Annotated in this window: 96 protein-coding genes and 1 riboswitch; of the genes, 25 read left to right on the top strand and 71 right to left on the bottom strand. The window is 56.6% G+C overall.

Going from position 1 to position 98,630, the window contains the following annotated elements:
* Positions 1 to 215: 215 nt before the first annotated feature.
* From DIT72_RS17310 to DIT72_RS17255, 12 genes are all read right to left on the bottom strand, one after another.
* Positions 216 to 584 (bottom strand): PilZ domain-containing protein, encoded by a 369-nt coding sequence (locus tag DIT72_RS17310; RefSeq protein ID WP_135956489.1) that lies wholly within the window; start codon positions 582 to 584, stop codon positions 216 to 218.
* A gap of 74 nt (positions 585 to 658) precedes the next feature.
* Positions 659 to 1,729 (bottom strand): uroporphyrinogen decarboxylase, encoded by a 1,071-nt coding sequence (gene hemE, locus DIT72_RS17305; protein ID WP_135956488.1) that lies wholly within the window; start codon positions 1,727 to 1,729, stop codon positions 659 to 661.
* Positions 1,730 to 1,869: 140 nt separating this feature from the next.
* Positions 1,870 to 3,288: an FAD-dependent oxidoreductase gene (locus DIT72_RS17300; RefSeq protein ID WP_135956487.1), complete on the bottom strand. Its 1,419-nt coding sequence runs from the start codon at positions 3,286 to 3,288 to the stop codon at positions 1,870 to 1,872.
* A 76-nt stretch (positions 3,289 to 3,364) separates the two neighbouring features.
* Complete coding sequence (gene gltB / locus DIT72_RS17295) at positions 3,365 to 7,813, bottom strand: glutamate synthase large subunit (RefSeq protein ID WP_135956486.1); 4,449 nt, start codon at positions 7,811 to 7,813, stop codon at positions 3,365 to 3,367.
* A gap of 256 nt (positions 7,814 to 8,069) precedes the next feature.
* The gene (locus DIT72_RS17290) at positions 8,070 to 9,551 is read right to left on the bottom strand and encodes an AAA family ATPase (RefSeq protein ID WP_168355081.1); all 1,482 of its coding nucleotides are present in this window, start codon (positions 9,549 to 9,551) and stop codon (positions 8,070 to 8,072) included.
* A gap of 45 nt (positions 9,552 to 9,596) precedes the next feature.
* Complete coding sequence (gene aroB / locus DIT72_RS17285; protein ID WP_206081120.1) at positions 9,597 to 10,694, bottom strand: 3-dehydroquinate synthase; 1,098 nt, start codon at positions 10,692 to 10,694, stop codon at positions 9,597 to 9,599.
* 4 nt (positions 10,695 to 10,698) lie between these two features.
* On the bottom strand, positions 10,699 to 11,265 hold the full coding sequence (aroK, locus tag DIT72_RS17280) for a shikimate kinase AroK (protein ID WP_135956484.1): 567 nt from the start codon (positions 11,263 to 11,265) through the stop codon (positions 10,699 to 10,701).
* A 126-nt stretch (positions 11,266 to 11,391) separates the two neighbouring features.
* Positions 11,392 to 13,452, bottom strand: coding sequence for a type IV pilus secretin PilQ (gene pilQ, locus DIT72_RS17275; RefSeq protein WP_135956483.1), 2,061 nt, complete (start codon positions 13,450 to 13,452; stop codon positions 11,392 to 11,394).
* A gap of 65 nt (positions 13,453 to 13,517) precedes the next feature.
* Positions 13,518 to 14,066, bottom strand: a complete 549-nt coding sequence (locus tag DIT72_RS17270) for a pilus assembly protein PilP (protein WP_135956482.1) — start codon at positions 14,064 to 14,066, stop codon at positions 13,518 to 13,520.
* Positions 14,067 to 14,068: 2 nt separating this feature from the next.
* Positions 14,069 to 14,680 (bottom strand): type IV pilus inner membrane component PilO, encoded by a 612-nt coding sequence (locus DIT72_RS17265; RefSeq protein WP_135956481.1) that lies wholly within the window; start codon positions 14,678 to 14,680, stop codon positions 14,069 to 14,071.
* The gene (locus tag DIT72_RS17260) at positions 14,680 to 15,243 is read right to left on the bottom strand and encodes a PilN domain-containing protein (protein WP_135956480.1); all 564 of its coding nucleotides are present in this window, start codon (positions 15,241 to 15,243) and stop codon (positions 14,680 to 14,682) included. The genes DIT72_RS17265 and DIT72_RS17260 overlap by 1 nt, the downstream gene beginning before the upstream one ends.
* Complete coding sequence (locus DIT72_RS17255) at positions 15,243 to 16,307, bottom strand: pilus assembly protein PilM (protein WP_135956479.1); 1,065 nt, start codon at positions 16,305 to 16,307, stop codon at positions 15,243 to 15,245. The genes DIT72_RS17260 and DIT72_RS17255 overlap by 1 nt, the downstream gene beginning before the upstream one ends.
* A gap of 212 nt (positions 16,308 to 16,519) precedes the next feature.
* Here DIT72_RS17255 and DIT72_RS17250 point away from each other — a divergent pair, with 212 nt between their 5' ends.
* Positions 16,520 to 19,012 (top strand): penicillin-binding protein 1A, encoded by a 2,493-nt coding sequence (locus tag DIT72_RS17250; RefSeq protein ID WP_135956478.1) that lies wholly within the window; start codon positions 16,520 to 16,522, stop codon positions 19,010 to 19,012.
* Between the two features lie 98 nt (positions 19,013 to 19,110).
* Here the strand turns inward: DIT72_RS17250 and DIT72_RS17245 are convergent, their stop codons facing one another.
* Together DIT72_RS17245 and rpmE are read right to left on the bottom strand one after the other, a co-directional pair.
* Positions 19,111 to 20,376, bottom strand: coding sequence for a malic enzyme-like NAD(P)-binding protein (locus tag DIT72_RS17245; RefSeq protein WP_135956477.1), 1,266 nt, complete (start codon positions 20,374 to 20,376; stop codon positions 19,111 to 19,113).
* Positions 20,377 to 20,602: 226 nt separating this feature from the next.
* On the bottom strand, positions 20,603 to 20,824 hold the full coding sequence (gene rpmE, locus DIT72_RS17240; protein ID WP_135956492.1) for a 50S ribosomal protein L31: 222 nt from the start codon (positions 20,822 to 20,824) through the stop codon (positions 20,603 to 20,605).
* Between the two features lie 265 nt (positions 20,825 to 21,089).
* Between rpmE and DIT72_RS17235 the strand changes: the two genes are divergently transcribed.
* The 5 genes from DIT72_RS17235 (at position 21,090) to hslU (ending at position 27,759) form a co-directional block, all read left to right on the top strand.
* Complete coding sequence (locus DIT72_RS17235; RefSeq protein WP_456085576.1) at positions 21,090 to 23,258, top strand: primosomal protein N'; 2,169 nt, start codon at positions 21,090 to 21,092, stop codon at positions 23,256 to 23,258.
* A gap of 129 nt (positions 23,259 to 23,387) precedes the next feature.
* On the top strand, positions 23,388 to 25,073 hold the full coding sequence (gene argS, locus DIT72_RS17230) for an arginine--tRNA ligase (RefSeq protein WP_135956475.1): 1,686 nt from the start codon (positions 23,388 to 23,390) through the stop codon (positions 25,071 to 25,073).
* Between the two features lie 60 nt (positions 25,074 to 25,133).
* On the top strand, positions 25,134 to 25,772 hold the full coding sequence (locus DIT72_RS17225) for an SPOR domain-containing protein (RefSeq protein ID WP_135956474.1): 639 nt from the start codon (positions 25,134 to 25,136) through the stop codon (positions 25,770 to 25,772).
* A 115-nt stretch (positions 25,773 to 25,887) separates the two neighbouring features.
* Positions 25,888 to 26,418: an ATP-dependent protease subunit HslV gene (gene hslV / locus DIT72_RS17220; RefSeq protein WP_135956473.1), complete on the top strand. Its 531-nt coding sequence runs from the start codon at positions 25,888 to 25,890 to the stop codon at positions 26,416 to 26,418.
* A 12-nt stretch (positions 26,419 to 26,430) separates the two neighbouring features.
* The gene (hslU, locus tag DIT72_RS17215) at positions 26,431 to 27,759 is read left to right on the top strand and encodes an ATP-dependent protease ATPase subunit HslU (RefSeq protein WP_135956472.1); all 1,329 of its coding nucleotides are present in this window, start codon (positions 26,431 to 26,433) and stop codon (positions 27,757 to 27,759) included.
* 70 nt (positions 27,760 to 27,829) lie between these two features.
* Here hslU and DIT72_RS17210 read toward each other — a convergent pair whose 3' ends face one another.
* From DIT72_RS17210 to DIT72_RS17200, 3 genes are all read right to left on the bottom strand, one after another.
* Complete coding sequence (locus DIT72_RS17210; RefSeq protein ID WP_135956471.1) at positions 27,830 to 29,071, bottom strand: patatin-like phospholipase family protein; 1,242 nt, start codon at positions 29,069 to 29,071, stop codon at positions 27,830 to 27,832.
* A 100-nt stretch (positions 29,072 to 29,171) separates the two neighbouring features.
* Positions 29,172 to 31,478: a phosphoenolpyruvate--protein phosphotransferase gene (ptsP, locus tag DIT72_RS17205; RefSeq protein WP_135956470.1), complete on the bottom strand. Its 2,307-nt coding sequence runs from the start codon at positions 31,476 to 31,478 to the stop codon at positions 29,172 to 29,174.
* Positions 31,479 to 31,499: 21 nt separating this feature from the next.
* Positions 31,500 to 32,024 carry an RNA pyrophosphohydrolase gene (locus DIT72_RS17200; protein ID WP_135956469.1) on the bottom strand — a complete coding sequence of 175 codons (525 nt, stop codon included), beginning with the start codon at positions 32,022 to 32,024 and terminating at the stop codon, positions 31,500 to 31,502.
* A 175-nt stretch (positions 32,025 to 32,199) separates the two neighbouring features.
* On the opposite strand from DIT72_RS17200, the gene DIT72_RS17195 reads away from it, so the two are divergent.
* Positions 32,200 to 32,856: a histidinol-phosphatase gene (locus tag DIT72_RS17195; protein WP_135956468.1), complete on the top strand. Its 657-nt coding sequence runs from the start codon at positions 32,200 to 32,202 to the stop codon at positions 32,854 to 32,856.
* Between the two features lie 50 nt (positions 32,857 to 32,906).
* On the opposite strand, the gene DIT72_RS17190 is transcribed toward DIT72_RS17195, so the two are convergent.
* The 6 genes from DIT72_RS17190 to thiC form a co-directional block, all read right to left on the bottom strand.
* Positions 32,907 to 34,103 carry a class I SAM-dependent rRNA methyltransferase gene (locus tag DIT72_RS17190; RefSeq protein ID WP_135956467.1) on the bottom strand — a complete coding sequence of 399 codons (1,197 nt, stop codon included), beginning with the start codon at positions 34,101 to 34,103 and terminating at the stop codon, positions 32,907 to 32,909.
* A gap of 199 nt (positions 34,104 to 34,302) precedes the next feature.
* A complete protein-coding gene (gene gcvH, locus DIT72_RS17185; RefSeq protein ID WP_135956466.1) occupies positions 34,303 to 34,695 on the bottom strand; it encodes a glycine cleavage system protein GcvH in 393 nt (130 codons plus the stop codon).
* 107 nt (positions 34,696 to 34,802) lie between these two features.
* On the bottom strand, positions 34,803 to 35,609 hold the full coding sequence (gene cpdA, locus DIT72_RS17180) for a 3',5'-cyclic-AMP phosphodiesterase (protein WP_135956465.1): 807 nt from the start codon (positions 35,607 to 35,609) through the stop codon (positions 34,803 to 34,805).
* A gap of 68 nt (positions 35,610 to 35,677) precedes the next feature.
* Positions 35,678 to 36,163 carry a DUF1249 domain-containing protein gene (locus tag DIT72_RS17175; RefSeq protein WP_135956464.1) on the bottom strand — a complete coding sequence of 162 codons (486 nt, stop codon included), beginning with the start codon at positions 36,161 to 36,163 and terminating at the stop codon, positions 35,678 to 35,680.
* Between the two features lies 1 nt (position 36,164).
* Entirely contained in the window at positions 36,165 to 36,782 is a 618-nt protein-coding gene (locus tag DIT72_RS17170; RefSeq protein WP_135956463.1) for an NUDIX domain-containing protein, read from the bottom strand.
* Positions 36,783 to 37,192: 410 nt separating this feature from the next.
* The gene (gene thiC / locus DIT72_RS17165) at positions 37,193 to 39,070 is read right to left on the bottom strand and encodes a phosphomethylpyrimidine synthase ThiC (RefSeq protein WP_135956462.1); all 1,878 of its coding nucleotides are present in this window, start codon (positions 39,068 to 39,070) and stop codon (positions 37,193 to 37,195) included.
* Positions 39,071 to 39,145: 75 nt separating this feature from the next.
* Positions 39,146 to 39,260: riboswitch (TPP riboswitch) on the bottom strand.
* Between the two features lie 110 nt (positions 39,261 to 39,370).
* Here thiC and DIT72_RS17160 point away from each other — a divergent pair.
* Entirely contained in the window at positions 39,371 to 40,744 is a 1,374-nt protein-coding gene (locus DIT72_RS17160; RefSeq protein ID WP_135956461.1) for a TolC family outer membrane protein, read from the top strand.
* 35 nt (positions 40,745 to 40,779) lie between these two features.
* Here the strand turns inward: DIT72_RS17160 and waaA are convergent, their stop codons facing one another.
* Positions 40,780 to 42,051 carry a lipid IV(A) 3-deoxy-D-manno-octulosonic acid transferase gene (waaA, locus tag DIT72_RS17155; protein ID WP_135956460.1) on the bottom strand — a complete coding sequence of 424 codons (1,272 nt, stop codon included), beginning with the start codon at positions 42,049 to 42,051 and terminating at the stop codon, positions 40,780 to 40,782.
* A gap of 169 nt (positions 42,052 to 42,220) precedes the next feature.
* On the opposite strand from waaA, the gene lpxL reads away from it, so the two are divergent.
* The 4 genes from lpxL to DIT72_RS17135 are packed head-to-tail and all read left to right on the top strand — an operon-like array spanning position 42,221 to position 46,320.
* Positions 42,221 to 43,171, top strand: coding sequence for an LpxL/LpxP family Kdo(2)-lipid IV(A) lauroyl/palmitoleoyl acyltransferase (lpxL, locus tag DIT72_RS17150; protein WP_135956459.1), 951 nt, complete (start codon positions 42,221 to 42,223; stop codon positions 43,169 to 43,171).
* Positions 43,172 to 43,202: 31 nt separating this feature from the next.
* A complete protein-coding gene (locus DIT72_RS17145) occupies positions 43,203 to 44,153 on the top strand; it encodes a mitochondrial fission ELM1 family protein (protein ID WP_135956458.1) in 951 nt (316 codons plus the stop codon).
* Complete coding sequence (locus DIT72_RS17140; RefSeq protein WP_135956457.1) at positions 44,150 to 45,262, top strand: glycosyltransferase family 4 protein; 1,113 nt, start codon at positions 44,150 to 44,152, stop codon at positions 45,260 to 45,262. The genes DIT72_RS17145 and DIT72_RS17140 overlap by 4 nt, the downstream gene beginning before the upstream one ends.
* A complete protein-coding gene (locus DIT72_RS17135; RefSeq protein WP_135956456.1) occupies positions 45,262 to 46,320 on the top strand; it encodes a glycosyltransferase in 1,059 nt (352 codons plus the stop codon). Before DIT72_RS17140 ends, DIT72_RS17135 begins: the two co-directional genes overlap by 1 nt.
* Here the strand turns inward: DIT72_RS17135 and DIT72_RS17130 are convergent.
* Positions 46,244 to 46,954: an SGNH/GDSL hydrolase family protein gene (locus tag DIT72_RS17130; RefSeq protein WP_135956455.1), complete on the bottom strand. Its 711-nt coding sequence runs from the start codon at positions 46,952 to 46,954 to the stop codon at positions 46,244 to 46,246. The two genes, DIT72_RS17135 and DIT72_RS17130, sit on opposite strands and share 77 nt — an antisense overlap.
* 19 nt (positions 46,955 to 46,973) lie before the next feature.
* On the opposite strand from DIT72_RS17130, the gene DIT72_RS17125 reads away from it, so the two are divergent.
* From DIT72_RS17125 to DIT72_RS17115, 3 genes are all read left to right on the top strand, one after another.
* Positions 46,974 to 47,645: a YrbL family protein gene (locus tag DIT72_RS17125; protein WP_135956454.1), complete on the top strand. Its 672-nt coding sequence runs from the start codon at positions 46,974 to 46,976 to the stop codon at positions 47,643 to 47,645.
* 204 nt (positions 47,646 to 47,849) lie between these two features.
* Positions 47,850 to 48,755, top strand: a complete 906-nt coding sequence (locus tag DIT72_RS17120) for a lysophospholipid acyltransferase family protein (RefSeq protein WP_135956453.1) — start codon at positions 47,850 to 47,852, stop codon at positions 48,753 to 48,755.
* A gap of 2 nt (positions 48,756 to 48,757) precedes the next feature.
* Positions 48,758 to 50,752, top strand: a complete 1,995-nt coding sequence (locus DIT72_RS17115) for a glycosyltransferase (RefSeq protein WP_135956452.1) — start codon at positions 48,758 to 48,760, stop codon at positions 50,750 to 50,752.
* A gap of 43 nt (positions 50,753 to 50,795) precedes the next feature.
* On the opposite strand, the gene DIT72_RS17110 is transcribed toward DIT72_RS17115, so the two are convergent.
* The 3 genes from DIT72_RS17110 to DIT72_RS17100 are packed head-to-tail and all read right to left on the bottom strand — an operon-like array spanning position 50,796 to position 53,742.
* A complete protein-coding gene (locus DIT72_RS17110; RefSeq protein ID WP_135956451.1) occupies positions 50,796 to 51,884 on the bottom strand; it encodes a UDP-N-acetylglucosamine 2-epimerase in 1,089 nt (362 codons plus the stop codon).
* Complete coding sequence (locus DIT72_RS17105) at positions 51,881 to 52,978, bottom strand: glycosyltransferase (protein ID WP_228260856.1); 1,098 nt, start codon at positions 52,976 to 52,978, stop codon at positions 51,881 to 51,883. The genes DIT72_RS17110 and DIT72_RS17105 overlap by 4 nt, the downstream gene beginning before the upstream one ends.
* A 41-nt stretch (positions 52,979 to 53,019) precedes the next feature.
* The gene (locus tag DIT72_RS17100; protein ID WP_228260858.1) at positions 53,020 to 53,742 is read right to left on the bottom strand and encodes a 3-deoxy-D-manno-octulosonic acid kinase; all 723 of its coding nucleotides are present in this window, start codon (positions 53,740 to 53,742) and stop codon (positions 53,020 to 53,022) included.
* A gap of 152 nt (positions 53,743 to 53,894) precedes the next feature.
* Between DIT72_RS17100 and DIT72_RS17095 the strand changes: the two genes are divergently transcribed.
* Positions 53,895 to 54,935 (top strand): glycosyltransferase family 9 protein, encoded by a 1,041-nt coding sequence (locus DIT72_RS17095; RefSeq protein WP_135956490.1) that lies wholly within the window; start codon positions 53,895 to 53,897, stop codon positions 54,933 to 54,935.
* An 89-nt stretch (positions 54,936 to 55,024) separates the two neighbouring features.
* Here the strand turns inward: DIT72_RS17095 and DIT72_RS17090 are convergent, their stop codons facing one another.
* Complete coding sequence (locus DIT72_RS17090; RefSeq protein ID WP_135956449.1) at positions 55,025 to 55,429, bottom strand: DUF6165 family protein; 405 nt, start codon at positions 55,427 to 55,429, stop codon at positions 55,025 to 55,027.
* A gap of 276 nt (positions 55,430 to 55,705) precedes the next feature.
* Between DIT72_RS17090 and DIT72_RS17085 the strand changes: the two genes are divergently transcribed.
* The 3 genes from DIT72_RS17085 (at position 55,706) to DIT72_RS17075 (ending at position 59,403) form a co-directional block, all read left to right on the top strand.
* Positions 55,706 to 57,559, top strand: a complete 1,854-nt coding sequence (locus tag DIT72_RS17085; RefSeq protein WP_135956448.1) for a DUF3413 domain-containing protein — start codon at positions 55,706 to 55,708, stop codon at positions 57,557 to 57,559.
* A gap of 129 nt (positions 57,560 to 57,688) precedes the next feature.
* A complete protein-coding gene (locus DIT72_RS17080; RefSeq protein ID WP_135956447.1) occupies positions 57,689 to 58,537 on the top strand; it encodes a glycosyltransferase family 2 protein in 849 nt (282 codons plus the stop codon).
* A complete protein-coding gene (locus tag DIT72_RS17075) occupies positions 58,534 to 59,403 on the top strand; it encodes an FkbM family methyltransferase (protein WP_135956446.1) in 870 nt (289 codons plus the stop codon). Before DIT72_RS17080 ends, DIT72_RS17075 begins: the two co-directional genes overlap by 4 nt.
* Before the next feature lie 282 nt (positions 59,404 to 59,685).
* Here the strand turns inward: DIT72_RS17075 and DIT72_RS17070 are convergent, their stop codons facing one another.
* From DIT72_RS17070 to DIT72_RS17060, 3 genes are all read right to left on the bottom strand, one after another.
* The gene (locus DIT72_RS17070) at positions 59,686 to 60,936 is read right to left on the bottom strand and encodes a hypothetical protein (RefSeq protein ID WP_135956445.1); all 1,251 of its coding nucleotides are present in this window, start codon (positions 60,934 to 60,936) and stop codon (positions 59,686 to 59,688) included.
* A gap of 17 nt (positions 60,937 to 60,953) precedes the next feature.
* Positions 60,954 to 61,859, bottom strand: a complete 906-nt coding sequence (locus DIT72_RS17065; protein WP_135956444.1) for a glycosyltransferase family A protein — start codon at positions 61,857 to 61,859, stop codon at positions 60,954 to 60,956.
* 210 nt (positions 61,860 to 62,069) lie between these two features.
* Positions 62,070 to 62,960 carry a glycosyltransferase family A protein gene (locus tag DIT72_RS17060; protein ID WP_135956443.1) on the bottom strand — a complete coding sequence of 297 codons (891 nt, stop codon included), beginning with the start codon at positions 62,958 to 62,960 and terminating at the stop codon, positions 62,070 to 62,072.
* A 96-nt stretch (positions 62,961 to 63,056) separates the two neighbouring features.
* On the opposite strand from DIT72_RS17060, the gene DIT72_RS17055 reads away from it, so the two are divergent.
* The gene (locus tag DIT72_RS17055) at positions 63,057 to 63,239 is read left to right on the top strand and encodes an LpxL/LpxP family acyltransferase (protein WP_135956442.1); all 183 of its coding nucleotides are present in this window, start codon (positions 63,057 to 63,059) and stop codon (positions 63,237 to 63,239) included.
* Positions 63,240 to 63,257: 18 nt separating this feature from the next.
* Here DIT72_RS17055 and DIT72_RS17050 read toward each other — a convergent pair whose 3' ends face one another.
* From DIT72_RS17050 to typA, 7 genes are all read right to left on the bottom strand, one after another.
* A complete protein-coding gene (locus DIT72_RS17050; protein WP_135956441.1) occupies positions 63,258 to 64,181 on the bottom strand; it encodes a branched-chain amino acid transaminase in 924 nt (307 codons plus the stop codon).
* A 76-nt stretch (positions 64,182 to 64,257) separates the two neighbouring features.
* Complete coding sequence (gene glnE, locus DIT72_RS17045) at positions 64,258 to 67,164, bottom strand: bifunctional [glutamate--ammonia ligase]-adenylyl-L-tyrosine phosphorylase/[glutamate--ammonia-ligase] adenylyltransferase (protein ID WP_135956440.1); 2,907 nt, start codon at positions 67,162 to 67,164, stop codon at positions 64,258 to 64,260.
* Positions 67,165 to 67,240: 76 nt separating this feature from the next.
* Positions 67,241 to 68,098: a CYTH domain-containing protein gene (locus DIT72_RS17040; protein ID WP_135956439.1), complete on the bottom strand. Its 858-nt coding sequence runs from the start codon at positions 68,096 to 68,098 to the stop codon at positions 67,241 to 67,243.
* 104 nt (positions 68,099 to 68,202) lie between these two features.
* Positions 68,203 to 69,261: a porin gene (locus tag DIT72_RS17035; protein ID WP_135956438.1), complete on the bottom strand. Its 1,059-nt coding sequence runs from the start codon at positions 69,259 to 69,261 to the stop codon at positions 68,203 to 68,205.
* 497 nt (positions 69,262 to 69,758) lie between these two features.
* Entirely contained in the window at positions 69,759 to 70,223 is a 465-nt protein-coding gene (gene dtd, locus DIT72_RS17030; RefSeq protein ID WP_135956437.1) for a D-aminoacyl-tRNA deacylase, read from the bottom strand.
* 105 nt (positions 70,224 to 70,328) lie between these two features.
* Positions 70,329 to 71,291 carry a prolyl aminopeptidase gene (gene pip / locus DIT72_RS17025; protein WP_135956436.1) on the bottom strand — a complete coding sequence of 321 codons (963 nt, stop codon included), beginning with the start codon at positions 71,289 to 71,291 and terminating at the stop codon, positions 70,329 to 70,331.
* A 98-nt stretch (positions 71,292 to 71,389) separates the two neighbouring features.
* A complete protein-coding gene (gene typA / locus DIT72_RS17020; protein ID WP_135956435.1) occupies positions 71,390 to 73,201 on the bottom strand; it encodes a translational GTPase TypA in 1,812 nt (603 codons plus the stop codon).
* Positions 73,202 to 73,760: 559 nt separating this feature from the next.
* On the opposite strand from typA, the gene glnA reads away from it, so the two are divergent.
* The 4 genes from glnA to glnG all read left to right on the top strand — a co-directional run bounded on the left by glnA (position 73,761) and on the right by glnG (position 78,751).
* On the top strand, positions 73,761 to 75,164 hold the full coding sequence (gene glnA, locus DIT72_RS17015; protein ID WP_135956434.1) for a glutamate--ammonia ligase: 1,404 nt from the start codon (positions 73,761 to 73,763) through the stop codon (positions 75,162 to 75,164).
* 190 nt (positions 75,165 to 75,354) lie between these two features.
* Positions 75,355 to 75,885, top strand: coding sequence for a DUF4124 domain-containing protein (locus DIT72_RS17010; RefSeq protein WP_135956433.1), 531 nt, complete (start codon positions 75,355 to 75,357; stop codon positions 75,883 to 75,885).
* A gap of 359 nt (positions 75,886 to 76,244) precedes the next feature.
* A complete protein-coding gene (gene glnL, locus DIT72_RS17005; RefSeq protein WP_135956432.1) occupies positions 76,245 to 77,327 on the top strand; it encodes a nitrogen regulation protein NR(II) in 1,083 nt (360 codons plus the stop codon).
* Positions 77,324 to 78,751 carry a nitrogen regulation protein NR(I) gene (gene glnG / locus DIT72_RS17000; RefSeq protein ID WP_135956431.1) on the top strand — a complete coding sequence of 476 codons (1,428 nt, stop codon included), beginning with the start codon at positions 77,324 to 77,326 and terminating at the stop codon, positions 78,749 to 78,751. The genes glnL and glnG overlap by 4 nt, the downstream gene beginning before the upstream one ends.
* Positions 78,752 to 78,816: 65 nt before the next feature.
* On the opposite strand, the gene DIT72_RS18585 is transcribed toward glnG, so the two are convergent.
* The 3 genes from DIT72_RS18585 to DIT72_RS16990 all read right to left on the bottom strand — a co-directional run bounded on the left by DIT72_RS18585 (position 78,817) and on the right by DIT72_RS16990 (position 80,996).
* Positions 78,817 to 78,897: a DUF6701 domain-containing protein gene (locus tag DIT72_RS18585; RefSeq protein ID WP_407658009.1), complete on the bottom strand. Its 81-nt coding sequence runs from the start codon at positions 78,895 to 78,897 to the stop codon at positions 78,817 to 78,819.
* Positions 78,898 to 79,045: 148 nt separating this feature from the next.
* Positions 79,046 to 79,567: a single-stranded DNA-binding protein gene (gene ssb, locus DIT72_RS16995; protein WP_135956430.1), complete on the bottom strand. Its 522-nt coding sequence runs from the start codon at positions 79,565 to 79,567 to the stop codon at positions 79,046 to 79,048.
* Between the two features lie 58 nt (positions 79,568 to 79,625).
* A complete protein-coding gene (locus tag DIT72_RS16990) occupies positions 79,626 to 80,996 on the bottom strand; it encodes an MFS transporter (protein ID WP_135956429.1) in 1,371 nt (456 codons plus the stop codon).
* Positions 80,997 to 81,196: 200 nt separating this feature from the next.
* On the opposite strand from DIT72_RS16990, the gene uvrA reads away from it, so the two are divergent.
* On the top strand, positions 81,197 to 84,034 hold the full coding sequence (gene uvrA / locus DIT72_RS16985; RefSeq protein ID WP_135956428.1) for an excinuclease ABC subunit UvrA: 2,838 nt from the start codon (positions 81,197 to 81,199) through the stop codon (positions 84,032 to 84,034).
* A 132-nt stretch (positions 84,035 to 84,166) separates the two neighbouring features.
* Here uvrA and rplQ read toward each other — a convergent pair whose 3' ends face one another.
* The 29 genes from rplQ to DIT72_RS16840 all read right to left on the bottom strand — a co-directional run.
* Complete coding sequence (gene rplQ, locus DIT72_RS16980; protein ID WP_135956427.1) at positions 84,167 to 84,565, bottom strand: 50S ribosomal protein L17; 399 nt, start codon at positions 84,563 to 84,565, stop codon at positions 84,167 to 84,169.
* 33 nt (positions 84,566 to 84,598) lie between these two features.
* Positions 84,599 to 85,603 carry a DNA-directed RNA polymerase subunit alpha gene (locus DIT72_RS16975; RefSeq protein WP_135956426.1) on the bottom strand — a complete coding sequence of 335 codons (1,005 nt, stop codon included), beginning with the start codon at positions 85,601 to 85,603 and terminating at the stop codon, positions 84,599 to 84,601.
* Positions 85,604 to 85,638: 35 nt separating this feature from the next.
* Positions 85,639 to 86,259 carry a 30S ribosomal protein S4 gene (gene rpsD, locus DIT72_RS16970; RefSeq protein WP_135956425.1) on the bottom strand — a complete coding sequence of 207 codons (621 nt, stop codon included), beginning with the start codon at positions 86,257 to 86,259 and terminating at the stop codon, positions 85,639 to 85,641.
* A gap of 18 nt (positions 86,260 to 86,277) precedes the next feature.
* Positions 86,278 to 86,667: a 30S ribosomal protein S11 gene (rpsK, locus tag DIT72_RS16965; RefSeq protein ID WP_004580767.1), complete on the bottom strand. Its 390-nt coding sequence runs from the start codon at positions 86,665 to 86,667 to the stop codon at positions 86,278 to 86,280.
* Positions 86,668 to 86,681: 14 nt separating this feature from the next.
* Complete coding sequence (gene rpsM, locus DIT72_RS16960; RefSeq protein WP_027830890.1) at positions 86,682 to 87,038, bottom strand: 30S ribosomal protein S13; 357 nt, start codon at positions 87,036 to 87,038, stop codon at positions 86,682 to 86,684.
* A 142-nt stretch (positions 87,039 to 87,180) separates the two neighbouring features.
* Positions 87,181 to 87,294: a 50S ribosomal protein L36 gene (gene rpmJ, locus DIT72_RS16955; RefSeq protein ID WP_008174902.1), complete on the bottom strand. Its 114-nt coding sequence runs from the start codon at positions 87,292 to 87,294 to the stop codon at positions 87,181 to 87,183.
* Between the two features lie 30 nt (positions 87,295 to 87,324).
* Positions 87,325 to 88,647 carry a preprotein translocase subunit SecY gene (gene secY, locus DIT72_RS16950; RefSeq protein ID WP_135956424.1) on the bottom strand — a complete coding sequence of 441 codons (1,323 nt, stop codon included), beginning with the start codon at positions 88,645 to 88,647 and terminating at the stop codon, positions 87,325 to 87,327.
* Between the two features lie 17 nt (positions 88,648 to 88,664).
* A complete protein-coding gene (gene rplO / locus DIT72_RS16945) occupies positions 88,665 to 89,099 on the bottom strand; it encodes a 50S ribosomal protein L15 (RefSeq protein ID WP_007153996.1) in 435 nt (144 codons plus the stop codon).
* Between the two features lies 1 nt (position 89,100).
* Positions 89,101 to 89,289, bottom strand: a complete 189-nt coding sequence (rpmD, locus tag DIT72_RS16940) for a 50S ribosomal protein L30 (RefSeq protein WP_114614108.1) — start codon at positions 89,287 to 89,289, stop codon at positions 89,101 to 89,103.
* A gap of 4 nt (positions 89,290 to 89,293) precedes the next feature.
* Complete coding sequence (rpsE, locus tag DIT72_RS16935) at positions 89,294 to 89,794, bottom strand: 30S ribosomal protein S5 (protein ID WP_135956423.1); 501 nt, start codon at positions 89,792 to 89,794, stop codon at positions 89,294 to 89,296.
* A 12-nt stretch (positions 89,795 to 89,806) separates the two neighbouring features.
* Positions 89,807 to 90,154, bottom strand: a complete 348-nt coding sequence (gene rplR / locus DIT72_RS16930) for a 50S ribosomal protein L18 (RefSeq protein WP_135956422.1) — start codon at positions 90,152 to 90,154, stop codon at positions 89,807 to 89,809.
* A gap of 9 nt (positions 90,155 to 90,163) precedes the next feature.
* Positions 90,164 to 90,697: a 50S ribosomal protein L6 gene (gene rplF, locus DIT72_RS16925; RefSeq protein ID WP_135956421.1), complete on the bottom strand. Its 534-nt coding sequence runs from the start codon at positions 90,695 to 90,697 to the stop codon at positions 90,164 to 90,166.
* A 9-nt stretch (positions 90,698 to 90,706) separates the two neighbouring features.
* Entirely contained in the window at positions 90,707 to 91,099 is a 393-nt protein-coding gene (rpsH, locus tag DIT72_RS16920) for a 30S ribosomal protein S8 (RefSeq protein ID WP_135956420.1), read from the bottom strand.
* A gap of 89 nt (positions 91,100 to 91,188) precedes the next feature.
* Positions 91,189 to 91,494 (bottom strand): 30S ribosomal protein S14, encoded by a 306-nt coding sequence (gene rpsN, locus DIT72_RS16915; RefSeq protein ID WP_135956419.1) that lies wholly within the window; start codon positions 91,492 to 91,494, stop codon positions 91,189 to 91,191.
* A gap of 12 nt (positions 91,495 to 91,506) precedes the next feature.
* The gene (gene rplE / locus DIT72_RS16910) at positions 91,507 to 92,046 is read right to left on the bottom strand and encodes a 50S ribosomal protein L5 (protein ID WP_135956418.1); all 540 of its coding nucleotides are present in this window, start codon (positions 92,044 to 92,046) and stop codon (positions 91,507 to 91,509) included.
* 15 nt (positions 92,047 to 92,061) lie between these two features.
* Positions 92,062 to 92,382, bottom strand: coding sequence for a 50S ribosomal protein L24 (rplX, locus tag DIT72_RS16905; protein ID WP_135956417.1), 321 nt, complete (start codon positions 92,380 to 92,382; stop codon positions 92,062 to 92,064).
* Between the two features lie 16 nt (positions 92,383 to 92,398).
* Positions 92,399 to 92,767, bottom strand: coding sequence for a 50S ribosomal protein L14 (rplN, locus tag DIT72_RS16900; RefSeq protein ID WP_114614101.1), 369 nt, complete (start codon positions 92,765 to 92,767; stop codon positions 92,399 to 92,401).
* An 18-nt stretch (positions 92,768 to 92,785) separates the two neighbouring features.
* Complete coding sequence (gene rpsQ, locus DIT72_RS16895; protein ID WP_135956416.1) at positions 92,786 to 93,052, bottom strand: 30S ribosomal protein S17; 267 nt, start codon at positions 93,050 to 93,052, stop codon at positions 92,786 to 92,788.
* 1 nt (position 93,053) lies between these two features.
* The gene (gene rpmC / locus DIT72_RS16890) at positions 93,054 to 93,245 is read right to left on the bottom strand and encodes a 50S ribosomal protein L29 (protein WP_007154007.1); all 192 of its coding nucleotides are present in this window, start codon (positions 93,243 to 93,245) and stop codon (positions 93,054 to 93,056) included.
* Positions 93,245 to 93,658, bottom strand: a complete 414-nt coding sequence (gene rplP, locus DIT72_RS16885; protein WP_027830882.1) for a 50S ribosomal protein L16 — start codon at positions 93,656 to 93,658, stop codon at positions 93,245 to 93,247. The genes rpmC and rplP overlap by 1 nt, the downstream gene beginning before the upstream one ends.
* A 12-nt stretch (positions 93,659 to 93,670) precedes the next feature.
* Positions 93,671 to 94,354: a 30S ribosomal protein S3 gene (gene rpsC / locus DIT72_RS16880; protein WP_007154009.1), complete on the bottom strand. Its 684-nt coding sequence runs from the start codon at positions 94,352 to 94,354 to the stop codon at positions 93,671 to 93,673.
* An 11-nt stretch (positions 94,355 to 94,365) separates the two neighbouring features.
* A complete protein-coding gene (gene rplV, locus DIT72_RS16875; RefSeq protein WP_007154010.1) occupies positions 94,366 to 94,698 on the bottom strand; it encodes a 50S ribosomal protein L22 in 333 nt (110 codons plus the stop codon).
* A gap of 16 nt (positions 94,699 to 94,714) precedes the next feature.
* Positions 94,715 to 94,990, bottom strand: a complete 276-nt coding sequence (gene rpsS, locus DIT72_RS16870; protein WP_114614099.1) for a 30S ribosomal protein S19 — start codon at positions 94,988 to 94,990, stop codon at positions 94,715 to 94,717.
* A gap of 23 nt (positions 94,991 to 95,013) precedes the next feature.
* Complete coding sequence (rplB, locus tag DIT72_RS16865) at positions 95,014 to 95,841, bottom strand: 50S ribosomal protein L2 (RefSeq protein WP_027830881.1); 828 nt, start codon at positions 95,839 to 95,841, stop codon at positions 95,014 to 95,016.
* Positions 95,842 to 95,858: 17 nt separating this feature from the next.
* On the bottom strand, positions 95,859 to 96,152 hold the full coding sequence (gene rplW / locus DIT72_RS16860; protein WP_135956415.1) for a 50S ribosomal protein L23: 294 nt from the start codon (positions 96,150 to 96,152) through the stop codon (positions 95,859 to 95,861).
* Positions 96,149 to 96,754: a 50S ribosomal protein L4 gene (gene rplD / locus DIT72_RS16855; RefSeq protein ID WP_135956414.1), complete on the bottom strand. Its 606-nt coding sequence runs from the start codon at positions 96,752 to 96,754 to the stop codon at positions 96,149 to 96,151. Before rplD ends, rplW begins: the two co-directional genes overlap by 4 nt.
* Before the next feature lie 11 nt (positions 96,755 to 96,765).
* Positions 96,766 to 97,404, bottom strand: a complete 639-nt coding sequence (gene rplC, locus DIT72_RS16850) for a 50S ribosomal protein L3 (protein WP_135956413.1) — start codon at positions 97,402 to 97,404, stop codon at positions 96,766 to 96,768.
* Between the two features lie 72 nt (positions 97,405 to 97,476).
* Entirely contained in the window at positions 97,477 to 97,788 is a 312-nt protein-coding gene (gene rpsJ, locus DIT72_RS16845) for a 30S ribosomal protein S10 (protein WP_077529290.1), read from the bottom strand.
* Between the two features lie 192 nt (positions 97,789 to 97,980).
* Positions 97,981 to 98,630: EF-Tu C-terminal domain-related protein (locus DIT72_RS16840; RefSeq protein ID WP_265937512.1), on the bottom strand; the 650-nt coding region annotated here is incomplete at its 5' end.

The raw sequence follows: 98,630 nt of genomic DNA, 5'->3' as shown, positions 1-98,630 counted from the left end.
CGAAGGCCCAACAGGCCGTTAGGTCGATAAGGACGGCAGGCGCGGATCTTCCATCAAGGCCAGAGGCGACAAAGCCGCCTCGCTAAACAGGCCGGATATACGGGCGCAAACCTGTCCCTGACATCGAGCACTGAGACCTTGCAAACGGGGAGGAGACCATATACGGATTAGGCGAAGCCGTAATCCGACAACTGCCCCCAAACCAATCCAAAACCTCACTCAATCAGATGCGCAAACTCCCTCTCCAACAACGCCTGATCCCCCAGATTCAACTCCACCAACCTCTTCAGGTGAGTCGCACTCTCAAGATCAATATACTGACACTTGAACCCCAGCCTATGCTCTTCAATGTGCCGTAACTCCACGGCCATCACGATCGCGGTTTCGCGATCGTCCAGGTGGACAATCACCTCACAGGGCTGCCTGAAGGGGACATCCCACCCTCTTGGCCGCTTTACCAGAACACCCTTCAGGGAAATATCCAGCACCTCGCTCTGCCACACTTCATCCTGACAGTGCAGTTCGCAATCGGCATCAAAGGAGATTCTTTGGAAACGGCGCTTTTCGGAGATTCTGGCTGGCAAGGGGTTACTCCTGTTTACCGGTCATGTCTTATATGACTATAGACTGCCCGGCAACCGCCCGCTACTCCCGGAATTCAGTCCTGCTGATGGTACTGCGGACTAAGCTCCGTAACGGCTCGAATAAATGCCCCGGCGTGCTCCGGATCTACGTCCGGGGTAATACCATGCCCAAGGTTGAAGATATGTCCCGGCCCGGAACCGTAACGGGACAGGATATCCGCCACTTCCTGGCGAATCCGTTCCGGCGGAGCGTAAAGCATGGCCGGGTCCATGTTGCCCTGCAAGGCAACCTTATCGCCGATGCGGGCACGTGCACTGCCGATATCCGTTGTCCAGTCCAGTCCCACAGCATCTGCCCCGGATTCCGCGATCGACTCCAGCCACTGGCCGCCGTTCTTGGTGAACAGGATCACCGGCACATGGCGCCCGTCGTTCTCACGGATCAGGCCGGCAACAATTTTTTTCATGTAATTGAGGGAGAATTCCTGGTACGCCCAGCTGCTGAGCACGCCACCCCAGGTATCAAAAATCTGCACCGCCTGGGCGCCAGCACGAATCTGGCCATTCAGGTAATCAATGACCGACTCTGCCAGATGATCCAGCAACTGATGCATCACTTCGGGCTGCCCGTACATCAGCTTTTTGGCTTCGCGGAAGTCCTTCGAAGATCCGCCTTCAATCATGTAGGTGGCGAGGGTCCACGGGCTGCCAGAGAAACCAATCAGGGGAACACTGCCACTGAGTGCGCCGCGGATGGTGGACACCGCATTCATTACGTAATCCAGGTCCACTTCCGCATTGATCCTGGGCAGCGCAGCTACATCGGCTGCGGACCGGATGGTATTACGGAATTTCGGACCTTCTCCGGTTTCGAAGTAAAGCCCAAGCCCCAGAGCATCCGGGATAGTAAGAATATCCGAAAACAGGATTGCAGCATCCAGTGGAAACCGTTCCAGTGGCTGCAGGGTAACCTCGCAGGCCAGCGGCGTGTTCTTGCAGAGGCTGAGAAAATCTCCGGCCCTGGCGCGAGTGGCGCGATATTCCGGCAGGTATCGGCCAGCCTGACGCATCATCCATACCGGTGTGCGATCAACGGGCTGACGCATCAGCGCACGCAGGAAACGGTCGTTTTTCAGCTCGGTCATAGAATTCCCAGTCTGCTATCGGTCAAAAGTTTGGAAGGCAATGATACCCGGTTTGTGGCAATAAAAAAGGGCGACCCGCCTTCAGCAAGCCGCCCTTCTGATCACGGTCAAATCTTCTCAGGCCAAAAAAACAGGAACAGTCAGATATCCAGGTAATCCATGATGCCTTCTGCTGCCTGGCGGCCTTCCCAGATAGCCGTTACGACCAGATCGGACCCGCGGACCATGTCGCCGCCGGCAAAAATCCTGGGATTACTGGTCTGGAAACCGAACTCCGTCTCCTCCGGCGCGGTGACCCGGCCAGAATCATCGGTTTTTACCTTCTGCTCGTCGAACCACTCAGCAGGGCTCGGGCGGAAACCGAATGCCACCAGCACCGCGTCTGCCGGGATGACTTCCTCACTGCCGGCAACCACTTCCGGACGGCGACGACCGTTCTCGTCAGGCTCGCCAAGACGGGTCTGAACCACTTTCACGCCCTCGACCCGGTCCTCGCCAATAATGGCGATGGGCTGACGGTTGAACATGAACTTGACGCCTTCTTCCTTGGCGTTCGACACCTCCCGGCGGGAGCCCGGCATGTTCTGCTCGTCGCGGCGATAGGCACAGGTGACACTCGCCGCCTGCTGGCGAATCGACGTTCGGTTGCAGTCCATGGCGGTATCACCACCACCGAGCACCACCACGCGCTTGCCTTTCATATCGACGAAATCTTCGGCGTCTTTTTCGAATCCGAGCCGCCGGTTTACGTTGGACACCAGGAACGGCAAGGCATCATGAACGCCGGGCAGGTCCTCACCCGGAAATCCACCCTTCATGTAAGTGTAGGTGCCCATGCCCATGAAAACGGCATCGTACTCCTCAAGAATATCAGCCATCGCCACATCCTTGCCCACTTCCGTGGACAGACGGAATTCGACACCCATTTCCTCGAATATCTTACGACGACGACTCATCACCGACTTTTCAAGTTTGAACTCGGGGATACCAAAGGTCAGCAGGCCACCGATTTCCGGGTAAATGTCGAAAACCACCGGCTTGACGCCGTTGCGAACCAGCACATCGGCACAGCCAAGGCCCGCCGGACCGGCGCCAATCACGGCAACCTTCCTGTCTGTCCACTTCACCGCAGACATGTCGGGTTTCCAGCCCAGAGCGAACGCCGTATCCGTAATGTACTTTTCCACGGACCCGATGGTTACCGCGCCGTAGCCGTCGTTGAGGGTGCAGGCACCTTCACACAACCGGTCCTGTGGACAGACACGGCCACAGACTTCGGGCAGGGAGTTGGTCTGGTGACACAGCTCCACAGCTTTCATGATGTTGCCCTCAGAAACCAGCTTCAGCCAGTTCGGGATGTAGTTGTGTACCGGACACTTCCACTCACAATACGGATTACCGCATTCCAGGCAGCGATGTGACTGCGATGCGGCATGGTCCTGGGTGAACTGATGATAGATTTCACCAAACTCTTTCTTGCGCTTCCTTGCCGGTACTTTTTTCGGGTCAACACGCCCTACTTCGACAAACTGGAAGTCGTTACTCAGTCGTTCTTTCATTATGAAGCTCTCATCAGACTCAATTTCGACGCCAGCGTTGCCTTACCGGCAACGCCCCTGATCGTTCCGTCTGCCATTACTCGGGACGTGCCCGGGTGCTGGCCAGCAGGCTGCGAAGATTCGCCGCCTTGGGTTTGACCAGCCAGAAACGGCCGATGTAGTCGTCGAAATTGTCAAGAATATGATCTGCCCACTCGCTCGCGGTCTCGGAAATATGCTCCCGGACAACACCCCGGAGGTGGTTCCGGTAGGATTCCATGTCTTCGCTGGAGATCCGCTGGATTTCCACCAGCTCGTGGTTGTATTTGTCCACAAAGGTGTTGTTCAAGTCCAGTACATAGGCGAAACCACCGGTCATACCTGCACCGAAGTTGTGGCCGGTGCTGCCCAGAACAGTTATCAGGCCTCCCGTCATGTATTCACAACAGTGATCACCCGTGCCTTCAACAACGGCATGAGCGCCGGAATTACGCACACCAAACCGTTCACCGGCGGTACCAGCGGCGAACAGCTTGCCCCCGGTTGCGCCATACAGGCAGGTATTACCCACAATGGAGGTTTCCTGGGATTTGAAGGTGCTACCGGCTGGCGGCCGGATCACCAGCTTGCCGCCGGTCATGCCCTTACCCACGTAGTCGTTGGCGTCCCCTTCCAGAAGCAGGTTGAGGCCGCCCACGTTCCAGACCCCGAAGCTCTGGCCGGCGGTGCCGGTCAGATCGAGCGTAACCGGAGCGGATACCATGCCCTGATTACCATGCAACTGGGCAATCTCACCGGACAGGCGGGCACCGATGGAGCGGTCGCAGTTGGTGACCCGATAGGACCAGGTCCCACCCGCTTTGGCATTAATGGCTTCAGCGGTGTCCCTGACCATCTGCTCTGCCAGTTTGCCCTCATCGAATGGGTGGTTGCGCTCCACCTGACAGGTGTGGGGCTTGTCTGCCGGAATATGATCATTGGACAGCAAGCGGCTCAGGTCCAGCTTCTTCTGGCGCGGGGTGTCACCTGGCAGGCGTTCCAGCAGGTCAACACGACCCACCAGCTCCTCCAGGCTGCGAACACCCAGTTCTGCCAGCCACTGGCGGGTTTCTTCCGCCACAAAGCGGAAGAAATTCATGGCCATTTCCACCGTGCCCTTGAAGTGCTCCTCCCTCAGATGTTCATTCTGGGTGGCCACACCGGTGGCACAGTTGTTGAGGTGACATATCCGCAGGTACTTACAACCCAGTGCGACCATTGGCGTGGTACCGAAGCCGAAGCTTTCGGCGCCCAGAATGGCGCCTTTGACAACATCGAGCCCGGTTTTGATGCCACCATCGGTTTGCAGACGGATCTTGCCGCGCAGGTCGTTGGCCCGGAGCGCCTGCTGGGTTTCGCTCAGGCCGAGCTCCCAGGGCGAGCCCGCGTAACGGATGGAAGTCAGCGGGCTGGCCGCAGTGCCACCGTCATAACCGGAAACGGTAATCAGGTCGGCATAGGCTTTGGCCACACCGGCAGCGATGGTGCCAACACCGGGCTCCGATACCAGTTTCACCGACACCAGTGCGTTGGGATTGACCTGCTTGAGGTCAAAGATCAGTTGCGCCAGATCTTCGATCGAGTAGATATCATGGTGCGGCGGCGGTGAAATCAGCGTCACACCCGGCACTGAATAGCGCAGACGGGCAATCAGGTCATTGACCTTGCCACCGGGCAACTGACCACCTTCACCGGGCTTGGCACCCTGGGCCACCTTGATCTGCATGACATCGGCACTGCGCAGGTATTCCGCCGTTACGCCAAAGCGGCCGGAAGCCACCTGCTTGATCTTGGATCGCTTCTCGGTGCCGTAGCGGGCCGGATCTTCACCACCCTCGCCCGAGTTGGAGCGGCCACCCAGAGTATTCATGGCCACTGCCAGGGCCTCGTGGGCCTCCGGAGACAGCGCACCAAGAGACATGGCCGCCGAATCAAAGCGCGGGAAGATCTTTTCCACCGGTTCCACTTCTGACAGATCAATGGCCTCGATGTCTTTACGGAAGCCCAGCAGATCCCGCAACGTGGAGACCGGGCGCTCATTCACCAGACCGGCGTATTCCATATACTGCCCGTAATCCCCGCTGGTAACCGCTTCCTGCAGCCTGGCAATCACATCCGGGTTGAAGGCGTGGTATTCCTGACCGTGGACATATTTCAGCAGGCCACCCTGGGATATCGGTTTACGGTGCTTCCACGCAACGGCTGCCAACTGCTCCTGGTCCTGCTGGAAATCGAAGAATCCGGCGCCCTGGATACGGCTGGGAACACCCTTGAAGCACAGATCCACCACGTCATCCGCCAGACCGATGGCCTCGAACAACTGGGCACCCCGGTAGGAAGTAATGGTAGAGATACCCATCTTCGACAGGATCTTCAGAAGGCCCTTGTTGATGCCCTTGCGGTAATTGTTCTTGGCATCAATGGGATCCATCATCAATTCACCGGTACGAATCAGGTCGTTGAGCACCTGGTACGCCAGATACGGGTACACCGCCGTGGCACCAAAGCCGAATAGCACGGCAAAATGGTGCGGGTCACGTGCCCAGCCTGTTTCTACCAGGATATTGGAGTCACAGCGCAAGCCCTTTCCGACCAGATGATGATGCACTGCACCGGTTGCCATCATGGCATTCACCGGCAATTCGCCTTCTTTCAGATCCTTGTCGGTCAGAACCAGAATCACCTTGCCGTTGCGAACGGCCTGCTCGGCGTCGTCACATACCTTCTGGACAGCCTTTTCAAGCCCCATTTCCGGACTGTAGCTCATGCTGATACGGGCAACTTCAAAGCCAGGCCGATCATTATTGGCAATCTTCAGGAACTTCGCGGGCGAGAGAACCGGCGTTGTCAGAATGATACGGTTGGCATGCTCCGGCGTTTCCTCGAACACGTTACGCTCGGCACCGATGCAGGTCTCAAGAGACATCACGATCGATTCCCGCAGCGGATCGATAGCCGGGTTGGTTACCTGCGCGAATTTCTGACGGAAATAGTCCGCCACGTGCCTGACACGGCTGGACAGTACGGCCATGGGAGTGTCGTCACCCATGGAACCCACAGCCTCCTGACCATTCTCGGCCAACGGCCGCAGCACCTGATCGCGCTCTTCGTAGGACACCATGAACATTTTCTGATGGACATGGAGCTCGTCTGACTGCATCAGTTTGAACTCGGGGGTTTCCTGGTTCAGCGTCGTTTCCACCCGCAGGGAGTTCTCACGCAGCCAGCGCTTGTAGGGCTGGGCTGATTTCAGGCGGCGGTCCACGTCTTTGGTATGCAGGACTTCCCCCGATTCGGTATCGATAGCCAGCATCTGGCCGGGACCCACACGGCCCTTGGCTACAACGTCCTCGGGTCTGTACCCATAGGTGCCAATTTCAGAAGCCAGGGTTATGAAATCGTCTTTGGTGATTACCCAGCGAGCAGGGCGCAAACCGTTCCGGTCCAGCATACAGACCGCATACCGTCCATCGGAAAGAACCAGGCCAGCCGGACCATCCCACGGCTCCATGTGCATGGAGTTGTATTCATAGAACGCCCGCAACTCGGAATCCATGGTATCGACATTCTGCCAGGCGGGTGGAATCATCATCCGCACCGCCCGGAACAGATCGACACCGCCGGCCAACAGTACTTCCAGCATGTTGTCCATGCTGGAGGAATCAGAGCCGGTCAGGTTGACCAGCGGCTGCAGGGTTTGCAGATCCGGCAGTTCCGGAGCACTGAACTTGGCAGCCCGCGCAATGGCCCAATTGCGGTTGCCATCTACGGTGTTGATCTCACCATTATGCGCCAGATAACGGAAGGGCTGCGCCAGGGGCCAGCGCGGCATGGTGTTGGTGGAGAACCGCTGATGGAATACACAGATGGCAGTCTGCAAATCCGGATCGCCCAGGTCCCTGTAGAAATTCGCCAGGTCGGCCGGCATCATCAGCCCCTTGTAGGCCAATGTGCGATGGGACAGGCTGCAGATATAGAACTCGGAATCGTCAGCCATGTCCCGCTCGGCATGGCGGCGGCCAACAAACAGTGCAATGGCAAATTCCTGCTCTGTCTTCTCGGCTGGCACCACAAACACCTGCTCGATCCATGGCAGACAATCCAGAGCCATGGGCCCCAGGCAGCTGTCGTCGGTCGGCACCTTGCGCCAACCCATGATCTCCAGACCCTGCTCCGTCAGGCGCTTTTCCACGACAGCCCTGCCTGCAGCAGCTTTGCTCTCGTCCGGATTCAGGAAGACCTGCCCCACCGCGAACAGCCCTTCAGGCGCCTTGCCAAACTCGGCTTTCGCGGCCTTGCGTAAAAAGGCATCGGGGCTCTGGATCAGGAGACCACAACCATCGCCGGTCTTCCCGTCTGCAGCGATACCACCACGGTGGGTCATGCAGGTCAGAGACTCAATGGCAGTTTGCAACAACTTGTGGCTTGCCTCGCCCTTCATATGGGCGATCAGGCCGAAGCCACAGTTGTCCCTGAATTCATCGGGATGATACAAACCTGTCATCATAAGCGTTATCTCACGTAGAAATGCTTTTCAATCAAAGGGTTGTTTTAAAACAGACGAAAATCCCACCCTTTGACACTGAAAATGGGGGCTGGCTATTTTACACGCGTAGAAATACGTACTCAAACCAAAGACGTTTTATTTTGGGGCTTCGGAAGGCCGGTTACGAGTCTGGCGACAGGCAGCAACCTCCAGACAGAGGCCTTCCGACGATTGTTTTTATTAGGATTAAAACAGAAACGGAGGATTTTCAATACGATCAGAAATTGCGCATTCGTCTGATCCAGAGGGACTGGTCCCGCAGAGTGCGGGGAAGACCTTCAACCCATTTTTGCGCCTCTTCACGAGAGCTGAAGTCTCCGTAAAAACCAAAAAACCAGTCCTGCCCCTCCCTTTCGGTACGAGTATAACGGATGCCGGAAACAGAATCGTACTGGTCAATCAGGCTCAGAACTGTCTGTTCGCGATTGCCGGCAATCAGTTGCACGGTCCAGCCCTCGCTGGCTCTGATATCGTCAAGAGCCATGAAATGAGCGGGTTTCGACGGTGAAAAGTCTGGCTCTGGCTCTGGCTCTGGCTCTGGCTCTGGCTCTGGCTCTGGCTCTGGCTCTGGCTCTGGCTCTGGCTCTGGCTCTGGCTCTGGCTCTGGCTCTGGCTCTGGCTCTGGCTCTGGCTCTGGCTCTGGAACAGGCTGCGGAACAGAATCTTCCATCGTCAAGTCAGGTGACGGCTCCAACTGAACCACTGCAGGGTCGATGACCTCCGGCCCGGGATTGTCGGGGCCGATGGTTATACTCTTGCGTACGGTTTCCGGCTCCGGCTCCGTTCGCTCCCGGGCCATGGAGTCGTCGTACTGCTGTGAAACCAGCCACCAGGAGCCCGCCAGAAGCACCAGGGCCAGCGCCGGCCAGCGGAGATTGATTGGCACAGAAAATGTTCGCCCGCGCCCATTCACACTTCCGGATGATGCCATATCCAGCCACACCGCTGGCGTCACTCGCTTCAGTCCGGAGAAGTTTCCCTCGCTCAGGCTGTGTATCTGCGACAGCCGGGCAGGTGTTAACAAGACCCTTGCATCGCCGCCCGCACGATGAATCCTGGGCTTCAGATAGGCGGCAACCTCCTCCCTCGTGAGGGGACGAAGATGGATCTGGTACACACCATCGCCATCTCCCGGGAGTCCCAGCATCTCAATCAGCTGAGCGGTCCCACTGAATACCGGTACCGCAGCAGCAGAACGGTCGGCCGCCCCGAAAGCTGCCAGAACAAGCCTGACGAGCTCTGGCGGTGCCCGATGTGCATCATCAATCAGCAGAACCATGCGCTGACCTTTGCGCGCCCGGTGCTCAGACCAGCGAAAGAAGCCGTAAACCGCGTCCCGCACACCCTCCCCCGGCTTTAGTCCCTTGTGGGCTATACCAAGCAAGGCTCTGGCGAGCGCCTGGGCACTGGTCAATGAGGCAGCAGGAAGACGGTGAAAATCGAGACGGGAAGACTCACTGCTGACCAGTTCGGCCAGTAGCCGGCTTTTGCCGGAGCCGGCTTCGCCAGTCAACAAAAGCGCAAGATCACCAAATCCACAAAGATGGCGAAGTGTTTCCAGGGCATGGTGGCGAGAGGCTTCCGGAAAAAAGGGAGTTTCCATCTCCAGGGGGTTCGCCTTTAATCCGTACCTTTCCTGTAAACGCGGGAAAAGACCGCCGCCATCAAGACTGTTGAGCCCCTGATCTGTCACTGTCATTCCCTTTAGAGCCATTGTGTGAGCGACTCTGCGTTCAATGGCAACTCAAACGTCAGCACCATCGGAAGCCACGCAAAAGGCCCGAAGGGTGGCATCCAACTGCGATACATCCACCTGATCGGTTACCACCGCATCGCCCAGAGCCCGAAGCAGAACCAGCCGCAGAGAGCCGTCGACATTTTTCTTGTCCACAGCCATGAGGCGGCGAAAGTCATCCGGTGTCATACCGGCCGGCGCCCGGGCGGGAAGGTTCGCCCGTTCAATAATGCGTACCGCCCGGGTCCGTTCCTGTTCGCGGATCATCCCCTGGCGCAGGGACAGATCTGCAGCCATCATCATGCCAGTCCCTACAGCCTCGCCATGCAGCCAGTTACCGTATCCGGCAAACGTCTCAATGGCATGGCCAAAGGTGTGCCCCAGATTCAGGATGGCTCGCAGCCCGCTTTCTCTCTCGTCCAGCGCCACAACATCAGCCTTGCAGGCACAGGACCGATAGATGGCTTCCACCAGAGTGGCCGGGTCCAGGTCAACGAGAGAGGCAATTTCCTGCTCAAGCCAACAGAGAAAGTCTGTGTCACGGATCAATCCGTACTTGATCACTTCTGCCAGGCCAGCCGAGACTTCCCGGGGCGGGAGTGTTCTCAGGGTGTCCGTATCAATCAGCACTACTTCAGGCTGGTGAAAGGCGCCAATCATGTTCTTGCCAAGCGGATGGTTGATACCGGTTTTGCCGCCAACAGAAGAATCCACCTGCGAAAGCAGTGTGGTGGGCATCTGTATAAACGGCACGCCCCGCTGGTACGACGCCGCAGCAAAACCGGCCATGTCCCCCACAACGCCACCGCCCAGTGCAACCAGGGTGGTTTTTCGTGAATGCCGCTTTTCCAGCAGACCATCGAATATCCGGTTCAGAGTCTGCCAGTCCTTGTACTTCTCACCATCCGGCAGAACCACCGTGTCCACCTGTTTGCCGGGGAAACAGGCCCGGGCAGACTCGAGATACAGGGGAGCAACCGTTTCATTGGTCACAATCATCACCTGCTGACCCTGGACGAACGGAGCCAGGTCATAGCTACCCAGCAACCCCTGCCCGATAACAATCGGATAGGTTCTCTCCCCCAGATCGACGGTCAACTCGCGCACTGAATCACGCATGATTTCTGCCTTCCTTGCGCACCTGTCTTTTGTGCCGCGGTGTGCGGGGATGAATGCGATTCACCAGCTGTCGCACAACCAGCCTCGGGCTTTTGCGATCAGTGAACATGACAATATCGGCGAGTTCTGTATAGATCGGGTCGCGGACGGCGAACAGGTTCCGCAGAACGGTTTCCGGATCATCGTTCTGCAGCAGAGGACGGTTTCTGTCGCGCCGGGTTCTCTCGACTTGCTGTTCTATCGAGGTTTTCAGGTAAACTACGGTGGCGTCACGCTTCAGAAGGGGATGGTTTTCCTCACGCATTACTGCTCCGCCACCGGTCGCAAGGACCGTTTGCGGGTGTTCGGAAAGCTCCGCCAGCATGGCGGTTTCACGTTGCCGAAAACCATCCTCGCCTTCGACATCGAAAATCCAGGGGATGTTCGCCCCGCAGCGCTCCTCGATGATCCGGTCGGAATCCAGAAAACGGTAGCCCAGCTCTCTGGCCAGCATGCGACCAATCGTGCTTTTGCCCGCCCCCATGGGGCCCACAAGAACAATTCGTTTTGGCAAGGACATAACTTCCGCTCATCTGCATTCAGGCGGGTGAGAATATCACAGGGTAACGTTTTCCATAAGTTTGGGAAAACGAACGGGCAAAAAAACCGCCGTACAGGTGACGGCGGTTTTTCAGGTGAGACCCGATTACTGGATCAGGTCACTCTTGATGATCTTCGGTGTGATGAAGATCAGCAGTTCGCTGCGTTCGTCAATTTTTTCTGTGCGCTTGAACAAACGCCCAAGGTAAGGAATGTCACCAAGGAAAGGCGTCTTGGTAGTCGTGGTTGAGACCTCTGACTGGAAAATGCCGCCCAGCACCACAGTTTCGCCATTACCTACAAGCACCTGGGTGGTCACTTCGTTGGTATTGATTGCCGGAATGCCAGCCGTTACTTCACCACGGGAGTCCTGGTTGACCACCAGGTCCATGATGATCTTGTCGTCTGGCGTGATCTGCGGAGTCACTTCCAGGGACAGAGCTGCTTCCTTGAAAGAGACCGACGTGGCACCACTTGATGATGCTTCCTGATACGGAATTTCCTCACCGGACTTGATTGAGGCAGTCTGACGGTCGGCGGTTACTACCCGCGGCTGTGAGACCACTTCGGCGCGGCCATCGCTTTCGAATGCGGAAAGTTCAAGATCGATCAGCAAGTCAGTACCAATGTAACCAAAAGCTACCGAGGATGAATTTGCGCGAGTAACACCCAGGTCAACATTAAGATCAGAGGGGAAAGAAATACCGCCGGTATTAATGCTATCCAGTGAGCCCTGCGATCCACCCACTATGAATTCGTCAGTGCCTCCATCAGTGGTTCCACGGCCCTGGGCACCCCAGCGAACACCCAGTTCTTCAGCCAGATTGTTCTGGGCACGAACGATACGTGCTTCAATCGAAACTTGCCGGACTGCCACGTCCCAGGTTGAAACCAGGCGACGGATTTCGTCCAGCTTCTCTGCAGTTTCCCGCACACTGATGGTGTTGGTACGGGCATCCGAGGAGATAAATCCGCGTGACGAAATCAGCTCCTCGTCTGCCTGAATCAGCGATACGATATCGGCTGCCTTGGCATAGTTGACCTGAATAATATCCAGTCGGACCGGTGCCAGCTCGGCGATCTGTTTACTGGTTTCGAGCTCCAGTTTTTCCCTGGCCGCAATTTCGTCGGCCGGAGCGACCAGAAGCACGTTGCCGATCTGGCGCTTGTCCAGCCCCTTGGTTTTCAGGATCAGATCCAGAGCCTGGTCCCAGGGCACATTCTGGAGTCGCAAGGTGATGCTGCCACTGACCGTATCACTGGCCACAAGATTGAGGCCGGTGAAGTCTGCGATCAACTGCAGCACTGAACGGACTTCGATATCCTGGAAGTTGAGAGAAAGTTTGTCGCCGGTGTAGGGGAATTTCTCTTCACGGCGGGATTCTGCTTCCTCTTCCGTCAGCTTTTCAACGCTGACTGTAAACTGGGAGCCCGACTGGTAAGCGATATAGTCGTAGTTGCCTTGCGGCCGGATTTCTACAACCGCATTACCGTCTTCTGTAAAGGTATCGATTCGGGTGACCGGCGTTGCGAAATCCGTCACATCAAGTCGACGACGCAGATTATCCGGAACACTGGTGTCATCCATCGTCAAACGGATTCGACCGGCCTGCTCAGAGAGATCAACCGGTGTACTGGCACTACCCAGATCCACAATCACTCGACCCTCACCATCTTTGCCTCTGCGGAAATCGACACCGGCAAGGCCGTCACCAGACGAAGAAGACGTGCCCGACTGCCCGGACACTGCCGAGGATGCTGCAGCAGACGTGCCAGACCCGGCACCTTCTTCAGCACCAATAGTCACAACCAGACTGTTCTGATTCCGGACTGTCTGGTAAGGAGTCAGTTCTGCGAGGTTGAAAATCAGCCGGGTGCGATCCGGAGTTTCAACCACCGTCATGCTCTGGGCATTCCCGGAGCCCAGGGATATATTGCGGCTGTCGAGCCCGCTGGTGGTGTCCCGCAGATCCACTGCTATCCTTGCCGGCCTTTCGATGGTGTAACCACTCGGTTCCGGTGGCTGACCGTCAAACTGTAGCGTCACTTCGACCCGGTCCCCGGATAGCGACGAAAACGACACGTCTTCCAGCGTGACCGCATTGGCCAGGCCGGACAACAACCCAAAAGCAATCACGCCGACGTATACATTGAGTTTTCTGAACATCGCTAGCCTCGACCCCAAACTTTTTTGTTCATGCATGGTTCTTTGAATAATCATATTGCCGCCCCTTAGCCTTCATTCTCGTCAAGCGAAAGCGAGCGTGGACGCTCGACCCATCCGCCCCGGCCATTGGGAACGATCTCGATCAGCTCTACCCGGGTTTCGTTAACACCGATAATCCGTCCATAGTTCTGCCCCATGTAGTTACCGGTGCGCACCCTGTGGATACCACCCTGGCCGTCCCTGATCAGGGCAAAAAGACTCCCGGAAGTATCACTCAGGGTTCCCACCATAGTGAGTTCCTTCAGATCAAAGTTCTCCAGGACTTCTCTCGGCCGATCCAGATCAGGCTCTATGTCGCTCTCCGGCTCCTGATCAACCATGGTGAGCTGAACATCAATCGGTGGTTCGAAGGGCGCCCTCCGGTCCGCAGCCGAATAACTGAACGCTTCATACGACTCGAATTCCGGCAACGGCTCCACATGTCCACGGGGCTTGGCCCGTGTATCTGCCATGAACTTGTCCAGGTCGGAAAAGCCGTCGCCCTGGGTACACGCCGTCAGGAAGGTTACAAGACAAATACCCATCCAGGCTTTTGCCGCATGCTGTCTCGCCATGCTCATTCTCCAGCCCGGTAGCGGTAGGTACGAGCAAGAACCTGCATGTTCAGCTGCTCTCCATCACCGCCAGTTGGTGTTATGGTCAGATCGTGTAACGTCACAATACGGGGCAGGCTCGCTACGCTGCTGACGAAACTTGCCAGCTCATGATAGGTTCCTGTTACCCGGATATTGATCGGGAGCTCGGCATAGAAATCCCGCTGCTGCTCTCCCTGCAGTGCGACCTCTTGCAGGGCAAGACCGTTGCCCAGCGCTGTATTGGTGATATCCTCAAGCAGCCCCGGCACTTCGGTTTCACTGGGGAGCTGCCTCACCAGAGCGCCGAACGTTTCTTCCATTTCTTCCATCTGGGCCTTGAAGACGTCGAGGTTGGCCACCTGATAGGCCTTGTCCTCATATTGTTTGCGCAGTTCCTGCTCGGTGTTTTGAACCCTTTCAAGGTGTGCATACTGGTCCTTGATGAAGAACCAGTAACCGCCACCGAGAATCAGTCCGAACACGATAAGTATGACAATCGCCTTGACCGGTGCCGGCCAGATGCCGGCGTTATTGATATCCAGATCGTTGATATCGAATTCATTGAGACTTTTAAGTGAGTCCGCGAGGCTCATTACTTATCCTCCCCTTCGGGCTCTGGTGTTTGTTGTTGAACCGACAGATTGAACTGGCTGTACCCAGCACGGGCACTGTCGGCAGCAGCGACGTTGGAAAGATTGGGGTCGTTGAACCAGTCAGATTCCTCAAATCGCCTCATCAGGGACGATATGCGGCTGTTGGATTCCGACATACCGACAATATCCACACGCTCTCCGGTCTTCTTGAGGCTGTTGTAGTACAGCCCGTCCGGGAGTGTGCGAACCAGCTCATCGAACACCCGCACGATGACCGGCCGTTTGCCCTGAAGATCCTGAATCACCTGCATGCGGGACAGGAGCTCGTCACGCTTGCGCTTGAGGTTCTCGATTTCCCTGATCTGCTTGTCAAGTTGCCTGGTCGCGGTTTCGATGTAGGCGTTCCTGGATTCCTGGTAGGCGATACGGTTATCCATATCCGTCTTCCAGAGGAATGTCAGGCCACCTGCAATGATGACCGCGCCCAGAATCATGACCACGAACTGTTTCTGTTTTTCTGCCCGGAGTTCTTCGCGCCACGGCCTGAGGTTAATCTTTGCCATCAGTCAAAGCTCCTCATTGCCAGCCCGCAGGCGATCATCAGTGAAGGGGCATCGTTGCTCAGCGCGGATGCATTCACCCTGGAACCGACGGCCATGTCTGCAAACGGGTTTGCAACCAGCGTTGGGGTGCCTGTTTTTTCCTCAACCATTTCTGTCAGCCCCTGAATAGATGCCGTACCGCCAGCGAGGACCACGTAGTCAACCGCGTTATACTGACTTGCGCCGAAGAAGAACTGGAGAGCCCGGGCAACCTGCTGGACAACAGCTTCACGGAACGGAGTCAGCACTTCGGACTCATAGTCGTCCGGAAGACCACCCTGCTTCTTTGCCAGGCCAGCCTCTTCCAGAGACAGCCCGTAGCGACGCTGGATTTCTTCAGTAAGCTGCTTTCCGCCAAAGATCTGTTCGCGGGTGTATACGGTTTTGCCTTCAGCCAGCACACTCAGTGTTGTCATGGTCGCACCCACATCCACGATGGCAACCACAAGCTCCTCGCCCTGGGAGTCAAGCTGGGACTCGATCAGGGCGAAGGCACGCTCGAGGGCATAGGCTTCAACGTCCACTATCTTTGTGGTCAGGGAGGCGATTTCGAGAGCGTCTTCGCGAATATCGACATTCTCCTTCCTGCACGCCGCAAGAAGCACGTCGACCTGATCGGGGTTGGTTTCCGAAGGTCCCTGAACCTCGAAGTCGATAGCCACTTCATCCAGCGGATACGGAATGTACTGGTCCGCCTCCAGCGTGATCTGATCTTCCATCTCGAACTCGTTAAGACCGCCGTCCATCTGGATCAGCTTGGTAATAACGGCGGAGCCGGAGACAGCCACAGCCACCTGCTTGACACTTGTGCGGGATTTGGACGCGACGCGTTTGAGTACTTCACCCACCGCCTCGACATCCGTGATGTTTTTTTCTACGACAGCGTTCGCCGGCAATGGCTCAACTGCGTAGCTCTCGACCTTGTAGCGGTCGCCCTGTTTTGACAGTTCCAGGAGCTTGACCGAGCTGGAACTGATGTCCGCTCCCAAGACAGCACTGGATTTTTTTCCGAACAATCCGAACACGCGCTCACCCTATACCTGGTTACATGCACCGGGTTATGAAAACTCCTGACGGAGTTCTTTCATATGTGTTTTTTATTTAAGAGAATTTCTTCAGTTTTCCGTCTACAATGCGTTTTCTTCTTTAATTGGGACATTGTACCCGGGAAGTGGCTCGCCCTTCCTAAAGCAATTTCTCAAATGATAGACCTATATCCAACAGTTGTCAGAAAAAAATGTCTCACTTGCTGCGTACATCTCGCCTGTTTGCATGGCTCTTTCTCACTGGATTCAGTCTCGCCACAATCGTGGCGTCAGGATTCTATCTGTATCTTCGTCCGGGACTACCACCTGTCGAACAGCTCCTGGACATCAAGCTGCAAACCCCGTTGAGGGTCTACAGCGCAGACGACAAATTAATAGCAGAATTCGGTGAAAAGAGAAGGGCACCGGTCACAATCGAACAGATCCCTACAATTCAGTTACATGCCTTTCTGGCGGCTGAAGACGCCCGTTTCTATGAGCACTTCGGGGTCGACTTCAAAGGCCTGATGCGGGCTGCCATCGAACTGGTCTCCACCGGCGAGATCCAGTCAGGGGGCAGCACCATCACAATGCAGGTTGCAAAAAATTACTTTTTGTCACGCGACAGGACGTTTATTCGCAAGTTCAACGAGATACTTCTGGCTCTTCAGATCGAGCGTGAACTGGATAAAAACCGCATACTCGAGCTCTACCTGAACAAGATTTACCTGGGCAATCGTGCCTATGGCATTGCCGCCGCTGCCCAGGTCTATTACGACAAATCAGTAACCGAACTCTCGCTGGCCGAGATGGCCATGCTGGCCGGCTTACCCAAGGCGCCTTCCGCCTACAATCCGCTTGCCAATCCAGCTCGTGCGGAATCCCGCAGAAACTGGATTCTGGGCCGCATGCGGGACCTTGAGTACATCACGCCAGATGCCTACGAGCTTGCATCCACCGCTCCTCTGACCGCGAGCTTCAATGCCGCCGCCACAGAGGTCGATGCAGACTACGTGGCTGAAATGGCGCGCGCGGACATGGTCAGACGATTCGGGGATGCCGCCTATACCGATGGCTACGCAGTACAACTGACCGTGGATAGCGAGAAACAGCGTGAAGCCACCGTGGCACTGCGAAAAGGCCTGGAAGAATACGATCAGCGCCACGGTTTCCGCGGTCCCATTGGCCAGGTTGACGAAGACCAACTGACCCCGGACAACCTCGACAACCTGATGGCCAATTACCGCCAGGTAGCGGAGCTTGTTCCTGCCGTTGTAACCAGGGTGAGAGACGAGGACAGCGAGGTCGACCTTCATGCCCGCGGGCTTGGCGCCTCGGTCATGGCATTCAACACCATGACATGGGCCAAAAGATACAAGACTGAAAACCTGACCGGCCCCGAGCCCGAAAAACCCTCTGATGTGGTCGAAGCCGGCGATATCGTCTACGTGAAGCCCATGGTTATCATGACCCCCGAGCCGGCAACCGGGAATAACGAGGATGATTCCGGGACAGACAGTGACCGATCCGCCATAGAGATCCCCGACGTCAGGCGCGTTGCCCTGTCACAGGTTCCCAAAGTTCAGGGTGCGCTGATATCGCTTGATGCAGAAACCGGTGCCATTGAGGCCCTGGCCGGTGGTTACAGCTTCAGCCAGAACAAGTACAACCGGGCAACCCAGGCCAAGAGACAGCCCGGCTCAACATTCAAGCCATTTCTTTATCTCAGCGCCCTTGAGCAGGGAATGACGCCAGCAACGATCTATAACGACGCGCCTATTGTCTTTGACGACTCGGAACTGGAAACAGCGTGGCGCCCGCAGAACTCCTCCGGGCAGTTTTACGGCCCTACCCGCCTCAGGGAAGCCCTGTACCGGTCAAGAAACCTGGTTTCGGTACGACTTCTGAGGGATCTGGGGATACAAAACACGATTGACTACCTGGACCAACTGCAAATACCCACCGAGGACATGCAAAAAGATCTGTCCCTGTCGCTGGGTAGCGGGCAACTGACCCCCATGGACCTGGCTCGCGGCTTCGCCGTCATTGCCAATGGCGGTTATGACGTCGATCCCTACCTCATCAGCACCATTTCCGATGTCAGTGACGAAGCCATGTTTGAAGCGCCAGAGGTCATCCTGTGTGATGACAATTGCGAGCAGGTGCAAAAAGAGATTGACGAAGAGGATCGCAATGCCCGCGTTGCACGAAGACTGGCGGATGAGCGTTCGGTATACATCCTCCATTCCATGATGAGGGATGTCATTAAACTGGGCACAGGCAGGCGGGCCCTGGCCTTGGGAAGGGGTGACATCAGCGGCAAGACCGGCACCACCAACGAGCAGCGTGATACCTGGTTTGGCGGCTTCAACCACGACATTGCCACCACCGTCTGGGTTGGATTTGATCAGCCACAGCCCCTTGGCCGCCGGGAATTCGGTGCCAGCACAGCTTTGCCAATCTGGCTTGACTATATGGAAGTTGCTCTTGAAGGAGAGCCGTCTTCAATGATGCCCAGACCCAATGGAATTGTGAACATCCGCATCGACCCGCAAACGGGCAAGCGCGCACGCCCCGGCCAGGAAGGTGCGATGTTTGAGCTGTTCAAAGAAGAAGATGCGCCACCACCACTGGACCCTCAGGACGAGTCATCCCGCGGCAGTGAAAACGGCGACGACGGGGGCCTGTCCAGACAGATCTTCTGACCGCCCCGGGCAGGCGCGGCACCTTCTCATAAACACAAAAAAACCGGCGGAGTGAATACCGCCGGTTTTTTATTGCCTGAAAGACTGGAGCAGCTCTATCAGATGATATCCTCCATCGCCTTCAGCGGGTAATGGGCAGGATAGCCATTACGAGCAACACCAGAGTCAACGGCTGCGCGCGCAACCGCGGCTGGAACAACTTCCAGCAGGCGCACATCCATCGGCTTGGGAATGATGTACTCCCTTCCAAACTCGAAGCTTGCAACATCATAGGCTTCGCAGATTTCCTGCGGAACCGGCTCCTTGGCCAACTCGCGAATCGCATGAACCGCTGCCACTTTCATTTCTTCGTTGATGGCAGTTGCCCGTACATCCAACGCGCCCCGGAAAATAAACGGGAAGCCGAGAACGTTGTTTACCTGGTTAGGATAGTCGGACCGGCCGGTTGCCATGATGAGGTCATCCCGGGTGGCCAGCGCCACCTCGGGAGCGATCTCCGGATCCGGGTTGGAGCAGGCGAAGACGATCGGGTTCGGTGCCATCAGCCTGAGCTGATCAGCAGTCACCAGATCCGGACCGGAAAGGCCGAGGAAGACATCGGCACCGTCCATCGCATCATCAAGCGTGCGCTTGTCGGTATCATTGGCGAACATGGCCTTGTACTGGTTCAGGTCGTCACGGCCAGAGTGAATCACACCCTTGCGATCCAGCATGAAGATGTTCTCGGAGCGAACGCCACAGCTGATCAGAAGCTTCATACAGGCGATCGCCGCGGCACCGGCGCCTAGGCAGACAATCCTGGCTTCCTCGATCTTCTTGCCCTGAAGCTCAAGCGCGTTGATCATCCCGGCCGCCGTTACTATCGCGGTACCATGCTGATCATCGTGGAAGATGGGCACGCTGCACTTCTCAATCAGCGCCCGCTCGATTTCAAAACACTCGGGTGCCTTGATGTCTTCCAGGTTGATGCCGCCGAAAGTGTCAGCAATACGCTCAACCGTTTCGATAAACGCCTGGGGGCTCTCGGAATTGACCTCGATATCAAACACGTCAATGCCGGCAAAACGCTTGAACAGTACGCCTTTGCCTTCCATGACCGGCTTGCTCGCCAGGGGACCGAGATTACCCAGACCAAGAATAGCGGAACCGTCGGAAATAACAGCTACCAGGTTACCCTTGGCAGTGTATTTGTAAGCATTTTCTGGGTCCTTCGCGATCTCGCGGACCGGCTCGGCAACCCCGGGACTGTACGCCAGAGAAAGGTCGCGGGAGGTTTTGGTGGGCTTGGTGATTTCAACACTCAGCTTACCAGGCCGCGGCTTGGCGTGATATTCAAGGGCTGCTTCTTTCAGATCTTGAGACATTGCCACTGTTCCGTTGTCACGTTATAAGAGGTAAAAGCCACCGGGCCTTGCCCAGCGGAGCGCGACATTATGGCGCGAAGGTCATTATCAGACAAGGCCTAGCTGGCCATTTTGCGATCAGTCAATAAGGCTTTTTGCCTACACACCCATAAACGGCGCCCGCCGGGATAACCTGCGGACACAAAAAAAGCGCCCCGAAGGCGCTTTTTCATCGTCAGTATCCGGATCAGCTTTTCTTGCCGCCGATACGACCACCGAAACGCTTCTGGAAGCGATCGATACGGCCACCGGTATCCATGACTTTCTGCTTGCCAGTGTAAAACGGGTGGCACTGTGAACACACATCCAGCTGCAGGTCATGGGTGTAGGTCGAGCGCGTTTTGAATGTGTTACCGCAAGAACAGGTAACGTTAATCTCTTCGTACTTGGGGTGAATACCTTCTTTCATGGCGAACCTCGGTCGGGTCATGCCGCTACCTGATCACGGGAACTGGAAACGCTCCAGGTGTCAGGCACCGCATGTTTGAATCAATTGACAAGACGGGGCACAATCATGCCCTGCCGGAAACAGACCGCGAATCTTACTTGCAATTTTGGTATCAGGCAAGCCCCGGACCGTCTTATCATCCTGCCCTGACACGGGGCGCGCCGGAGCGCTGGCGCAGAACAGGATAGGCAGATACCGTAACACCCTCGTTTCCATGGAGCCGCTTGTGCCCCGAACCGCGCGCATAGCATTGAACCGCCCTATCCGGCGGCTGTTTGATTATCTGGTGCCGGACCACATCATCCTGCAGCAGGGTCAGCGCGTGACAGTGCCCTTCGGAAGGCAGTCTGCCACCGGCCTTGTCGCTGACACAGATGTTGTTCCGCCAGAGGGAATTACCCTCAAGCCGGTGAGATCGGTCTGCGAAGAGTGGCCAGCGCTGCCAGCAGAAACCTTCCGGCTGTTGAGCTGGGCGGCGGATTACTATCAACACCCTCTCGGTGAGTGTCTTTTTACAGCGCTGCCACCGGCCCTTCGCCGCGGAAGACCGGCCGTGGAAAAAAAAGAGGCCTACTGGCAGGCCTGCGGCGATCCTGCACTACTGCCCGGCAACGCAATAAGGCAGAGAGAGCTTCTGGTCTGGCTGCAACGCCAGCCGGGAAGTGTCAGCGGTAAACAGATCGTGCAGGCCGGCTTTACCCAGTCCCAGGTTAAAAGCCTTCATGGCAGGGAACTGGTTTTCGAGGCACCACCGCCTGATCCCGCCGGTGTACCGCAGGAAATCCGCAACCGCATCCCCGAGCTCTCTCGGGCACAGCGTGATGCGGCAGACCAGCTTCCCCTGCCAGCAAATGGCTTTGCGGCGGCCCTGCTGTTTGGCATAACCGGAAGCGGCAAAACCGAACTGTACCTTTATTACCTGAAACACTACCTCGGCGACCGGGATCAGGCACTGGTGCTTGTGCCGGAAATCAACCTGACGCCGCAAACGGTTGCGCGTTTCCAGCATTACTTCGGCTCGCGCATTGTCGTGTGGCATTCAGCATTGAATGATGGGGAACGCCTGACCACATGGCTCAAGGTCCGCAGCGGCGAACCGGTGATAATGATCGGAACCCGGTCGGCAGTATTGCTGCCCTTTACCGGGCTTAAAACCATTGTGGTGGACGAAGAACACGACAGTTCCTACAAACAGGGAGAGGGTTTCCGCTATTCCGGCCGGGACACTGCAGTCTATCGTGCCCACCTCAACAACTGCCCCGTCATTCTTGGCTCTGCCACGCCCTCCATGGAGTCTTACTATAATGCCCTTTGCGGCAAATACTCGCTGATCAGACTGGAAGAGCGGGCAGGCAAGGCGAGGCCACCCCGCATCAAACTGCTGGATATCCGCAGCAGGCCACTGGAAGGCGGGCTCTCCCGTCCTGCCCTGGAGGCGATCAACAAGTGTCTTCAGGAAGGTCAGCAGGCGCTGGTGTTTGTGAACCGCAGGGGTTTCGCCCCGATCATGATGTGTTTTGACTGCGGCCATATGGTCGAATGCCCCCGCTGCGATACCCGGCTTACCTATCACCGTCGTGACCGCGCCATGCGCTGCCACCATTGTGACTTCCAGACCGCGGCTACCGACCATTGCCCAAAGTGTAACAGCGACGCCTTCAAGCCGGTCGGCCAGGGCACCGAGCGCACGGAAGACATCCTGACGACGCAGTTTCCTGACACGCCCGTGGTTCGGGTCGACAGGGACAGCACCCAGCGCAAAGGCAGTATCCAGGGCATTCTCGAAAAAGTGAACAGCGGGCGCCCCTGCATTCTGGTGGGTACGCAGATGCTGGCCAAGGGCCATGACTTCCCGAACGTCACACTGGTGGTTGTGGTCAATGCCGATGGCGGACTGTTCAGTGTGGACTTTCGGGCCCCGGAACAACTGATCCAGACACTGCTTCAGGTCAGTGGACGGGCGGGGCGCGGAACCAGGCCCGGGCAAGTACTGATACAGACCTGCCACAGTGACCACCCGTTGCTCCGGTCGCTGGCCGAAGGTTACTACCTCCCCGTCGCTGACCAGATGCTCGCAGAACGGGAAGCCGGGCAGTTGCCGCCCTATCGCGCCATGGCTATTTTCAGGGCAGAGGCGGAAACAATGGAGAAAAGCCTCCAGCTCCTCGACACCATCAAACCACAGGCACTCTCTGACAAAGTTGAAATCTGGGGGCCCCTCCCCGCGCTGATCGCCCGCCGGGCTGATCGCCACCGCGCGCAACTGGTGCTGCTCTGTAACAATCGCAAATACCTGAACCACCGGCTCGCCCGGGTTTGCGAATCACTGGATCAAAGCAGACAGCCGGCCGGGCTGAAATGGATGATTGATGTGGATCCGCAAGAGACCGGATAATTCCATAAGCGTCAGACTCGCGGCTTTTGCTTGCGGCCTCACTTTCCGCGATAATAGCGCCCTTCGATTCTCCGGCAGGCTGCTTGCCGCCGTTCTTCCATTCTCTTGTAAACCGAGCCATCCGACAGCATGAAAGAGACCGTATCCGAGCTTCTCCAGTCTGCACTGGCAACCCTTCAGTCCGAGGGCACACTGCCTGCAGACCAGACTTTCACCCCACAGGTAGGAAACACCAGGGACAAATCCCACGGTGACTACGCCTGTAACATTGCCCTGGTAGCATCAAAGGCGGCCGGTTGCCCGCCACGAAAGCTGGCTGAGGCACTGGTGGAAAAGCTTCCGGAAAGCTCAGCGGTGGCGAAGGTGGAGATTGCCGGGCCAGGTTTTATCAACTTTTTCATGAGCACGGCCAGTGCCTTTGAGGTCGTCAACACGATCCTTGACGAAGCCGGGCAGTATGGCCGCAATCACAATGGTAAGAGTGAAAAGGTGCAGGTGGAGTTTGTGTCCGCCAACCCCACCGGCCCCCTGCACGTTGGTCACGGCCGTGGCGCCGCAATCGGCGACTGCCTGAGCCGCCTGCTGGAGGCCAATGGTTACGACGTGACCCGGGAGTTTTACTACAATGACGCCGGGGCACAGATCAACAACCTGGCGCTCTCCGTTCAGTCACGGGTAAAAGGGCTGACTCCGGAAGACGAGAACTGGCCCGCTGACGGTTACCGTGGCGCTTACATCACAGACGTCGCCGATGCCTACATGGCTGGTGAAACCGTCACTGCCGACGACCGCGAAGTGACGGGCAAAGCCGATCCGGAGGATCAGCAAGCCATTCAGGAGTTTGCTGTTGCCTACCTGCGCCGTGAACAGGACCTGGATCTGAAGGCCTTTGGCGTTGAATTCGACGTGTATTTTCTGGAGTCATCCCTCTATGAGGATGGCAAGGTGGAGCAAACGGTCGAGCGCCTGCAGAAAAACGGCTATACCTATGAACACGAAGGCGCCATGTGGCTGAAAACCACCGAATTCGGTGACGACAAAGACCGCGTGATGCGCAAGAAGGATGGCGGCTATACCTACTTCCTGCCCGATGTTGCCTATCACCTGGACAAGTGGCAGCGCGGGTTCACCACGGTCATCAACGAACAGGGTGCAGACCATCACTCCACCATCACCCGGGTTCGCGCTGGCCTGCAGGCACTGAAAGTTGGCATCCCCCAGGGCTGGCCGGACTACGTGCTGCACCAGATGGTGATGGTGACCCGTTCCGGCCAGGAAGTAAAAATCTCCAAGCGGGCGGGCAGCTATGTGACCGTTCGTGATCTGATTGACGAAGTCGGCCGCGATGCCACCCGTTTTTTCCTGGCAGCGCGCCGGGTGGACTCCCAGTTGACCTTCGATATCGACCTGGCCCGTTCCCAGACCAATGAAAACCCCGTCTATTACATCCAGTACGCCCATGCGCGAATCTGCAGTGTGCTGAGGAAACTGAAAGAGGAAGGGGTTGAACGCGGGTTGAACGAGTGTGTTGGCGACCTGTCCCTGTTGACGCTTGCTGAAGAGAAGGATCTGGCGAACCAGCTGGCAAAATACCCCGAGCTGATCGAGAGCTCCGCCAGGCTGCGGGAACCTCATCACCTGACCCACTACCTGCGGGACCTTGCCGGGCAATTTCACACCTACTACAACGCCCACAAGGTATTGATCGAGGATACCGCCGTGCGGGATGCGCGGATATCGCTTTACCTTGCGATCAGGCAGGTGATTGCCAATGGCCTTGGCCTGCTTGCAGTAAGCGCACCGGAAGAAATGTAGCAGTTACGGCTCCGTGCCATAGATCTGATCACCCAGGCAAGCAACAGGAAACCATCCGGCATGTCCCGAGATTACGCCCGCAAACCCAAATCGGCCAGCAAGTCGGCAACAACGACAAAAGCTGCCAAACCGGCGCGGAAGCAAAAACAGCCAGTGCAACGCCCGGCAGCGGCAAAATCCCAGCAAGGCGGGCTCTCACTGCGCTGGATATTGTCGCTGGCAGCCGTTGGCGGATTTATCGGCTTTATTGCCTATCTGAACTCACTGCCAACCTCCGATCAGCAGCAGGGAACAAAACCGGTGCCGGCGCAACCGCCAGTAACAGAGGAACAGGCGCCAGACACTGCCGCCAATGATGAAAAGCCAGGCTTCCGCTTCTACGACATGCTGCCAGACTCCGAAGTTATTCCGCCAGAGGTCGAAGAATACACCCCCGGGCCGGCGGGGCAGCAGACGTTCGATTACCTGGTGCAGACCGGCTCGTTCCGCAAACAGCAGGATGCCGAAAGGCAGCGTGCCGAGATTGCGTTCCAGGGTTTGCGGGCCAAGGTCAAACGCATTGATCTTGACAGCGGCAGCACCTGGTATCGTGTCAATGTGGGTCCGTTCACCTCCCGCAGCCAGATGAACGCGGCCATCGACAAACTGGTCAACCTCAACATCCAGCCTCTGGTCCGGAAAATCCCCAAGGAGAGCTGAACTGCCCTCCGCGCCCTCTCTTGCCTGCAGGCCTTGAAAACCGGACGCCAGCCTCCATAACTGCTGGGTACTCCTTTCTATCAGTCATGTTTTCTATCAGGCAAGTGGAGCCAGAATGACTACGATACTTTCTGTCAGGCGCGGCGACGAGGTTGCCATGGGCGGTGACGGCCAGGTTTCCCTCGGCAATACCGTCATGAAGGGCAATGCCCGTAAGGTGCGCCGACTCTATAACGGCCAGGTGCTGGCCGGTTTCGCCGGCGGTACCGCCGACGCCTTTACCCTCTTCGAGCGCTTCGAGGCCCAACTGGAAAAGCACCAGGGCAACCTGACCCGGGCCGCGGTTGAACTGGCAAAGGACTGGAGAACGGACCGGGCCCTGCGCCGGCTGGAGGCGCTGCTGGCTGTCGCCGACAAGACCGCCTCACTGATCATCACCGGCAACGGCGACGTGATCGAACCGGAAGAGGGCCTGATTGCCATTGGTTCCGGCGGCCCGTTTGCCCAGGCGTCGGCCCGGGCCCTGCTGGAGAACACCGACCTGAAGGCCAGCGAGATTGTGGAGAAGGGCCTGGATATCGCGGCCGACATCTGCATCTACACCAACCACAATCGCACCCTCGAAGTGCTTTCAGCCAACGACTGATCCGGAGCTAGCATGTCTGCAATGACCCCCCGTGAGATTGTCCACGAGCTCAACAAACACATCGTGGGCCAGGAAGAGGCCAAGCGTTCCGTCGCCATTGCCCTGCGCAACCGTTGGCGCAGGATGCAGCTGGAAGACGGGCTGCGTGATGAAATTACACCGAAGAACATTCTGATGATCGGCCCCACCGGTGTGGGCAAGACCGAGATTGCGCGCCGGCTGGCCAAACTGGCGGATGCCCCCTTCCTGAAGGTGGAAGCCACCAAGTTTACCGAGGTCGGCTATGTCGGCAGGGATGTCGAGTCCATCATCCGCGACCTGGCGGACATGGCCATCAAAATGCTGCGCGAAAAAGAGATGAAGCGCCACGAGCATCGTGCCATGGATGCCGCCGAGGAGCGCATCCTGGATGCGCTGCTGCCGCCACCCAGGGATCTGAAGGAAGACAGCCAGAGAACAGATGACTCTTCTACCCGCCAGCTGTTCCGCAAGAAACTGCGCGAGGGCGAGCTGGACGACAAGGAGATCGAAGTTGACCTGCGCAATAGCGGAGCTGGCGTTGAAATCATGGCACCTCCCGGCATGGAGGAGATGACCAGCCAGCTACAGAACATGTTCTCGAGCATGTCCTCCGACAAGCGCAAGACCCGCAAGATGAAAGTGGCCGATGCCCTGAAGCAGGTTCGCGATGAGGAAGCAGCCAAGCTCGTCAACGAGGAAGAGATCAAGCAGAAGGCGATTCTGAGCGTCGAACAGAATGGCATTGTCTTTCTCGATGAGATCGACAAGGTAGCCAAGCGCTCGGAAAACACCTCGTCGGACGTTTCCCGGGAAGGTGTGCAACGGGATCTGCTGCCACTGATCGAGGGCAGCACTGTCAGCACCAAGTATGGCGCGGTACGAACCGATCATATCCTGTTCATCGCGTCCGGGGCGTTCCACCTGTCCAAGCCGTCCGACCTGATTCCGGAGCTGCAGGGCCGTCTGCCGATCCGTGTTGAACTGCAGGCGCTGACGCCGGACGACTTCAAACGCATCCTGACCGAGCCAGACGCCTCACTGGTGCAGCAGTATGAGGCCCTGATGGGCACCGAGGGCGTCAAGCTAAGCTTTACAGAGGATGCCATTGCCCGCATTGCGGAGGTCGCCTACAAGGTCAACGAGACCACCGAGAATATCGGTGCCCGGCGACTGCATACTGTGCTGGAACGGCTGCTGGAAAGCCTGTCGTACGAAGCGGGTGACCAGGTGACCGACAGCTTCGAGGTGACTGCGGCGTTTGTCGATGAGAAGCTGGGCGAACTGGCCGAAGACGAAGATCTGAGCCGCTACATTCTCTGACGCAAGCATCATTCTGGCGGGGCGCGCCTTTCCCAGGGCGCCCTGCTCTCCCTGATCCTTTCCTGACGTCCTACAGCGCCTTGCTGAAAAGCTCTGTCACATTATCAAGCCCTGCCGCCAAACGGCCCTTCTGGGCCTTTTTCTTGCGCCCCCTGGCGACATAGAGAGGTAACATCTCGCCGTACAGACTCGTGCTGATGGTGCGTTGCTCATCTTCCAGCCGGTCCCTGCGCAGGCGGATACCGTACTTCGCCAGTTTCGGCTCCAGTTCATCCGCACGATTCAGCAGGTCACGCCGTGTCATCTGGTAGGCGTGCTCGCATACCATGCGGCGGGACTGGAAACTGAATACGTTCGAGAAAAACAGTTTGGCATCATCCCGGGTCGGCTCGAACAGCAGGATATCCTTGTCCGGATAATCCCGCGCGTACTGGGCAATACCGGACTGCATACGGGAATAAACCATGGTGCGGAACATCTGGGACAACAAATGAGGCATACCGGAGCGGGTCAACTCCCCCGGTGCCATACTACCGGCTCGCACCGCCGCACTGGCATCAATCGGCACCTGGGGGTTAACCGCAAACACCAGATCGGCACCGTCCTCGAAGGCCACAGAGGCATGCAGACCCTTTCTCAGGGTGCCATCCACATAGTACCGTCCGTCAATGGTGACCGGAACATAGATGCCCGGGGAAGACATGCTGGCCTGGATCGCCCTGGAAATGGGCACATGGTCAAACCCGGGGGCTCCAAAGCAGACCGCTTCGGTACTCTCCACATCCGCCGCCACGATGTACAGGCTGCGACGGAGCTGCCGGAAGTCATTGGTACGGCCCAACATGGTAAAGGCCCGCTGCAGGTATTCATGCAGCCCCTCGTTGTCGAACAGACCGGCCGGCGCTGCCTGCGCGAGGACGGTCATGGCTTCCAGCAGGCTCTGGTCATAGGGATTATTGACAAACCGACGAACCGCAGTTGTAACCAGACCGGGCACTGCCAGCATTCGGTTGGCGAATTCCCGGAACGCCGGACGATAGAATACCTCGGGATGGAACGGATGGACCTCAGCCTCATTGCGCACAAAAATACGACACAACTGGGCGGTGGTCATCTGGTTGGCCAGGTTGGCAGCCACGAATGATCCGGCATTTACCCCGACATACACATCAATATCGTTAAAATCGAGCCCGTCCAGTGCCTCGTCAAGGGCGCGCAGCGCCCCGATTTCGTAGATTCCGCCCAGAGCACCGCCCCCTCCAAGTGCAAGGCCGATGCGGGAGCGGGGCTTGATTGCTGTCGTTGTCGCCATTATGCGTTATCCGTTCGCGGGTACTGTTGGCTGATTTTATTTACCGTAGCAGTCGATTTTAGAGTACACACCCTATCTGGACGCCATCGATAGCAAGCCATCAGGAAAGGGCCTTTTCGGCATGGGCGATGGCACCCGACTTGCCCGGGCGTAAATAGCGTCCAAACCCGGCATTGCGCAAAGCCAGATCAACACAGCTCTTGATCACATGGGGTGAATCCAGCAGCAGCACATCCTCAAGCAGCTGGGTCGCCCATTCACGACTGACACTGCGTATGACGGACTTGACCTTTGGCAGGCTCGCCGCGTTCATGGACAGGGAATCGTAACCCATTGCCATCAGCAACAGGGCGCCACCGGGATCCCCCGCCAGCTCGCCACAGATGCCAACGGGCTTACCCACGGAATGGGCATCCTGAGCTACCCGGACAAGCGCCTGCAATACCGCCGGATGATAGGAATGATAAAGCTGGGCCACACGCGGATTGTTACGATCCACTGCCAGCAGATACTGGGTCAGGTCGTTGGAGCCGACAGACAGGAAATCGACACGGTCCGCCAGTTCACGTATCTGGTACACCGCAGCCGGAATCTCGACCATCACTCCGACCTTGGGCATATGAATGTTGTAACCTTCTTCCCTCACCTCGTGGTACACCCGGTAAATCAGGTGCAGCGACTCTTCCACTTCGGAAATATTACTGATCATCGGCAGCATGATCTGCAGGTTATTCAGCCCCTCACTCGCCTTGAGCATCGCCCGCACCTGAACCAGAAAAATCTCCGGATGGTCCAGAGTTACGCGGATACCACGCCAGCCCAGAAAGGGGTTTTCTTCCTGGATCGGGAAGTAGCTCAGAGCCTTGTCGCCGCCGATATCCAGAGTGCGCATGGTGACCGGGCTGGGAGCAAAAGCCTCCAGTTGTTCACGGTAGTACTCCCGCTGCTCCTGCTCGGAGGGAAAGCGGTCCTTGATCATGAAGGGCACTTCGGTGCGGTACAGGCCGATGCCTTCCGCACCATGGTTCAGTGAGCGCACCACATCGGTCATCAGGCCGGTATTCACCAACAGTGAGACACGGTGGTTGTCCGTGGTTTCGCAGGGCAGGTCCCGCAAAGCCTCCAGGCCCTTGACCAGCTCGTCTTCCTCGTCGCAGATTTCCTGATAGTAATTCCGCAGGTCTGCCGAGGGCGAGGCAAAGATCTGTCCCTCAAAGCCATCCACTATCAGGTCCTTGCCATCCAGCTGGTTTACCGGGATATCCACCAGCCCCATGACCGTTGGCACGCCCATGGCGCGGGCAAGAATGGCGACATGAGAGTTACTGGAACCTTTCACCGACACCAGGCCGACCAGTTTCCCCTTGGGAACTTCCCCCAGCATGGACGGTGTCAGCTCTTCACTGACCAGTACCGTGTTTTCAGGATAAACCGTGTCTTTCTGCTCACCCTCCTGCAGGTGGGACAGCAGGCGCCGGCCAAGGTCGCGGATATCCACTGCCCGCTCCTGCAGGTAATGGTCCTCCATCATCTCGAAGTGACGCACATACTGCTGAACCACCTGCTTCAGGGCGCCCTGGGCCCAGAAGCCCTCCCTGATCCGGTTGGACACCTCACCCGGCATGGCGTCATCGCCCAGCATGCGCAAATACACATCAAACAGCGCCTGCTCTTCCGGGCGCAACTGCGAAGCCAGCCTGGCAGCCACCCTTTCAATATCTTCACGAACCGCCGTAACCGCACCATTAAACAGTGACAGCTCCAGCCCGACATCGTCCGTTGGCTTTTCCGGCACCACGTCCAGGTCCGCTGCGGGATAGACCACGACGCCCTTGCCGATGGCGACGCCCGGTGCACCGGGCACACCACTGAAGCTGATGTCCGTGGTTTCCTCACCAGTCAGGGAAAGGCCGCTGATGGCACCGGTCGCCTCACTATGGGCTATGACACCGGCCAGTTGTGCCGAAACCGTAACCAGAAACGCTTCCTCACCCTCGTCGAAGCAGCGTGAACTCTCCCGCTGCTGAACGACCAGGACGCCCAGAACCCGGCGGTGGTGAATAATGGGCACACCGAGAAACGAGCGGAATCGCTCTTCCCCTGTCTCCGGGAAATAACGGTAACGGGGATGAGAGGGAGCATCTTCAAGGTTGATGGGCTCCTCACGGGAGCCGACGAGGCCAATCAGACCCTCGGAATAGCCCAGGCTGACCTGACCCACGGCCTGCTTGTAAAGGCCTTCTGTGGCCATGAGTATGTAGCGATTGGTGGCCGGATCAAGCAGGTAAACCGAGCACACCTCGGTGTCCATGGCTTTCTGCACCCGCGAAACAATGATAGCCAGCGCCTCCTGCAAATCGCGGGCGCCGTTTACCTCTTGAACAAGACTTCGCAGTATACTCAGCATGGCGGCTTCAATCCGTCATTTCTATTGATCCTTCGTGCGCCGGGACTGCTCGCTCCGGTGCCACTGTTCCATGTTATAAAACAGCCGCGGCGCGAGTTCTCGCAGCGCACGTCGATAGACTTCACGTTTGAACGAGACGACCTGGCCCAATGGGTACCAATAACTGACCCACTGCCAGCCGTCGAATTCCGGCGAGTCCGTGCCGTCTACGCGCACCTGCGCATCCGGCGATAGCATCCTCAGCAGGAACCATTTCTGTTTCTGTCCCACACAGATCGGGTGCGAATTGTGCCGCACCATCCTGCGAGGGAGGCGGTATCTCAGCCAGCCACGGGTACAGCTGATGACTTCCACATCGTCTGTACCGAGACCAATTTCCTCTGCCAGCTCCCTGTAGAGAGCTTCCTCCGGTGATTCGTTGTGCTTGATACCACCTTGAGGGAACTGCCAGGAGTCCTGCCCTATTCGCCTTGCCCAGAGGACTTCCCCCCTGTGATTGGCCAGAATGATTCCGACATTGGGTCTGAAACCGTCTGAATCGATCACGGCACAGTCCTCTTAAAAAGTCGGTTGGCCGGATTAAAAATTCACCGGCCGGATTTATCCAAGTTGCTCTCATTCTTACAGAATCCCAAGGCTTCGGCAAACGCATCCGACGGCGGCATCTCATGCTAGACTATTGCGCCTGTCACATTCGCCATTCCAGCTGGAGGTACTGACGTTGACGCTTGCGATTTTTGACCTTGATAACACCCTGCTCGCAGGGGACAGCGACCATGCCTGGGGCGAATTCCTGGTGGAAGAGTCCATCGTTGACGCAGAAGAATACCGGCAGGCCAATGACCGCTTTTACCGGGAATATCTGGATGGCGAACTGGATATCATGCACTACCTGAGCTTCGCGCTGCAGCCGCTGGCGCGCCACGACATGAGTCAGCTACTGGCCTGGCGCGAGCAGTTCGTGGAGAAGAAAATTCGGCCAATGATGCAGGCCGGGGCCAAAGAGTTGCTCGACAGTCACCGTGCCCAGGGCCACACACTATTAATCATCACGGCTACCAACCGCTTTGTAACCGAGCCCGTGGCTGCGCTTCTGGGCATTGAGCACCTGATTGCCACCGACCCGGAGCTGGTCAATGGGCGCTACACGGGAAAGGTCGCGGGGGTTCCGAGCTTTCAGGATGGCAAGGTAACCCGCCTGCATGACTGGCTTGAATCAACGGGTGAGAGCCTGGACGGGGCGTGGTTCTACAGTGATTCCCACAACGATGTGCCCCTGCTCCGCAAGGTGGACAATCCGGTAGCAGTAGACCCTGATCCAACACTTGAATGCATCGCGAAGGAAAACGGCTGGAAGATCATAAGTCTCCGCGGGTAACTGCCACCCGTAGGTCGGATTAGGCGGAGCCGTAATCCGACAGCCCAAACTCAAAGAAACCCCGTCAAAGACCGCACAAAACAACTCTTGATATAATCCGTCTCCGGAATACCCGGCACCACCGGATGATCCGGCGCCTGATGCCCCTGCTCCAGCAATTGCACAAACCGGTCAATCTTGCGGCCACTGCTACGGATAATATCGGTCAGTTTCTCCTGGGACAGATGCATGGAACACGAAGCCGACACCAACAACCCATCCCGGTCCAGCAGCCTCAATCCCAACTGGTTCAATCGTGCATAGGCCTCTTCGCCGGCCTTCTGGTCCCGACGTCTGGGAATCAACGCTGGCGGATCGAGCACTACTATGTCGAACTTTTCCTTTTCCTCACACAACGCCTTCAGCGCCTCGAAGGCATCGCCCTCGATGGTTTCAATATTATCGAGCCCGTTGATCTTCGCATTATGATGGACAGACTCGATGGCACTGGCAGAACTGTCCACACAGGTAACCTGCGTCGCTCCCGCACAGGCCGCCTGAATCCCCCAGCCACCCACATAGCTGAACACATCCAGTACCCGCTTACCTGGTGCATAAGCCTGAAGCCGCTGCCGATTCATGCGGTGATCGTAGAACCAGCCGGTCTTCTGCCCGCCTTCCACAGGCACCTCGAACCGCACCCCGTTCTCCTCAACCGCAAGCAGATCAATTTCCGGGCCATGAGCCTGCTCAACGTAGGTATTCAGCCCCTCCACCTTACGCATCTTGCCGTCGTTCTTGAGAATGATCGCCCGCGGATGCGCCAGACGCTGAACCGCCCTGACAATCGACTCCTTCATCTGCTCCATACCAGCAGTGGAAATCTGGACCACCACCACATCATCAAACCGGTCAATCACCAGCCCGGAAAGCCCATCGCTGTCACCAAATACCCAGCGATAGAAAGGCCTGTCAAACAACCGCTCCCGCAACACCAGAGCCATCTCCACCCGATCGGTGAGGCGTTGGGACGTCATGCCATGGGCCGCATTCCTGCTGATCAGGCGGCCACAGATCAACGCATGAGGATTCACAAACACCGTCCCCATCGGCTTGTCATTGGCAGCCCGCAACTCCGCCTGCACACCGGCCTCGAAATCTGTCAGTGGCGAGCGACGGGTATCCACCTCATTACTGTAAACCCACAGATGGCCAGCCCTGAGCCTGCGCTCGGCGCCTTTTCGGAGGTATAAAACCGGAAAATTCATAACGACCACCTGTCAGGATTGGGAAAAGGCGCGAATTATACATGATGTGGCGGCACGGACGGCCGAATTATGGGAGGGAGCGGGTAGGGGTGCCCAAAACTGTGCGGAGCCATGGATGGCGGAGCCCAAGCGTACAGGGACGTATTTACAGCGTGTTTTGGGCAGCCCTGCCCGCTCGCTCTTCCACCACCGGCAAAAATCACTCCTCGGCAGCAACATGCTCCGCATAAGCCGTGGCATCCATCAGGCCATCCAGCTCCCCCGGATCCGCCAACCGCACCCGGAACAACCAGCCATCCCCGTAAGGATCCTCGTTCACCTTCTCCGGCTCGTCCTCAAGGCTCTCATTAACCTCAATCACCTCACCGCTCACCGGACTGAACACATCGGAAGCCGACTTCACAGACTCGGCCACGCCGGCCTCTTCAGCCCCTGTGACCGTCGCCCCCACATCCGGAACACCAATATAGACAATATCCCCCAGCTGGTCCTGGGCGAAATCCGTAATGCCGACGGTTGCAGTGCCATCGTCAGCCAGACGCACCCACTGGTGGGTCTCAATATATTTCAGATCTGCGGGTGTTTCGCTCATGGTCAGATTCCCCGATGGATAATTTCGAGCATTTTAACCGAAGAAGGAGGCGACCGCGAACAGGTTGCCGGGAAGTTGGCCAAGGGTGGCCTTGAACTGGAGTCCGGCTAATACCCGGAACTGTTACTGTCCAGGTCGAATACGAAATCCTCCGCCCTGCTGACTTCGGTAAAGAACTCTCCTGAGGGCAGCAGCTCAAACCAGCGGTAGCCGGGCGCCTTGTCCTCCACCGAAAACTCCGTCGAACCGGCTGTGAACTGAATGCAGGTAGACGGTGTTGCGAGCAGACAGACGCCCTTGCGGGACTGTTCCAGATCCTGGTGAATGTGGCCCCAGAGGACAATTCTGACTTGTGGAAAGCGGTCAACCACCTGCCAGAAGGCATCGCGGTTACGCAGCCCGATAGGCGACATCCAGTCGGTATCGATTTCAACGGGATGGTGATGAAGTGCGACCAGGGCCGGTGTTTCGGGATTTTCCCGGAGGGTCTTCTCAAGGAAAGCCAGTTCCGAATCCGCGAGCTGGCCAAACACCTTTCCGGGAACCGAGGTATCGAGCAACACAAACTGCCAACCACCCTGAATAACGTGGCGCAGGTCGGCCTTCCTTTCGGCGGCGATCAGGGCCAGCAACGGAGAATCATCATGGTTGCCGGCTATCCAGGCAGAGGGACAATGAAACGCCTCCAGCTTGTTGCCAAAAAGCCGATAGGCTTCTTCGGTAGCATCCTGGGCGATATCCCCGGTTACGAGGATGAGATCTGGCTGGCCACGATCATGAAGAACCTGCGCGATGACGGCATCCAGACTTTCTCTGGTATTGATGCCCAGCAGTTCAGCGCCCGGATCGGCCATCAGGTGCGGGTCGGTCAGTTGTAGCACCCGAAGGGCATGCGGGCTGTCGTTCTCTGTCATGGCGCTCGCGTTTCTTGTGTTTTGGTGACACTCACCAGTGAGGCAGGGCAATTGGCACCCATCCAACCTTAATCCACGCCTTCCCCCGCCGACCAGGCGGCGTGCTCCATCGGCAGGTGGCCAAATCGCAGGCAATAGTCCAGCCAGTCAGCCAGGAAGCTGTTGACCTGAACTTTCTCATCCGGGTGATGCATGAACCTGTTCGGGTAATCATTCACCGGGGCAATGTGCCTGTCGCGATAACAGCTGATCACCTCTGCCATGTTGGCGTCGTGATAAACCCGCACAGTCAGTTGCGGATTGTTCAGCCAGCGTCCGGAGTTGTGCACCTGCTCCAGCAGCAGGGTCTCGGTAAATTTTGTGGTTTGCAGCACCTCAATTCGCACGCGACCCAGGTACTGATCCTCACGATGAAGCTCGAACTCGCAGACTGGTTGTCCCTTGGCCTCCAGCTTGCGCAAGCGGTGAAGCCGCATGTAATTGCCGTCACACAGCGCACCGAAACGTCGTAAATCCGGTACATAGCGCCGGGGTTTCATAACCCATTCTGTCATATCAGCTCCAACCTTCCCGCAACCGCGGGCGATTCAACTGCAACCACTGCAGCGCGATAATCGCTGCAGCGTTATTGATACGTCCATCATTAACCATTGCGATGGCTTCGTCTGCACTGAATACGTGGGCACGGATGTCTTCATTCTCGTGCTCCACGCCATACAGACCACCTGCGGCTTCGGTGCTGATACGACCGCAATAGAGGTGAATCAGTTCCGTGCTTCCGCCGGGAGACGCCAGGTAGTCGCAGATCTTGTCCAGCGGCTTGAACGTCAGGCCTGCTTCTTCCTGACCTTCGCGCTGGGCCACCTCTTCCGGCGACTCGCCGTCTTCATCCATACCGGCCACGAGTTCCAGCAACCATGGGGACTGGTCGCGGCCAAGGGCACCGAGACGAAACTGCTCCAGAAGGACAACTTCGTCGCGGTCGGAGTCGTAAGGTAATACGCAGGTGGAGTCACCGCGGATGAAGAGTTCGCGGGTGAACGTGGGCATTTCCCTGCCGTCAAAGCGCCGATGGGTCAGCCAGAGCTTGTCCATGCGGAAGAAGCCCTGGAAGACGGTTTCACGCTTTTCGATTTTGACGTCGCTGTCTTTAAACTGGAATGGTTCAGTCATTTCAGATTTCAGATCCGTTTTTTTGAGAACGATTCTGAACGATAGCCGGTGTTTTAGCCCGGGTGCAAGCCTCTTGGCGTCAGGTGTGGGTGCAAGACCACGGTGGGGACCTCTTCCCAAAACACGCTCAAGCCCATCCATGGGGCGCTTGGGCTCCGCCATCCCTGGCTCCGCACAGTTTTGGGAAGAGGTCCCAACCGCGGCCCCGAACATTTATTACCATTACGGCAGGCGGCAGGTCGGATTAGCAAAGCGTAATCCGACATCATGTCAGCGATCGACGCCATTTGTCGGGTTACGGCTTCGCCTAACCCGACCTACGCGCCTGACCCGGGGATTATTGCCAAAGCCCGGTTGAGCCAGGGTCATCACCCTCGCTCACACTCCGAAGCAAGCAATCTTACAAAAGGTCAAACCTTGTCATAAAGCCTGGACCCGGCCTCCACAAACTCCCGGGACTTCTCCTTCATGCCGGCATCCACCGCCGAAACCTCGTCAAGGCCGTGTTCCTTGGCATACTCCCGCACCTCCTGGGAAATCTGCATGGAACAGAACTTGGGGCCGCACATGGAGCAGAAGTGCGCCACTTTGGCGGAGTCTTTCGGCAGGGTTTCGTCGTGGTAGGCACGGGCGGTGTCCGGGTCCAGGCCGAGGTTGAACTGGTCTTCCCAGCGGAACTCGAAGCGGGCCTTGGACAGCGCATTGTCACGGATCTGGGCGCCAGGGTGTCCCTTGGCCAGGTCGGCGGCGTGGGCGGCGATTTTATAGGTGATGATGCCGGTTTTGACATCCTCCTTGTTGGGCAGGCCCAGATGCTCTTTGGGAGTGACGTAACAGAGCATGGCGCAGCCGAACCAGCCGATCATCGCCGCGCCGATGCCGGAGGTAATGTGGTCATAGCCGGGGGCAATGTCGGTGGTCAGTGGGCCGAGGGTATAGAACGGGGCCTCGTCACAGCATTCCAGCTGCTTGTCCATATTCTCCTTGATCAGTTGCATGGGCACATGGCCGGGGCCTTCGATCATCACCTGGACATCGTGCTTCCAGGCGATTTTGGTAAGCTCACCCAGGGTTTCCAGTTCGCCGAACTGGGCTTCGTCGTTGGCATCGGCGATGGAGCCGGGGCGCAGGCCGTCGCCGAGGCTGAAAGATACATCATAAACTTTCATGATTTCGCAAATGTCTTCGAAGTGCTCGTACAGGAAGCTTTCCTGATGGTGTGCCAGACACCACTTGGCCATGATGGAGCCGCCCCGGGACACAATGCCGGTGGTGCGTTTGGCGGTCATGGGCACATGGTGCAGGCGCACGCCAGCGTGGATGGTGAAGTAATCAACGCCCTGCTCTGCCTGTTCAATGAGGGTGTCGCGGAAGATTTCCCAGGTCAGGTCCTCAGCCACTCCCCCAACTTTTTCCAAGGCCTGATAGATAGGTACGGTACCGATGGGGACCGGCGAGTTGCGGATGATCCACTCACGGGTTTCATGGATGTTCTTGCCGGTGGACAGGTCCATGATGGTATCGGAGCCCCAGCGCGTACCCCAGGTCAGTTTTTCCACCTCTTCCTCGATGGAAGAGCTGACAGCCGAATTACCGATGTTGCCGTTGATCTTCACCAGGAAGTTGCGGCCGATGATCATCGGCTCGGTTTCCGGGTGGTTGATGTTGGCGGGAATGATGGCGCGACCACGGGCGACTTCGTCCCTGACAAATTCCGGCGTGATTTCCTGCGGCAGTGAAGCGCCAAAAGACTGCCCCGGATGCTGATCCTCCAGCAGTCCCTGCTCCCGCGCTTCCTGCAGCTTCATGTTCTCGCGGATGGCAATGAATTCCATCTCCGGCGTGATGATTCCCTGGCGGGCGTAGTGCATCTGGCTGACGTTTCTGCCCGGTTTCGCCCGCAGCGGCTTGCGCTCATCCATAAAACGGAGCGGATCGAGCAACGGGTCCTTCATGCGGCGGCGGGTAAATTCCGAGGTGTAGTCCGCCAGCGTCTCCACGTCTCCACGTTCTGCTATCCAGGCGGACCGGATGGGCTTGAGCCCCTTTCGGAGGTCAATGATGGCCTCGGGATCGCTGTAGGGACCGGAGGTATCATAGACGGCAACAGGAGCATTCCTTTCACCGCCCATTTCTGTTGGCGTGTCCCCCACGGTAATTTCTCGCATAGGCACCCGCAGATCGGGCCGGCTACCCTGTACGTAGATTTTTCGGGACTGGGGCAGCGGCTTGATGGCTGCGGAATCGACTTTGGCTGAATCACTCAGATAGGAAGGTACTGTTGTCATCTTGCGTCCCCGATTTCTTTGGATAAAAGGGTCGCGTATGACGGAGCAGTGATCACAGAGTGGTTCTGTGTCTTTGCAGCATATTGTCTCAATTCCCTACGCCGGTATTATCCGGATCAGGTTGCGGGTTCTGCATGGCAATCTCAGCCGGCTGTCAGATGTTCTGACGCCAGCACCCCGTCAAGACGCGAATTCGATATCATTGACACATACACTCTGTGTCAAATGCAAGTGTAGAGCTGGAGTAGTTTATTGTCCATAATGCCATCTCGCTGGGGTGATTCATTAACAGGAGACATCATGAAGAAACGACTGCTTTCCGGGCTGATTGGACTGCTCGCAGTCCAGCCTGCACTTTCCATGGATCTGGTAGAGACATACGAGAAAGCAATCTCCTATGATTCCGGCATCGCTGCCGCCCTCGCCAGCTTCGAGGCACAACAGGCTGCCAGTGACGTCAGCCGCAGCAACCTGCTCCCCCAGATCGGCGCATTTGGCGATGCCAGTCATACCGATGTGGATGGCCCCATCCAGGACAGCGCCTATCAAACCTACGCCTTTGGCGTGGAACTGACCCAGCCGCTGTTCCGGGCCGCCACCTGGTTCAACTACGACGCCAGCAAGTTCCAGACGGAATCCGCCCGCGCCGAATACAACCTGGCCCAGCAGCAACTTATCCTCGATGTCGCCACGGCTTACTTTAATGTCTTGCGTGCCGCCGATGCCCTTACCACCGCACGGGCAACGGAGGCAGCTATCCAGCGGCAGTATGAACAGGCCCAGGAACGCTTCGATGTCGGCCTGATTGCCATCACCGAAGTCTATGAGGCCCGCGCCAGTTACGACGACAGCAAGAGCCTGCGCATTGCTGCGGAAAGCGAACTGGATATTGCCCGCGAACAGCTGGCCCGACTGACCGGTGAATACACCGAAGAGCTTGACAACCTGCGCAGAAGCTTCCCCCTGACCCGCCCTCAGCCCATGGACCCATCCGCCTGGGAAAACACCGCTCTGAATCAGAACTGGCGGATTCAGTCCGCGATGTTCGACCTGAACACCAGTGAAGCCAATCTGAAAAGCGCGAAATCCGAGCACCTGCCAACACTGGATCTGAACGCCTCCTACGGCAAAACGGATATTGAGGGCCTGGAGGATCCTACTCTGCGCCAGCGCGACGGTACGACAACGGAAGGCCGTATCGGAATCAGATTGAGCGTGCCACTCTACATGGGTGGCGGAATCCAGGCCGGCGTTCGCCAACAGCGATCACTGGTCAATGTTGCTGACCAGTTCCTGGCAACGGTTCGCCGCGACGTCAGGGTCAATACACGCAGCCTGTTCCGCACGGTGAACACCAACATCGAATCCGCCTCGGCCCTGGAGCAGACGATTATCTCCCGCCGCAGCGCCCTGGACGCGACACTCGCCGGGTACGAGGTTGGCACTCGCAATATTGTGGAAGTCCTGGATGCGGAACGTAACTACTACGTAGCCCTGCGTGACTTCGCCAACGCCCGCTACGACTACGTGGTCAATACCCTGAGACTGAAACAGGCCGCCGGCACTCTCAGCCCCCAGGACCTGCTGCAACTGAACAACTGGCTCAGCGCCTCAGCACCCGGCATCGAAGCCCTGGCCGAGGAAGAAGAAACCATTGAAAACCCGATGCGATGAGAAGCAGGCATGACGGGCGGGCTCACGGGCCCGCCCTAGACGCGCTCAACGATCCCATCCACCACTTTCTCCAACGCCCCACGGTTGGCATTTACCACCGCCAGCGCATTGTCGCCGGCTCTCTCTGCGGCGGCCTTGTCGGCAATCAGACGTACCACACACGTCGCCAATGCCTCTGACGAAGCCGTTATGTAGAGCCCCTCTCCTTCATCAAGCCGGTTATAGATGGTTTCAAAGTTGAAAATATGCGGACCAGAGAGCACTGGCATAGCCCAGGCAGCTGGCTCCAGCGGATTATGGCCACCGCGTTCAATCAGCGATCCGCCCACGAAGGCTATGTCGCAGGCGCCATAAAGCATCAGCAACTCACCCATGGTGTCTCCCACATAGACCTGAAAATGGTGATTACCGCTCGCCTTCCTATCGTCCTCCGCGGAACGGCGAAGCACCGCCAGCCCCATGGAGCGCGCCAGTCCGGCCACATCATCAAACCGTTCCGGATGACGGGGCACAATCACCAGTAACGCGTCCGGGAATTCGGCCATTATTTGCTGGTGGGCTTCCAGAATCTGACGGTCTTCCCCTTCGTGGGTACTGGCGGCGATCCAGACGGGCCGGTCTGTGCCCAGCGTCAGTCTCAGCCCCGATGCCGCAGAGCGGGTCTCGTCTGATAGCTCCACGTCGAACTTGATACTACCGGTCACCGATACCGACTCGGGCTGTGCGCCAATGCGCAGGAAGCGACTGGCATCTTCGTCGGCCTGCGCTGCTATCCACGTGATGCTGCGAAGCAATGGCTTTACCAGGGAAGCCACCCGCTCATAACCTCGCGCCGAGCGTGCGGAAAGGCGCGCGTTGATCAGGAAAATGGGTACATCGCGCTGTTTACTCAGAGCGATCATGTTAGGCCAGAGCTCAGTTTCCATGATTACCAGCGCACGAGGGCGAACCCGGTCCACAAAGCGGCGCACGGCACCTGGTGTGTCATAGGGAGAAAAGGCATAGCGCACCCGGTCACCAAACAGGGCCCTGGCGCGGGCAGAGCCAGTGTGCGTCATCGCCGTCATCAGTATCGGAATGTCCGGGTTCCGGCGCAGCAAGGCCTTTACCAGAGGCGCTGCGGCAATAGTTTCCCCGACAGACACCGCGTGAACCCAGATCACCGGCTCCTCGGAAGCGTCCACATAACCCAGCCGCTCCTGCCAGCGCACGGAGGCTTGCGGATTGCTGCGCCCGATCCACCACAGGCGCAGCAGCACGAATGGCAGCGCGATGCGAAAAAACAGGGAGTAAAAAAAATGAAGCATACTAACTCCGGGTCGGTGCGGTGGTTATTCTACATAAAGCCGACGGCCGAGTCTGCGGCAGGGAATTCACCCTTTTCCGCAACGTGCGCAGATTGCTGCTTTAGCGGATGGGAGCCGTCCTGCTAAACTCCGGTTCTCGTGATACCAATGGCATCGGGCAGTGAAACGAGTGAAGAAAAGCAATCAGAAAACCCGCGATACCCGTTATTCCAGCTATCTCCACCCGCGCTGGTGGCCTACCTGGATGGGCATTGCTCTCATGTGGCTGGCTTCCCGACTGCCCCTGAAACTGCAGTGGTGGCTGGGCAGGCGCACCGGTGATCTGGCCTATCGCTTTGCAGCCCACAGGCGCCACATTACCGAAGTGAACATTCACCTGTGTTTTCCCGAGCTATCTGAGCAGGAGCAACAGGCCCTGGTGAAAAAATCGTTCCAGGCCAATGGCATCGGGGTGATGGAGATTGGCCTGGCCTGGTTTCGCAACCCAGGCTCATTCATCCCCATCACCGAGGTGCACGGTCTTGAACACGTTGATGCGGCCCTCGCCAAAGGAAAAGGCATCCTGCTATTGGGCGGCCACTACAGCACTCTGGATCTGGGCGGCAGCCTGGTCACCGAATATATTGAAGCCGATGTGATGCAGCGTGATCACAACAACCCGCTGATGAACGCAGTGATGACACGTGCACGTGAGCGCCGATACGGCATGGTGCTGGATAGCAGAAATCTGCGGGGGTTACTCAGACAGCTGAAAAAAAACCGTATTGTCTGGTACGCCACGGATCAGGACTATGGCCGCAAGGGCATCGTGTTTGCACCGTTTTTCGGCGTGGCAGCCGGTTCCATTACCGCCACCTCGCGGATCGCGGAACGCAGTGGCTGTGTCGTAATGCCATTCAGTCATTTCCGCCGGGAGCACGAGCCCGGGTATGATATTTATTTCCATCCCCCGCTGGAAAACTTCCCCTCGGGCGATGACATGGCAGATGCCACCCTGGTGAACAGAACCATTGAAAACGAGGTTCGCAGGCACCCGGACCAGTACCTGTGGATGCACCGGCGCTTCAAGACCCGCCCGTCAAAAGACGATCCGGATCTGTACGGCAAGGACGCAGATTGAACGCTTTCACCGACAGGGGCCGGATTACCCAATGACGACTGAACGCTCCGACTCACCAACACCGGTTGTGTGGCTGTTGACAGATAAAAAACCGGGGCACCGGAACCAGCTGAAAGGGCTTGGCAACCGCTTGCGGGTGCTGGCAGGGGCCACCGTCTCTGAAATTGACGCAACGGAAGTTCCGGTTCCCCTGTGGCGGGCGGTACTGGGTATTTCACCGGCGATGGATGAAACCCTGCGCGCTCCGGACCTGATCATCGCATCGGGCAGCGGCACCCACCGCCTGCTGCTGTCACTCCGGCGGCGCCGAAAAGCGAAAACCGTGGTGTTGATGAAACCGGGTTTTCCTGTTGGTTGGGTCGATGCGGCCATTGTTCCCGAACATGACGGCATTGCCCCGAGCAGGCACATCTTCACCACCGAAGGCGCGATCAACGCTATCACGCCACTGGCGCGTATCACTGACAAGCCTGAAGGCCTGATCCTTATCGGGGGGCCGTCGCCCCATTTTGACTGGGACGATGACGTGGTGCTCAAGCAGGTATCACAACTGATGGGCCAATACCCCAAATGGCGCTGGACTATCAGCGGCTCCCGCCGTACGCCGGCGCCACTGCTGGAGAAACTCCAGCAACTGGCAGGCCCCAAGGTCACGGTTGTGGACCCTGAACGCACCCACGCCAGCTGGCTGTCCCATCAACTGGCCGCTTCGCGCGCAGCCTGGGTGACACCTGACAGCACCTCCATGGTCTGCGAAGCCGCCACTTCTGGTGTCCCCACCGGCCTGTTTGAACTGGCGCCCAGACACAACAGTCGGGTAGCCCGGGGCGTGGCGAGCCTGATGCAAAAAGGATACGTTGCGCACTGGAGTGACCATGCCTCAGTGATGGCGGGCAAACTGCCTCAATCCCATCATCTGTGGGAAGCTGACCGGGCCGCACGATGGCTGATCAACCATTTTCTGAAGGAAGGCAAGCGTTGAGAATTCTGCAGGCTTTACCCGCGCTCTACAGCGGTGGCGTTGAACGGGGAACCGTGGAATTCGCGGCCGACCTGGTCAAACGGGGGCATCAGTCGTTTGTCGTCTCGAAAGGCGGCCCCATGGCCGAGCAACTGCGCGGGCAGGGCTCGGAACACATTTTCATGCCCATACACCGGAAGACTCCGGCCTCGGTCGGGCAGATCCTTCCCATGCGCAAACTGCTGTTGGAGCTGAAACCCGATATCGTGCATGTGCGCTCGCGGATGCCGGCGTGGATTATTTTCCTGGCGATGAAAAGTATTCCGGCCCATGAACGTCCTGCGGTCGTGTCCACCTTTCATGGCATGTATTCCGTCACTCCCTACAGCGCCATCATGACGAGGGCTGACCACATAATCGCCGTGTCCGGGTGTGTGAAGGATTATGTTCTCAACAACTATCCGGTGCCGGAAGAGAAACTGACGGTCATCCAGCGCGGAGTGGATGTGGATGCCTTCCGCCAGCGGGAGCTCAGCTCACAGTGGCTGGACCGCTGGTTCCGGCAATACCCACAGCTGGCCGGCCAGAAAATCATCATGATGCCCGGGCGCATTTCCCGCTGGAAAGGCCAGCTGGATTTCCTGGCCATGATGGCGCAGCTGGTACAGGAGCGGCCGGACTGTCACGGCATCATCGTAGGAGGCGCGGAACCCGGCAAGGAGCAGTTTCTGGAGGAACTGGAGAAGGAGCGGGCCCGCCTGAACCTGGTCGACAAGGTAAGCTTTCTGGGCCAGCGCAATGACATGACCACCCTGTACCTGCTGGCGGATGTGGTCTGTCACATGTCCACCAAACCGGAGCCCTTCGGGCGCACGGTTACCGAGGCACTGGCTTCAGGCACACCGGTGACCGCCTTCGACCGTGGTGGTGCCGCTGAAACTCTTCGCGCCTGCTTCCCGGAAGGATTGGTGCAACCGGATAACATAGAGGCATTTGCACAAACCGCACTGTCCCTGATCGACAAGCCCCGATCAGAGATCGAGATTCCCTGGCGATTCCGCCTGGAGGCCCAGACAGAGACCACGCTTCAGGTGTATGAAAACCTGCTGACCAGCAGACGGGCGCAATAATGGACGCTCGGGACCGGCTGACGATAGCGCTGGTCATGGCAACGCCTGGCACTGGCTGGGGAGGTATGGAAAAGCACACGGCGGACCTTGCGGAGGCGCTCTCGGCCCGGGGCCACAAGGTTCACATGCTGGCTCACTCCGTTTACAGCGAGCGCTTTATCACGCCTGTTCGTTTCCATGCACTGCCCTTCCAGATGGGCCGGCGCAACCCCTGGCTCAGATTCCGTCTGCGACAAACACTCCACGCCATCCAGGCAGACATTCTCCATGCTCAGGGCAACAAGGCCGCCAGCCTGATCGGTGCCGTTCGTCACTGCGCGAGAGTGACCGTCGGCACCCTTCACGGCAGCAAAAGCTCCCACCATGCCTTTGATCGACTGGATGGTGTGATTGGCGTCAGCCGTGAAATCACGAACTCGATCGAACACCCCAATACACGGCTGATTTTTAATGGCCTTCAGCCTCTGGAGAAAACCAGCCATAGCGACCATCAAGTGCCAAGGATCCCTGTTCCCGCGGAGCGCCCGCTGCTGTTGGCGGCGGGTCGGCTGGAACCGGTCAAACAGTTCGACCGGCTTGTCCGGGCGTGGGCGCAGGCAGACTGCGACGGCAAGCTGGTGATTCTTGGCGATGGCAGTCAGCGGTCGCGGCTCAACGCATTAATCAGGGAGCTGGGCGCCGAAGACAGCATTCTGCTCCCGGGTCACGAACCCCGAATCTTTCCCTGGCTGCAGGCGGCCACAGCCTGCATCATCAGCTCCAGCCGGGAAGGTTTTCCCTACATCATGGTCGAGGCGCTGATAGCGGGCTGCCCGGTTCTGTCCACACCTGTCAGTGGCGTGAGGGACTTCCTGCCTCAAAGCTGCATCGCGGCATCGGATAGCCCTGAGGATATCGCCACCCTGATCAGCACCAACCTGGCTGAGCCTGGCCTGCTGACGGAGATCCAGAGCAAAAGCTTCGAACAGGCCCGCGAGCAACTCAACCTTGAGACAATGGTGTCGAAGACTGAGACTTTTTATCGGGACCTGCTTGCCAGCCTGCCGGCAAGGCGCTGATCACCGCGCCCGCCACAAGCCGATGCCCGTCAACGGTAAGGTGTGTGCCGTCATCCATCAGAGTATTCGCCTTTTGCTGCCATAACCGCTCATAGGAATCCGCCAGTAACGCATTGGGCTCTTGCTCGGCCAATTTTTGTAAGCCTTGATTGTAATGTTCGATACGCGGGTTTCTTGGTTCATCAAGATTTGGCGGCGTGGCCACCAGCACAAAAAGCGTGTGAGGCGCAGAACGTATCACCTGTTCAATATTGCCCAGGTATTCACCCAGCGGCACCTGCTCCACCGCCCCCCAGCGTTCCTGCAACTGAAAGTGGCGGGCCCATTTCTTGAGCTTCTTCACCAGTTTTCTGGCCAGCTTCCGGCGGGGATTGTCCGGGTAATAAAGCACATAGGGCGCGCCGCGGAAGGTAAGCCAGGAGTCCACCAGCCCATACTGTATAAACGCAAGCTGAAAATCCGACGGCGGGAAGGCTTCTGCGTAGCGCAACAATTCACGGGTTGTGCTCATGGTGTGGCCGCAGTTGATGAGGGGCATGCCCAGATGTTCTGCTACCATCTCAGGCCACACCGGTTCGTGGTAACCTTTAATCCCTTCGGTATTACAATCACCGTAGGCAATACAACCGCTCATAACCTGTGGCATCTCATCAATGATTGACCTGTCGGGCCTTGCGCCTTTTGCTTCTGGCTACAACCGGCACTGCTATCAGCACCCGGATGATCCTGCATTGTGTCTCAAAGTCCTGCGCCCTGAAAACATCGAAGCCCGTTTTCAACGTCAGGCATGGCCCAAAAAAGTGCTCGGCAAAGCCAGGATCGACGACAACCGCCAGGAGCTGCGGGCTCACCAGCAGCAGGCTATCAGGAGATTGCTTGCGAGGAATCAGGGGGCGCTGGTGTGGGCACACCTGCCACTGTTCTATGGCAGTGTGGAAACATCTCGGGGCCATGCAAACAAAAGCGAACTGATCCGATGCGCCGATGGCAGCGTTGCTCCAACCCTGCAAACGTGCCTGAGTCAGGTCGGTCTTACGCCCTCACTGCGGCTGGCAATTGACGAGTTTATCCACTGGCTGAAACGCACCCGGATACTTACGCGAAACCTCCTCCCGCACAATCTTGTGGTCACCGACCGCACTGGCGAGCCTCAACTGTTTCTGGTGGATGGGCTGGGCGCTCCGACCTTCCCTACAGCATTATCCACTCTGCCGGGCTGGAGTTCACACCATATTTCACGGAAAATCGGCCGATTCGAAAAACGGCTCGTCTGGGAACAGAACCCTGATGATCTGTCCTGGGAGGATTTCCAGCGCCGGAGATAAAACCTGCTGATTCACCATGATAGTATAGCGACCGCAACAACAAAGCCCATAGTGCAAATAGGTAACCATCCGGAGCATGTCTATGATTCGACCTAACATAATGGCCGAAGTATCCGGCTCTCGTCTGTCACCTTTGTCAGGGCAAATGCACGAGGAAGGCCTCCAGGGCAACTCTGTTCTTTATGAGGATCGGGGCGGCAGCTCATGAGCAAACTGAAATATTTCCTGATCAGCGGCCTGCTTCGTGTTGCCGGCTTACTCCCTCTGGGCGTTGCACAATTTCTCGGTAAGTGGTTTGGCCTGCTTGCATGGATGTTGCGCGGCCGATCGCGCAAGGTTACCGACACCAATATAGGCATCTGTTTACCGGAACTATCTCCCGAGCAGCAAAGGCAACTTTCACGGGACTCTATGGTGCACACGGGAATGACTGCTCTTGAAATCCCCCTTATGTGGGAATGGCCCGTAGAGAAATGCCTGGGACTGATCAGGGAAACCCGCGGCCTTGATCTCGTTGACGAGGCCCTGGCAACCGGCAAAGGGCTGATCCTGCTGGCACCACATCTGGGCAACTGGGAACTGGCCGGGCTGTTCTTCTCCTCCCGGTACAAAATGGCAGCTCTCTACAGCCCGCCCCATATCAAGGAGTTCGAGGAGTATATGATCCGTGTGCGTGGCCGATTGGGCTCCGAGCTTGTGCGGGGTGACCGCAAGGGGCTTATGCGGCTGATGGGGATTCTGAAAGAAGGCGGCGTTGCAGGAATTCTTCCGGATCAGTCGCCCCGCGGGAAAACCAATGCGTTCGCGCCCTTTTTTGGTGTGAAGGTCCGGACCATGACCCTGGTAAACAGGCTGATACTCAAAACCGGCGCCAATGTTCTGGTGACTTATGCCGAGCGCCTGCCCAACGGAAACGGCTTCCGGATCATCGTGACCGAAGCGGTTCCGGGAAATGGTGATGCGGATCCGGAGATTGCCGCCACGGCTCTGAACCAGTCTGTTGAAAAGGTGATACGGAAAGTGCCGGAGCAGTACCAGTGGGAATACAAGCGGCTCCGGCATCGACCGCCGGGAGAAATCAATCCTTACTATCCGGACCGGATCTGCTGAGCATGTTGAATCGTCAGAGCATTTCGCAAGCGTTGTTACTAACGGGCCTCGGGGGCGCACTCGCGTCGTCCAGCATCATAGCGGGAACAACGCTGTTGCTTGCCATTGTTGGCGGATACCTGATCAAGCAGCAGACTCTGATCAAAGAGGGATGGGAGGTTCCCAAAGAGCTCCGGCTGATCCATTTTGCGTTCTGGTTTTTCGTGGTTACGAGCGTGGCAAGCTGGATTGCCGAAGGTTTCGAGTATGAAGGCGGAAAAACACTTGGCGCCCATGCGCGACTTATCCTGTTCTGGCCCCTTGCGATAGCACTTATAGGCGCCAAAGTGAACGCGAGAACCATTTTTGCCGCGTATATGGTCAGTTGCGGTGTTATATGCCTGCTTTTCCTTACCGAATTGGCGGGCAATTCGTGGAGCCTCACAACCACGCTACGTCAGCGCTTCGGGCCCGGCATTAACCCGATCCACTTTGGCAATCTTGCGCTGTTGTCCGCATTACTAGCCGCTGCCGGAGCATTTTTTTTCCACTCCCAGCGACAGAAAACGCTCTCCGTATTAGCCATTCTGCTTGGGATAGGCGCCCTGGCCGTTGCACTGATGAGCCAGACGCGAAGCAATCTTATCGCCTTACCGGCTCTCTTACCCTTTTTTGCGCTGCTGATTCCCGGTCGAAAGAAAATCCTGGCGATAGCCGTGCTTGGCGCCATCGCTTTTACCGCAGTTTTCAACAGTGAGCGCTTCACCGACAGCCTGGAGGCGGTCCTGGAAGGCAAAATTGACAATAGCCTGGAGATGCGGATAGAAGCATGGCAACTGGCCTGGAACCAGTTTCTGGAAAACCCGGTGATGGGCAGTGGTCTCAGTGGTTACCACGAGGCTGCATCACGTCACGAAGATGATACATTTCTTGCGTGTTGCACCGACCATGCCCACAACGACCTGCTTCAACAGGCTGCCACAAAGGGGATCACGGGCATTCTCAGCTGGCTGTTTTTACTCGCGATTCCATTTGCGATCTTTATCCGGCAAACCCGGAACCAGAACAGAACGGTTTCGATACTTGCAACCGCCGGAGCATTGGTTCCGAGCGGTTATCTGGTTTTCGGCCTGACCGAAGCGGCCTTCGACCGCAGCCTGTTTCTGACCTACTACCTGGTGAGCATTGCCGCTATCTCCGCTGCCATGCTGCATGAACTGGAACTTTCCTACACACGGAAAAGAAAACGAAAGGTATCAGCAACAATCATTACCAAAAATGAAGAAGATCATATAGCAGCCTGCCTCAGCTCCGTGCGTCCCATAGCTGATGAAATTATCGTGCTCGATAGCGGCAGCACCGACAAAACCGTGGAGATCGCGAGGCAGTATGCAGATATCGTCGAAATAACGGACTGGCCCGGTTTTGGAATCCAGAAGCAGCGCGCACTGGAATTGGCCAGCGGCGACTGGGTGCTTTCTATTGATGCCGATGAAAGAGTGAGCCCGGCGCTTGCTCGGGAGATCAACCACACACTGTCTGATCCGGATGCAGATGCCTACCGGCTGCCCTGGGCAGTAACGCTTTACGGAAAACGGCTCGATTTTGGCAGGAGTGGGCGTGCTCCTCTACGCCTGTTCAGAAGAGAAGGCGTCCGTTTCTCAAGCGCCATGGTCCACGAGAAGATTTTGGTCCCGGAGGATCGAAAAATTCGCAGCATGAGAGGACGGCTCACTCATTTCACGCACCGCAACTTTGGGCATGCCCTGGAGAAGAGTGCAAAGTATGCCTGGCTGGGATCCCAGGAAAAGTTTCGCAAAGGAAAGCGCACCCGCTTTCTGGTTTACCCCACCTTAAGAGGGCTAATGACATTCCTGCAGGTATATGTTTTCAGGCTGGGTTTTCTTGATGGCTCAGTCGGCTTTCTCGTTGCGGTGACCTATGCGCAAGGATCCTTCAACAAATATGCCGGGCTCTGGACGCTGACACGAACTGAGCGCCAGAAATCGCGTGAATAGTGCTCCGATAGCCAGAGGGTCCGCCCATAGACAAGGGAGGCAGCTAGCAGTTTTCCCATCTGTCCAGCTTTTCCTGTTTGGCAAGTTCCTTTTGCAATTTCAGTTTCAGCTTGAGATGCCGCCATGGATTTTTCGGTTTTTGATCCAGCTTGGGAGGTGCTTCCAGAAGTTGCTCTACAGCATCAATAACCCTTCGGGAAGAACGGCCATCGGTAAAGGAGTGGAGCGAGCGGGCATAGTGCCGCATATGCGCCATGAAATCTTCATCATGCTGCAATGCCCTGAGTAATGCGGGCTCCACCTGCTCCGGGGATTGCACGTCAATAAGCTGAGGACCTGGTAGCTTCGTCCGAAATGTCACTACCGGGATATCCAGCATCATGAATTCAACCATGATGGATGAGGTGTCACTCAGCATGACGTCGGTAACGGGCATATAAGGCACAAAGTCCTCTGTGCTCTCCAGAAAAAGCAGCCTGTCACCAGCCAATGCACGGTACTCCGCCACGATCTCTTCACTCATTTTGGGGTGCAGAGTGACTATCAGGTTCCACCGCCCGGAGTCACGCAATTCTCTGATGGTACTGATCAGGTGTGGAGCAGAGCTCACGCCTCTTGTAAATGTGGAAGAGTAAAAGATTGTGGGGAGCTCCACATCAGAGAACAGATCTCCTTTTTGTAATTCTGTCCTGACATTGAGGATGCTGTCGAGTTTCGGCCAACCAGTTTTCCTTACCACAAAATGAGGATTCTCGGCAGCCAATTGACTGAATCGCTGGGTATCAACATCCGCCATCGTACAGTACATGTCGAACCAGCCGCGGATTCTGTAATGAGACTGTTTGGCAGGATCCATTCCACGCTTATTGATGGGAAAGCCATGAAAAACCTTTACCTTGAGCCCGGGAAACCACGGCGGAACCCAGTCCCCGGGAACGAAGACCACATCCGGCTGGTAGGCCCGGACCTCATCATCGGTTCTGAGTCGTTTTTCCTCTTGTTTAAGAGGAGACGCGCTGCACCCTGCGATAAACCATGCGACATCATCGCCCCTGCGCCAGATTTCCTCCTCGAGCGGACGTAATATGGAATAGGAATATGACTGATTTACAAAAAGCAGATAACGCTTCATGCCAACCGCTCTTCCGTCAGCTCGTGGATAAGGGTGAGAGTCTGCTTGATCGTAGTCTCTATTGAAAAGTCACGCTCAACACGCTCTCGCGCCCGATGCCCCATTTCACGGGCGGCCTGTCGGTTTAATGCAAGCTCTGTCATGGCTCCTGCCAGACTGGCCGGATCTCTGACCGGCACCACGAAACCTTCCACCCCATTATCGACCAGCTCTGGCATTCCACCCGCTTCCGTTACGATCACTGGCCGCCGATATGCCATCGCTTCAATCACCACTCTCGGGAGACCTTCGCTTTCTGAGGGAAGAACCAGTGCATCACAGGCACCGGCCAGTTGAGGCGCATCATTCCTGTACCCGGCAAAGCGGATGCGATCTCGCATGCCAGACGATTCTATCTGAGCTGACAGTGCCTGATTTTTTTCCAGGTCCCCGACCAGCAAAAGGTAAACCGGCACAGACTCGGGTATATGATCCATCGCCTCCACCAGGGTATGAAAGCCCTTACCCGGACGGTCCCGACCAATGCATGCAATAACGAATGCGTCCTGCGGAAACCCGAATGGCGAAAGATCAGCGACGGGACGGTCATACCACGACAGATCATGCCCTTTATAAATTGTGACTGCCTTGCCCTTTCTCAACCTCATGCCCCCGAACCCAAGGGATTCGAAGTAGCGCTGGACGGCCCTGGATACGCAGACTATCCGGTCCAGTCGCGGGTGCATAAATGTGATCCACGACTCCGGTTTTAAATAACCGGCATTACCAATGACTCCCCGATAGCCCATTATCTTGACGTTGATCCCCCGGCTTGCCCGAATCGAACAGGCAATAGCCCTCGGGTTGAACGCGTAAATAACCGTGTAAGAGCCGGACAGCAACTCCTGCCGGATGGCAGCGGTACCCGGCCCGTCGAATCGGCCCGACAGCCTGAAGGGAGTGACACTGAGCCCCGATTCAAGGAGGGATGCGTAGTGTTTCCCGGAATCATTTGCCAGCACCCGCAAGTCCAGCCCCTTCTTCGCCAACCCGACAATCAGTTGCGTCTCTGCCAGATCAGATCGATCAGTAATGATAAGCGCTCTTGGTTCCATTAAACTCAGTACACTCCAGGGCCAAATGATGGGTTCTGGCACTATGGCTGGCGTTGATAGCCCTGCAGGAGGTGTTGCCAGAGGTCGTCCCGCTGGACTGCCGATAAAGCCGGGCACCGCTTCCTGACAGAGCGATGAAGTCGCTCCAGGTTACGCTGTTTCCAGGCTGAATCTGCCTCATTGTCGCTCTCGGGTACCAGTTTGCAGCGGTCAAAATCGATCAGATAAATCTGATCCCCCGCCACGAGTATGTTGTCACAATTCAGGTCAACATGGTCGAGCCCGTTGTCGTGAAAGCGGCGAATGACTTGCCCCAACTGCACCCAGAGCGACTTATCGCTCAGGCGTTCGCTGTCCGAAAGCGTAACCGCCCCCGGTATACGTTTTACCAGTATAGCGGCCTGATACCAGAACAAGCGGTACTTCCAGGCAATAGCTGCAACGGCTTCAGGGACCGGAAGACCGAGGGACCTGAGCTGCCCCAGCAGGCGGAACTCCGCAAGCGATCTGGCCTGGTCAAAACCCGCGAACAGATACGTCTTCTCGGCCAGGTGGGCCATCAAACCACCTCGCCTGTAATGACGAAGCACCATGCCGGATGGTTCCGTATCAATAAACCAGGCACCGCCCCGTCCTCCAGAGGTGACCGGCCGGGCCTTTTCCTGCCAGAATTCAGGACAAAACCAGGACTCGGTAACACCCTTATACTCCGGCGATACCAGCAGTACTGACTTTCCGGAACGTTTAGGACTGCCCGCTGCCACTGTCAAAAGATCGGTACCCTCGGCCCGGCAAACCATGGGCTTCCGGGTAAAGACGTGAAAAGCCCATTAGGCTAGAATGGCGCACAGTTTACCAACGAGCCCCGCCCGGCTCCACATCCAGCAGTTAAAGATTCGCAACGGACCGTAACTTGATCAACTCCATCTGCATATTGCGACTGTCCGCCATTGGTGACGTAACCCATGTTATACCTGTGGTACTGAGTCTTCAGGAACAGTTACCCGGCGTGAACATCACCTGGGTGATCGGCAAGATCGAAGCCAGACTGGTTGGCGACCTGCCCGGCGTCGAGTTTGTCATTTTCGACAAGAACGCCGGCCGCAAGGGCTACGCTGACCTGCGCGCGACCCTCAAAAACCGCAATTTCGATGCCCTCCTGCATATGCAGGTGGCCTTCAGGGCCAATCTGGCGGCGGCGATGATTCCGGCCAAAGTGAAGGTCGGTTACGACAGGGCCCGCAGCAAGGACCTCCACAGTCTTTTCATTAACCGGCGGATTGCACCTGCGCCACAACAGCATGTGCGGGATTGCCTGGCAAGCTTTCTGGAGCCGCTTGGCCTGAAGCCTGCCCCACCAAAATGGACCATCCCCCTGACTGAAGAAGATCACCAGTTCGCCCGCCAGCAACTGGCGGCGGACCGCAAAAACCTGGTGATCAGTCCGTGTGCCAGCCATACCTTGCGCAACTGGCCGGCGGAGCGTTATGCACGACTGGCCGATCATGCCATTCGTGTTCACGGTATGAAGGTAATCCTGGTGGGCAGCCCCGCACCCTTTGAGGCGGAATTCTGCTCTGCGATCGAGACCTCCATGGAAGAGCAGGCTCATAATATCTGTGGCAAGGATACGCTGAAACAACTGACTGCCCTGTTGGCGCATGCCGACCTTTTAGTGGCGCCGGATACGGGGCCGGCCCACATTGCCAGTGCAATGGGGACTGATGTGCTTGGCATTTATGCAGCCAGTAATCCTTACCGCTCCGGGCCCTACAATTCGCTTGAGTGGTGTGTGAATCGCTATCCGGAGGCGTTGGAACGGTTTACCGGGAAATCTGTAGAGGAGGCTCGCTGGGGGACCAAGGCGGAGTTTGAGGGGGCCATGGAGTTGGTGGCTGTGGAGGATGTTACCGGGGTGCTGGATCGGTGGATTGAGGATCGGGGGAAGGCAGGGTAACCGGCGCGGGGACTTTTGGGGTCCGGCGCCGGTTGGTTGTCGGATTACGCTTCGCTAATCCGACCTACGGGTATGAGACTGGGCCGGGATCAGTTGCGGGCAGTATAGTCCCGGTAGGACTTTTCTTCCACGAAGCGGGAGCCCAGGGCCAGGTTGACTTCTTTTTTGATGGCGGCACGTTTGTCGTTGGTGACGTAGACGGCGCGGGCCAGTTCGATAAACCTGGGGCCGAAGTCCTGGGTGGCCTCCTGCTCGCGGATGTCGTCTTCGATTTCCCAGAGCTCTTCGTTGACGGACTTCAGTTGCCTGCGCAGATCCGCGATCGCGGTCTGATCTCGCACGGCCTCATTCCAGGTGGCACTAAGTTCATCCAGTTCCAGACGAACATTCCTCACCTTCTCCGGGTCTGCAATCCGCTCGGATTTGATTTCCAGAATGGTGATCTTGTCCAGCACTTCGCCGAAGGAAACCGGCACTTTGATAACGTCTGCCATTTGCTCTTCCTGCAGGTCTTGTTAATGGAATATGAGGGTCAGCCGTTAACCGCTATCAGCTATAGAAAGTGGGCGTTGCGGTTTGGCCTGAACAATGTGATGACTGCCGTATGATATCATTAATGATTGACTATTATGTTTTTCCACAGCTTTTTCCAACTCAAGCCCGGAGTGTACGCATGAGTCATTCCGTCATTATGGATGGTGGCGCCGGCTCAGGCCTTCGCCCGCTGTCCCGGTAACCGAACAGATACGCCCTTCACCGGAATTTAAGAAATGAATCACAGTTACCTTAACCTTCGGCACAGAACAGCCTGGATATCCTGGTTTATCTTTGCCAATGGGCTCTTCGCCATGCTGGTCGGGCTCCGATATGTGTCATGGATGAGCATTCCGGATATCGAAACCGCTGCTTACGTTGCAATACTGTACCCGGGGCAGTTTACCCTGCTTGCCTGGCTGGGCGGCTTGCCGTTGCTGGCTCTGGCCTTACTACTCCCTGCCACACGGGCACTTTTTACGCTGGCTGTCATCTATGCCGGTATCGGTATCGCATTCCTCGCCATAGACACGGTAGTTTATTCGCTGTACCGGTTTCACCTTTCAGCCTTCGTGCTGGAGCTCGCCCTGGGAGGCGGAACGGAGATTTTTTCCTTTTCCTGGCAGCTCTGGGCGTCAGCCATCGGTATTTTTATCGGAATCGTTGTGATTGAGAGCGTTATCGCCAGAGTACTGTGGCGCAGGCGACCAAGGGCACGCTGGCTGGGCGCGGGCTTCGCGCTGATATTCGGCCTGCAGCTCAGCGCACACGGCTGGCATGCCTGGGCGGATGCCAATTACGACACTCGCATCACCGGTATCACCCGGCACATTCCCCTTTACCATGCAGCTACCGCCAAGCGAGTCATGAGCAAATATGGTCTGGTAGATCCCCAGAAAGTCCGGGAAAACCAGTCTGCCCGGGCCCTGGGCGATGTTGATCGGGGCAGCCAGCTGGACTACCCGACACAGCCACTCAAGTGCTCTGAGCCCGAGCGCATGCTTAACGTGCTGATGATCGTCATCGACGGTGCCCGCTGGGACATGCTGGATCCTCGCTGGATGCCCAACATTTATGAATTTGCTGAAACCAACCTGATTTTCGAGAATCACTACAGCAACGGCAACGCCACCAAACCTGGTGTGTTCACCCTGCTCTACTCTCTGCCGGCCAGTTACTGGGATGCGTTTACCGCCGCCAAGAAACCGCCTGTAACGATCAGCCGGATGCAGCAACTTGGCTACCAGACCAAGGTGCTCGGCTCAGCTACCCTGGTGAGTCCGGCCTTTGACCAGAACGCCTTCGCCTCAATTCCCGACCTGCGGCTGGAAACCCCCGGGGAACAGGCATGGGACAGGGATATCCGGATTACCGAGGACTGGCTTTCATTTACTCGGTCTGAGCTCGATCCGCAGCAGCCGTTTTTCGGATTTCTGTTCTACGATACCCCTCACGGCCACCGGGTGCCGGATGATTATCCTTCCAAGTTCCAGCCCTACTGGGAGTCAGTCAATAAACTGGAACTCGACGAGGATTTCGATCCGGAGCTGATTAAAAACAACTATAAGTCGACACTGCACTTTGTCGACAACCAGGTAGACAAGGTTCTGGATGATCTGCAGGCCCGCGGACTGCTGAACAGCACCATTGTGATGATCACCGGGGATCACGGGCAGGAATTCAACGAGTACGGAATGAATTACTGGGGACATGGAAGCAACTTCGGGGAGTATCAGCTCAGAGTGCCTATGGTGGTACACTGGCCCGGTCGAGCAGCCGGCAGGATTGGGTATAGAACTGAAAACTTCGACATCGCGCCAACCCTGATGTCCGAAGCGCTTAATTGTGGGGACACCCCGACTGACGCCTATGCGACCGGAAACAGCATGTTCAGGCCCAGCGATCATCGTTGGAGCATTGCCCACAGCTACATGGACTCTGCCCTGCTATTAAATGACCTGAAGCTGGTAACCTATGCTTCAGGCTCGGTTGAAGCATTGAATGATAAAATGAAGGCGGTACCGGACTATAGCCTGAGCCCGACTATATCAGCAGAGGTCTTGCGGGAGTTGTCCAGATTCTATGAATAATTTTTTACAAAAATTGGTCCGAAACCGGCAATGCTTCCTTTCACTTTCGGAGAGATTTCGAGCTATTCGAATAGCCAAGTGGATTAGGGGCATTGGCCCGGTTCATCAAATTTATAAAGGATTGCTCACATGAAACTTTCCGTCATCATGACCACATACAACTCACCGGAATGGCTCGAGAAAGTCCTTTGGGGATACAGCGCTCAGACCCACAAGGACTTCGAGCTCATAATCGGTGATGATGGGTCAACGGAAGACACCCGCGAGGTTATTGATCGTATTCGCGAGGAAACCGGGATGGCAATCAAGCATATCTGGCAGGAAGACAAAGGTTTCCGCAAATGCCGGATCCTGAACAAGTCCATTCTCGAAGTAGAGTCCGACTACGTAGTATTCACGGATGGCGACTGCATACCCCGCCCAGACTTCCTTGAGGTGCATGCCAGGGAAGCCGAACCCGGCCGCTACCTCTCTGGCGGATATCACAAGCTCCCCATGAGCACCAGCAAGGCCATCACCAAAGACGACATCGTCAGCGGCCGCTGCTTCGACCTGAAATGGCTGAAGGCCCATGGTCTCAAGTCAAGCTATAAGAACAGCAAACTGACAGCGACGCCTCTCAGGGCGCGCGTTTTCAATACGCTAACGCCAACCGCCTGTAACTTCAAAGGGTCGAACGGGTCAGCGTGGCTGAAGGACATTATCGCCGTGAACGGTTTCGATGAGCGCATGCCCTGGGGTGGTCTGGACAGAGAGTTCGGGGTGCGACTCATGAACTCAGGGGTAAAGCCCAAGCACGTGCGCTACAACGCAATCGTGATTCACCTCGATCATAAACGCGGGTACAAGGATCCGGATTTGGTTGCTGCGAACAAGGCATTGCGAGTGAACTCCAGGAAGCAGCGGATAACACGAACCGAGCATGGTATCGAGCAACTGACCTCTGAGGCGGAGCCAAACCGGGAAGCAACATTATGACGCAACCCGTAACACCGTTTGGCAACAGGAAACCGCCCGCATTCTGGCAGTCACTCATCGCTCTGTGTCACGACAATAATGGGGGAATAATAAGTCGAACGGTAGCGCCGCTCATTCGCAAAATGATCGTAAAACAGAAATCCCTTCTTCCTGTCGACATAGAGGTAGAGGGTATCAATTTGCGGTGCCAGTTTACCGATAACTACTCAGAAAAAAAATTTGTTTTCACGCCGTGGCGTTATGATCGCGCTGAAAGAGAAATGCTTAGCCAGGCCCTCAACGAAGGAGGGACTTTCGTCGACATAGGAGCAAACATAGGGATCTATACTCTCACTGCCGTCGCCGCGATGGGATCTCACAAAGGAAGGATTATTGCTTTTGAACCCAACCCGGCCACGTTGGCGCGTTTACGGTTCAACATTCAAGCGAACTCTCAGTTCGCGAAGAATAATATTTTAGTGCTGAATCATGGCATAGCAGACGAAGAAACGAGCTTCTTCCTTCAACACGATGCGAATAATCTGGGTAAAAGCAGTATCAGAAACGTAGAGTCGGAATCGGACACAAGCGATAATAAGCAAGGAATAACAATCAAGTGCAGGCCGCTATTGCCTGTACTATCAGAACTTGAAATAAATGAAATTGACGCGCTGAAAATCGATATAGAAGGCGCAGAAGACCTTGCGCTTACACCTTTCCTTAACTCAGCTCCCGATTCTCTGCTACCCCGACTTCTCATCATAGAGAACTCAGAGCATCAGTGGAAATCCGACCTTTTTCAAACGATAAGGTCCCGCGGCTATGCTCTGATTCAGCGCGGTAAAATGAATTCAATATTCCTGTTTGATCCAGGCGCTCAAGATTAGTTTCTCACATGCTGATCTCCCAGGTTCCAGAGAAAGAACACGGCAGATATGGGTAGGCCGTTATGCAAGGAAAAACGATTACCCCATCTGGCATTTGGCTCATAAAGAGGGCTACCTGATCTCCGCCCCAAGAAGCGGACAGGAGCCATCAGCCTTCATCAATGTGCTAAAGCCATCGCTCTCTGTGAGATGGTCCGGTACCAATCGAGCTCACCTATAACAATTAGCGACAAGTTCAGATGTTTAGTTTAAAAGGAACAGCCTTTGCCAACGGGACAGGAGCTAATGCTTCGATTTGGCCGGGCCACTCGGAATTAATTTCTCGCACAACCCATAGAAGCTTTCCGCTACAATTTCCGGGCGGTAATTATTCATTTCATTAAAGGCCGCCCCCAGGTTCTGATATTCCCCATGGTTAACCCAGCTTATGAGGGATTCTGCCAGAGATTCCGGTGTCGGCTCAAAATACTCGACGGCCTTATCGATGTCCCCGCTAATAACGTAGCCGGAAGTAACCAGCGAAGGTTTCCGATACAACAGAATGTCATTCTCAATCCCTGACATTTTGCTCTTCCCGTACACCTCTCTGTATTTCCTGAAATGAGTCTGGACCTTGATTGGAGCCAGCAGAAAATCCACGTCGAAGACCTTTTTGTCAAATTCGTCCGAACTGACGTAGTTATTACTGTAGTCCAGTGAAAATTTCCCGGATTCCAGAGACTTAAAATCAGCAACAATCCGGGCTGCCTGCCTGTCTGCAGCCTTACCGAGCAACACCAGTCGCAGTGGAACTTTCAGCTTACTGATGCACTGCTTTAACGCCTGATACACCAAATGGTAATCCTTCTTGGCGTTCGTGACTTTCCCCGTAATTGCAATGGTCACGCGCTCCCGCTGCGCCTTCTTCACTGGATGGTCCCTGTCGCCAAGGAATCCGAAGGGCATTACCGGCGGCAGTATTCTGCCTTTACTCACCCAGCCCTGCTCAGAGACATAGTCAGTAATGGCCTGATTGGGAAACATGAAATAGGAGATATGGCTGAAGAATCGTGTTCTTTGGCGCCACTCGCCTGCGATCCAGACCCTGCGTAGCACATGTGAAAAAATCGCGGGGAATTTGAGAAGTGGTCGATCAAAATGGCTCGCTGGGGCAAGATCTGCGTGGGCATTGTGAATCCGGATAATGGCCGGAGCTGAGAAAGGAATATTGCAGAGCTCATCCCAGAAATGCCGGACAGTATTGAAGTAAAGGAGGTCTGCGGACTCGAAAACCGGCCTCATCCGTTCAATAAAAGAGACAACAGTCTCATCCTCCCCTTTGCAGAACGCAGAAAGCCAATCGGCTTCGTCAGCCCAGACGACATCAACCTTTTCCAGTACTTCCGGCACCGTAATCAACGACATTTCAAAGCGCTCCAGATCAAGCACTCTGATGAGGTTCTGAATAAGCTCGCTGTGATGATGGAGTTCAATAATGACAATATGGACAGGTCGCTTGTCCTGACCACGCCCGCAAGCGCACGCGTTACTCATGATTCAGCCTGCTGTTTTCAGAAGAGTTTCCTTAATGCAAGTTCAAGGCTGTTCAGCTTTTTGAGAAAGCGACTTCCTTGCATGGGGTAATAACCCCATGGTTTTTCCAACCGATCATTGGTACAGGCCAGGAAATCCTCGGCGACAGGAAGCATATCCGGAGAACGCTCCTGAAGGCTTTTGACTTCCTTTTGGTCCAGCAATCTATAGGGAAAGAAACCGCATCCACGATGCTTTTCGGCCAAGCGAAGTGCAAGGGTTTTGCGCTTGCCCCGATAGGTGGGAACTTCAGGCAACCACATGGCAAATGGCGCAAACAAATGCCCGATACGATCAAAATACTGTTTTGCCTGACGATCATTGACCGGTTCTGACCGACCGAACTCCCAACTCTGCTCCAGCAGACGTGAGGGACGAGCAATCAGGATCGCTGAAAAGTATTGTCCTGCACTCTGATCCGTTCCCTGCCTGCGGTATGCGCCCAGCTCTCTATCGAAACTCAGCGTTGACTCATCTCTTTTGCGATTGATTCCTTTCAGGAAACACGGATGAAGAAAAGCAAGCCGGGGATTATCATCAAAGCAACGATCGAAGGCGTCAATTTCCTCCCCGGCCAAGGGTCGGACCACCTGCATGTCGTCCTGGAGAAAACATACCAGCCGGCGATCAGCTGCGTACTCAAGAGCAGACTGCATGTTGCCGTATAATCCGCCAAGTTTATGGGTAGACTGATTACCCGGCTGCAGTACTGTATGCTTCTCAGACAAGGTCTTCAGCACATCGCAGGTATATTCGTCGAAGCTGTCATCGTCGAAAATTGCAACTTCTGCATCTGGCACGCACTCTTCTATAGTTGTCACACAATGCTCAAGGAACTTTCCCCGATTGAAAGAAAAAACACAAAACAGCAACCTGTCATTCATGGAAAACCCTTGTCTTCTTTATGCCGGACACTCGCCGATACCTGCCCTTGCCAAGAGCTATTTCTATCGACGACCCAGCTCTTTTGCCGGTCTTGAGAAAAACAAGCTCGTATTTGTGGCAAATAATGACAGCCTCTTCGTGACAATGGGAGCCAGAGCGTGGGGATTAACCAAATGACATGCTTAAAACACGATAAGTCACCCAGTCTTTTAACTCTGCCGCCAATCCCGCCAGCGGGACTGCCATACTCGCAACCAGGTCCTCAGCCTGCTCCGGGCTTCACTTCCGCTGTACCGCCCCTTGGCAACATGTCTAATCCGGTACACGCCCGGCACCCTGAGGGGCTCACCCTGGCTGCGTAGCAACCAACGAAAGGCACGATCTTCGTGGCATTTGGCAAAACTCTCCACCGGCTTCTGGTAAAAGCCTATGTTCCGACAATAGCCCGCGGCCCGGCACACATCGCCATGGGCAATTTGCAGAGGACCGGTGGCCTTGCTGATCTCACGGGTGGTGAAGGAGGTGGTGTCAATGTCCAATACCTGTAGCCCATTGGCGCCTGCCTGAAGCATGGGGTTATTCTCTGCCAACAAGTCAGTGGTGTGCTCCTCTTCCGGGAACAGCAACACATCGCGCCGGCCCTGCAATGCCTCGGCCAGTGCATCGAAGCAGCTTTCCCGGAACATCAGATCGCAATCCGTGAACCAGACCCAGTCGGCCTGTGTTGCCAGAGCTGCACGATTCCGACCGATGGCCCGGCGGAACAGCTCCTGCTTCGGCACTGGTTCCCAGTTCCAGGTTACACCAGACACATCCTGACGCTCGAAAAACGCAAGTAGTTCGCCGGTTTTGGTATCCTCCGGGCTGTAGTAGACGGTCATGGTAACGTCGAGTTTCCTGGGAGGAAACAGCACCAGAGAGCTCAGCTGGTAGACCAGAAAATGGGAATATTTCCAGCAATGGCTGACCACTTCCAGCTTGAGATGCCCAGTTCTGGCCGCTCTCTCTGATTCGGAAGGCAAGTCAGTCTCGAACCACTTGGCAGGTATCCAGCCAGTTGCCGCAAACCGGAAAAATGCCAGTTGTATCAGGTTCCACATAGTCGACGCGCTGTCCTAATCATTGAAAGCCGGGGAATTCTACCACGGGGGTTAGAAATAACCAGATAACCGGGTGGCTACGACTCATCAGTCAACTTGTGTGCATTTGGGCAGTACTTTATAGCCCACCGAGGCATCGTGCGGCTACTGAGCATTCTCCGAAAAGGTGGTGTAGCCGGGATCCTGCCGGATCAGGCGCCCGGGCGTGAAGATCGCGAGCCTGCCCAATTTTTCGGCGTTCAGGCCACCACCATGGCCCAAACGCCGCATATTTTGTAGCTGTCCCTCATGGGGATTTTACTGAACCGGTGTCAACCAGTGGCTGTGCTCCGCCGACTTGCCCTTCACCGCGTCGAAATACATGCCCTGCAGCTTCTCTGTCAGCGGGCCACGCTTGCCAGCTCCGATAACGCGGCCGTCGAGCTCCCTGATGGGCAGCACTTCGGCGGCGGTGCCGGTAAAGAAGGCTTCATCGGCGATGTAGACTTCGTCCCGGGTGATGCGGCGTTCTTTCACCGGAATGTTCAGTTCACTGGCAAAGTCCAGGATGGTCTGGCGGGTGATCCCTTCCAGGCAAGAGGTCAGTTCCGGAGTGTGGAGCACACCATCGCGCAGGATGAAGACGTTCTCACCGGAACCTTCTGCAACATAGCCTTCGTTATCCAGCAGCAGGGCTTCTTCGGCGCCACTGGCGATGGCTTCGTTCAGGGCCAGCATGGAGTTGATGTAATTGCCATTGGCCTTGGCCTTGCACATGGTGATGTTGACGTGGTGGCGGGTGTAGGACGAGGTGCGAACCTTGATACCCATTTCCTTGGCTTCCGGCGACATGTAGGACGGCCAGCTCCAGGCCGCCACCATCACGTGCACCTTGAGGTTGTCGGCGCGCAGGCCCATGCCTTCGGAGCCCAGAAACACCATCGGGCGCAGGTAGGCTTCGTCCAGATTATTGTCCCGAACCGCCGCGCACTGGGCAGCATTGATCTGGTCTTTGCTGAACGGCATTTTCATGTTCAGGATATGGGCGGAGCGGAACAGGCGGTCGGTATGCTCTTTCATGCGGAAAATCGCGGCGCCCTTCTCGGTGCTGTAGGCTCGCACACCCTCGAAGCAGCCCAGGCCGTAGTGCAGGGTGTGGGTCAGCACGTGGGTTTTGGCTTCCCGCCAGGGAACCATTTCACCGTCCATCCAGATGAAGCCATCACGATCAGCCATCGACATTATTTCTGCTCCTAAAGCGCTCTTTTCGGGGATCCGGCATTCTAGCAGGAAAAACCCGCCTTACGAAGAGGTGCAATCACCCCAACATGACCCGATTCCACATACTCCGGATGTAGTCACGCTCCTCGGGAAAGGCATCCCCCGCCACCTGGCTGTTCAGGTTCTGAAGTGCCCGCCGGTGAATGGTGGAGCGCAGGGTAATAAAGGCCTCTCTCAATTTCTCGGTATCCTCAACCGGCAAAACCCCCGCCCGGCCCAGCTCCTCCATCTGGCGAATGTTATCGGACCATTGGGTCAGCTCGGGATGTTCGGAACACCAGGCCAGCATCAGGTACTGCACCATGAACTCAATGTCGATGATGCCGCCAAAATCGTGCTTGATATGGAAGACCTCCGGTTCCCTGCCCTCGACCTGCGGAGTGCCCAATGCCGTGCGCATTTTCTCGCGCATGCCGACCACCTCTTCCCGCAATTTGTCCCGGTCCCGCGACTGGCACAGTATGTCACTGCGAAGTTTTTCAAACGCTTCCAGTGTTTCCTTGCATCCGGCTACCCCGCGGGCGCGGGCGAGGGCCTGGTGCTCCCAGGTCCAGGCGTCGTTGCGCTGGTATTTCTCGAAAGCGGTCAGGGTGCTGACCAGAAGCCCCGAACTCCCGGACGGGCGCAGGCGCATATCGACTTCGTAGAGCTGCCCCGACGGCGTCTGGGTATTGAGAATGTGCACAATGCGCTGGCCCAGCCGGGTATAGAACACCGCATTGTCGATGGGTTTGTCGCCGTCCGTTGACTGCTCCGGGTCTGCATCGTGGATAAATACCAGATCCAGGTCCGAGGTATAGCCCAGTTCGATACCACCGAGCTTGCCGTAACCGATGATGGCAAAATCCGTATCACAGGGGGAACCGTCTTCCCGCCGGGGATATCCATGGCGGCTGACCAGATTGGCGAAAGCAACGTCCACCACATGCTCCAGCACCACTTCGGCAATCCAGGTCAGGTAATCGCTGACCTTCATCAGCGGCAGGGTTTCGCGGATTTCAGATGCCGCGACGCGCAAAATGTGCGCCTTCTTGAAGTGCCGCAGGGTTTCCATCTGCTCTTCGAGATCCTCGAACGGGATCCGCAGCATCTGCTGGCGCAGATCATCCTGGAGTTCGATTTTGGCCGGCGGACTGTACAGGCTTTCCGCGTTAAGGAGCTCGTCCAGCAGCAGGGGCGTTTCCGCCAGCTGGCTGGCAATCCAGGGACTCTCACTGCAAAGCCGGACCAGTTGGGCCCGGGCACCGGGGTTTTCCAGCAGCAACACCATGTAGGCGGTTCTGCGCAGGATGGCTTCCACCAGCTGCAGAACCCGGGACAGGGTCTGCGACGGCGCGTCCACGTGAGTGAGCGCTTCCAGCAACACCGGCATGAACTTGTTGAGCCGGTGCCGCCCCTGGGTCTGCAAGGTCTGCAGGGTGCGGGTTTCGCGCAGCTCACTCAGGGCGGAATAGCTGTCCTCCGGGTCTTCGAACCCGTGCTCACTGAGCCATTCGGTTGCCGCTTCCCTGTCCATTTCACCCAGCCAGAGTTCCTGCCAGCCTTCATCAAGCGCTGTGGTTTCGTGTTCTTCATCGTCGATGGTGATGATATCCGCGAAGTGGGTTGCCACCCTTTGGCGATGCTTCTCCAGTTCGGCGACGCAGGAGTCCCAGTCATCAAAGCCCATAATCAAAGCGACACGGGCCCGGGACAGATCGTCCGCTGGCAGCAGTTGGGTCTGTTTGTCTTCGATGCCCTGGAGAGCGTGCTCCAGATTCCGGAGGAAGATGTAGGCGGCCTTCAGCTCTTTAACCACCGGTGACGGCAGCAGTTCCAGCTCTTCGAGTTCTTTCAGGATCACCAGCAATTCCCGCTGCTGAAGTTCCCGGTCACGGCCGCCCCGTATCAGCTGGAAAGCCTGGACCACAAACTCGATCTCGCGGATACCGCCATTGCCGAGCTTGATGTTGTTTTCCAGGCCCTTGCGGCGAACTTCGCGGCTGATCATCGATTTCATGCTGCGCAGGGATTCAAACGCGCTGAAATCAATGTACTTGCGGTAGACAAAGGGCTTGAGGCTGTCCATCAACACCTGCCCGGCCTGCTGGTCCCCGGCCACCACCCGGGCCTTGACCATGGCATAGCGCTCCCAGTCGCGGCCCTGGTCCTGGTAATAGGTTTCCAGGGCGGCGAAGCTCTGGGCCAATGCACCGCTCTGGCCGTAAGGCCTCAGGCGCATATCCACACGGAACACAAAACCATCAGCGGTGATCTGGTCCAGCGCCTGAATCAGCCGCTGCCCGAGGCGGATGAAAAACTGCTGGTTGTCCATGGACCGGCGCCCGCCACGGGTCTCGCCCTTACCCGGAAACGCGAAGATCAGGTCAATATCGGAGGACACGTTGAGCTCGTGTCCGCCCAGTTTGCCCATACCCAGTACAATCAAACGCTGGGGGCCTTCTTCACCGGTCGCCGGATTGACACCCCAGGGGGTTCCCGACTGCTCGCAGGTATCGTCGTACAGCCAGTCCAGCGCGCCCTGGATGCTGATATCGGCAAAGTCGCTGGTGGCAGCGATGGTTTCAGCCATGTCCGACCAGCGCATCAGATCCCGCCAGATAATCCGGAACTGGATTTCCATGCGGAAGCGTCTCAGCCTTGCGTGGAGGCTGCTTTCATCCGTCACCTTCGCCAGAAATTCCTGCCAGCGCTGACGCAGATAATCGGCGGTGGTGGGTTCGGTCAATGGCCGTGACTGGCACAGGTATTCCACCTGCCGCGGATGACGTTCCAGGGTTTGCCGCAGAAACAGACTACGGGCCAGAGCCTGGGCGAGATCCTCGTCGGATACGCCGCCAGAGGTGCTCAGGAACTCCGGCACGCCTTCCGGAAACACCGAGTGCCAGGCGCCAGCGACATCCTCCGCCAACATCGTCGGTAGTGAGCGCCAAGGCTCGGACATAATGCAAACCCCTGTGTGTCTGATATATTTCCCGTACTGTATAACGAACGCTCTGCCGACTGAACAGGGCGGGACACTAGCCTGCGGCAATAGCCAGTTGAAGTTGCCCGAGCTCCTTGCGTGAAACCAGGTCACGGACAGCCGTGCCGCTGGCCAAAAAGCCGACAACATGCCGGTACGCCGCCTCAACGCCGCGCTCGCTGGCCAGGCGGCGAATGATTCCGAGCTCGTCCTGGTCAACCGAAACAGGCTCGCCTGTCAGCCACGAAACACTCAGAACGAACAGGAATTCGTTGACCGCAAGCTCTGAATTCGCTCCTGGTTCCGCAGCGGGCTGATAAAGCCCCGCCAGGTAATACCCCTGCTCCGCCTTGCTGATCAGGTTAAGGAACACCGGCACCTCGTGCGCCAGCCTTCGTGCCCACGTCAGCAGCGCAGAGGCATCCCCGCCCTTGAGCTCGAATTCAATTTCGTTGAGCGGGCGTGACTGGTCCCCGGCCACAATCTCACCGCAATCAATGGCCACCTCAATCAGGCTCTCCCCCTGCTCAATCATGATCACCCGGCGTTCGAAGTTGGTTTCGAATACCGGTTGCAGTTCGGCAAGATTCACACTTTGCCCTACTGGCGTATCCGCAATCAGCCCCATCTGGAGTTTTGTGCCAATCAGCGGCCATTCCCATTCCTGCCTGCGGTGGGCCCCATCCACAAATTCGCCACGGGTTTTCAGGGTCTGGATGTATCTGTCGCCGATCCTGCGAATGCGCAGGGCTGTTTTCTGGCGGTTAAGATCGCCGGCCGGCGTGTCGTAATAGGTGTTGCCCAGCTGCAAGGTGTCTGACTCACAGGTGCCGGGCTGACCCAATAGCCAGGTCACTGCCCGGTCGAGATCCGTTTTCGCCACGCTGAGTTTGATTTCCAGTTCCTGGGCCATTGCCCCCTCCCGAGATGAGGAATTTGGTATCAGCATACATAAAAAAACCGGCAGCCCGAAGGCTACCGGTTTTTAGGCTACTTTTTGACTAGCTGGTCAGCTGATCAGAAGTAGTAAACAGCGCCGACAGAGGCGATGGAGCGCTCGTCAGAGAAGGCAGAGTTACCCTGCTCGTCCTCGTACTCCCAAACGTCATCGCCACCACCCAGGTAGCCTTCAAAGTAAACGTACATGTGGTCAGAGATATTGTGCAGCGCTTGCAGAGTAATGGTGTCGGAGTCATTATCTGCCAGCTGTGCAGCGTTGCTGCCACTGTATTCATCGTCAAACTGAGTCAGCTCGTAGGACAGGGCGAACTGGTTGGCGCCCAGCGAGTAGTAACCAATGATACCAAAGGTATCAGAGCTGTCTTTGCGAGTATGGAATTCACCGGTCAGACGCAGGTTGCCAGCATCGTAGCTGGCCCGCAGGCCGTAGGTATTCTCATTATTGCCATCGCTGGTGTCGTTGGAATCCATAGCGAAAGCCAGTTCCAGCGCGTCCATTTCATACAGAGCTGCCAGTTGATAAGGATAGGACTTCTCGTCACCGTCCTTGAAGTCATCATCGCTAACAACACCGTCACCGTTCACCTGAACGGCTGCCCACAGGCTCAGACCACCGAAAGACGGTGACATGTACTGAATCAGGTCGCCTTCGCCAGTAGTGTAATCAGGACCCTGATTAATCAGTCCCACCTCATAGTACTGGGCAATTTCATCGACGGCTCGCTCATAGGTTGAGTCGTCAGAGCCAACCCAGATCTGGCCGAAGCTGTCACCCTTTACACCAATGTAAGCTTCATCCAGACCGTCGATACCATTGCTGGACGACTTGTCGTCTGCATTAATACCCTCAAGCTCTACCTTGAAGAAGCCAGTGATGCCGGGTGCTACTTCGTGATCGTGAATTACACCCAGAGTAGTGCCGTTATCGAAGTGCTCGACGGAAGATGGACCACCGTCGAAGTTGTCATGGGCCAGTGCATACTGAATGTTACCGTAAACACTCGGCATGGAATCCATGCGTGCTGCCAGTTGGGAAGCTGACGTATCTTCTTGCGCCAGTGCGCTGCCAGAGAAGGTTGCCGCTGCAATAGCAGAGGCGATGAGCGTCTTTTTCATGTTGCGTGTTCCTTATTGAGTTAACTCAGGTTTTAGCGTCGGGTTTTATTCCCGCTCTTCAGACTTCACCAGTCGGGCTGGTTGGACCCTATTCTGTGTACTCACCATGTCAGTTTTATGACACAGCGATAACAATTCGTTTTTTCTTCTTGTTACAGAGGCAAGCCAGCCTCTTTGCACGTCAATCACTTACAGCTATGTTTTAAAGCTTAGAGTGATGAATCTGTTTTAATACAAAGAACGCTTTTTTGCAAATTTTTAATTTTAGCTTTTTAGCGTAATTAGGATTATGAACGCAAGTTTTTATATCTACGGGTATACCCCACTATGCAGGGCGCTTACCTTCAAATTCGGGGCCATAATTACAAAAAGGTTTTGTTTTCAAATGCTTATACAATAACTGCACCCCTCTGACGAAAAACACAGCTTCCTCGCAAAGCCCGGCCGCACCAGTGCAGATCAGCGGCCAGCCCCTCGCACCAGGATGGCGCACATCTTTATGCCTGTGCAGCAGCCCCCTCGACCTCAAGAAGGAACGTGACCGGCCCGTCGTTCTCCAGAGCCACTTTCATATCCGCACCAAACTGTCCACGACCAACACAGCCCCTTCCCAGAGCCTGCTCTGACGCCAACAGGAATTCATGAAACAGTTTTTCAGCATGATCCTGCGGCGCCGCGACAGAAAAACCGGGGCGCGTGCCAGATCGGGTGTCAGCCGCAAGGGTAAACTGGGGTACGACAAGGAGGGAGTAGCCTGTATCAACAAGGCTGCGATTCATCCGCCCCTGGTCATCGGGAAACACCCGATAGTTGATCACTTTCCTGCAGAGTTTTGCTGCGGTTGCGGGGCCATCCGTTTTCTCAACGCCCAGCAACAACAGAAGCCCCGAGTTAATTTCAGAGATCGTCTCTTTATCGACGGTAACCCTGGCGTAGGTAACCCGTTGTATCAGCGCCTTCATTCGATTCTCTGCGGAAGGACTCAAAAGATTTGCGGGAGTCTATCGATGGGGCTGACCCGCCGCAACCCCTCTTAAGGGGTATTTGTTGATTGTTAAGGGGAGGATCTATCCGGCGCTGCCATCAATCTTTGCAGCCACCTCATCAATGCCCCGCATCAGCGCATCAACAATCGCCGGCTCAGAGGCTGAATGCCCGGCATCCCGAATGATTCTCAGGTCTGCCTCCGGCCATGCCTCGCTCAGGGCAAGGGCATTCTCCAGCGGACAGACCATGTCGTAACGGCCATGCACAATAAGCCCCGGAATATCTTTCAGTGCCCCGGCATCACGGACAATCTGGTTGTCCTCCAGAAACACGTTGTTCATGAAGTAGTGGCATTCGATACGAGCCAGGGCAATCGCCACATGAGGGTGGCCAAAGTGCTCAACTACTCTGGGATTGGGATTCAGTGTGGCGCACCGCCCTTCCCAGATGGACCAGGCCTTCGCCGCCTGAATCTGCTCAAGCTCGTTGCTGCTGGTGAGGCGGCGATAATAGGCGGATACCATGTCGCCTCGCTCATCCTGCGGAATGGGAGCGAGGAAATCCTGCCAGTAGTCGGGAAATACGCGGCTGGCGCCGTCCTGGTAAAACCACTGGATATCCCTGGGCCGGCACAGGAAGATGCCTCTGAGCACAAGGCCAAGCACCCTGTCCGGGTGGGTCTGGGCGTAAACCAGGCTCAGCGTGGAGCCCCAACTGCCTCCGAAGAGAATCCATCGGGAAATGCCGAGAAACGAACGCACCGTTTCCATGTCTTCCACCAACTTCTGCGTGGTGTTGCCCTCAAATTCCGCCAGCGGCGTTGAGCGGCCGGCACCACGCTGATCCATCAGAATGATCCGGTACCGCTCGGCATCAAAAAACCGACGGTAATAGTCTTCGCTCCCGCCACCGGGGCCGCCATGAACAACGAGTACCGGGATACCATCGGGGTTGCCGCTTTCCTCCACATACAATTCATGGGGCGGGTCCACCGCAAGGCGGTGCTGGGCATTGGGCTTGATTTCGGGATACAGGGTGAGCATAAAACGCTCCGGAAAGAGGATTTAACCGGAGTTTAGCTGATGTGAACGAAAAAGGGGCAGATCACCTCTGCCCCTTCCTCTTGTTACCGCTCTGCAGATTACTTCTTGTGGGCGCGCTTACGCTCGTTTTCGGTAAGAAGCTTCTTGCGCAGACGAACCGATTTGGGGGTCACTTCCACCAATTCGTCTTCATCAATGAACTCCAGCGCCTGCTCAAGGGTGAACTTGATGGGTGGTACCAGAGCAATGACTTCCTCTTTACCAGAGGCACGCATGTTGTCCAGTTTCTTGCCCTTGGTGGGGTTAACCACCAGGTCGTTGTCACGGCTGTGAATGCCACACAACTGGCCTTCATACACTTCCTGGCCCGGATCCAGGAACAGCTTGCCCCGGCTCTGCAGGGTTTCCAGAGAGTAGGTCAGCGCTACACCGGTTGCCATCGACACCAGCACGCCATTCTGGCGACTGGTCATGTCCCCGCTCTTGATCGGGCCGTAATGGCTGAAGGTCGACGTCAGGATGCCCGAGCCGGATGTCATGGTCAGGAAGGAGTTACGGAAGCCGATCAGGCCCCGCGCAGGGATGGTGTACTCAAGACGCATGCGCCCCTTGCCATCCGGCACCATGTTGGTGAGATCGCCTTTGCGCAGACCCATCTGGTCCATCAGCGCACCCTGGTGCTGTTCTTCAATGTCGATGATAACGTTCTCGTAGGGCTCCTGCCTGACGCCGTCAATCTCGCGGATAACCACTTCCGGACGACCTACGGCAAGCTCGAAATTTTCCCGACGCATGTTTTCTATCAGTACCGACAGGTGCAGCTCGCCACGGCCAGACACTTTGAACTTGTCTGCGGACTCGCCCTCTTCAACGCGCAAAGCGACGTTGTGCAGCAACTCCTTCTCCAGACGCTCCTTGATGTTGCGACTGGTGACGAATTTGCCTTCCCGGCCACAGAATGGTGAGTCATTGACCTGGAATGTCATGGAAACGGTTGGTTCGTCCACTGTCAGCGGCGGTAGCGCTTCCACATTGGCCTGATCGCACAGGGTGTCCGAGATGTGCAACTCATCCATACCGCTTACACAGATGATATCACCCGCCTGCGCCTCATCGACCTCAACACGCTGCAGGCCTGAGTGGCCCATGATCTTGAGGATGCGACCCTGGCGCTTTTTGCCATCGGCACCGATAGCGGTCACCGGGGAGTTGGCCTTGATCTTGCCGCGTCTGATGCGGCCGATGCCGATGACACCCAGGAAACTGTTGTAGTCCAGCTGGGAAATCTGCATCTGGAACGGACCGTCGCGATCGACGTTCGGAGCCGGCACGTGGTCAACAATGGCCTGGAAAACCGCGTCCATGTTGTCGTCCAGCTTCTCGTGATCCATCCCGGCGATACCGTTCAGGGCACTGGCGAACACAATCGGGAAATCCAGTTGCTCGTCGCTGGCGCCCAGATTGTCGAACAGGTCAAACACCTGGTCGACAACCCAGTCAGGGCGGGCACCGGGACGGTCAATCTTGTTCACGACCACGATCGGGTGCAGGCCGGCATCAAAGGCTTTCTGGGTTACAAAGCGGGTCTGTGGCATCGGCCCGTCGATGGAATCGACCACCAGCAGCACACAGTCCACCATGCTCATCACCCGCTCAACTTCGCCACCGAAATCAGCGTGGCCCGGCGTGTCGACGATATTGATGTCGTAGTCGTGCCATTTCAGCGCGGTGTTCTTGGCCAGGATGGTAATGCCCCGTTCCTTTTCCTGGTCATTGGAATCCATGACGCGCTCGCTTTCGAGCTCTTTGCGGTCCAGCGTTCCGGACTGGCGCAACAACTGGTCCACCAGCGTGGTTTTGCCATGGTCAACGTGGGCGATGATGGCGATATTACGAAGTTTATCTATCACAACAATATTCCTGCAGCATGCACTGAATGACCTGAGCGGTCTTCAGTAGGCGCTACGCCCCCTACATGCCGTCTCAAATCCGTAAAATGAATTTCATTTGCCAGGCCGGGCAGCCCGGATGCACCCTGTCGAGGTCCGATACGTAATATCGAATGACCGGGGCAAAAATGAAGTGGCGCGCAGTATATAGCAAACTCACCTGCGTTTATATGAAGAAAAATGCCTATGTCCGCGCTGACAGCCATGCACTCAAATGATGCGCTTTTACAGTGCGCGCACCATTTTAACGCACCACAACAGGGCGAAAGAGCGAGCCACTTGAAGGCTATTGCTCCAAAACAGTCCGAAAACCTGCTATTGCGCTCTTGTGGAGCATGAACAGAAAACTGGCAAGGCTATTGCTTTACTCCAGACAGCCGAATTTGCAGGTAAGTGGGAACAGCTTTTGATAAGCTTCCCAACCTGAAAGAAAGATCGGGAGTCAGCACCGCTGAACGATCCGGCAACAACGTACACAGAAATCGCCCGCCCAGCGGGACAAACTGACGGAGCTTGCACAATGTCCAAGACGATTGATCTGATCAAGGAACACGAAGTCAAATGGATCGACATGCGATTCACTGACAGCCGCGGTAAAGAGCAGCACGTAACCCTGCCCGCCACCGAGGTAGACGAGGATTTCTTCGCCGATGGCAAGATGTTTGACGGCTCCTCCATCTCCGGCTGGAAGGGCATCAACGAATCCGACATGATTCTGATGCCGGTTGACGAAACGTCTGTCCTTGATCCGTTCACTGAAGAAACCACCGTTAACATCACCTGCGACATCGTGGAACCTTCCACCATGCAGGGCTATGAGCGTGATCCGCGCTCGGTTGCCAAGCGTGCCGAAGAGTACCTGAAATCCACCGGCATCGCCGACGGCGCACTGTTCGGCCCGGAGCCGGAGTTCTTCGTATTTGACTCCGCGCGGTGGAAAATCGATATGCAGGGTGCGATGTACGAACTGCACTCTGAAGAAGCAGCCTGGGTTTCCGGCGACGAATTCGATCGCAACAACATCGGTCACCGTCCTGGCGTGAAAGGCGGCTACTTCCCGGTTCCGCCGGTGGACAGCCTGCACGATCTGCGTGGTGCCATGTGTGCGGCCATGGAATCCATGGGCCTGGAAATCGAAGTACACCACCACGAAGTCGGCACCGCCGGCCAGTGTGAAATCGGCGTTGGTGCCAACACCCTGACCCGCAAGGCTGACGAAGTCCAGATCCTGAAGTACTGCGTGCACAACGTCGCCCATGCCTACGGCAAAACAGCGACATTCATGCCCAAGCCGGTTGTTGGCGATAACGGCTCCGGTATGCACGTCCACATGTCCCTGAACAAGGACGGCAAGAACCTGTTCGCTGGTGACGGCTATGCCGGCCTGAGCGAAATGGCGATCTATTACATTGGCGGCGTTATCAAGCATGCCAAGGCCATCAACGCCTTCACCAACGCCTCCACCAACAGCTACAAGCGTCTGGTTCCGGGCTTTGAAGCACCGGTCATGCTGGCCTACTCCGCCCGCAACCGCTCTGCCTCCATCCGTATTCCGTATGTCAACAGCCCGAAAGGCCGTCGCATCGAAGTCCGCTTCCCCGACGCCGCTGCCAACCCGTACCTGGCTTTCGCGGCGCTGATGATGGCCGGCCTCGACGGCATTCAGAACAAGATCCACCCTGGCGATGCCATGGACAAGGACCTGTACGATCTGCCGAAGGAAGAAGCCCTGAACATTCCCACCGTTGCCGAGACCTTCCAGGAAGCACTGGACTGTCTGGAAGCGGACCACGAGTTCCTGACCCGTGGCGGCGTGTTCACCGAAGACATGATCGGTGGTTACATTGACCTGAAGCGTGCGGAAGTTGAAAGGCTCAACATGACCACCCACCCGGTCGAATTCGAGTTGTACTACTCTTGCTAGGCAAGCCCTGCTGAAACGCCCCAGGGCGCCAGCAGTCATAGAAGCCCTGCTCCGTGCAGGGCTTTTTTTGTGCCCGACATCACACCAACGCAATACCCTTAACGGAATGTAACCTGGCGCGACAGGAATGGCGTTGAATTACAGGGGGCTGGCGCCGATAATCGGGTAAAACAACAGACAGGTTGTATCTATGAAACCACGGCTCTCATTTGTTGCAGGCATTCTGGTTTTTACCGCTTTTCCGCTCTCTGCCGAGGTCTACCGCCAGGTTGATGCCCAGGGCAACGTCACCTATACCGATGAGCCAACCCAAGGCACCGAAGCCGAAGTGGTTGACGTCAAACCGGTGACCACCGTTACCCTGCCGAAACCCGAGGCCGTCCGGGAGCCCGAGAGGCTCAGGGAACAGGTGGAGCAGGAGGGCGCGGCGTATGAGAGCGTGACGTTTGTTGCGCCTGATGACGAGGAGGCTTTCTACAGCGGCAGTGGCGACGTGGAATTCCAGGTGACCAGTTCACCCTCACTGCGGGACAATCATAAATACGAAGTCACCCTGGATGGCCAGCCTGTGGGCCAGAGCCAATCCGGAACCGTTATGGTGCGTAACGTCTACCGTGGCACCCACGAAGCCGGCGTCAATATCATCGACAGCAACGGTGTTACCATCAAAAGCGGCGAAACCATCAGCTTCACCGTCCATCGTCCCAGCGTTCTCAACTGACGCGACCTTTCCAGCACTCCTGCGAAGCCGCCTTACCCGGGCCCTGCTCCCCGGGCCACCTGAATCCTGTTCCTGCGTCACCTCGCTGCAGTCATACCGACCGATAACGCGCACTATTTTAGTGCGCACGCACTGCAAAGCAGCCATACTCTGGGCATTCACGGGGCGCCGGGCCGGTGTTTTTGCTCAAAAATACGACTTATGCACTACGCAACGGCGCGTTAACCGGCCGTCAGGCCGCAATGCCCGCAAAATGCGCATTTTCAACGGGCAACCGTTCAATGTGGTTCGCTTTTTGCAATTTGCTTTTTGCAAACGTGCGTGGGTACTCAGCGTTGCCCACCAGTAGGGATGGAAGCATGGCAATACCGGGCGGATACAAAAGCATACTGGACAGTCTTACCACAGCGGTGATCGTGCTGAGAGAAGGCCTGCGAGTCCAGTACCTGAATCCGGCGGCTGAAAGCCTGTTTGAGACCAGCATAACCCGCAGCCAGGGCTGCCCGATCAAAGACATTCTGATCGACTCGGAAGACGCGCTCAAAACCCTGGACGCCGCCGCCAGAAACGGCCAGTCATACACCCGCCGCGAAGCCGAGTTTGTGCTCTCAAGCGGCCTGAGACTGACAGTGGATTACTCGGTATCGCCAATCAGTCTGGACCCCACTGAATTGCTGATCGAGATACAGCCCCGCGATCGGCTGCTGCGCATCAGCCGGGAAGAGGACATCATCGCCCAGCAGGAAACCACCCGGATTCTGGTGCGCGGCATGGCCCACGAAATCAAGAACCCCCTTGGCGGCATTCGGGGCGCAGCCCAGTTGCTGGACCGTGAGCTGGAAAGTGAAGACCAGAAAGAATATACCCAAGTCATTATTGCCGAAGCCGATCGCCTCCGCTCCCTGGTGGACCGGATGCTGGGCCCCAACAAGGCGCCGAAACTCGCCCCCACCAACATTCATGAAGTACTCGAACGGGTAAAGACCTTGCTGGAGGCGGAGAGCCGCGGCCGCCTCAACTTTCGTCGCGACTACGACCCCAGCCTTCCGGAGTTCCAGGGTGACAAAGAGCAACTGATACAGGCCTTTCTCAACATCGCCCGCAATGCCATGGAAGCGGCTTTCGAGAACCAGGCCGACAGGTCCGGCAATGAGCAGCCAACCATTACCTTCCGCACACGTGCGCTGCGGCAGTTCACCATCGGGCATAAGCGTCACCGTCTGGTGTGCCGTGTGGACGTAATCGACAACGGCCCGGGCATACCGCCGGAGCTGCTGCAAAACGTTTTCTACCCGATGATCAGTGGCCGGGCGAGCGGAACAGGCCTTGGCCTGTCCATCACCCAGAGCATCATCGGGCAACATCACGGGCTGGTCGAGTGTGAGAGTCAGCCCGGCGAGACCGACTTCATCATCTTCCTGCCCCTGGAGGACAACCAATGAGCCAACCGGCAAACGTCTGGATAATTGACGACGACCGCAGTATACGCTGGGTACTGGAACGCGCCCTGAACCAGGCCGGTATGCAGCCCCGGGTTTTTGAAAGCGGCGAAAGCATCATGATGCGGCTGGAACACGAACAGCCCGACGCCATCGTCAGCGATATCCGTATGCCCGGCGTGGATGGCATCACCCTGCTGTCACAGATTGTGGAGGCGCACCCGGATCTGCCAGTGATCATCATGACCGCCCATTCCGACCTGGAAAGCGCGGTAACCAGCTACCAGACCGGCGCCTTCGAATACCTGCCCAAGCCCTTTGATGTGGACGACGCCGTCGCGCTTGTAAAGCGTGCCGTGGCCCACAGCCATGAACGCAGAGCCACCGCTGAGCCCCAGGCTGAGAGCACCCAGCGCAACACCGAAATCATTGGTGAGGCGCCGGCCATGCAGGAGGTGTTCAGGGCCATTGGCCGGCTGTCCCACTCCAACATCACCGTGCTGATCAACGGTGAAAGTGGCACCGGTAAAGAACTGGTTGCCCAGGCGCTGCACAATCACAGCCCCCGGGCCAGCCGCCCCTTTATCGCACTGAACATGGCCGCCATTCCCAAGGACCTGATCGAGTCCGAGCTGTTCGGCCACGAGAAAGGCGCTTTCACCGGCGCTGCGGCCGCCAGGCAGGGACGGTTCGAGCAATCCAATGGTGGCACCCTGTTTCTGGATGAAATCGGCGACATGCCCGCCGACACCCAGACGCGGCTGTTACGGGTTTTAGCGGATGGCGAGTTCTACCGGGTTGGCGGCACTACGCCCATCAAGGTGGATGTGCGCATCATTGCGGCGACACACCAGGACCTGGAAAAACTCGTCCAGGCCGGCACCTTCCGGGAAGACCTGTTCCATCGCCTGAATGTGATCCGGGTACATCTGCCAAAACTGGCGGAACGCCGGGAGGATATCCCCAGGCTGATGGCCCACTTCCTGAAGAGCGCCGCCCGCGAACTGGCTGTAGAAACCAAACTGCTGCGTCCCGAAGCCGAGGAATACCTCACCACCCTACCCTGGCCCGGCAACGTCCGCCAGCTGGAAAACACCTGCCGCTGGCTGACCGTCATGGCCAGTGGCCGCGAGGTTCACATCGACGACCTTCCGCCGGAGCTGATGCAACAGGCGGAGGCACCGGCCACCGGCCAGACCTGGCAGGAAGGCCTGCGCAACTGGGCCGAGCAGGAATTAAAGCGTGGGCGCAAGGGGATCCTGGATACGGCTGTACCTGAGTTTGAACGCATCATGATCGAGACCGCCCTCAAGCATACCGGCGGGCGCCGGCGGGATGCCTCCATCCTGCTGGGCTGGGGGCGGAATACGCTGACGCGGAAGATCAATGAGCTGGGGATGGATCATCCCGAGGGCGTGGACGATTGACGATCGACGAGCCACCGGGGCTCGTTGATTTTAGGGGACAGAGCCCAGGTTCTGTCCCCATTTTTTTAGCGCTCCCGCCAATAGATCACCCTGTCGTGTCGGCGGTAGGCACCAAAGGTGGCCAGCGCCAGGCCATAGCTCTTCATTTATCGGGCAATTCAGGGGAAAATTAGAGGCTACTTATAAAAATGCATCAAGAAAAATATTACAGGCGCCAAAAACAAAAATCCCCGCTTTTGCGGGGACTTGGGGTCTAAATTCAACGAAAACGTTACAGTTTACATTAATGGGATTCTAGAACGGTATGTCATCGTCAAAGTCATCAACCGGCTCTGGCATGCTGCCCTGTGAGGGCTGGTTGGAGCCACCACCGGACTGCTGGCCCGACTGGCTTGCCGTAGCCGGAGCTGCATTGCCTGCCTGTTGCGGGCGGCCCGCCGGGGCACCCTGGTTCGCACCGCCGCCTTCACCACGGCTGTCCAGCATCTGCATCTGGCCGTTGATATCCACCACTACCTCGGTAGTGTAAACGTCCTGACCTTCCTTGTTCTGCCATTTGCGCGTCTGCAGCTTGCCCTCGATGTAGACCTTTGAACCCTTGCGCAGGTACTGGCCGGCAACTTCTGCAATCTTGCCGAACATCACAACCCGGTGCCATTCGGTTTTCGGCACCAGCTGGCCGGTCTGTCTGTCCTTGTAGCTTTCGTCGGTGGCAAGGTTCAGGTTCACCACCGCGTTGCCGTTCGGGGTATAGCGGGTGTCCGGGTCCTGTCCCAGATTCCCGATCAGAATAACCTTGTTTACGCCTCGTGCCATGATCTACTCCTGACTCTGTTTTCAGGGATAGCCTGCTTTCCCTGCAGGCCTCCGATTTTCAAGAACTGCTACCCTGCCGGACAAACGCAAAGTCCGCAAGCGACAGTTCATCAAATTTCTGACGATCCACCTTCAGGTAAGCCGTCTCCGCCTCTTCCAGTATGACGACGTCCTGCACTCCGGGGATCCCTCTCAGGGCGCCGTCAATTTCATCTAACTGGCTGTCCGACACATGCTGCAACTGTACCACGAAACTGGCAGTGTAACCCGGGCTGGGCATGGTCAGCGCCACACCCAGCCAGAGCACCAGCACGATGACCATGAACCACAATACGCCGGGCAATCCCAGTTGCTCCAGAAGTATACCGCCCACGGCGCCCCCCAGAAACGCGCCGAAAAACTGGGACGTGGAATAGACACCCATGGCGGTACCTTTCGCCGCCGCGGGCGATTCCTTGCTGACCAGTGATGGCAGGCTGGCCTCCAGCAGGTTGAAGGCCATAAAGAAAAAGAACAGTACGCCCCAGGCAGCCGTCAGGCTCCCGGATAGCCCACCGATGGCCGCCGATGAAATCGCCAGCATTGCAATCGCGCCACACAGAACCGGTTTCATCCTGCGCTTTTTTTCACCAATAATGATGAACGGCACCATGGCCAAAAAAGACGTCACCATGACCGTCAGATAGAACCACCAGTGGGACGACGACGGCAGGCCCAGCCCATCCTGGAGCAATGTCGGAAACACCAGGAAAATAGCAGTCAGCACCAGGTGCAGGGCGAAAATCCCGAAATCGAGTCGCACCAGTCGTTTATCCGAGAGCACCTTGCCCAGCATCGCCCGGGCAGGATGGGTATCTGCACTGGATTTGTGCTCATGGGGGGTGGGCACCAGTCGGTGGACAATCACCATCGCCACCACCGCCAGAACCGCGGTGGTATAGAAGATGCCGGAGAGGCCAAACGCCGAACCCAGCAAGGGACCCAGCACCAGCGACACGGAAAAGGACAGGCCAATGGATATGCCGACGGTGGCCATGGCCTTGGTGCGCTCTTCTTCGCGGGTCAGATCACTGAGCAATGCCATCAGCACGCTGGCGATAGCTCCAGACCCCTGAAGAATCCGCCCCGCGATTACGACGTATATGGAGTCTGTGGACGCGGCCAGCAAACTACCGGCCGTGAACAGGACCAGGCCGATATAGATCATGCGCTTGCGCCCGACCCGATCCGACAGCATGCCGAACGGAATCTGCAGCAGCGCCTGGCTCAGTCCATAGGCGCCAATGGCCAGGCCGATCAGGGCGGGAGTAGCGCCCTTCAGGTCGCTGCCAAGAAGGACGAACACCGGCATTACCATAAAGAGCCCGAGCATCCGCATGGCATACACGGATGCCAGTGATGCGACGGAGCGTCTTTCCAGTGAATTCATGCAATGCCTTGCCTGATATGGGTTCCGGAAACATGGGCCCGGAAGGGGGGGGGGAACCCGCCCTTCCGAAATCGCTGCGCATTGTAACAGAAGCCACACAGGCAGGGCATGTTGCATTTAAGTGCGTAAAAGCACCCCGGCCTTGGCCGGCCGGGCCACAAACGAGGTATAATTTGCATTTTTTCCGACAGCGAGGTGTTATGGACCATATCCAGATCAAAGGGGCGCGAACCCACAATCTGAAAAACATTGACCTGGATATACCGAGGGATAAGCTGATCGTAGTCACCGGCCTGTCCGGTTCCGGGAAATCGTCTCTTGCCTTTGACACCCTCTACGCCGAAGGCCAGCGCCGTTATGTAGAGTCCCTGTCTACCTACGCCCGCCAGTTCCTGTCGATGATGGAAAAACCGGATGTGGACCATATTGAGGGCCTGTCACCGGCGATCTCCATTGAGCAGAAAAGCACCTCCCACAACCCGCGCTCAACCGTCGGTACCATTACCGAAATCTACGATTACCTGCGCTTGCTGTTTGCGCGTGCAGGCGAACCGCGATGCCCGGACCACGATCTGCCACTGGAAGCCCAGACCGTCAGCCAGATGGTCGACCAGGTGCTGGCCATGCCGGAGGACAGCAAGCTGATGATTCTTGCGCCAGTGATCCGGGATCGCAAGGGTGAACATCACAACGTCATTGACACCATGCGCAGCCAGGGCTTTATCCGCCTGCGGGTGGATGGTCGGGTTTACGACATCGACGATGTGCCGGACCTGGACAAAAAACGCAAGCACCAGATCGATGTGGTTGTGGACCGATTCAAGGTCAAGCCGGGGCTCGAGCAACGGCTTGCGGAAAGCTTCGAGACCGCACTCGGGCTGGCCGATGGCATTGCGCTGGTGGCCCCCATGGATAACGACGGCGAGGAACACACCTTCTCCGCCCGCTATGCCTGCACCCGCTGCGGCTACGCCATCAGTGAGCTGGAGCCGCGGCTGTTCTCCTTCAACAATCCCGCCGGCGCCTGCCCCACCTGTGATGGCCTGGGCGTCAAACAGTTTTTTGATGCCGAGAAAATCGTCCAGCACCCTGAAGCCACCCTTGCGGAGGGCGCCATCAAGGGCTGGGACCGCAGGGCGGTGTATTACTTCCAGATGCTGAACAGCGTTGCGGAGCATTACGGTGTTGATATGGATACCCCATGGGAGGACCTGCCTGATGACTTCCGCCAGGTATTGCTTCATGGCTCCGGTACCGATGAGATCCCGTTCCGCTACGTAAACTCCCGCGGCCATATCATGGAGAAGGCTCATCCTTTCGAGGGTATCCTGCCCAACCTGGAACGCCGCTACCGGGAAACCGAATCCCAGAGCATGCGCGAAGAGCTGGCCCGCAACCTCAGCACCCAGCCCTGCAAGGAATGCGGGGGCTCGCGGCTGCGTCGCAGCGCCCGGCATGTGTTTATCGAAAACAACAACATCTCCGATGTCACTCATATGCCGGTGGGCGACGCCCACAACTATTTCGGGACACTGGCCCTGCCCGGTCGCAAGGGTGAAATTGCCGAAAAGATTCTCAAGGAGGTTCGCCAGAGACTGCAGTTTCTGGTCAATGTAGGGCTGGAATATCTGACTCTTGAGCGTAGCGCCGATACTCTCTCGGGCGGCGAAGCTCAACGTATCCGGCTGGCAAGCCAGATCGGCGCAGGCCTGGTGGGTGTCATGTACATTCTGGATGAACCTTCGATAGGTTTGCATCAGCGGGACAACGACCGCCTCCTGGCCACTCTCTTCCACCTCCGGGACCTGGGCAACACGGTCATCGTTGTGGAGCACGACGAAGACGCCATTCGGGCAGCGGATCATGTCATTGATATCGGGCCGGGGGCCGGTGTTCACGGAGGCCATATCATTGCCCAGGGCACACCGGAAGACATCATTGCTTGCGGGGAGTCTCTCACCGGACAGTACCTGTGCGGCAAGAAGGAAATCCCTATCCCCGGGGAGCGCCACACCGGCACCGGCAAAAGCCTGGTACTCAAAGGTGCCACCGGCAACAACCTGCGCGAAGTGACGCTGACCCTGCCGCTGGGTGTAATGACCTGCGTTACCGGAGTTTCCGGCTCGGGCAAGTCCACTCTGATCAACAGCACGCTGTATCCTGTCTGCGCCGCGAAGCTGAACAAGGCCACCAGCCTGACCCACGCGCCCTATGAATCACTGAAAGGCCTGGACCAGCTTGACAAGGTTATCGACATTGACCAGAGCCCCATTGGCCGCACACCACGCTCTAACCCGGCAACCTATACCGGCCTGTTCACGCCCATCCGCGAGCTGTTCGCCGGCACCCAGGAAGCCCGCTCACGGGGCTACAAGCCGGGCCGCTTCAGCTTTAACGTCAAGGGTGGTCGCTGCGAAGCCTGCCAGGGCGACGGTGTCATCAAGGTCGAGATGCACTTCCTGCCCGATGTCTACGTGCCCTGTGACGTCTGCAAAGGCAAGCGCTACAACCGTGAGACCCTGGAAGTCCGCTACAAGGGCAAGAACATTCACGAAGTTCTTGCGATGACCGTCGAGGAGGCCAGGGAATTTTTCGATCCGGTTCCCTTCCTTGCCCGTAAGCTGCAGACCCTGATTGATGTCGGGCTATCCTATATCCGCCTCGGCCAGAGCGCCGTGACGCTCTCTGGCGGTGAGGCCCAGCGTGTGAAGCTGGCCAGGGAACTGTCAAAGCGCGATACCGGCCAGACTCTCTACATACTTGACGAGCCCACCACCGGCCTTCACTTCTACGACATCCAGCAATTGCTGACGGTGCTGCAGCGGCTGCGGGATCACGGCAACACCATCGTGGTGATCGAGCACAACCTGGACGTGATCAAGACAGCGGACTGGATTATAGACCTTGGGCCCGAGGGTGGTTCTGGCGGTGGTGACATTGTGGCGGAGGGTACGCCTGAAGCGGTGGCCGAGGTTGCCGGATCGCATACCGGGCGGTATTTGAAGGGGGTTCTGGAGGGGAAAGAGAGTGGCCGGTGAAAGGCTGGCGTCGGTTTATGGCCCCTTGGGCCTAAACCGACCTACGGCCCTGAACCGATATACGGTGAAATAATAGAGGTATAAAAAAACCGGAGGGGTTAGCCTCCGGTTTTTTCTGTACTGGCGAAGAGCTTAATCTTCGCTTTCATCCACTTCTTCTGCTTCGATGTCCAGCGGACGTCCAACCAGCTCTACAAATGCCATCGGGGCATTGTCGCCGGCGCGGAAGCCACACTTCAGGATACGAAGGTAACCACCGGGACGCTCGTTGTAACGGGGACCAAGCTCATTGAACAGCTTGGCAACCGCTGCATCGTCACGCAGGCGTGAGAACGCCAGACGACGATTCGCGACCGAATCATTTTTTGCGAGCGTGATCAACGGCTCGGCTACCCGGCGAAGCTCTTTCGCTTTGGGGAGCGTTGTTTTGATCAGCTCGTGATCAACCAGTGACGCAGTCATGTTCCGAAACATGGCCTTGCGATGCGCACTGGTCCTGCTGAACTTACGACCACTCTTACGATGACGCATTGCTCTGATTCCTTACCTTAAACTAATCGGCGATTAACCGCCCAGTACCCGGTCGTCGCCACGAAGGCTAGCCGGCGGCCAGTTATCAAGACGCATACCCAGTGACAGACCGCGGGACGCGAGCACGTCCTTGATCTCGGTAAGCGACTTTTTACCAAGGTTAGGCGTCTTCAGCAGCTCAACTTCTGTGCGCTGGATCAGATCGCCGATGTAGTAAATATTCTCAGCCTTCAAGCAGTTAGCTGAACGCACTGTCAATTCCAGATCATCCACCGGACGCAGGAGGATGGGATCGATTTCTTCCTCTTCCTCGACGCGCTCAGGCTCTTTCTCGTGATCGAAATCGACAAACACGGCCAGTTGTTGCTGGAGGATGGTCGCCGCCCGGCGAATTGCTTCTTCCGGGTCGATGGTTCCATTGGTTTCCAGATCAATAACCAGCTTGTCCAGGTCGGTACGCTGTTCTACCCGTGCGCTTTCCACGGCGTAGGCAACGCGACGGACCGGACTGAAAGTTGCGTCCAGTTGCAGGCGTCCAATGGCGCGAGTCTCGTCCTCGTCCAGACCCCGCTGATCAGCCGGCTCGTAGCCGCGACCACGGGCAACCTTCAGACGCATGTTCACTTCACCATTGGCACTCAGGTGACAGATCACATGTTCCGGGTTGGTGATCTCGACATCGTGATCCAGCTTGATATCACCGGCAGTGACAACGCCCGGGCCCTTTTTGCTGAGGGTCACCTCGGCATCGTCCCGGCTGCCCATTTTCACGGCCACGCCCTTGAGATTCAGCAGAATCTCGATGACGTCTTCCTGAACACCTTCGATCGCGCTGTACTCATGCAGAACGCCGTCAATCTGTGCTTCGGTAATGGCACAGCCCGGCATTGAGGACAAAAGTATACGACGCAGTGCGCTACCGAGGGTGTGGCCGAAACCTCTTTCCAGAGGCTCCAGAGTCACCTTGGCGCGCATGGCGCTTGATTCTTTCACGTCAATGGTACGAGGTGTCAATAACTCATGTACTGAACGCTGCATAGACGCCCCTAATTGCTCTCGTTGCTAACTGGGCTTTACTTGGAGTAAAGCTCGACGATGAGGTTCTCGTTGATGTCGGCCGGCAATTCAGTGCGCTCAGGCACTGACCTGTAAACGCCGGACATCTTGCTGGCGTCGACCTCTACCCAGCCCACCGGTGCACGGCTGGAAGACAGATCCAGCGCGCCTTTAACGCGAAGCTGGTTTTTTGCCTTCTCACGCACACTCACAACATCACCTGGCTTGACCTGATAAGACGGAATGTTCACCAGCTTATCGTTGACCAGGATCGATTTGTGAGACACGAGCTGACGGGACTCAGCACGGGTAGAACCAAAACCCATGCGATATACAACGTTATCAAGACGACCTTCCAGCAGCTGCAACAGGTTCTCACCAGTTGCGCCTTTGCCGCGGGCGGCCTCTTTGTAATAGTTGCGGAATTGCTTCTCCAGTACGCCGTAGATACGACGGACCTTCTGCTTCTCACGAAGCTGCACGCCATATTCGGACAGACGGCTGCGACGCGCGCCGTGCATACCTGGCGGAGTCTCAATGTTGCACTTTGAATCGAGCGCGCGAACACCGCTCTTCAGAAAAAGATCTGTCCCTTCACGACGAGACAGCTTGCACTTCGGGCCTATGTAACGAGCCATAATTCACTGTCTCCTGTGTTAGACGCGGCGCTTTTTGGGCGGACGACAACCGTTATGGGGAATCGGCGTCACATCAGTGATGTTAGTGATCTTGTACCCGCAGCCATTCAGCGCGCGTACAGCGGATTCACGTCCGGGCCCCGGACCTTTAACCTCTACGTCCAGGTTTTTAAGGCCGTATTCAGCAGCCGCATTACCGGCTCTTTCAGCTGCTACCTGCGCAGCAAAAGGTGTGCTCTTGCGTGACCCGCGAAAACCGGAACCACCAGAGGTGGCCCAGGACAATACGTTGCCCTGACGGTCAGAAATGGTCACGATAGTGTTGTTGAAGGACGCGTGAATGTGCGCGACGCCATCAACAACCGTCTTTTTCACCTTTTTACGGGTACGTGTACCTGGCTTTGCCATGATTGCCTACCTGTTTACTTACGAATAGGTTTGCGAGGACCTTTACGGGTGCGTGCGTTGGTCTTGGTGCGCTGGCCACGGACCGGAAGGCCATGACGATGACGCAGACCACGGTGGCAACCGAGATCCTTCAAACGCTTGATGTTCATCTGAACTTCACGACGCAAATCGCCTTCAACGGCCAGCTTGCCTACTTCGGTACGAAGTGATTCAAGCTGCTCGTCGGACAGGTCCTTGACCTTGACGTCCGGCTTGACGCCGGTTGCATCGCAAAGCTTCTGGGCTGCTGTCCGGCCGACTCCAAAGATGTAAGTCAGCGAGATAACAGCATGTTTGTGATCGGGTATATTGACACCGGCTATACGTGCCATCCAAATTACTCCGCGTTCAAAGCTTTGCTGTGTGAATTTTCCGCCACTATAAAAGGGCGCGAAATAATAGCGCCTGACCCCACCTGAGGTCAAGCGCTATCGATCGTACCCTCTGCAATGTCAGTTCGTGATCCGTGTTGGATCAACCCTGGCGCTGCTTGTGACGGGGCTCCGAGCAAATGACCCTTACCGAGCCATTGCGACGAATTACTTTGCAGTTACGGCAAATTTTCTTTACCGAAGCGCGTACTTTCATTGTCGACTCCAGTTTTCAAGGGGAACGGGATCAGCCGTTCCGACCATAGCCCTTGAGATTGGACTTCTTCATCAACGAATCATATTGATGAGACATCAGGTGCGACTGAACCTGAGCCATGAAATCCATCACCACGACTACAACAATCAGCAGTGACGTACCGCCCAGATAGAACGGAACATTCCCGGCAACCATCAGGAACTGAGGGAACAGGGAAACTGCTGCAATGTACATTGCACCGAACAGTGTCAGGCGGGTCAGAACACCGTCAATATACTTGGCAGTCTGATCGCCCGGACGGATGCCCGGAATAAACGCGCCTGAGCGCTTGAGGTTATCCGCAACTTCTTTCGGGTTGTACATCAGTGCCGTATAGAAGAAGCAGAAGAACACAACTGCTGCCGCAAACAGAATGATATACAGGGGCTGACTCGGTGCCAGTGCCTGGGAGACATCACTCAGCCACTCCATACCTTCGCCCTGGCCGAACCACTGCCCCAATGACGCCGGAAACAGCAGAATGGAAGAGGCAAAGATCGGCGGAATAACGCCGGCCATGTTCACCTTCAACGGCAAATGGCTCGATTGCTGGGCGAATACCTTACGACCCTGCTGCCGCTTGGCGTAGTTGATGGTCAGGCGGCGCTGTCCGCGCTCCATGAACACCACAAAGCCGACTACGGCAACCGCCAGGATAGCAATACCCAGAACCACAAGCAGGCTCATCTCACCATTGCGTGCCTGCTCCAGTGTCTGGCCAATGGCCCCGGGCAGGCCAGCAACGATGCCGGCAAATATCAGCAAGGATATGCCATTGCCAACGCCGCGCTCGGTGATCTGCTCACCCAGCCACATCATGAACACGGCACCACTGACGAAAGAAACAACTGCCACGAAATGGAAGCTGAAGCTGTCGTTAAAGGTCACACCCTGGGATGCAAGCCCGACCGAGATACCAAAGCCCTGAACCAGGGCCAGGATAACCGTACCATACCGCGTGTACTGACTGATCTTGCGACGGCCAGCCTCGCCCTCTTTCTTCAGCTGCTCCAGCGTCGGATTGACCGCTGTCATGAGCTGCATGATGATCGAGGCCGAAATGTACGGCATGATACCAAGTGCGAAGATACTCATCCGCTCAAGCGCACCACCGGAAAACATGTTGAACATGCTCAGGATCGTGCCCTGATTCTGCTCAAACAACGCCGCCAGACGATCGGGGTTGATACCCGGAACCGGTATATGGGCACCTATTCGGTACACCAACAGTGCCAGGAAGACAAACCAGAGCCGCGAGCGCAGCTCTGCCAGTCCTTTTCCCGCGCCCGCAGGCAATGATGCGTTCTTGGCCATTTAGTCCTCGACTCGTCTTAGTCTTCGACTTTACCGCCCGCGGCAGTGATCGCCTCGCGTGCGCCTTTGGTCACTTTAAGACCCTTGACGGTCACCGCACGGCTCAGTTCGCCGGACAGAATGACCTTCGCTTCGCGGATTTCTTCGCGAACGATGTCAGCTTTCTTCAGGGCCTCGAGGTCGGCAACGTCGCCGTCCACTTTCGCCAGCTCGTTAAGACGAATTTCGGCCACGTAGCGCTGCTGGCGCGAGGTGAAACCGAACTTCGGCAGACGGCGGGCCAACGGCTGCTGGCCGCCCTCGAAACCGGGAGCAACGCTGCCGCCGGAACGGGCTTTCAGGCCCTTGTGGCCGCGACCGCCGGTCTTGCCGAGGCCGCTGCCGATGCCACGACCCACACGCTTGGCGGCGGGACGTGAACCAGGCTCCGGACTAAGTTCGTTCAGACGCATCCTAGTTCTCCTGTACCTGCACCAGGTAGTTAACCCGGTTGATCATGCCGCGGATGGATGGGGTATCTTCCACTTCCACGGTGTGACCGATTTTACGGAGACCCAGGCCCTTTACACACAACTTGTGCTTGGGCTGACAGCCGATGGGGCTGCGGGTCAGTGTTACTTTGATCGTTTTTGCGTTCGCCATGACTTCAACCCAGAATCTCTTCCACGGATTTACCGCGCTTGGCTGCAATATCTTCAGGCGCTTGCGTTGCCTGGAGACCCTTGATGGTGGAACGTACCACGTTCACCGGGTTGGTAGACCCGTAACACTTGGACAGTACGTTCTGCACACCGGCAACTTCCAGTACTGCACGCATCGCACCGCCGGCAATGATACCGGTACCTTCTGATGCTGGCTGCATGTAGACCTTGGAGCCACCGTGCTGCGCTTTAACCGCGTACTGCAGGGTGGTTCCGTCAAGCGGAATGTCGACCATGTTCTTGCGTGCAGCTTCCATCGCTTTCTGGATCGCAACCGGCACTTCACGTGCCTTGCCACGACCGAAACCAACGCGCCCTTTACCATCACCCACTACAGTCAGTGCAGTGAAGGCAAAAATACGACCGCCTTTAACAACCTTGGCGACGCGATTGACCTGAACCAGCTTCTCCTGGAGCTCAGGCGCCTTCTGTTCGTTAACGCTCATCTTCTCCACCTCTTAGAATTGCAAGCCAGCTTCACGAGCTGCGTCGGCAAGAGCCTGGACGCGGCCATGATAACGGTAACCGGAACGGTCAAAAGCGACCTGCTCGACACCTGCTGCCCGGGCACGCTCAGCAATCAGCTGACCGACCTTTTTGGCAGCGTCCACGTTACCGGTTGCACCCTGGCGCAGGTCCTTATCCAACGTGGAGGCAGCCGCCAGCACCTTGCTGCCGTCTGCAGTCGTAACCTGGGCATACATGTGCCGCGGTGTACGATGTACACACAGGCGGTTGCTGCCCAGCTTACGGATCTTCATGCGCACTTTGCGTGCGCGACGCAATCTTTCGTTATTCGCGCTCATAGTCCCGCCTTATTTCTTCTTGGCTTCTTTGCGTCTGACCTGCTCATCCGCATAACGCACACCTTTGCCCTTGTAAGGCTCTGGCGGACGGAATGCACGGATCTCAGCAGCGACCTGGCCAACCTGTTGCTTGTCGATTCCGCGAATTACAACTTCCGTATTGGACGGAGTTTCAGCGGTAATCCCCTCGGGCAGCTCATATTCGACCGGGTGCGAAAAACCCAGTGTCAGGTTGAGCTTCTTACCTTGCGCCTGGGCACGGTAGCCTACGCCCGTCAGGGCGAGCTTGCGCTCGAAACCTGTAGACACGCCGGTCACCATGTTGTTGACCAGTGCGCGGGTAGTACCAGCAAGAGCGCGGGACTGTTTGGCTCCATCACGGGCGGCGAAGCGCAGAACATTCTCTTCCTGCGTCACGTCAACCACATTATGGATGGTGAATTGAAGCGATCCCTTGGACCCCTTCACATTAATTTCCTGTCCGTTCAGCTTAACCTCAACACCGGAAGGCAGCACGACAGGATTATTGGCAACCCTGGACATGTGTATCTCCTAAAATACGGTGCAGATGACTTCGCCACCCACGCCGGCAGCACGTGCAGCGCGGTCTGTCATTACGCCCTTGGACGTAGAGACAATCGCGACTCCCAGACCACCGGATACTTTCGGCAGTTCCCCAGCGCCATTGTACCGGCGCAGACTCGGACGGCTGACCCGTTTGATCTCCTCAATAACCGGCTTGCCACCGAAATACTTGAGGCTAATGGTCAGCTTGGGCTTCGCGTCAGCTGAGACGGAAAAATCGGCTACGTAACCTTCGTCCTTGAGGACCTGGGCTACGGAGATCTTCATCTTTGAAGACGGCATGGCCACATCGGCCTTCTGTGCCATCTGTGCATTGCGGATACGGGTAAACATATCCGCAAGCGTATCTTGCATACTCATTGGTATGAGGCTCCTGATCTTTTTAGTTGTGCAGCGGCGCGCCGCACCGCTTACCAACGGGCATCCGGCCTTGCGGCCCGATACCTGCCTTACCAGCTTGCTTTGGTCAGACCCGGGACATCACCGCGCATGCCAGCTTCACGTAACTTGATGCGTGACAGCTTGAACTTGCGCAGAACGCCGTGGGGACGACCTGTAATCTGGCAACGATTACGAAGACGCGAGGGAGACGCATCACGAGGAAGCTGTTGCAGCTTCATCTGTGCATCCCAACGGTCATCATCGCTGGTATTCGGGTTTTTGATAATCGCCTTGAGCTCCGCACGCTTCGCTGCAAACTTCGCAACGGTTTTCTCGCGCTTGAACTCGCGGTTCTTCATGGAAACCTTAGCCATTACACTCGTTCCTTATTTCTTGAACGGAAAGCCGAAAGCTTTCAGCAGTTCGCGACCTTCATCATCGGTGCCGGCTGTGGTGGTAATGGTGATGTCAAGACCACGGATCTTGTCGACTCTGTCGTACTCGATCTCGGGGAAAATGATCTGCTCACGCACGCCCATGCTGTAGTTACCACGACCATCGAACGACTTGGGATTCAGACCACGGAAGTCACGAATGCGGGGTACCGCAATGTGAACCAGGCGATCAAAGAAATCCCACATACGCTCGCCGCGCAGGGTAACTTTACAACCGATCGGCCAACCTTCACGGATTTTGAAACCCGCAACGGATTTACGCGCCAATGTTACAACCGCTTTTTGACCTGCCAGGCGCTCTAGATCCGCCACGGCATTTTCAATCAGCTTCTTGTCACCGACCGCTTCGCCGACACCCATGTTCAGGGTAATCTTTTCGATACGCGGCACCTGCATGATGTTCTTGTAGCTGAACTCTTTCTGCAGGGCGGGTATCACTTCCTTACTGTACTGCTCTTTCATGTTAAGCATCGTAACCACCACCGCTTACTGGTTATCGACGACTTCTTTCGTGGACTTGAATATCCGCACTTTGGCGCCGTCTTCCTTGATCTGGAAGCCTACGCGATCGGCTTTGCCGGTCTGCGGATTAAAAATAGCCACGTTGGAAGCCTGGATAGGTGCTTCTTTTTCGACGATGCCACCTGGGGTGCCAGACATCGGGTTCGGCTTGGTGTGCTTCTTGATCATATTGATCCCTGAAACAACAACCCGGCCATCGTCCTGAACCTTCAGGACTTTACCACGTTTACCCTGGTCTTTCCCCGTAGTGACGATTACTTCGTCATCGCGTTTGATCTTTTTCATAACCGGCCTCTGGTCCTTAAAGTACTTCGGGTGCCAGTGAAATAATTTTCATGAACTTCTCATTGCGCAGTTCACGGGTAACCGGTCCGAAGATACGGGTACCAATTGGTGCGTCCTGATTGTTCAGAAGTACTGCCGCGTTTCCGTCAAAACGAATCAGCGACCCGTCGGGACGACGCACACCTTTACGGGTGCGCACAACGACAGCTTTCAGGACCTGGCCTTTTTTCACTTTACCGCGGGGGATGGCTTCCTTGACGGTCACCTTGATGATATCCCCAACGCTGGCATAACGCCTGTGTGAACCGCCCAGGACCTTGATGCACATAACCTGACGTGCACCACTGTTGTCCGCGACATCAAGCATTGTCTGAGTCTGAATCATGGTTGTTCTCCGGGCGAATTACACCTTGGATGCACGCTCGATGACCTCAACCAGGGCCCAGCTTTTGGTCTTTGAGACCGGGCGGGTTTCCTGGATTGTAACGGTGTCACCGATGTTGCACTGGTTGCTATCATCGTGAGCGTGAATTTTGGATGAGCGCTTCATGTACTTACCGTACAGAGGATGCTTAACCTGGCGCTCAACCAGAACCACGATGGATTTCTCCATCTTGTTGCTCACGACCTTGCCGCTAAGGGTTCTGGCAGTTTGGGTAGCTTCAGTCATGTTACTGTCCTGCCTTTTCATTCATAACCGTTTTCACGCGAGCAATGTCACGCTTCACCTTCGGTAGAAGATGAGACTGATTCAGCTGACCTGTCGCCTTACGCATGCGCAGGTTGAACTGCTCCTTCAGGAGGTCGATCAGCTCTTTGTTCAGCTCCTCGACTGACTTGTCACGCAGCTCTGTTGCTTTCATCACATCACCGTCCTCGTAACAAAGGTGGTCTGTACGGGCAGCTTGGCCGCAGCAAGAGTGAATGCGTCACGAGCGATTTCCTCGGAGACGCCTTCCATCTCGTAAAGCATCCGGCCTGGCTGGATCTCAGCCACCCAATACTCGACAGAACCCTTACCTTTACCCATTCGTACTTCCAGCGGCTTACTGGAGATCGGCTTGTCCGGGAATATCCGGATCCAGATCTTACCGCCCCGCTTGATGCGGCGAGTCATGGTACGACGCGCTGCCTCGATCTGGCGCGCAGTTATACGCCCACGGGTCGTCGCCTTCAATCCGTATTCACCGAAGCTCACCTTGTTAGCACGGTGAGCAAGACCGGTGTTACGGCCTTTCATTACCTTGCGAAATTTGGTGCGTTTTGGTTGCAGCATTTGAGTGCCCCTTTACTTAGAACCTTTCTTCCCAGAGGCTTTCTTGTCAGCACGGACCTGTTCCATACCACCAAGAATCTCACCTTTGAAGATCCATACCTTGACGCCGATAATGCCGTAGGTGGTCTTCGCTTCGTAGGTCGAGTAATCGATGTCTGCACGCAGTGTGTGCAGCGGTACACGACCTTCGCGATACCACTCGGAACGGGCAATTTCAGCACCCCCGAGACGACCGCCTACCTGGATCTTGATGCCTTTCGCTCCCTGGCGCATGGCGTTCTGTACCGCACGCTTCATAGCGCGACGGAACATCACACGACGCTCCAGCTGACCGGCAACGTTCTGCGCGACCAGGCGGGCATCCAGGTCCGGCTTGCGGACTTCTTCGATGTTGATGTGCACAGGCACACCCATCATGTCGCTGACTTCGCGACGCAGACGGTCAACATCTTCACCCTTCTTGCCGATAACAATACCGGGACGGGCTGTATGGATCGTGATGCGGGCGTTCTGAGCAGGGCGCTCGATCACAATCTTGCTGACAGACGCCTTCACCAGACGCTTGTCAAGGAATTCACGAACCTGAATATCGTTCAACAGGTTGTTCGCGTATTCCGCTTTTTCCGCATACCACACTGAGTTGTGCTCTTTGATCACACCCAGGCGCATGCCGGTTGGATTTACTTTATGACCCATCTGAGCATCTCCTACTTGTCGGCGACCTTGACGGTGATATGACAGGTGCGCTTGAAAATCCGGTCAGCGCGCCCCTTGGCTCGAGCTTTGATTCGCTTGAGCGTCGGACCTTCATCCACCATAACGGTGGAAACCCGCAGATCATCTACGTCCAGACCTTCGTTGTGCTCAGCGTTGGCAATGGCAGACTCAAGAGCTTTCTTGAGAATGACCGCTGCCTTCTTAGGGCTGAAAGTCAGAATGTTCAGGGCGTCCTCAACAGCCTTGCCGCGTACTTGGTCAGCGACAAGACGCGCTTTCTGAGCTGAGAGGCGAGCGCCCTTATACTTGGCTGCTACTTCCATTTCTAATACCTCACAATCAGCGTTTAGCTTTCCTGTCGGCCGCATGACCACGATAAGTACGCGTTGCCGCGAACTCACCCAGTTTATGTCCGACCATATCTTCGGTGACATAAACCGGCACGTGTTGCTTGCCGTTGTGAACTGCAATGGTCAGGCCTACCATCTCCGGAAACACTGTCGACCGGCGGGACCAGGTTTTGATCGGCCGCTTGTCATTCGCTTCCAGAGCTGCCTCGACCTTCTTCAACAGATGCAGGTCTATAAAAGGACCTTTCTTTAAAGAACGTGGCACAGCATTTACCTCTATGTAGTCGTTTACTTGGCTGAACGACGACGTACTATCATCTTGTCAGTACGTTTGTTCTTACGAGTCTTATGCCCTTTGGTCGGAACACCCCACGGAGTAACCGGGTGACGCCCGCCAGAGGTACGCCCTTCACCACCACCATGTGGGTGGTCAACTGGGTTCATAGCAACACCACGTACTGTTGGACGTTTACCGCGCCAACGTGATGCACCCGCTTTACCAAGCTGCTTGAGGCTGTGTTCGCTGTTGGACACTTCGCCCAACGTTGCGCGACAGTCAACAAGCACCTTACGCATTTCACCTGAACGCAGGCGGATGGTGGCATACGCCCCTTCCCGAGCAACCAGCTGTACGGATGCGCCCGCGGAGCGAGCCAGCTGAGCACCTTTGCCAGGCTTGATTTCGACGCAGTGAATCACGGAACCGACCGGAATATTCCGGAGCGGAAGCGTGCTTCCTACTTTAATCGGCGCGTCGATGCCGGAGCGCACAGGATCACCGATCTGCATGCCTTTGGGAGCGATGATGTAACGACGCTCGCCATCGGCATACTTGACCAGCGCAATGTGCGCAGAGCGGTTGGGATCATATTCCAGGCGTTCAATCACCGCCGGAATACCATCTTTGGTCCGCTTAAAGTCGATTACACGGTAGTGCTTCTTGTGGCCACCACCAATATGACGGGTAGTAATGCGACCAAAATGGTTGCGTCCACCCGATTTGCTCAATGTTTCTACCAACGGCTCGTAAGGGCGCCCCTTGTGAAGATCAGGGTTAAAGAGCTTAACAACGTGACGGCGGCCGGCAGATGTTGGCTTGGTTTTGACGATCGGCATTTTACGACCCCTTTACCTTATTCCACATCCAGAAAATCAATGTCCTGACCTTCCGCAAGCTGTACATAAGCCTTACGAATGTCAGTACGCTTGCCGAAGCCGCGAACGGTACGCTTGAGCTTACCCTTACGGTTCAGAACCTGAACACCTTCGACGGTGACGTTGAACAGCTGCTCAACGGCTTTCTTGATCTCGGGCTTGGTTGCGTCAGGGGCGACACGAAATACCACCTGACCACTTTCCGCTACCAGAGAGGACTTCTCTGATACGTGGGGCCCAAGAAGAATCTTGTAAATACGTTCCTGATTCATCCCAGCATCTCCTCGATTTTCTTCAGAGCGGGAACAGTCACAATGACCTTCTCGAAGGCAACCAGGCTAACCGGGTCCAGACCCGCAATATCACGCACATCAACGTGCGGAATGTTGCGCGAGGCCAGGTGCAGATTCTGCTCAACGTTCTCGGAGAGAATCAGCGCGTTGGTCACGCCGAGGTCTTTCAGCTTGGCACTGAATGCCTTGGTCTTGGGGCTGTCAACATTCATGTCGTCAACAACGACCAGACGCTCCTGGCGAACCAGCTCTGAAAAAATGGAGCGCATCGCTGCGCGGTACATCTTGCGGTTAACTTTCTGCTCAAAGCCACGAGGCTTGGCAGCAAAGGTAACGCCACCGGAGCGCCAGATCGGGCTACGGATTGTACCGGCACGGGCACGACCGGTGCCCTTTTGACGCCATGGCTTCTTGCCACCACCAGCGACTTCGGAACGCGTCTTTTGAGCCTTGGTACCCTGGCGGGCCCCTGCCATATAAGCAGTAACCACCTGGTGAACCAGCGACTCGTTAAAATCTTTGGCGAAAGCAGCATCGGAAACAGAGATTCCTTCGCCGCTACCTGTAATAGTCAATTCCATCGCACCGCTCCTCAGGCTTTAACTGCAGGCTTGATGACAACATTTCCGCCGGTCGCGCCCGGAACGGCGCCCCGAATCAGCAGAATATTGCGCTCGGCGTCGACACGGACAACTTGCAGGTTCTGCACAGTCACCTGAGCATTGCCCATCTGGCCCGCCATCTTTTTGCCCTTGAATACCTTGCCCGGAGTCTGGTTCTGACCGATTGAACCCGGTGCACGATGAGAAAGGGAGTTACCGTGTGTGGCGTCCTGCATGGAGAAGTTCCAGCGCTTAACACCGCCCTGGAAGCCCTTACCCTTGGACTGGCCCATTGCATCCACGACCTGGCCATCTTCAAAGATGGAAGCAGTGATTTCACCGCCTGCGGCCAGATCTTCACCTTCACCATCGGCGAGGCGGAATTCCCACAGACCACGACCAGCTTCTACACCGGCTTTCGCGTAATGGCCCGCCTGGCTTTTGGTCACACGAGAGGAACGACGCTTTCCAACGGTTACCTGAACCGCACGATAGCCATCGCTTTCAAGAGTTTTCAGCTGGGTAATACGGTTGGGTTCAACCTCAATTACCGTTACGGGCAACGCTTGCCCGTCTTCCGTAAAAATACGGGTCATACCGGCCTTGCGACCGACAATTCCAATTGCCATGTTTCACCTCTTAAGTGTACGGGGCTCTCACCCTCTATGGCCTTATGACAGTTACACAGACTAACCGTGTGGTTAGCCGAGGCTGATCTGAACGTCTACACCTGCTGCCAGATCCAGCTTCATCAAAGCATCTACTGTCTTTTCCGTCGGCTCGACGATGTCCAGCAGACGCTTGTGTGTACGAATCTCATACTGATCGCGCGCGTCCTTGTTGACGTGCGGAGAGATCAGAATGGTGTACTTTTCCTTCCGCGTCGGCAGAGGGATGGGCCCACGCACCTGAGCGCCGGTCCGCTTGGCGGTATCGACGATCTCCTGCGTGGACTGGTCTATCAGGCGATAATCAAACGCCTTCAACCGGATTCGAATTTTTTGGCTTTGCATGATGCACCCAAACTCCACTCGTAGCAGCTACTAACTAGTTAGCCGACCTTCAAAAAAAGGAGCCGCATTGTATGCATAATACCCAGCAGTGTCAACTGCGATCAGCAGCGACGCTACCAGGTCAGATTGTGCGGCTGAAACGGAAAAAGGGGCTGACTTTCAGCCCCTTTTTCCTCAGACCGATCGAGTAACTTACTCGAGGATCTTTGAGACCACACCGGCACCAACGGTACGGCCGCCTTCGCGAATCGCGAAACGCAGGCCATCTTCCATGGCGATCGGGTTGATCAGGGTAACACTCATCTTCACGTTGTCACCCGGCATTACCATCTCCACACCTTCCGGCAGTTCACAGGAACCTGTGACATCCGTGGTACGGAAGTAGAACTGCGGACGGTAGCCCTTGAAGAACGGCGTATGACGACCACCTTCTTCTTTGCTCAGGACATACACTTCGCACTCGAACTTGGTGTGCGGCTTGATGGTACCCGGCTTACACAGAACCTGACCACGCTCAACGTCGTCACGCTTGGTACCACGCAACAGAACACCAACGTTCTCGCCAGCACGACCTTCGTCCAGCAGCTTGCGGAACATCTCAACGCCGGTGCAAACGGTCTTCACGGTATCCTTGATACCGACGATTTCCACTTCTTCACCAACCTTGATCAGGCCACGCTCAACACGACCAGTCACAACGGTACCACGACCGGAAATCGAGAATACGTCCTCGATCGGCATCAGGAACGGCTGATCAATGGCGCGCTCCGGATCCGGAATATAGGCGTCCAGGGCTTCTACCAGCTTCTTGACCGCAGTCGTGCCCATTTCGTTGTCGTCCT

The organism is Marinobacter orientalis, assembly GCF_004792665.1.
In the GTDB taxonomy this organism is placed as follows: domain Bacteria; phylum Pseudomonadota; class Gammaproteobacteria; order Pseudomonadales; family Oleiphilaceae; genus Marinobacter; species Marinobacter orientalis.
This window is presented reverse-complemented; position numbering and strand designations above follow the sequence as displayed.

What these genes read in the sequence shown, in the direction of transcription:
- hemE (WP_135956488.1), bottom strand. Translation starts at nt 1,729, where the DNA reads ATGACCGAGCTGAAAAACGACCGTTTCCTGCGTGCGCTGATGCGTCAG.
- DIT72_RS17300 (WP_135956487.1), bottom strand. Translation starts at nt 3,288, where the DNA reads ATGAAAGAACGACTGAGTAACGACTTCCAGTTTGTCGAAGTAGGGCGT.
- gltB (WP_135956486.1), bottom strand. Translation starts at nt 7,813, where the DNA reads ATGATGACAGGTTTGTATCATCCCGATGAATTCAGGGACAACTGTGGC.
- DIT72_RS17290 (WP_168355081.1), bottom strand. Translation starts at nt 9,551, where the DNA reads ATGACAGTGACAGATCAGGGGCTCAACAGTCTTGATGGCGGCGGTCTT.
- aroK (WP_135956484.1), bottom strand. Translation starts at nt 11,265, where the DNA reads ATGTCCTTGCCAAAACGAATTGTTCTTGTGGGCCCCATGGGGGCGGGC.
- pilQ (WP_135956483.1), bottom strand. Translation starts at nt 13,452, where the DNA reads ATGTTCAGAAAACTCAATGTATACGTCGGCGTGATTGCTTTTGGGTTG.
- DIT72_RS17270 (WP_135956482.1), bottom strand. Translation starts at nt 14,066, where the DNA reads ATGGCGAGACAGCATGCGGCAAAAGCCTGGATGGGTATTTGTCTTGTA.
- DIT72_RS17265 (WP_135956481.1), bottom strand. Translation starts at nt 14,680, where the DNA reads ATGAGCCTCGCGGACTCACTTAAAAGTCTCAATGAATTCGATATCAAC.
- DIT72_RS17260 (WP_135956480.1), bottom strand. Translation starts at nt 15,243, where the DNA reads ATGGCAAAGATTAACCTCAGGCCGTGGCGCGAAGAACTCCGGGCAGAA.
- DIT72_RS17250 (WP_135956478.1), top strand. Translation starts at nt 16,520, where the DNA reads ATGTCTCACTTGCTGCGTACATCTCGCCTGTTTGCATGGCTCTTTCTC.
- DIT72_RS17245 (WP_135956477.1), bottom strand. Translation starts at nt 20,376, where the DNA reads ATGTCTCAAGATCTGAAAGAAGCAGCCCTTGAATATCACGCCAAGCCG.
- rpmE (WP_135956492.1), bottom strand. Translation starts at nt 20,824, where the DNA reads ATGAAAGAAGGTATTCACCCCAAGTACGAAGAGATTAACGTTACCTGT.
- argS (WP_135956475.1), top strand. Translation starts at nt 23,388, where the DNA reads ATGAAAGAGACCGTATCCGAGCTTCTCCAGTCTGCACTGGCAACCCTT.
- DIT72_RS17225 (WP_135956474.1), top strand. Translation starts at nt 25,134, where the DNA reads ATGTCCCGAGATTACGCCCGCAAACCCAAATCGGCCAGCAAGTCGGCA.
- hslV (WP_135956473.1), top strand. Translation starts at nt 25,888, where the DNA reads ATGACTACGATACTTTCTGTCAGGCGCGGCGACGAGGTTGCCATGGGC.
- hslU (WP_135956472.1), top strand. Translation starts at nt 26,431, where the DNA reads ATGTCTGCAATGACCCCCCGTGAGATTGTCCACGAGCTCAACAAACAC.
- DIT72_RS17210 (WP_135956471.1), bottom strand. Translation starts at nt 29,071, where the DNA reads ATGGCGACAACGACAGCAATCAAGCCCCGCTCCCGCATCGGCCTTGCA.
- ptsP (WP_135956470.1), bottom strand. Translation starts at nt 31,478, where the DNA reads ATGCTGAGTATACTGCGAAGTCTTGTTCAAGAGGTAAACGGCGCCCGC.
- DIT72_RS17190 (WP_135956467.1), bottom strand. Translation starts at nt 34,103, where the DNA reads ATGAATTTTCCGGTTTTATACCTCCGAAAAGGCGCCGAGCGCAGGCTC.
- gcvH (WP_135956466.1), bottom strand. Translation starts at nt 34,695, where the DNA reads ATGAGCGAAACACCCGCAGATCTGAAATATATTGAGACCCACCAGTGG.
- cpdA (WP_135956465.1), bottom strand. Translation starts at nt 35,609, where the DNA reads ATGACAGAGAACGACAGCCCGCATGCCCTTCGGGTGCTACAACTGACC.
- DIT72_RS17175 (WP_135956464.1), bottom strand. Translation starts at nt 36,163, where the DNA reads ATGACAGAATGGGTTATGAAACCCCGGCGCTATGTACCGGATTTACGA.
- DIT72_RS17170 (WP_135956463.1), bottom strand. Translation starts at nt 36,782, where the DNA reads ATGACTGAACCATTCCAGTTTAAAGACAGCGACGTCAAAATCGAAAAG.
- thiC (WP_135956462.1), bottom strand. Translation starts at nt 39,070, where the DNA reads ATGACAACAGTACCTTCCTATCTGAGTGATTCAGCCAAAGTCGATTCC.
- DIT72_RS17160 (WP_135956461.1), top strand. Translation starts at nt 39,371, where the DNA reads ATGAAGAAACGACTGCTTTCCGGGCTGATTGGACTGCTCGCAGTCCAG.
- waaA (WP_135956460.1), bottom strand. Translation starts at nt 42,051, where the DNA reads ATGCTTCATTTTTTTTACTCCCTGTTTTTTCGCATCGCGCTGCCATTC.
- DIT72_RS17145 (WP_135956458.1), top strand. Translation starts at nt 43,203, where the DNA reads ATGACGACTGAACGCTCCGACTCACCAACACCGGTTGTGTGGCTGTTG.
- DIT72_RS17135 (WP_135956456.1), top strand. Translation starts at nt 45,262, where the DNA reads ATGGACGCTCGGGACCGGCTGACGATAGCGCTGGTCATGGCAACGCCT.
- DIT72_RS17130 (WP_135956455.1), bottom strand. Translation starts at nt 46,954, where the DNA reads ATGAGCGGTTGTATTGCCTACGGTGATTGTAATACCGAAGGGATTAAA.
- DIT72_RS17125 (WP_135956454.1), top strand. Translation starts at nt 46,974, where the DNA reads ATGATTGACCTGTCGGGCCTTGCGCCTTTTGCTTCTGGCTACAACCGG.
- DIT72_RS17120 (WP_135956453.1), top strand. Translation starts at nt 47,850, where the DNA reads ATGAGCAAACTGAAATATTTCCTGATCAGCGGCCTGCTTCGTGTTGCC.
- DIT72_RS17115 (WP_135956452.1), top strand. Translation starts at nt 48,758, where the DNA reads ATGTTGAATCGTCAGAGCATTTCGCAAGCGTTGTTACTAACGGGCCTC.
- DIT72_RS17110 (WP_135956451.1), bottom strand. Translation starts at nt 51,884, where the DNA reads ATGAAGCGTTATCTGCTTTTTGTAAATCAGTCATATTCCTATTCCATA.
- DIT72_RS17105 (WP_228260856.1), bottom strand. Translation starts at nt 52,978, where the DNA reads ATGGAACCAAGAGCGCTTATCATTACTGATCGATCTGATCTGGCAGAG.
- DIT72_RS17090 (WP_135956449.1), bottom strand. Translation starts at nt 55,429, where the DNA reads ATGGCAGACGTTATCAAAGTGCCGGTTTCCTTCGGCGAAGTGCTGGAC.
- DIT72_RS17085 (WP_135956448.1), top strand. Translation starts at nt 55,706, where the DNA reads ATGAATCACAGTTACCTTAACCTTCGGCACAGAACAGCCTGGATATCC.
- DIT72_RS17080 (WP_135956447.1), top strand. Translation starts at nt 57,689, where the DNA reads ATGAAACTTTCCGTCATCATGACCACATACAACTCACCGGAATGGCTC.
- DIT72_RS17075 (WP_135956446.1), top strand. Translation starts at nt 58,534, where the DNA reads ATGACGCAACCCGTAACACCGTTTGGCAACAGGAAACCGCCCGCATTC.
- DIT72_RS17070 (WP_135956445.1), bottom strand. Translation starts at nt 60,936, where the DNA reads ATGAGTAACGCGTGCGCTTGCGGGCGTGGTCAGGACAAGCGACCTGTC.
- DIT72_RS17065 (WP_135956444.1), bottom strand. Translation starts at nt 61,859, where the DNA reads ATGAATGACAGGTTGCTGTTTTGTGTTTTTTCTTTCAATCGGGGAAAG.
- DIT72_RS17060 (WP_135956443.1), bottom strand. Translation starts at nt 62,960, where the DNA reads ATGTGGAACCTGATACAACTGGCATTTTTCCGGTTTGCGGCAACTGGC.
- DIT72_RS17050 (WP_135956441.1), bottom strand. Translation starts at nt 64,181, where the DNA reads ATGTCGATGGCTGATCGTGATGGCTTCATCTGGATGGACGGTGAAATG.
- glnE (WP_135956440.1), bottom strand. Translation starts at nt 67,164, where the DNA reads ATGTCCGAGCCTTGGCGCTCACTACCGACGATGTTGGCGGAGGATGTC.
- DIT72_RS17040 (WP_135956439.1), bottom strand. Translation starts at nt 68,098, where the DNA reads ATGGCCCAGGAACTGGAAATCAAACTCAGCGTGGCGAAAACGGATCTC.
- DIT72_RS17035 (WP_135956438.1), bottom strand. Translation starts at nt 69,261, where the DNA reads ATGAAAAAGACGCTCATCGCCTCTGCTATTGCAGCGGCAACCTTCTCT.
- dtd (WP_135956437.1), bottom strand. Translation starts at nt 70,223, where the DNA reads ATGAAGGCGCTGATACAACGGGTTACCTACGCCAGGGTTACCGTCGAT.
- pip (WP_135956436.1), bottom strand. Translation starts at nt 71,291, where the DNA reads ATGCTCACCCTGTATCCCGAAATCAAGCCCAATGCCCAGCACCGCCTT.
- glnA (WP_135956434.1), top strand. Translation starts at nt 73,761, where the DNA reads ATGTCCAAGACGATTGATCTGATCAAGGAACACGAAGTCAAATGGATC.
- DIT72_RS17010 (WP_135956433.1), top strand. Translation starts at nt 75,355, where the DNA reads ATGAAACCACGGCTCTCATTTGTTGCAGGCATTCTGGTTTTTACCGCT.
- glnL (WP_135956432.1), top strand. Translation starts at nt 76,245, where the DNA reads ATGGCAATACCGGGCGGATACAAAAGCATACTGGACAGTCTTACCACA.
- glnG (WP_135956431.1), top strand. Translation starts at nt 77,324, where the DNA reads ATGAGCCAACCGGCAAACGTCTGGATAATTGACGACGACCGCAGTATA.
- DIT72_RS18585 (WP_407658009.1), bottom strand. Translation starts at nt 78,897, where the DNA reads ATGAAGAGCTATGGCCTGGCGCTGGCCACCTTTGGTGCCTACCGCCGA.
- ssb (WP_135956430.1), bottom strand. Translation starts at nt 79,567, where the DNA reads ATGGCACGAGGCGTAAACAAGGTTATTCTGATCGGGAATCTGGGACAG.
- DIT72_RS16990 (WP_135956429.1), bottom strand. Translation starts at nt 80,996, where the DNA reads ATGAATTCACTGGAAAGACGCTCCGTCGCATCACTGGCATCCGTGTAT.
- uvrA (WP_135956428.1), top strand. Translation starts at nt 81,197, where the DNA reads ATGGACCATATCCAGATCAAAGGGGCGCGAACCCACAATCTGAAAAAC.
- rplQ (WP_135956427.1), bottom strand. Translation starts at nt 84,565, where the DNA reads ATGCGTCATCGTAAGAGTGGTCGTAAGTTCAGCAGGACCAGTGCGCAT.
- DIT72_RS16975 (WP_135956426.1), bottom strand. Translation starts at nt 85,603, where the DNA reads ATGCAGCGTTCAGTACATGAGTTATTGACACCTCGTACCATTGACGTG.
- rpsD (WP_135956425.1), bottom strand. Translation starts at nt 86,259, where the DNA reads ATGGCTCGTTACATAGGCCCGAAGTGCAAGCTGTCTCGTCGTGAAGGG.
- rpsK (WP_004580767.1), bottom strand. Translation starts at nt 86,667, where the DNA reads ATGGCAAAGCCAGGTACACGTACCCGTAAAAAGGTGAAAAAGACGGTT.
- rpsM (WP_027830890.1), bottom strand. Translation starts at nt 87,038, where the DNA reads ATGGCACGTATAGCCGGTGTCAATATACCCGATCACAAACATGCTGTT.
- rpmJ (WP_008174902.1), bottom strand. Translation starts at nt 87,294, where the DNA reads ATGAAAGTACGCGCTTCGGTAAAGAAAATTTGCCGTAACTGCAAAGTA.
- secY (WP_135956424.1), bottom strand. Translation starts at nt 88,647, where the DNA reads ATGGCCAAGAACGCATCATTGCCTGCGGGCGCGGGAAAAGGACTGGCA.
- rplO (WP_007153996.1), bottom strand. Translation starts at nt 89,099, where the DNA reads ATGCGTCTGAACGAACTTAGTCCGGAGCCTGGTTCACGTCCCGCCGCC.
- rpmD (WP_114614108.1), bottom strand. Translation starts at nt 89,289, where the DNA reads ATGGCGAACGCAAAAACGATCAAAGTAACACTGACCCGCAGCCCCATC.
- rpsE (WP_135956423.1), bottom strand. Translation starts at nt 89,794, where the DNA reads ATGAGCGTTAACGAACAGAAGGCGCCTGAGCTCCAGGAGAAGCTGGTT.
- rplR (WP_135956422.1), bottom strand. Translation starts at nt 90,154, where the DNA reads ATGAGCGCGAATAACGAAAGATTGCGTCGCGCACGCAAAGTGCGCATG.
- rplF (WP_135956421.1), bottom strand. Translation starts at nt 90,697, where the DNA reads ATGTCCAGGGTTGCCAATAATCCTGTCGTGCTGCCTTCCGGTGTTGAG.
- rpsH (WP_135956420.1), bottom strand. Translation starts at nt 91,099, where the DNA reads ATGAGTATGCAAGATACGCTTGCGGATATGTTTACCCGTATCCGCAAT.
- rpsN (WP_135956419.1), bottom strand. Translation starts at nt 91,494, where the DNA reads ATGGCTAAGGTTTCCATGAAGAACCGCGAGTTCAAGCGCGAGAAAACC.
- rplE (WP_135956418.1), bottom strand. Translation starts at nt 92,046, where the DNA reads ATGCTTAACATGAAAGAGCAGTACAGTAAGGAAGTGATACCCGCCCTG.
- rplX (WP_135956417.1), bottom strand. Translation starts at nt 92,382, where the DNA reads ATGAAAAAGATCAAACGCGATGACGAAGTAATCGTCACTACGGGGAAA.
- rplN (WP_114614101.1), bottom strand. Translation starts at nt 92,767, where the DNA reads ATGATTCAGACTCAGACAATGCTTGATGTCGCGGACAACAGTGGTGCA.
- rpsQ (WP_135956416.1), bottom strand. Translation starts at nt 93,052, where the DNA reads ATGACTGAAGCTACCCAAACTGCCAGAACCCTTAGCGGCAAGGTCGTG.
- rpmC (WP_007154007.1), bottom strand. Translation starts at nt 93,245, where the DNA reads ATGAAAGCAACAGAGCTGCGTGACAAGTCAGTCGAGGAGCTGAACAAA.
- rplP (WP_027830882.1), bottom strand. Translation starts at nt 93,658, where the DNA reads ATGCTGCAACCAAAACGCACCAAATTTCGCAAGGTAATGAAAGGCCGT.
- rpsC (WP_007154009.1), bottom strand. Translation starts at nt 94,354, where the DNA reads ATGGGTCATAAAGTAAATCCAACCGGCATGCGCCTGGGTGTGATCAAA.
- rplV (WP_007154010.1), bottom strand. Translation starts at nt 94,698, where the DNA reads ATGGAAGTAGCAGCCAAGTATAAGGGCGCTCGCCTCTCAGCTCAGAAA.
- rplB (WP_027830881.1), bottom strand. Translation starts at nt 95,841, where the DNA reads ATGCCGATCGTCAAAACCAAGCCAACATCTGCCGGCCGCCGTCACGTT.
- rplW (WP_135956415.1), bottom strand. Translation starts at nt 96,152, where the DNA reads ATGAATCAGGAACGTATTTACAAGATTCTTCTTGGGCCCCACGTATCA.
- rplD (WP_135956414.1), bottom strand. Translation starts at nt 96,754, where the DNA reads ATGGAATTGACTATTACAGGTAGCGGCGAAGGAATCTCTGTTTCCGAT.
- rplC (WP_135956413.1), bottom strand. Translation starts at nt 97,404, where the DNA reads ATGGCAATTGGAATTGTCGGTCGCAAGGCCGGTATGACCCGTATTTTT.
- rpsJ (WP_077529290.1), bottom strand. Translation starts at nt 97,788, where the DNA reads ATGCAAAGCCAAAAAATTCGAATCCGGTTGAAGGCGTTTGATTATCGC.